Below are 115343 nucleotides of genomic sequence, written 5' to 3'. Positions count from 1 at the left end.
TTGGTTCGTACGTATACTTAGGAGAAATGATTACGAATGTTCCATTCCCTCCTGATCGGCCAATAGAAGATCAATGTGGAAGTTGTACGAAATGTATTGATATTTGTCCTACAGGTGCTTTAATACAAGGTGGACAGTTAGACTCGAAGAAATGTATTGCATTTTTAACACAGACGAAAGGATTCCTACCTGAAGAATACCGCGATAAAATAGGGAATCGTATATATGGATGTGATACATGTCAGACTGTTTGTCCGAAAAATAAAGGAATGGATTTTCATAATCACCCTGAAATGGAGCCAGACCCTGAGTTAGTTAAGCCGTTATTAACACCACTTTTAACAATTAGTAATCGTGATTTTAAAGAGAAATATGGGATTATGTCAGGTTCGTGGCGAGGTAAAAAGCCATTGCAAAGAAATGCGATTTTAGCACTTGCACATTTTAAAGAAGCATCAGCAATTCCTGATTTGATTGGTGTTATGAAAGATGACCCAAGACCCGTACTTCGCGGAACAGCAGCATGGGCACTTGGGAAAATTGGCGGAGATGGAGTAGGCGAAGCCATTGAAAAAGCGCTGGAACGTGAAAAGGATGAAGAAGTTCTTCATGAAATGAATCGCGGACTTGAATTGTTAGCACAGAAAAAAGAGTAGATAATATTTCCCTTTTTCATATTGTAATATGGGAGGGAGACGAAATGGTTGTAAAAGCGAATATTGAAAAGCAAGTACAACAGTTTTTAGCATATATCACAGAGAAACGAACAGACGTGGATCGTATGGCTGAAGATTTACTACAAATGGTGCAGAGAAAGAAACAATTGTTTCAAAGGCGTAATGCCGATATAGTGAAAGCAACTGCGGATGTTTCTTTCATTAGACAATTAAATAGTAGTGACCATCAAGAAATTGATTATCAAATACATTTTAAATATTTAATTAGGCATAAAGAATTATTTTATATTGAAGAGGAACAATTAAAACGAAGAGTTTGTTTAAATAATAGCCGGATAATAGGTGATTATGCTATTGAAGTGTCAGAAGAAATTGGAATGGGTGAGACATTAGAGCGGGAAGTTACGAAAGAGAAGTACGGTTCTTATCAGTATAATCGTTTAGAGGCAGTAAAGTATGCAGAGCGTTGGTGGGATGACCGAAACCCAGTGTATCGTAATTTCCCTGATAATTGTACGAATTATATTTCGCAATGTCTTCATACTGGAGAAGTACCTATGAATGGATATCCTAATATTCGTAAAGGATGGTGGCAAAGGGAAAACCAGTGGAGTTGGAGCTGGGCTGTCGCACACTCATTTTATTGGTATTTGTCAGGTGCTACAACTGGTCTTCGAGCAGAGGCAGTAGAGAGGCCAGAAGACCTTATTCTTGGTGATGTCATTGTTTATGATTTCGAGGATGACGGTAGGTGGAATCATACGACGATTGTAGTAGCAAAAGACGCAGATGGTATGCCACTTGTAAATGCACATTCAGCGAATAGCCGTCGGCGTTATTGGAACTATGAAGACTCTAGTAAATACACACCACAAATGAAATATAAATTCTTTCATATTATTAATGGGTAGAGATTTTTCGCTCAAGTGGTATAATACGTAGTAGACAAAAAACAGAGGTGAATATCGCGTGGGAGTACATGTTGTTTTATATCAACCAGAAATTCCAGCAAATACAGGGAATATTGCTCGTACTTGTGCAGCAACTGGAACAGAATTACATTTGATTAGACCGCTTGGATTTTCAACGGATGATAAAATGTTAAAGCGTGCAGGATTAGATTATTGGCAGCACGTAAAAGTTACGTATTATGATTCAATTGAAGAATTTTATGAGAAAAATAAAGATGGTGAATTCTTCTATTTAACAAAGTATGGTGAGAAAGCTCATACAGCGTTTGACTATAGCAAGCGTGAGAAGGATTATTATTTTGTATTTGGAAGAGAAACAAACGGCCTACCAGCTAATGTAATCGAAGAAAACTTCGATCATTGTTTACGTATTCCAATGACTGATAAAGTGCGTTCATTAAATTTATCTAATACAGCAGCAATTTTAATTTATGAAGCGTTCCGTCAACAAAATTATCCAGGATTAGATTTAGAAATCGTATATTAAAAGTCGCCATTGGGCGACTTTTTTTTATAAATCAAAATAATATGTAATCATACATTTTAAAAAAGGTACATATTCATATAGAATGGGGTATATGAATAAAAATAGATTAGACGGGTTGAGATAAATATGAAGGAACAATATAGTAATCAAAATACCTTTTTAAGTATGATAGATATGGATTTAATAAGAAAAGGATTATTACACGCTACTCAAGATTTAGTATTTATTGTGAAAGTTACTGATGATGAGCTCTTTAAATATATTTATGTAAATAAAATAGGAATGAATTACGCGAAGCTAAGCGAAGAATGTTACGGAAAAACGTTTACTGAAGTATTACCAGTAGACAAAGCAAATATTTTACATCAGCAATATACAAAAGTAATAAAAGAAGCGAGATCACATACTTTTTGTGATGTAATCAGCTTACCAACGGGGAAGCTACATTATGAATCTTCACTTAACCCTGTATACGACGAAGAAGGAGTATGCCAGTTTATTATTTGTATTACAAGGGATATTACAGCTCAGATTGAGGAAAAGGCAGAAATAGAAGAAAAACAAATGTTATTTAAGTCATTACTTGAATATAATAATGACTCCATTATATCTATAGATTCTATAGGTAGAATTACATATGCAAATCCGGCAACGTATGAAATATTTGGATACCGGCATGAAGAATTAAATAATAGGTTTATTTTTAAATTTATTAATAAAGAATATGAAAAAGACTTTCAAATGATATTTAAGGAAGCTTTACAAGGAAGGGCAAAACAAATTGTTTCAAAGAAGTATGTTCATAAAGAAGGGTACGAGCTATATATTTCTTTGAGAACTATCCCGATTATTGTGAACAGTGAAATTGTTGGGGTATATATTGTTACAAGGGATGTTACAAGGCAAGTATTAAATGAAATGCGAACAGAATATTTAGCTTACTATGACCAGTTAACAGGGTTAATGAATAGAATTTCGTGTACAAATAAGTTAAATGTTTTTTTAAATGAAAATATAAATTTTGCGCTTGTTTTTATAGATTTAGATGAGTTTCATCGTATTAATGATACATTTGGTTATAAAGAAGGAGATAAAGTATTACAAAAAGTTACAGAATGTTTGAGCAATCTACCAATAGAAGATATGCACTTATTTAGAGAGCACGATGATCAATTTGTTATGTTAATAGAAAATATAACGAAAAAATGTGTAGAGAAAGTTGCAAAAAACATATTAGAAAGGATTAGTGAACATTTTGTAATAGAAGAAGAGGACGTGTATTTAAGTGCGTCGATTGGAATTGTAATGGCTCCAACAGATGGAGCAGATGAAAAAATACTTTTTCAAAGAGTTGATGCTGCTTTAGAAAAGGCAAAGGAAAAAGGAAAAGGTCATTATTATTTTTATTGTAGTGGATTAGATTGCGAACGTGAACAAAGGTTTATAATAGAAAACCAGTTACATCGTGCTATAGAGAAAAATGAATTTTTCTTATATTACCAGCCGCAATTTAATATTGATACGAAAAAAATAGCCAGTATGGAATCTTTAATAAGATGGGAAAATAAGGAACTTGGATTTGTCTCACCTAATCAATTTATTCCACTGGCAGAAAGAACTGGATTTATTATTAAGCTTGATGAATGGGTAGTAAATCAAGTGTGTCAGCAAATACGCGAATGGTTGAATAAAGGATATGAAGTTGTCCCGATTGCAGTTAATATTTCTGCTAGACATTTTCGTTCTATTACATTAATAGAGATGATTACACGGGCTTTAAATAAGTACAATGTACCAGCTCATTTATTAGCGATAGAGGTTACAGAAGGGGCCCTTATACATAAAGACATATCGAAGAGAGTGTTGCTCCAATTAAAAGAACAAAATTTAAAGATCCATTTAGACGATTTTGGAACGGGATATTCATCTTTAAGTTATTTAAAAACATATCCAATTGATACTTTAAAAATTGATCGTTCCTTTATGGAAGGTATAAATAAAGATGAACGCGATACAAATATTACGGCTGTGATTATTCTTTTAGCTCGTACTTTAGGGTTAAATATAATTGCAGAAGGGGTAGAAAAAGCGGAACAAATTCAATTTTTGAAGGAAAAGAATGTGAAACTTGCACAAGGCTATTATTATAGCCGACCTTTATCAAAATATGATGTAGAAAATATGTATTATAAATGATTGATACATAAAAAAGTGATGTGCTAAAAGCACATCACTTTTTATGTGTACCTGGTTTATCGTTGTAACCAGATGTGAAAATAGCTGTAAGAAATGTTAGTGATACACCTAAAATTAATAATAATTTCATACTAATATCCTCCTTACCTTTTTCGGTGTATGATTCCTACTTATTACTCGAAATGTATGTAAGGTTCTTAGAAGAAAAGAATTAATTTAAAATGAATAGCAGTGTGAAAACTTTAATACCTTTATTATACAGAATTTTCTTTGAATTTTGGAGAGAATTTTATGATGCTATTATATATTTCATTTTGATTTCAAGAATGTTTAAGGACATCCTAGCATACCTTTTATAATAATCCGATTGAACAAGGAGATGGGGGAGGAGCTATAATGGATATTCTAAAGAAAATTGAACAGTATCGAGAAGCAGAAGAACGTTTACAATGGGAAGGTACGTTTGCGGAGTATTTGGAGCTTGTGAAAGAAAGACCATGGGTGGCTCAAACAGCACACTCTCGCATTTACAATATGATAAAAGATGCTGGAATTGAAGAAGTTGATGGTAGAAGAAAGTATAACTTCTTTAGTAATCAGCTATTTGGATTAGAGGATGCTTTAGAACGCCTTGTAGAAGAATATTTTCATCCATCTGCAAAACGATTAGATGTTAGAAAACGTATTTTGTTGTTAATGGGGCCTGTTAGTGGAGGGAAATCAACATTAGTTACGATGTTGAAACGAGGTTTAGAAACATATTCACGAACAGATCGAGGAGCTATTTTTGCAATAAAAGGCTGCCCGATGCATGAAGATCCACTGCATTTAATTCCACATCATTTACGGGATGAGTTCTTTGATGAATATGGAGTAAGAATTGAAGGGAATTTATCACCATTAAATGTTATGCGCTTAGAGCAAGAATATGGGGCAAGAATTGAGGATGTAGTTGTAGAGCGTATCTTCTTCTCAGAAGATCGCCGTACAGGGATTGGTACATTTAGTCCTTCTGATCCTAAATCACAAGATATTGCCGATTTAACAGGTAGTCTAGACTTTTCAACAATTGCAGAATATGGTTCAGAATCAGATCCACGTGCGTATCGATTTGATGGAGAATTGAATAAGGCGAATCGCGGCATGATGGAATTCCAAGAGATGTTAAAATGTGATGAGAAATTTTTATGGCATTTACTATCGCTTACGCAAGAAGGGAATTTCAAGGCGGGCAGATTTGCGCTTATTTCAGCAGATGAATTAATTGTAGCGCATACGAATGAAACAGAGTATCGTTCTTTTATAGCAAATAAGAAGAATGAAGCATTGCACTCAAGAATTATTGTAATGCCAGTTCCTTATAATTTACGAGTGAGTGAAGAAGAACATATCTATGAAAAAATGATTCGTGAAAGTGATGTGTCAAATGTTCATATTGCACCGCACACACTTCGAGTTGCAGCAATGTTTACTATTTTAACTCGTTTAAAAGATCCGAAGCGTCCGGATATTGATTTAATTAAAAAGATGCGTTTATATGATGGAGAAACGGTAGAAGGTTATAATGCGATTGATGTAGAGGAGCTGCAACGCGAATATCAAGATGAAGGTATGAAAGGCATTGATCCTCGTTATGTCATTAACCGAATTTCTTCTACAATTATTCGAAAAGAGGTACCATCTATTAACGCACTAGATGTACTGAGATCTTTAAAAGATGGATTAGATCAACATCCATCAATTAGTAATGAAGATCGGGAGCGTTATATGAATTTCATCTCATTAGCGAGAAAAGAATACGATGAAATTGCTAAGAAAGAAGTACAGAAAGCATTTGTTTATTCGTACGAAGAATCAGCTAAGACACTTATGGATAATTATTTAGATAACGTTGAGGCGTACTGCAATAAGTCGAAATTACGTGACCCATTAACAGGTGAAGAAATGAGCCCAGATGAAAAATTAATGCGCTCAATTGAAGAGCAAATTGGAATTTCAGAAAATGCTAAAAAAGCATTCCGTGAAGAAATTTTAATTCGCATTTCTGCTTATGCACGTAAAGGGAAACGCTTTGATTATAATTCACATGAACGTCTTCGTGAAGCGATTCAGAAAAAACTATTTGCTGATTTAAAAGATATAGTGAAAATTACAACATCAACGAAAACACCGGACGAAAATCAGCTTAAGAAAATCAATGATGTCGTTGCACGTTTAATTGATGAGCACGGCTATAATTCTTCTTCAGCAAATGAATTATTACGCTATGTAGGTAGTCTGCTAAATCGATAGTTTGATAACAAAACGCTGTCTCTTGTATTTTGCGGGACAGCGTTTTATTATCCGTTCATATGTGTATAAAGTGTCATACCTTGTCCAAATGTAATAAATTAAGATGCAATTTCATGAATTTATTGTCAATTATTTTTACAATATGCATATGATAGAGTAACCAACCATTCATACGAAAAAAGCCAACACAATACAATATGTTGCAAAGTGAAAATGTGTGCAACAATGCATTGTGTTTCTTTCTTATCGACGGTTAAATGTCATTTCTATTATGTGAGTGGCAAAATTTTGTTTAGGATGCTCGGAGTATTGTATGAAAAACGTTATATATGTTTATGGGATGATTTTCGATGGACAGTTACTTTTCAAATATTCTAGCTTGCACATTACAGAACAAAATTTATAGATTGCTGTTCATAGAGAAAGACAATTACAGTAAGGAGGGAAAGGAATGGGCGAAGAAAATCAACCAAATTATACGATTTCACAGGAAAACTGGTCCCTCCATCGCAAAGGATATGACGACCAACAACGCCATCAAGAAAAAGTGCAAGAGGCAATTAAAAATAATTTACCAGACCTTGTAACAGAAGAAAGTATAGTGATGTCTAATGGCAAGGATGTTGTAAAAATACCAATTCGTTCTCTAGATGAATATAAGATTAGATACAATTATGATAAAAATAAACATGTTGGGCAAGGAAACGGTGATAGTAAAGTTGGTGATGTCGTTGCGAGAGATGGATCAGGTGGTCAAAAACAAAAGGGCCCAGGAAAAGGTCAAGGTGCAGGAGATACGGCTGGAGAAGATTACTATGAGGCTGAAGTCTCTATTTTAGAGTTAGAGCAAGCATTTTTCAAAGAGTTAGAGCTGCCTAATTTAAAGAGAAAAGAAATGGATGAAAACCGGATTGAGCACATTGAATTTAATGATATTAGAAAAACAGGACTATGGGGAAATATTGATAAGAAGCGAACGATGATATCTGCATATAAACGAAATGCAATGCGTGGTAAAGCATCTTTCCATCCAATTCATCAAGAAGATTTAAAGTTCCGCACTTGGAATGAAGTATTGAAGCCAGATTCGAAAGCAGTTGTATTAGCGATGATGGATACGAGTGGATCGATGGGAATATGGGAGAAGTATATGGCACGTAGTTTCTTCTTCTGGATGACTAGATTTTTACGCACGAAGTATGAAACTGTAGATATTGAGTTTATTGCCCACCATACGGAGGCAAAAGTAGTTACAGAAGAAGAGTTTTTCTCAAAAGGAGAAAGTGGAGGAACAATATGTTCTTCTGTATACAAAAAAGCACTCGAGTTAATCGATAATAAATATTCACCAGATCGCTATAATATTTATCCATTTCATTTTTCAGATGGTGATAATTTAACTTCGGATAATGCTAGATGTGTAAAGCTTGTGGAAGAGTTAATGAAGAAGTGTAATATGTTTGGGTATGGAGAAGTGAACCAGTATAATCGTCACAGCACACTCATGTCAGCCTATAAAAATATTAAAGATGAAAACTTTAGGTATTATATTTTAAAGCAAAAAGCAGACGTATTCCATGCGATGAAAAGCTTTTTTAGAGAAGAATCAGGAGAGAGAATGGCATAATCCCTTTTAAAGGGATTATTTTTTTGTGAAATTTTCAAGAAATTTTTGCGAAATATGTATGTTGTCAGTTGATAACGCGAATGAAAATCATTATCATTTACCCGAGAAATGATTACATTTTGAATTATATATTTCGAGGGAGATGTAAGGTTGAAGAATAATAAAAGAAAACATATAAATGCAATGTTAATAGCGGCGACATTGTCGTTGCCGTTTGCGGCATATTCAACACCGGCGTTAGCGGCAGTAACAATTGAGGTGAATAAAACTGGACATGCTTTAGAGAATGGTACATATGATGCTGTTATTAAAGCGTATAAAGATAAAACAAATGAAGAATCCATGGCAGCTGTTTATATAAAGGATCCGAAATTAACAATTGAGAATGGAAAGAAAATTGTAACGGCAACGTTAAGTGATAGTGATTTCTTTCAATACTTGAAAACAGAGGATATCCATGCTCCTGGTGTGTTTCATGATGTGAAAGTAATATCTGAGGATAAAAAGAAAAATGGAACGAAGGTTATTCAATTTGAAGTCGGAGAATTAGGAAAAAGATATAATATGCAAATGCATATTTATATTCCGACAATGGGATATAACAATAAATATCAAGTACAGTTTGAAGTAAATACTTTAAATTTAGAAAATAATGTACCAGAAAAGCAAAAGGAAAATAAAGAGGATAGAGTGGAGCAACAAGATGAAAGCGGAAATGTAATTGTAGATAAGCAGTTACAAAGGCATATTAATAAATATAATTTGCATAGAGAGAATCTAAATACGCCAATAACTAAGGAGGATTTATTAAAAGTTAAATCTTTAATAGTTGTTGAGGCAAAAAGTAAAGGAATACAAGACGTAAGTGGTCTAGAGTATATGACGAATTTAGAAAACTTAACGTTGGAAGAAGTTAAGTTAGAAAATATACAATTTATCTCGAAGTTGAGGCAACTGAAATCGTTAAGTATAACTTATGGTGAACTTGAAGATATTGGATCTTTGGCTGAGTTAGAGCATATTGAGTTTTTAACTTTGAGAAACAATAAAATTTCAGATTTAAGCCCATTAAGTCAAATGAAGAAGATTAAAATGCTAGATGTAAATAGTAATTATATTAAAGATATTAAACCATTATTTACAGTGACATCTTTAAGGGATTTGACTATAGCAAATAATCAAATTAACAATGCAGGTCTTGAAGGAATTCACCAATTAAAGAATTTGAAGACACTTGAAATAAGCAATAATGGATTGAGCAATGTTGAACATATTAATGGAATGAATAAATTAATTGAGCTAGGGCTTTCAAAAAATGAATTAGTAGATCTTAATCCATTATCACAATTATCAGGATTACAGAAACTAGATTTAGAGGAAAACTATATTTCAGATATAACGCCACTTAGTCAATTAACAGGTTTATATGATTTAAAGCTAGGCTCAAATGAAATTCGTGATGTTAGACCGGTTCAAGAGTTAGGAGAAAGAATATACATCGATATTCAAAGACAAAAAATCTTTTTAGATGAAGCAAGTATAGATGAGGAAGTAAAAATTCCAATATACAATCTTACAGGAGCACCACTTCAAAATATTAATGTGAAAAATGAAGAGGCCACTCTGGATAACGGGTTTATAAAGTGGAATAGTCCTGGAGAAAAAATATATGAATTTAAACTAGATACGAATTCTGCTGAAAGTAAAATAAGCTTTAGTGGGAAGGTTATACAAAATATAGTTGAAAAACAAAAAGAAAGTAAAAATGAAATCCTTGATAAAAATTTACAACAACATATTAACAAAGAGAATTTTAGTAGAGAGAATCTAAACGCCCCTATAACAAAAGAGGATTTATTACAGATTAAAAGATTAGAGATACTTAAAGAAAAAGGAAAAGAAATAAAAGATGTAGCAGGTTTAGAGTACATGACGAACTTAGAAAACCTCACTTTAGAAGGAGTGAGCTTGAAAAATATAGAATTTATTTCGAACTTGAAACAATTGAATGCTGTGAATGTATCGCATAATCAAATTGAAGAGATAACACCGTTATCTTCATTGGAAAATTTACAGTGGTTAAATCTGGCGGACAATCGTATTAAAGATGTAACAGTTCTTGGATCAATGTTAGACTTACTTAGCTTAAATTTAGCTGGAAATGAGATTCGTGATGTAAGGCCGTTAATACAACTAGGTCAGTGGTTTACAATTGATGTTGGAAGACAAAATATCGTTTTAAATGATGCAAAAATAAACGAAGAAATTCAGGTTCCTGTATATGATTTAGAAGGAGAAAGTATTGATAATATTAAATTGATAAGTGAGGATGGAACGCTTAATAACGGAGTAATAAAATGGGGTACCCCAGGTGAAAAAGCGTATAAATTTGATTTAGATTCTGATGAAATTAGTATAAGATTTAACGGAACAGTTATACAGAATATAGTGGGAAAAGAAAATGAGAAAGAACCAACAAAAGAAGTTGAAGGGCCAAAAGAAGACGAAAAAGAACCAATAAAAGAAGTTGAAGGACCGAAAGAAGAAGTAAAAGAATCAACAAAAGAAGTTGAGGGACCGAAAGAAGAAGTAAAAGAATCAACGAAAGAAGTTGAGGGACCGAAAGAAGAAGTAAAAGAGTCAGCAAAAGAAGTGGAAGGAATAAAAGAATCAGTAACTGGATTGAATCAAGAGCCAAAAGAGGATAATCAAGTTGTGCTAGTGAAAATCGTAGGGCAAGAGAGTGCGAAAGAAAAAGATTCAAATAAACAACATGCTAATAAGCAAGAGGAAAATAAGAAGTCTTTAGCAGCAACTGGTGGTCAAGTTAACACATCGACTTTACTTTCTGGATTAGCACTTGTTCTTTCAGCATTAAGTATGTTTGTATTTAGAAAGAGATTATTTAAGAAATAAAAAACGTTTTATCTTATTATTATATAAAATAATTATATAAGTTTTTGAGAAGACCTGATCATAGCAATTTCATGTTGAAATATGCTTATGATTAAGTCTTTTTTGAATAGGGGAAGGATATTAATACGAGGATGTTTTGATCGCTTAAATAATGGAGCCACTGTAGTAAAAATTGTAAGTCCTTTTCGCTCACTATATGTTCAAAATGTATGAAGAAATAATATGAAATATTGCATTTTATATCATTTAATCCAGATAATATGTTAATTTTAAAATGGAATATAATAATGGTGATGAGACATACTCATTATCAGTAAAATAAGTGCTTTTCCAATGTATGTTTAACTTTACTTTTTGTGGAAAAAGATATATTATATAGATATATAATATATCGGTTATTTTCTAGGAGGAGCCTGTCACAATAGGTTCCTCCTGTTCTTTTTTAGAGGCCTGTTTTACAGGTTTTTCTTTAAAGGGTAAATAACTGAAAATTAAGAATGATAATCTTTGAAAGAGGTGGGGCATAAACATAACAAAAGAGGATTGTTTAAGAAAGGGGGATAAGAAATGGTTTTGTTTGGTTATCCACTTGAAACAATTTATTTATACGGATTTATTATTGCTACTATACTTACTGTTATTTATATCTTCTTTGGAGATATATTTGAATCAATATTTAGTTTTGGAGGCGGATCAGTATCCGTCGTAACTTTATTACTTAGTTTCTTCGCCATGTTATGTGGACTTAGTTATATAGGAGAATATTTATTTTCCTTTAATAGTATTGTTATTTTCGCTGGTGCATTTGCTATATCTTTTATCGGGGTTTTCATCATGAAAATATTAATTTTAAAACCGATTGCAGAAGCAGAGCAAAATACAGCACAACGTATGGATGAATTCATTGGTTGCAAGGGAGAGGTCATTACGACAATTCCTACAGAAGGATTTGGTGAAGTATTAATTTCTTCCCAATTTGGAAGTAATGCAATCCCAGCTAAAACAATTGGAAAAAAAGATATTTCACAAGGAACCGAGGTTATTATCGAGGGAGTCCAAGATGGTGTTTTACTTGTACAAAACATCGCTTATTCTTTAAAAAAACCAAAATTATAAGGGGGAATTTACATGACGATTCCATTAATTATTGGTGGAGTGTTACTCGCAATTTTAATTCTACTTATTTTAGTATTCATTACGAAGTATCGAACAGTTGGACCAGATGAAGCGTTAATTGTTACAGGAAACTGGCTTGGTGGTGGAAAGAACGTTGTTACCACGGATGATGGAAAGAAGATTAAAATTATTCGAGGTGGCGGTACTTTCGTAGTTCCAATTATGCAAAGAGCAGAGCTTTTAAGCTTATTAAACTATAAATTAGAAGTTGGTACACGTGATACGTATACGAAGCAAGGTGTACCGATTACAGTAAATGGTGTTTCTATTATTAAAGTAGGATCGACAATTGAAGAAGTATCTACAGCAGCTGAACAATATCTAGGAAAAGAAACAGAAGAGTTGAAAATAGAAGCGAAAGAAGTTTTAGAAGGACATCTCCGTGCTATCTTATCTTCTATGACAGTAGAAGATGCTTATAGTAATAGAGAGCAATTTGCTCAAAAGGTGCACGAAGTAGCTTCTACAGATTTAAAGAAGATGGGGCTTCGCATCGTTTCCTTTACAATTAAAGAAATCATGGATAAGAACGGCTATTTAGATGCACTTGGTCAGCCGCAAATTGCGACAGTTAAGCGTGATGCAACAATTGCGAACGCAGAGCGTGAAAAAGAAGCACGTATTGAAAAAGCACGTGCTGAGAAAGAAGCAAAAGAAGCTGAATATCAACGTGATGCACAAATTGCTGAAGCTGAAAAGCATAAAGAATTAAAAGTACAGTCTTATAAGAGAGAGCAAGAACAAGCTCGTGCAGATGCGGATCTTTCTTATGAATTACAACAAGCGAAGGCGCAACAAGGTGTTACAGAGGAGCAAATGCGCGTTAAAATCATTGAGCGTGAAAAGCAAATTGAATTAGAAGAGAAAGAAATTGCACGTCGTGAAAAGCAATATGATGCAGAAGTTAAGAAAAAAGCAGATGCAGATCGCTATGCTGTGGAGCAGTCAGCAGAAGCTGAAAAAGTAAAACAAATTAAAAAGGCAGATGCGGATCAATATAAGATCGAAGCTGAAGCAAGAGCGCGTGCAGAAGAAGTACGTGTGGAAGGTTTAGCGAAAGCGGAAATTGAAAAAGCACAAGGTCAAGCGAAAGCAGAAGTACAAAAAGCACAAGGTACAGCGGAAGCAGACGTTATTAGGTTAAAAGGTTTAGCAGAAGCAGAAGCGAAGCAAAAAATTGCAGAGGCGTTTGAATTATACGGTCAAGCCGCGATTATGGATATGGTTCTTAAAATGCTTCCAAGTTATGCGAAAGAAATTGCAAGCCCACTTAGCAATATTGATAAAATTACAGTTGTCGATACAGGCGGCGGTGGTAAGAATAGCGGCGCTGGGAAAGTGGCAGGTTATGCGACTGATTTAATGGCAACGATGCAAGAAACGTTAAAAGCTTCTTCTGGCATTGATTTAAAAGAGTTATTAGAAGGATTTGCGGGCAAAGGTGCAGTACAGCAATTATCGAATGATAAACCTGTCGTATCTGTGGTAGAAGAGAAGGAAAAAGAAGTTGAGAAAGAATAAAATAGTAAAATGGAAAGAACCTCTAGTAAATAGTTACTAGAGGTTCTTTCATGAGGGGAATATTTCGAATAATATACATTTTTATATATTGTTTTAATTATTTAATTTATATAGAATGAAATAGTTATGTAACGATTCTTTAAATGAGAGAAAGATGAAAAAAGAGAGTCTCATCGATGAACTTGAATCGTTTGATTTATATAAAGAGATTAAATGTAAATTAATTACATTTAAAATGGTATGGAGGGGTAGAAATATGTTTCAAGGGAAATTCAGGAGTAGTAGTTTGAAAACGAAGTTACTTGTATCATTTATTATTATTTTAATTGTGCCAAGTGTTATCATTGGTTGGACGTCTTATCAGCAAGCGAAGACAAATTTCAATGAAACGATTTTACAATCGGCAAAAGATAACGTGAAAATATTAAATGATGTAATTAATAAAGAGTTAGATAGTAAGAAAGTAGATGCAGTATATTTTACAAAGCTATTTAATGGGGGAAGTTATCAAGCTGATCAGCTTCAAAACGTACAAAATAAGTTAGAGGAATATAATAAGTTACATCCAGAAATAGAAGCGATTTATACTGGATCTAGCAATGGACAATTTATTCAATCACCAGCCATTCAAATGCCAGAAGGATATAATCCTACAGAAAGAGATTGGTATAAAGAAGCAGTGAAAAAAAGCGGAGAAGTGGTTATCACAGCTCCATATAAATCAAAAACGACAGGGAATATTGTTCTTACAATAGCAAAGCAAAATGAGGATAAAAGTGGCGTTCTCGGTATTGATCTAATTATTAACGATATTGTAAATACCTCGAAAATGGTTAATATCGGTAAAGAAGGGTATATAGCAATCTTTGATCAGTCTAAAGACGTAATAGCTCACCCAACGATGAAGCCAGGGGATAAAATAGAAGATAAACTTGAAAAAGAATTGTACAAACAGGAAATGGGTGATCTTAAATTCTCATTAGATGGTGAGGATCGTAATATCACGTTTAAAACAAATAAGCAGACAGGATGGAAAATAGTGGGGGTAATGCCTTCAAAAGAAATTATTCAAGCGGCTGAACCTATTCTCTATAAAACGTTAACTGTTCTTGCTATTTCATTAGTAATTGGTGGGATTTTAATTTACTTCATAATTGTTTCTATTATTAAACCATTAAAACAACTTGTTATCTCATCGAAAAAAATTAGTGAAGGCGATTTAACTGAATCGATTACAGTTCATTCTAAAGATGAAGTTGGACAGCTAGGCGAAAGTTTTAATGAGATGGCATCATCATTACATAATGTCATTTCGAATATAAATACTTCAGCAAGTCATGTAGCAGCATCTTCAGAAGAATTAACAGCTAGCATGAAGCAGACAAGTGAAGCGACGGAACAAATCACACAGGCGATGGAACAAGTATCAAGTGGTGCAGAAATACAAACGAGAGAAGTTGAAGAGGGCGCAACGTTATTAGAAGAAGTTACAGAAGGAATTCAGCGTGTTGCAGATAGTTCTTCATTAGTATCCAAAGCATCTATGTATACGAAGAAAAAAGCTGAAGATGGTGGGAAATTAGTTGAACAAACTGTGAATCAAATGCAATCTATTCATGAGTCTGTTTCACAGTCAGATAAAGTTATTGCCTTGTTAGGTGATAAGTCAAAACAAATTGGAGCTATCCTTGAAGTGATTCAGCATATTGCAGAGCAGACAAATTTATTAGCATTAAATGCTGCAATTGAGGCTGCAAGAGCTGGAGAGCAAGGAAGAGGATTTGCAATTGTAGCAGATGAAGTGCGGAAATTAGCGGAACAATCGGGGCAATCTTCTACGGAAATTGGTAATCTCGTGAAAGAGATACAATTTGATATAAAAGAAACAGTAAGCTCTATGAATCAAGTGGGAACAGAAGTACAGTCAGGGCTTGTAGTTGCAAATGAAACGAAGCAAAGCTTTGATGAAATATTGCAATCTACAAATGATACAGTTATACAAATTGATAGTATGGTAGAAGTAGCGAACCGAATGACAATAGATGCGAAACAAGTAAGTGCATCTATTAATGAAATTGCAGCAACGATTGAAGAAAATGCAGCAAGTGTCCAAAATATTGCTGGTTCTTCTGAAGAACAACTAGCTTCAGTAGATGAAATAAATGCAGCAGCAGTTCACTTATCGCAAATGGCAGAAGAATTACAAGAGATGATTAGTAAGTTTAAAATATAAAGTAAAAAAAGAAACGAAGTAGTTGTTACTTCGTTTCTTTTTTTGAAAAAATACAATACGATAAAAAGTAAAGAAGTCAACTATGTAGTAATCATGGTATGATTAAATGCGAATAAAAACTGTATATTCTTAAAATTCAATTTCAAGGGACGTTAGGGGAATGGTTTTGAAATTTAAAAAGTTAAAACTACAACCGAGAATTACATTAACCATTAGTACACTTATTCTAGTTGTACTTCTGTTAACGAGTTATTTATTTTACTACATATTATCAGAAACAGTAGAAGAGCAAATTGGTAAAAGGGCCTTGCATGTTGCGAAAACAGTTGCGGCTATACCAGAAATCCAGGAAGCCTTTCAAAAAGAAAATCCAGCTTCTATCATTCAGCCGATTGCAGAAAAAATTCGAATTGATACAGATGCTGACTTTATTGTAGTTGGAAACAAAGAAGGGATTCGGTATGCACATCCTGAGCGAGATAAAATAGGAGAAGCAATGGTTGGTGGAGATAACGAAGGAGTTTTATTAGACGGGAAATCCTATGTTTCGAAAGCAACTGGATCATTAGGACCTTCATTACGCGGAAAAGTTCCAATCCGTAATCAGGAAAATGAAATTATTGGTGTAGTATCTGTTGGTTTTTCAATGGATGATATTCATGGTGCGGTAGAAGTGTATGGGAAGCGCGTGTTGTGGATTACAATAATAGGTCTGTTAATGGGGATAATCGGCTCTATATATTTAGCGGGAAGCATAAAAAGAATGATGTTTGGGATGGAGCCAGAAGAAATTTCATCTTTATATGAAGAGCATAGTACAGTGATTCAATCTGTACGTGAAGGGATTATCGTAATTGATAGAAGTGGAATGGTCAGTTTAGTAAATCAAGCAGCTTACGATATTCTTTCATTAGATACACAACAAAACATTATTGGAGAATTTATTTTAAATGTAATTCCTAATTCATCGATACTAGATGTACTGCAAACTGGTGAAGAACAGTTTGATCGTCAATTAAATATAAAAGGGCAGGCTGTTATTGCAAACCGTCTACCTATTAAAGTAAATAATAAAGTAACTGGAGTTGTATCAAGCTTACGTTTGAAATCAGAAATGGATCAGTTAACATCAGAATTGTCTCAGACGAAGCAATATACAGAGGCATTGCGGGCACAAACACATGAATATAACAATTTGTTGTATACGCTTTCGGGTCTTATCCAATTAGAATCATATGAAGATGCTTTAGAGCTTATTCATAAGGAAACCGCTGTCTATCAAGATTTCGTTCAATTTATTATGAAACGAATTCAAAATCCATGGCTAGGTGGAATTTTAATTGGATTTTACAATAGGGCACGAGAGTTGAAGATTGATTTTGTATTAGATCGAGAAAGTAGTTTAGAAAAATTAAGTCCGCATATTGATAGTAATTATGTAGTTTCTATTTTGGGGAATTTAATTACGAATGCATTTGAAGCAATTGAAAAAAATCAAGAACATAATAAGAAAGTTAGAATGTTTGTAACGGATATTGGGGAAGAAATATTAATTGAAGTGGAAGATTCAGGACGAGGGATTCAAGATGAAATCATCACAAGTATATTCTATAAAGGCTTTTCGACGAAAGAAGGAGAAAAGCGTGGATATGGATTAGCAAAAGTAAAAGAGCTAGTGGAAGATTTAAATGGAAGTATTGCAATCGAAAAAGGGGATTTAGGTGGTGCGTTATTCATAATTGCATTACCGAAAGAGAGAGGCGAATTGTAATGACTGAGGGAATTGAAGTATTAATTGTAGAAGATGATGTCCGGATTGCAGAGATCCATCGTCGTTTTGCTGAAAAAATAGATGGATTTAAAGTGATTGGAACGGCGACGACTGGGGAAGAAGCAAAGGAATGGTTAGATCTTGTGAAGCCACAGCTTGTTTTATTAGATGTATATTTACCTGATATGCAAGGGACTGAACTCGTCACATATATTAGGCATAATTTGCATGATACAGACATTATTATGATTACAGCCGCGTCAGAAACAGATGTTGTACGGCATGCTTTACGAGGTGGGGTAACAGATTATATTGTAAAGCCACTTACGTTTGAACGATTTAAAACAAGTTTAGAAAATTATCAAAAGAAGATTATACAGTTAAAGAGAAATGGCCAATTATCACCAGAACAAATTGAACATCTCTGGTCTCAAAGAGGAGTGAAGGGAAATCCAATCGAATACGCTCCAAAAGGAATAGATCCTTTAACTTTAGCGAAAATAAAAAAGCATATGTTAACAGTTAGTGAAGAAGGAATTACCGCAGAAGTGTTAAGCTCAATGGTCGGGGTAAGTCGATCAACAGCAAGGCGCTATTTGGAGTATTTAATATCTGGAAAGAAAGTACATGCAGAGCTTATATATGGAAGTGTAGGGAGACCGGAGAGAAGGTATTTTCTTGTCCCCTCATAACAAAAAACAGTAGAGGATTGCATTTTCTCTACTGTTTTTTCCGTCTTATATTGGAATAACCCCAATTATAATGCCAGTAATCAACATCACCATTGTAGTTCCAACTGCCCAAAGTAAAGTAAAGCGTTGGTGTTCACCAAAATCAACTTTTGCCATTCCGACTAATAAATAAGTGGATGCGACAAGAGGGCTTAATAAGTGAACGGGTTGACCGAGTAAGGAAGCACGTCCCATTTCAGCTGCACTAATTCCGTAAGTAGCAGCAGCTTTCGTTAAAATAGGTAATACCCCAAAGTAAAATGCATCATTGGACATGAAAAATGTGAAAGGCATACTGAGAAAAGCTGTAATAATTGGCAATTGTGGTCCCAGTGCATCTGGTATAAGAGTTACTACCCCTTGAGCCATCGCATCTACCATTTTTGTTCCAGATAAAATACCTGTGAAAATACCAGCAGCAAATACGAGAGAAACGACCGCTAATACGTTTCCTGCATGAGAAGCAATACGTTCTTTCTGTTGTTCCAAGTTTGGATAGTTAATCATAACAGCAATAGCAAAAGCGACTGTAAATAAAACAGGTAACGGCATAACTTCTAGTATGAGACAGACGAGCAGGGCAACAGTTAATAAAAAGTTAATCCATAATAGTTTAGGGCGTTTATGTACTGCCGCTTCGACTGTTGCAGCTTGCTCATCTATTGTTTGCATTTGTTTTAAATATTGTACATCCATAATTCCTAAACGTTTTCTTTCTTTTTTTCCAAGATAGTAGGCAACGAAAACTACCCAAATTGCACCAGCAATCATTCCTGGTATAAGTGGTGTGAAGAGCTCTGATGCATCAAGTCCAAGAGCACTCATAACTCGAGCAGTTGGTCCACCCCAAGGCGTAAGGTTTGTCACACCCGCTCCTAACATAACAACCCCAGCTAATATAAGTGGATTCATTCCAAGACGTTTATATAGCGGGTACATTGCGGAAACAGTAATCATATATGTTGTTGTTCCATCCCCATCTAATGAAACGATAATAGTAAGGATAGCTGTACCAACAACAATTTTTAAAGGATCCCCTTTTACAAATTTTAAGATTTTACTAATGACAGGATCGAATAAACCACTATCAATCATAATTCCGAAATATAAAATGGCAAACATAAGCATAATACCAGTAGGTGCTAATTTTTGAATTCCCTCTAGCATCATAGGTCCCATATTGGCATAGAAGCCGCCAATTAATGCAAAAACACTCGGAATTAATATTAATGCTACTAATGCTGACATACGTTTCGTCATAATCAAAAACATAAAGACAAATACCATTGCAAATCCAAGTAGAGCTAACATATGATCTCCCCCTCAACAAAATGATTACGCTTTCAAAATGGAATGAAAATTCAGAAAAGTATTTTTGTTTATCATAAAAGCATCCATTCCACTGGTAAATAATTTGAAAAATAACACCATTAGAAGCATAATTTTTATTTTGGTCATTTTGTTCACAAAGGCAATTTTGAATTTTTAAAAATATAATTTACTTCTTACAAGAATGATAGAATAAGGTGAAAACAGTGAAGTGCGAAGTAGGGAGTAGATTTTAAATGGAAACGAGAATAGAAGAAGTTTATAGTTCTTATGAGGGAAAAATAGAAGAGATTTTTGTTAATGAATCCTCTTACGTATATGAATGGGAAAAATTAATGATGATCCGAAAAAATGACGGTGAGCTTGAAAAAATCGCAGTAGGGATCAGTGGAAATATAAGATTGGTAAATGTAGAAGTTGGACAGAAAATTAATACGGATACATTATTAGTTAAGTTAGAAGATGATTTATTAATTACAGGCTGTGAATGATGAGAGATGTGTAGAAATGACTACACATCTTTTTTTATTCCATATATTACAAAAAACACATTGTTTTTTCACAAATTTCACACAACCTTTTGATATTCTTTTCGTGGAGTATATGGTTTTTAGGGAGGAATAGTGATGAGAATAAAGTATGTTGTGCTTGCTATATGTTTATGTTTCCTATTTACGATAGTGGGATGTGGGAAAAAGGAAAAAACAGCTGTGGCAATTGATGAGAAACATGATAAGTGTGATATTTGCCAAATTGGGGTAATGGATAATCAATTTGCAACAGAAATTATTTTAGAAAATGGAAAAGCGTTAAAGTTTGATGATATTGGCTGTATGTATAAATGGATGGAGATTAATTCAGGTGAAAAGACGAAAGAAAAATTTGTTCGAGATTATGATTCGAAAGATTGGATTTCGTTAGAAGATGCCACTTACGTATATGATAAAACAATAACGACACCAATGGCTTATAATGTCATTTCATTTAAAAATAAAAAAGATGCAGAGAGCTTTGTATCTAACTATAAGGGGAAGGTTCTTTCGTATAAAGAGCTATCAAAGCATAAATGGGAAATGAATAAAGAGATGATGGGGAATCCGAAAAAGGGTAATAGCGGAGGGCATTCTCATTAAGATAAAGAAGTATTTAAATGTAGGACAGCCATGTATGGTTGTCCTTTTCTATTATTAATCAGGTGTAAATATATAAAAGGTGTAAAATTTTTAAAAGAACGGTTACAATGGAATATAGTAACCTAAAGCAATCATGTATATACTTTTTAGAAATATATACAAATGAGGTAAAATCGTGCTAAACTAATTGCTTCATAATGTTAATGATGAGGCTACCTGGCGTATCATTCCAATAGGTTGAGAAACATAATATAAGTTTAAGATAGTCCGATTAAAGAAGGAATATAAAGAACTTATGGATAAATGTAATCAAGAAGAATTATTGTATGTGATGGAGGAATGGTTAAGAAAACATTATCTTTCATAGGAGCTGTAGTTGTGAGAAAACAAAAAATTTTATTATGTATGTTGTTGGGACTTTTAATGACGGTAGTGGCTTGCGATAAGCAAGAAGAGCCAGAATCGAAACCGGTTCATGTGAAAAACGAAGAGAAAAAAGAAAAGCATAAAGAACAAGAAGAATCTAAAGAAGAAAAAAGTATAAATTTAATGGACAAACAGTTGCTACTTTCTGCAACTCTTGGGGACACAGAAACAGCTATGAATTTAATCCAAGATGGAGCGAATATCAATGTAGAAGGTGACAACGGAGAAACACCTATTCTTGCAGCAACGTATCAAAATCATGTAGAGACAGTTAAAGCATTAATTGATGCCGGTGCTAATCTTGAAACGAAAGATGAAAAACAAAGTAATCCATTTCTTTATGCAAGTAGAGAAGGATATACGGGTATTGTGAAACTATTAATTAATGCAGGGGTTAATACGAAAGAAACGACTAAGTCAGGTGGCACAGCACTTATTTCTGCATCAGAGCGTGGCCATGTAGAGGTTGTTAAAGAATTATTAGAGCATACAGATATTGATGTGAATTATAAAAATGATCGTGGTGGAACAGCTTTATTAGAAGCAATTGTATTAGGAAATGGTAGCGAAAATCATAAGAAAGTAATTCAAATGCTTATTGAGCATGGTGCAGATGTAAATGTGGCTAACAAGGAAAATATTACGCCACTGCAATGTGCTGAAAAAAGAGGTTTTAAAGATATTGCAAATATGTTGAGGCTAGCTGGAGCGAATGAAGTAGTACAGCCGCAACCACAACCGGCGGAATAACAAGCTGAAGAAATAAAAGTACGAAATAATCCCATTTAGATAGACAGAATGAAGAAATCAGTTAGTATGATGGATTCGGTAATGTGTATTTGAATGGGATTTTTGTTTTGAAAGAAAGCCGTATCCTTAAGAGGGATACGGCTTTCTCTATAGGGAGATAAGGGATCAAAGAAATGGTGAAGTCTTATCTCTTTTATATGAGTAAAGGGTTTAGAACGAATATTTTCCTTTTCATTATTTGTTTAACTCCATTGCAACTTGTTTGCCATTTAAGAAAACCTCTGCCACCGCCACTACAACTTCCATCATTTTTTTCATATCTTATCTCTCCTTATTTTTTGTTTCATTTCTTATTTTTAGTATAAGGAAATGCAGTAATTGCAACCATCGAATTGGATGACAAGAGACTTACATTGTTGTAAGGATAATAGTTTTATTTGTAATAAATGTGATTTCGAATCAGGTTCAGAAATTTCTGTTGTTTTGAAATATAATTAGAAAAAGAGTGATGTAGAAAGAAGGGGGAAGAAATGGAAAGGACACTTGTCATTAGTGATATTCATGGAGAAATAGATAAGTTTGAACGGCTACTTGAGCATGCGAGATATCATTCTAAAAAAGACCGGCTAATTTTATTAAGCAAAATTTAAGAAAAAGCCTTTATAATAAAGCTTCAAAATTCTATATGAAAACTTTATAAGGAAATATTTGGAGATGAAATCACATAATGTGACTACATTCTTTCTTAATGAGAAGAAGAGATGCAATAATAAAGAGAGTTGAAATATATTGTGGAAGGTGAGAATATGCGCTTACTTGTAGTAGAGGACAATGCTTCTTTATTAGAGTCTATTGTCCAAATTTTACGCGATGAATTTGCAGTAGATACAGCACTGAATGGAGAAGAGGGATTATTTCTTGCTTTGCAAAATATATATGATGCAATTTTGCTTGATGTAATGATGCCAGAAATGGACGGGTTTGAAGTGATTCAAAAAATACGTGATGAAAAAATTGAAACGCCAGTCCTGTTTTTGACAGCGAGAGATTCTTTGGAAGATCGGGTGAAAGGATTGGATTTTGGTGGAGACGATTATATTGTTAAGCCGTTTCAGGCCCCCGAATTAAAAGCGAGAATTCGTGCTTTACTACGCAGAAGTGGCAGTTTAACAACACAGCAGACGATTCGCTATAAAGGGATTGAATTGTTAGGAAAAGATAAAGACGTTCAAGTAGATGGACAAGCAATTAAGCTTACATTAAAACAGTATGAACTTTTAGAGTATCTCATCCAAAATAGCGGAAAGATTTTAATGCGTGAACAAATTTTTGATCGTGTTTGGGGATTTGATTCAGATACGACAGTGGCCATTGTAGAAGTGTATGTACATCATTTACGTAAAAAATTAGAGCCATTCGGCTATCAGAAAGATATTCAAACTGTTCGTGGTATTGGATATATATTAAAAGAACAATGAAAAAAGGAAGTATGTTTCAAAAAACACGCATTCGTCTAACTATATTAAATTCGTTAGTATTTATTATATTAATTGGGGTGTTAGGAAGTTTAGTGTATTCATATACATCCAATGAAATTTATAAGGGAGTAGATGAATCGATAAAGGACTTTATTATAAAGATAACGAGAGAAAAGCCACTAGGGCCTCCGCGATTTGAGGTGGGTAAAGAATTACGTATAGGGGATTCAAAAGCTTTTTACTTACTATGGGATGAAAGTAAGCAATTGCGAGAGATTGACCCGAGAGTTCGAGATCGTAGTTTTCTGGAAGAAAATAAAATAAAGCTATTCCCCAAAAAAGTTGGAGATTTCTACGATATAGAAATAAAAGGGAAAAGTTATAGAACCGTGGCAGTTAAAGAAACTACACGTTCGGGAGAGAATGTCACGTTTCAAATATTACGTGAAACTACGACTGAAACAGAAGTACTGCGTACATTGTTTTTAATTCTTGTTATTGGTTGTAGCATAGGAAGTCTATGTGCAATAGGAATCGGCTTTTTCCTAGCTGGTAGAGCGCTTGTACCCATTCAAAATTCATGGGAAAAGCAGCAGCAGTTCGTTTCTGATGCATCGCATGAACTAAGGACACCACTTGCAGTTATTCAATCAAAAACGGATGTGTTATTCCAGTCACCATCCGCTACGATAGAAGAAAAGGCGATGGATATTTCTACAATTTCAAAGGAATGTAGGCGATTATCGAAACTAGTTAGCAATTTATTATTGTTAGCCCGTTCGGATTCCAATCAAATTGAGATGGACAAGAAGACATTTGACCTTGATAAATTGTTAGAAGAAATCGTAGATCCATATAAAGAAATTGCCTCTTATCAAGAAAAAGAGATGATATTAAAAGTAGAACGTGACATATCGTTTATGGGGGATAAAGAGAGAATTCATCAAATGATGGTCATATTGTTAGATAATGCAATGAAGTATACAAATGAAGGTGGGTATATTCAAATTGATTGCACGCAAACGAGCGGTTCAATTCGTATACAGGTGAAGGATGATGGGATAGGAGTGAAAGAAGAGGATATTCCGAAATTATTTGATCGTTTTTATCAGGGGGATAAAGCAAGAAGTACGTCAGAAGGAGCTGGATTAGGTCTTTCAATTGCAAGCTGGATTGTCGAAAAGCATTATGGAAAAATATTAGTAGAGAGCAAATGGGGAGAAGGCACTTGTTTTGAAGTGATTTTTCCTAAAAACCAAAAAATATAAGTGAGAAGATGATCTTGTTTTTACAAGGTCGTCTTTTTTTTAAGGGAAAGTTAAGGAACTGTTTATATTATGTATTGTATAAAGAAAGTTCGATACATGAAGAAGCAATTATAGAGGTGTATTTGAGAGGGTTTTATCGATCATAATGTTATCTCAAGCAGTGATGAGATGTATGTATAGTATTAAAAAAATTATGGGAATGATGGAAAAGACAGTGAAAGAGGGAGGAAGTAAATATGAAAAAGAAAATGATGGCGGTATTCACTATTGGAGTAATGAGTTTAAGTATATTAGGGGGTGCCTCTCCTTCTGAAGCACAAAAAGGAAAGACAGATTATGCGCAGCGCAGTAAAGAACAATTAAACGATGGCAAGATACATACAGTGCATACAGAAGAAAAAGCAGAGAAACTAGGTATTGAAACGGAAGGTAAAGAGCAAATTACGTTAGAAAAAGAAATTCATGAAACAGAAGTAGGAAGAGAAGCAGAACAGTTAGGAATTTCGATTGAAGGAAAAGATGTTGGAACTCTTTCAGAAGAAATCTATGAAACAAAAGTGAAGCAAGAAGCATTGAAATTAGGCATATCTATAGAGAATACATCGATTGTAAATTTAATTACTCAAATTAATACGATTAAAATACATGAAGAAGCAGATAAATTAGGGATTTCGACAAATGGAAAAGAAATAGAAGACATTGAGGAAGAAATCTATGGAACGAAAGTAAGAGAAGAAGCAGGAAAGTTAGGTATTTCTCATAAAGAGAAAGAAATAGAAGAGTTAGCACAAGAAGTGTACGAACAAAAAGTACAAGAAGAAGCAAAAAAATATCATATTGATTTGTACGGTAAAGATATATATCAAGTATTAAGAGAAATTAATGAACAAAAAGTAATACAAATGGCAGATGAGCTTAATATGGACAAAACAAATATGAACATTCAAGACTTGGCAGTGAAAATAAAAAAAGATTATCCTGAAAAAGGAAAAGAATTAAATTTTGTACCGGTGATTCGAACAGATGCTGACGCGTTTTATTCTTACTTAACGAATTAAAAAGGGCGTGAGAGTGATACGGAAATTGAAGTGGTATATATGTATGGCTTTACTTAGTATAGCAGTATGGAGTATATATACAAATGGAATTACAAAGTATGTGGATCAGTTAAATTTCTTCAGTATACAAAGCGGAAAACGAATGGAGTTTAGTAATAATGATGAAAAGGTCATCTTATCAAATGTACCTTTGATTCAGCAATTACCAGAGCTAGATAGAGGTTGTGAAGTGACAAGCTTAGCGATGATGTTACAATACGCAGGCATTTCAGTAGATAAAATGAAATTAGCAAATGGAATAAAAAAAGTTGATTTTATGGACGATGGTGTACGCGGGAATCCGAATGAAGGGTTTGTAGGAAATATTTATACGTTTTCTGAATCAGGGTATGGTGTATATCACGGACCACTTTTTCAATTAGCGAAAAAATATTTACCAAATCAAGCTGTGGATTTAACAGGGAAGAGTATAGAAGAAATGTATAAGAGTGTAAAAGCAGGGCAACCAGTAGTCATGATTACGAATGCAACATTTGCACCATTAGATGCGGATGAATTTACTATATGGGAAACGAATAGTGGAGATGTTTCTATTACTTATAATGAACATTGTGTTGTACTTATTGGGTACGATAAGGAATCTGTATATATTCGAGATCCTCTCGATGATAGCTTAAATGTAAAAGTGCCGAGAGAAAACTTTGAAAAGGCGTGGATGCAAATGGGGAGTCAGGCAATTAGTTATGTAAAGAGCTCAAAATAAATTAGGAAGGAGAGCTTTAACTATAAGGTGATGGACAGAGGGGTAAGGAGTTATAAGAGAAGTTTTGCAAGGTGTGTTTTTAGAAGAGAAGCTGTTAAGAAATAAGAGAACTTTAACATNNATGTTAAAGTTCTCTTATTTTTATGGTTAAAATGCTTAAGAGAAGTGAATATGTAAAAATGCATAATTGATGAAAAAATCACATATTATCATTATATATTGTTTTATACATGCTAATTGTATAAAATTACACAAGTGTTCCACATTATATAAAGGAGGCTTATTATGCAAAAAATATTCAATGGGGTTAAAGGTATGAGTATCAATAAAAAATTAATCATTTCATTTTTTATTATTTTAACTGTACCGGGATTTATTATAGGTAGTGTTTCATATCAAACTGCTAAAACAAATTTTGAACAACAAATTACAGATAAAGCAAAGGAAAATATTTCAGTTTTAAATACTGTTATTTCTCAAAATATAGAAGAGAAATTTGTTGATGCGGCGTACTTTGCAGACATCTTAACAGAGGATACATATCCAAATGGGCAAGAAGAACTAGTAAGAACAAAGTTATCGCAATATATAAATCTTCATCCGGAAGTAGAAGGTATTTATATTGGAACGCAGACGGGAAAGTTTATAAGAGAACCGTTTATTCAAATGACTGAGGGGTATAATCCAACAGATAGATCGTGGTATAAAGAAGCTCATGAGAATAAAGGGGAAGTAATTGTTACTGCACCGTATCAATCAGCATCTACAAAAAATATGGTAGTGACAATTGCGAAAGAAGTAAAAGATGGTAAAGGTGTTATAGGCATTAATTTGAATTTGGATAACATCTTAAAAATTTCAAAAATGATTAACATTGGTGAAAAAGGTTATGCAGTTATTTTAGATCAAAATAAGCAAATTGTTAGCCATCCATCTAGAAAACCAGGTTCAAAGGTTACTGAGCCTTGGATTAAACCAGTTTATGAAGACAAACAAGGAAATGTATCTTACACAGAGCAAGATGATAAAAAGAATTTAATCTTTGCGACAAATGAGAAAACAGGATGGAAAGTAGTTGGAGTTATGTTTGACGAAGAAATTGCCCAAGCTGCGAATCCAGTGTTTTATAAGACTTTGATTGTCATTGCTATCGCTATTGCATTTGGTAGTATATTAATTTATTTCATTACAAATTCTATTACAAGACCATTACGAAAAATAGCGGACTCGGCACATAAAATTAGTAAGGGAGATTTGACAGAGAAAATTACAATCCATTCCAAGGATGACATAGGGAAATTAGGGAATTCATTTAATGAAATGTCTACATCTTTACAAGATATTATTACCCAAATTAGCTTTTCAGCAGAACATGTTGCAGCATCGGCAGAAGAGTTAACGGCGAGCGTACAGCAAGCGAATGATGCGACAGATCAAATTACAATTGCAATGGAACAAGTATCAGGTGGGGCTGAATCACAAAGTCAAGGTGTTGAAGAAGGCGCGGCTACACTACAACAAGTAAATACAGCAATTCAAGATGTAACTGGAAGCGCGGAGTCAATTTCCATCTCCTCATTACATGCGAGAGAAAGAGCTGAAGAGGGAGAAGAATTGGTTGAACAAACCGCAAAACAAATGCAGTCTATTTCTAGGTCGGTATCTCAGTCAGACGCTATTATTAAACTTCTTGATGAGAAATCAAAGCAGGTAGGGGCTATTTCTGAAGCAATTCAAAACATTGCTACTCAAACGAACTTATTAGCTTTAAATGCAGCTATTGAAGCAGCAAGAGCAGGTGAACAGGGCAGAGGATTTGCTATTGTAGCAGATGAGGTTAGAAAATTAGCAGAGCAATCAGGAGAATCATCTGGAGAGATTGCAAATTTAATTGCAGAAATTAAGGCTGATATTGAACATACTGTTAAAGCAATGGATCATGTGAGCGGGGAAGTTCAGCAGGGATTAGATGTTGTAACAAAAACGAAAGTAAGTTTTGCGGAAATTTTAAGTTCTACTACACAGATTGTTTCTCAAGTTAATCAAATGGTAGAAACAACGAAGAGAATCGCTGGAGATACAAATGAAGTAACAAATGCTATTGATGAAATTGCAGCGGCTGCAGAAGAAAATACAGCTAGTATGCAAAGTGTTGCAGCTTCAACAGAAGAACAAGTTAATTCGATGGAAGAAATTAGTTCAGCTTCGCAAAACTTAGCGGGGATGGCAGAAGAACTACAAGCAATGACTAGTAAATTTAAAGTATAATAACAGCAGATAAGTAAGGTGAATATAATATCACCTTACTTATTTTTCTATTCAGCAATTAGGGGAGTTATTAATGGGATGAAAAAAAGAAAAAAACTATGGAATTTATGGAAAACGATTACATTGCTAGTGTGTACAGTTGTAATTTTTTCTTTACTCGTAACAGATTTTTTAATTAGCCATAATGTTGAACGAACGACAGAAGAAAGCCAAGCAGAGAAAGCAAAGACAATTGCACGTATTGTGGCAAATGATTCTATTGTAATTGATGGGTTGGCGGGGAAGGTAGATCCTTCCTTGATTCAAGTGTATACAAATAAGCTATTAAAGAGTACGGATGTTCAATTTATTGTAGTTATGGATATGAATGGAATCCGGAAATCTCACCCCAATCCTCAAAAAATAGGGCAACATTTCATTGGAGGAGATGAAGGAACGGCATTGAAGGGAAAGGAACATGTGTCACTAGCAAAAGGAACTTTAGGGGTCTCTATGAGAGCATTTATACCGGTTTTTTCTGAAACAGGGGAACAACTTGGAGTGGTTGCGGTTGGAATTTCAGCAGATAATGTAAAAGAGCGAGTTAAGGAAAGTAGACATATTATGTATATCGGTGTTGGAGTTGGGCTATTAGTTGGCATTATAGGAGCGATATTGCTAGCTAGACATATAAAGAAAAGTTTATTCGGTCTTGAGCCGCATAGGGTAGCGAAAATTCTTGAAGAAAGAAATACGATGTTACAATCGGTCAAAGAAGGTATTATTGCTGTAGATAAAGAAGCGAAAGTAACGTTAATTAATAATGAAGCAAAACGGCTATTTAAGAAAAGCGGACTTAAAGACGACTTTATCGGTAAAGATGTTGAATTGTATATGCCTAATTCACGTATAAAAGAAGTGCTGCAAACAGGAGTGGTACAATTAAACGAAGAACAAAATATTTACGGAATTACGATTGTTACGAATCGTGTTCCTTTGTATGTAAAAGGAGAAATAGTTGGCGCGATTGCAACATTTCGTGATAAAACAGAGATTAGAAAATTAGCAGAGGAATTAACTGGTATTAGGCTATATGCGGAAGCGCTACGGGCACAATCTCATGAATTTATGAATAAGATGCATGTCGTGCTAGGACTTACACATATGAAACAGTATGAAGAACTCCAAAAATATGTGAGTAGTATGGTATCAGAGCATCAATATGAAATTGGCGGGGTTATGAAAAAAATTAAAAATCCAGTATTCGCTGGTTTTTTATTAGGTAAACTTAGCTATTCTAGAGAGAAAAATATAAATTTAATTATAAGTGAAGATGCCTACTTGCCAGAAATATATGATGAAAGTATTACTCATGAACTTATTACGATTGTCGGAAATTTAATAGATAATGCATTAGAGGCAGTGATGAATTGTGAAAAGAAACAAGTTGAAATTGGGATACAATATGGGGATACATTGACTATTACAGTACAAGATACGGGGAATGGTATAAAAGAAGATGAGATATATACATTATTTACAAAAGGTTATTCCACAAAAGGAGACAATCGTGGGTATGGTTTGTATCTTGTAAAAGAAAGTATACAGCGAATAAATGGGGAGATTCACATTTCCTCATTGTTAGGAGAGGGAACAACGATAACAATTGAAATACCTAAAGGTAGGGATGAGAGGCAAATATGATTAAAGTTTTAATTGTAGAAGATGACCCGATGGTAGCGATGTTAAATACACATTATTTAGAGCAAGTAGGAGGGTTTGAACTTATTCATGCAGTTAACTCAGTTAAATCGGCGATAGAAGCATTAGAAAACTCACGAGTAGATTTAGTGTTACTTGATATTTTTATGCCTGAAGAGACTGGATTCGAACTTTTAATGTATATTCGGAATCAAGAAAAAGAAATTGATATTATGATGATTTCAGCTGTACATGATATGGGGAGTATTAAAAAAGCATTACAATATGGGGTTGTAGATTATTTAATTAAACCATTTACATTTGAACGATTTAAAGAGGCATTAACTATATATCGAGAAAAACTCACTTTTATGAAGGAACAACAAAAAATTAGTCAATCGGAATTAGATTCATTAATTTTGCAAAAAGAAAAAAGAGAGCCTACTGTCACTAAAGAGCTTCCGAAAGGATTAACGAAGCAAACGTTGCAATTAATTTGGCAGAAGATCGAGTCACTGAATGGACGAGCGTTTACAACAGATGAAATGGCGCAATTAGTAGGAGTTTCAAGAGTTTCTATTCGAAAGTATGTAATGTTTTTGACTGAAATTGGAGTGTTAGAAAACGAAATGGTATATCAACATGTGGGAAGACCTGTGAGTAAATTAAGATGTGTTGACCAAAATAAAATAGAGTTTTACATATAAGCGACTTATTTATAAGTCGCTTATACTTTTTTTAATTACAAAATCAATTACAAAACTTACAAAAACTATTTTTACTATTGAAAGCGTTTTAATATTGTTATTAAGAAAACAAGGGGGTGCCATATGGGAATTCGAAAGGATATGGAAGCGATATCATTATCTGAGGAGAATGAAGTACAAAGAGAATCTTTTGCTTCTAAAATTATGAATGTAAAAATCGGTGTTATACCTTTACCGTTATATGTAGTATTGGCTGCTATTATTTATGGGGCATCTGTATATAATAAATTACCAGCTGATATGATTGGTGGATTTGCAGTTATTATGATTATGGGTATTTTTTTAGGTGACATTGGGATGAGAATTCCAATTTTAAAAAATATCGGTGGTCCAGCAATTCTTTCGTTATTTGTTCCATCGTTACTTGTATTTTTTAACTGGATGAATCCAGCTTCAATGGAAGCTGCGACTATGTTAATGAAAAAATCGAACTTTTTATATTTATATATTTCTTGTTTAGTAGTTGGAAGTATTTTAGGAATGAACCGTAAAGTATTAGTACAAGGTTTCGTTCGCATGTTTATTCCTTTAGTGGTAGGGACGCTAGCTTCTATAGCAGTAGGCTTATTAGTAGGTTCACTATTTGGATTTGAAATGAAGCAGACATTCTTCTTTATCATTGTACCAATTGTGAGTGGTGGTATTGGAGAAGGGATTTTACCATTATCGTTAGCTTATGGTGATATTTTAAATGAGTCATCAGCAACATTTGTATCACAACTTATTCCTGCAGCTATTATCGGGAATATGTTTGCAATTGTGAGTGCAGGTTATATGAAGCGTTTAGGTGAGAAGAAACCTGAGCTTAGTGGTAACGGTGTATTAGTGAAAACAGACAATCAAGCAGAATTACTAAAAGAACAAAATACAGAGAAGCCAATTGACTTCTCATTAATGGGAGCAGGTTTATTAATTGCATGTACGTTCTTCATCTTTGGAGGATTCGCTTCTAAGTTCATCGGTATTCCTGGGGCAATCATTATGATTTTCTCGGCAGCACTTGTGAAGTACTTTAAATTAATGCCAGCAAAAATGGAGCAAGGAGCATTCCATTTATATAAATTTATTTCAAAAAATTTAACATGGCCGTTAATGGTCGGCTTAGGATTGCTATATATTCCGTTAAAAGATGTAGCGGCAGTTCTTTCTGTAGGATATGTTGTTGTGTGTGCATCAGTTGTTCTTACAATGGTAGCATCAGGTTTTCTTGTAGGAAAAGTGATGAAAATGTATCCTGTTGAATCAGCAATTGTAACGGGATGTCATAGTGGTTTAGGTGGAACTGGAGATGTTGCGATTCTATCAGCTTCAAATCGTATGGAATTAATGCCTTTTGCGCAAATTTCAACGCGTTTAGGCGGGGCAGCAGTGGTCGTAACAGCGACAATTTTATTAAAAATGTTTTCATGATTAACAAGCTAGCTATATTCATATAGCTAGCTTGTCAAATTAAGGGGAGATTATAAGTATGTTAGAAAATCAAATTAATGAAAGATCATTGTTATTGCATAAAGAGTTAGTAGGGAAAATTGAAATTACAAGTAAGGTGGAAGTGAATTCAGCGGATGATTTAAGCTTGACTTATACACCAGGCGTGGCGGAGTCTTGCAAAGCAATTGCAGCAGATGAGGAAGCAGCTTACGACTATACAGCACGTGGTAATATGGTAGCGGTCGTCTCAGATGGAACTGCAGTACTTGGCTTAGGGAATATTGGACCGAAAGCGGCTATGCCTGTTATGGAAGGTAAAAGTATTTTATTCAAGAAATTTGCGAATGTAGATGCATTCCCGTTATGTCTAGGAACGACGGATGTAGATGAAATCGTTACCCTTGTGAAAAATTTAGAGCCTACATTTTCAGGTATCAATTTAGAAGATATTGCAGCGCCACGTTGCTTTGAAATTGAAAAAAGATTAAAAGAAGAAACGAATATTCCTGTATTCCATGATGATCAACATGGAACAGCTATTGTCGTTTTAGCAGCTGTTATTAATGCACTAAAAGTCGTAAGTAAACAAATGGATAATGTGAAAATTGTTATTAACGGTGCTGGTTCGGCAGGAATTGCAATTGGAAAATTATTATTAAAAGCCGGTGCAAAACATATTACGTTAGTTAGCTTAGAAGGTATTGTTTGTGAAGGGGAAACATGGATGAATGAAGCGCAAATCGAAGTTTCAAAGAAAACAAATCGAGAATTCGTGCGCGGAACATTAAAGGAAGCGATTCATCAGGCTGATATTTTCATTGGTGTATCTGCCCCTAACGTATTAACGAAAGAACTTGTACAGACGATGAATGAGAAGCAAATTGTGTTTGCAATGGCGAATCCAATTCCAGAAATATTCCCAGAAGATGCATTAGCAGCTGGTGCAGCCGTAGTAGGAACTGGACGTTCTGATTACTCGAATCAAGTAAATAATGTATTGGCGTTCCCAGGAATATTCCGCGGTGCGTTAGATGTGCGAGCGACTGATATTACAGAAGAGATGAAATTAGCGGCAGCATATGGAATCGCTAACATCATTACGGATGAAGAGCTTCATGCGAGTTATGTAATTCCAAATCCATTAGATAAAAGAGTTGTTCCAAGTGTTGCAGAAGCAGTAGCAAAAGCAGCCATTGATTCAGGAGTGGCACAGATTACGAAAATGCCAAGTTATTAATAGTTAAAAGCAGTGCCTAAAAAGGCACTGCTTTTTTGAAGTAAGAAATTAAAATAATGAAGAAGTGTAGAATTATTGATGTTTCTCCACTATTCATCTCGCTATTTGCTGGCAGTAAGACTCTCGTTCAAAATTCAGCGGGTGCAAGGAAGTATATTAGTTTTATCAACTTACTCCGCAGTGATCACAAACTGATCATAATATTTTTCATTCACATATATATTTAATACCCATAATCCAGATGAAGGTAGTGACATAGTGAGAGGGAGTTCGTTTGTAGTAGAATCGATTGTATTTGAAGCAGTCCAAGTTTGTTTGGAAGTTTCTTGTTGAAAGAGTACTTGTGTTGGAGTTACAGATCCTTGTTTTAGCGCAATAATAGATAATTTTCCTGTTGGCATTTCAGGATCTAGAAAGTACCACATTATTTCATTTTGTTCATTTGCGATAATAGGGCTATCAGCCATTGCGATTTTTTCTTCGATACCTTTTAACGGTATTTTTCCTTCTACGAAAGATGGGGCTTCTTCCCAATTTACATCTTTTAAAACGCTAAGATGAAAAAAGGAAGGGGCGTTAATTTGAGAGGATGACGTTTCTAGTATTTCTTTTTTAGGTACATTTGAATCGGGTTGCACTTGCGCACAGCCAGTAATGAGAAAGGAGAAAAGTAGCATAGTTCTGATTTTTTTCATGGTGCCACACTCCTAATTTTTATTGTTAGTGTAATTGTATTTGCTAGCAGGCGGGACAATTCCTTTAAAATATAAAAAGAGGTCGTAAGTTTTGTACGACCTCTTTTGACATTTTCTATATTTGTTCAGTTGAATAGGCTGGCTCGCGCTCTTTTTGAGGAACTGTTAAGAAAATAACAGAAAGAACGATACATACGCCGCCTAGTAATTGATATGCTCCAAAAGATTCATTAAGCCAAGCGATTGAAACGATGGCTGCTACAAGTGGTTCAATACTAGATAAAATACTTGTTTCTGTTGCTGCTAAATATTTAAGGCTACCGATATAAAGAAGGAAAGAAAGAGTGCCACTTATAATGATAAGAATAAGCATAGAAAAAGTTTGGAGTGTGAAAGTTTGCGGAATTTGATTCCACCCAAAGGAACGATTACAAATAAGAAGTGCGATCCCTCCAATTAACATCCCCCAGCCAATTACTAAAGTTGTTCCACATTCTTTAATAAGGGAAGCCGGATGAAGGGTATAAAATGCAAATCCAATTGCTGTTAATAGGCCAAAAATAATGGCTTCTTTAGATAAAACAATATTTTCAATTGAACCGTTTGTAATAATGAAGTATGTCCCTGTCAATGCGGTTATAATTGCGAGCATTTGCATAGAAGCAGGGAATTTCTTTTGTTCAAAGGCAACATAAATGGTAATAAGAACAGGACCTAGAAATTGAAATAGTGTTGCTGTAACCGCATTACTAATATGAACGGTTTCGATAAAAGCGTATTGCGCACCAAGCATGCCGAGAATAGAGAAAATAATAAGTTGTATAGATTGTCTAGGATGTTTCCAAATCTGGAATATGTTTTGTTTCTTTATAAGTAAGAAAGACAAAATAAATATTCCTGCAAGCAACAAGCGAATTGTTAAAAAATCAATTGATGATACGTTAGTATGTTGAAATAGCCACTGAATCATCGGGCCAGACAATCCCCATAATGTAGCTCCCGTAATAATCATGATGAGTCCAATACGTCTACTATTGTTCACTATCATGCATCTCCTCTCTAGTATTTGATTTTTTATGTGTGACATGATAAAAGGAATTATATATAAAATCTGGTACTGTAAAAAGTATCAGATTTTAGTTTTATTAAGGGGTCAGATATTATGTTAGAATTAACGCCTAATTTAAATACGCAAAGTAAAATCGCGTTGTATGTGCAATTGTATGAGTATATAAAAAAAGAGATTAAAGATGGAACGATTCCAGCTTTTACGAAATTACCGGCTAAAAGAAAGCTGGCGATATATTTACAAGTAAGTAAAAATACAGTAGAAGCGGCGTACGAGCAATTACTTGCAGAAGGGTATATTGAGTCAATTTCGAGAAAAGGTTACTTCGTGTGTAAAATTGAACAAATGATTCATGTAGAAGGAAGCGAAGATTGGATAGCGGAAATACCCTTTCGGGAGAGGGGTTATACATTTGATTTCACACAAACAGGAGTCGATACGAATACTTTTCCATTCAATATGTACCGAAAACTTATAAATGACGTATGGCAGCCATACAATAATGAGTTGCTCTTTCTTGGTCACCCACAAGGAGAAGTAAGCTTAAGAGAAGAAATTGCAAAGTATTTGTATGAATCTAGAGGTGTGCGTTGTTCAGCTAGTCAAATTGTATTAGGAGCGGGTACGCAAATATTAGTAAAGTTACTTTTTCAGTTATTACAGGGAAGCTGTTATGCAGTCGAAAATCCAGGGTATCATAGGAAAATGGTTGTTTTTGAACAGGGAGAAAAAAGCGTTCAGATGTTATCTTTAGATAAGGATGGAATTTGTATTGCAGATTTAGAGAATAGTGATGCGAATGTTGTATTTGTTACACCGTCTCATCAGTTCCCGTATGGAATGATTATGCCTATTACGAGAAGGATGCAGCTTTTACAATGGGCGAAGAAAGAAGAAGGTAGGTATATTATTGAAGATGATTACGATAGCGAATTTCGCTATTCAGGAAAGCCAATACCTGCACTGCAAGGGCTAGATGCAGATGGGAAAGTTATTTATATGGGGACGCTATCGAAAGCATTGTTACCATCGTTACGAATGAGCTATATGGTATTACCAAAGAAACTGATTAAAAAGTATCAAAAGCAGTATTTGTTTTATACACAAAGTGTTTCAAGAATAGACCAAGAAGTGATTAGAAAGTTTTTAAATGAAGGGCATTTTGAAAAACATATTCATAAAATGCGTGTCGTCTATCGAAAGAAGAGAGATCGACTTGTTTTTGAAATAGAAAAGTATTTCTCAAATCGTGTGGAAGTGATAGGAGAAGATTCGGGGTTACACATTTTATTAAAGGTGCATAATGGAATGAGCGAAGAAGAATTAATTAAAGAAGCCACGAAGCATCGTATTAAAATATATCCTGTTTCTACGTACTATAAAGATGGTACCGCACCTGAAAATGTAGTTCTACTTGGATTTGCAACTTTATCAGAAGAAGAACTTGCAAAAGCGATTCAATTATTAAATATGGCATGGTTTATAAGACAGTAAAAAACATCCTCATATATGAGAGGATGTTTTTTGTTATTTATTTTCATCTAGGAATAAGACCATATGCTCTTCATCCCAATATTGTCCGTTATATTTCAGTGAACGCTCTTGTACACCAAATGTTTTAAAGCCCAATGACTCATAAAGTTTCTTTGCACCATCGTTTCCGACTACAACATCAAGCATAACTTGTTCTACTTCTAAAGATTTAGCAAGCTCAAGACATTCTTTAATAAGTGCTTTTCCTGCTCCAAGTCCGCGTGCTTTTGGAGAGACATATACAGAACCGATTTTAGCTTTATGTTCTTGTTTTACATATGGTTTCGTTTCCAGCGTTGCCACTCCGATTAATTGGCCATCTTTAAATGCACCTAGTGTATAGTTTTCGTCTTGTGCTAATTTTTGCGCTTTATATTCAATAGCACACTCTTTATTAATAATATCTTCATAAGAAGAACTGAAAGCTTCAGGGTTTTGCTTTAATCCTTCTACGCGAAGTTCTAAGTAAATTTCTGCTTCATCTTTTGTTAATACGTGGATATCCAATTATATCACCCTCCAAATCTTTGACAAATGTACCTTTATTTTATATTGAAATAAGAATAATTTCAAAAGCTTAGCTTATATGAGCTGGTTTTATGAACAAAATAACACCAGTAGTGTTTACTACTACTGGTGTTTTCACACACTTATTATTCACAAGGTAGTTTGATTATAAAGGTTGTTCCTGCTCCTAATTCGCTTGTTGCTTGAATGGAACCGTTGTGCAATTCTACGATTTCCTTTGCAACAGCCAGTCCGATACCTTTTCCTCCAGTAGCTCTTGTTCTGGATTTATCAACGCGGTAAAAACGATCAAAAATATGCGGGATATCTTCTTCTGGAATACCTTCCCCTTCATCTTGTACACTTATTGTGAAATGATCTGATTCAGTTAGTACACGTATTGTTATAGTAGTGTTTTCTGGTGAATGCTGATAAGCATTATGCAATAAATTTAACATCACTTGCTCCATACGTCTTTCGTCTATACACGCTTCTAAATCATCTTTGCAGTATACATGAAGTTGCATTTGTTTGTTCGTTAATGTTGTTTTTGTTTTTTCAACCATGCGTTCTAAAAATGGTTGAAGAAGCATTTTTTGTTTTTTTATAACAAACTGGTGTTGTTCTAATTGTACAAGCATAAATAAATCTTGTACGAGATCGGTTACACTATCTGTTTCGTCTTCAATGATTTGTAAGTATTCTTCGCGTTCTTCTTTCGTTAGAGAATCTCTTTTTGCTACCTTTGCATAACCTTTCATATAGGTTAATGGAGTTAATAACTCGTGAGCAACACTAGCGAGAAATTCATTGCGTTCTTTTTTCATATACGTAAGCTCACTAGATAACTCTTCAATCGTTTTTGCTAAGCTTCCAAGTTCATCATTTCGTTTAATTCCTAATTGAATTGGTTTGTTTAATTTTGATATTTTCTCTGTTGCTCTCTTCATTTTTATAAGCGGTTCTGTAATAACGCGTGAGAAAACAAAGACAGAAATAGTTGTTAAAATAATTGTCAAAATACTAATGATAAGAAATTGATTCATGAGTTTAAGTAACATATCTTCTAAGAAGGATGTTTTTAATAACATATGTAAGTTACCTTGAAATCCTTTTATTTCAAGTGGGCTTACTGTTGAGATGAATTTTGATTTTTTCCAGTTTCCATCTACTATTAATCCATTTTTGGGAACATGTTTTGTTTTACAATTAAGATGTTTTTGCATTTCTTTCGTTACGGGTTCTGAGGTGGAAATAATTTTGCCGTTATTGTCAGTTATAATGATAGTTATATCAGAGTTAGCGATTAATTCGGATTCAATTAACTCTTCAGCCGCATGCTCGATAGTGAAATCTTGATACACCGGTCGTTTATGGCGATCATTGTACTGTTGTGGTTGTTGTTTAGAATACTCATTCCATTTTGCTCGTTTTTCAATCTTACTACGATACCGATTGCCTTTTTCTAAAAGAGCGAGTGTTTCCTCTTCAACTCGCATTTTTGAAATACTTTTGTAAAAAGATACGAAAGCAATGGTTTCAATACATAAAGCTAATATTAAAAAGTATGTCCCAATTTTAAGGGAAAGTTTGCTCATTTTCTCACCGTACCTTATTTCATATAAAGTGAAATTTTAATTAGAGGATTCTACGGATTATTATCCCGCATCAATCGGACACTTATTGCCCATTGATGCAGGATAAAGGGTCAGTGGTATACTATCGTCCACTGACCGAAGTAATTATTCACCTTTCCATTTATATCCGACCTTATAGACAGTTTCTAAGTAATTTTCAACTGGAAATCCTTTTTTGCGTAATTTATCACGGATATTACGAATATGTGAATCGATCGTTCTATATTCGATGTCTGTTTCATAGCCCCAAATTTTTCCGATTAAATCATCTCGGCTGTAAGCACGGTTTGTATTTTGTAAAAATAGTCCAAGTAATGAGAATTCGATAGGAGTTAGCGAGATCTTTTCGTCATAAACTGTGACAGTATGTTTCGTTTTATCCCACTCAATACCATCGAAGCTAACAAATCCATCGTTCTTTGTACGACGTAATATAGCCTCAATTCGTGCGACTAATACATGTTCATCAAATGGTTTTGTAATATAGTCATCTGCTCCCATCGTAAGTCCTTTAACCATATCGTAATTTTGATTACGAGCTGTTAGCATAATGATTGGAACGTTGGAAATTTGCCGGATTTGATAGCAAGCCTCCCAGCCATCCATAGTTGGCATCATAACGTCTAACAAAATAATATCGAAGTCTTTTTGTTCGATTAATTTTAGTGCTTCAAGGCCAGAAGTAGCTTTCATACAAAAATAACCGCGAGGACTTAAGAACAGATCTAATAATCGTAACATACGTTCTTCATCGTCTACTAATAAAATTTTCACCATAATCTTGTGCACCCCAAACTATTCATTCTACTTGTATAGTTTACATGAAAATAATAAAAAACTCTTTTTATGTGATTGAATGGAAGGCTGATTTTTTGCCTCAAAGCAATTGACATAAAAAATGCACTAGTTTTGCACAACTATTTTTTATAATAGAAAACGTAGCGACACAAAATACCCTATGTTGCGACATAACGTCATGTCATTTTATTTATAAAATGACAATTCCATTCTATTGTGTATGTGAGATAGAGAGGGTTTTCGTATTCACCTCGCATCGGATAAGAAAAATTTCCTATCTCACACTTTTTTTAAAAGGGGATTATACACATGAATCAAAAAGAAGAAATTTCAAAAAAAGAAAAGCAAGATCGTAATACGGTTGTAATGTGTGTTGCCGTATCTATGGTTATTATTATAAGTTGCGTAAATAAATTTTTAGGGATTTTATAATATATAAAAGCTGATTGCTTATTAACAAGCAATCAGCTTTTTTTATTTTATGTAGGTAAATACTTAGTAGGGACGGACATTTCCTCACTAAGTATAGTTTCAAGGGAATAGTTCTATATAATAAACCAAGGTAAAATTGCTAAACCAGAAGTTACAATCGCTGTAGTAAATATTAAACATATAGCTCGTTTGTTTTGTTTCATGTCACATTCTCCTCTACATATCAATTGAATGCTATACGGTCATTTAATGATCAGTGCCTTACTAATTAAAGTTTCACTTTATATTTTTAGTATAATGAATGGCAAGGATTGGTACGATCGATAAAGGTGACATGAAGATTACATTGTTGTAATGAAAAAAGCATCTTTTTTAATAAGAAGATGCTTTTGGAAAATTTATAGTGAGATATTAATCATTTAAGAATAAAGCCATATGTTCTTCGTCCCAATATTGACCATTGTGTTTTAAAGAACGTTCTTGTACGCCGTACGTTTGGAAACCTAATGACTCATATAATTTTTTTGCGGCAGCGTTACCAACGACAACATCGAGCATAAGTTGTTCTACATTTAATTTATCGGCATTTTCAATAATTGCTTTAATTAGAGCTCGTCCTGCACCAAGACCACGCGCTTTTGGAGAAACAAAAACGGAGCCGATTTTTGCTTTATGTTCTTGTTTAATGAATGGTTTTGTTTCCAAAGTAGCAATACCGATTAAATCGTTATCCTTGAAAACACCTAGAGTATACTTATCCGGATTACTTAATCGTTTTGCCATGGCAGATACAGGATCTTCATGTTTAAGAACATCTTCATAAGAAGAGCTAAAAGCTTCAGGGTTCTTTATTAAACCTTCCATACAAACTTTTAAATATATTTCTGCGTCCTCTGTTGTTAATAAGCGAATTTCCATAGTTGTAACCTCCCTGGTGGATTTCAAATAAATCCATTATTTTTATAAGATTGAGTATGTGTTTTGTTAGCGGTCTCTTTTAATTTGTAAAAGAATGAAAAGATATATGCTACAATGTTTTGTTTTAATTATGTAATGAAATTATATATTAACTTCATTAACTATTCAAGTTTTTAATATATTACATTTTTATAACTAAAATAACTCCTCGATTGAGGAGTTATTTTAGTTATTCGATCGATAACCATCAATTCGCTATGGATGTGTGTAAATATTACAAGATTCACTTCTAATAAATCCGACGACTGTAATGTCTAAATCATGAACAAGATAGTAGATTGTTTTGGTTATTATTGTATCTGTACGATATAATAGAGAGGTAGAATAGTCACATTTTTAAGCTTTCGTAGCTATACCTTATAACATCTAGAATCGACTTCATAAGACAGTATTTCAACAGAGCGTTTCAAAAATATGTATAGTAATGCGTTTTTGAAAACGGATTCATAATCGCGTTGTACAGTTGGTTGTAAGGAGAGGGGAAACTATGGCAGAACAGATAGTCCGTGTAACCATTGACGGTAAAGAATTTTCCGCATCAGGTGAAAAGACGATACTACAATTATTTAACGAGAGTAACTTGGAACATCCTCAAATTTGCCATGTACCAGAAGTAGATCCAATTCAAACTTGTGATACATGTATTGTAGAAGTAGATGGGAAGTTAATGCGTGCTTGTTCAACGAAGCTAGAGAATGGTATGCATATTGAAAGGCAGTCCCAGCGTGCAAAAGAGGCACAGACTGAGGCGATGGATCGAATATTAGAGAACCATTTATTGTATTGTACCGTATGTGATAACAATAACGGTAATTGTAAAGTTCATAATACAGTACATATGATGGGAATTGAAGAACAGAAATATCCATATGAACCGAAAGTAAGTGCGTGTGAAGTGGATATGTCACATCCGTTTTATCGGTATGATCCAAATCAATGTATTGCTTGTGGACAGTGTGTAGAAGTATGTCAAAACTTACAGGTCAATGAAACTATATCGATAGATTGGAGCTTAGACCGCCCACGTGTTATTTGGGACAGTGGTGTAAGTATAAACGACTCATCTTGTGTGAGTTGTGGACAGTGTGTAACAGTATGTCCGTGTAATGCGTTAATGGAAAAAACAATGCTAGGTGAAGCTGGGTTCATGACTGGATTGAAACCAGATGTGTTAGATCCGATGATTGATTTTGTAAAAGATGTAGAGCCTGGATATAGCAGTATTTTAGCAGTTTCAGAAGTAGAATCTGCTATGCGTAAGACGAAGGTTAATAAAACAAAAACGGTTTGTACATTTTGTGGTGTCGGTTGTTCATTCGAAGTATGGACGAAAGACCGTCACATTTTAAAAGTACAACCTGTTTCGGATGCACCGGTTAACGGTATTTCCACATGTGTAAAAGGCAAATTTGGATGGGACTTTGTAAACAGTGAAGATCGAATTACGAAGCCATTAATTCGCCAAGGAGATATGTTTTTTGAAGCTTCTTGGGAAGAGGCTCTTGAAGTTGTTGCCTCTAATATGCAACATATTAAATCAGAATATGGCAGCGATGCATTTGGGTTTATTTCTTCTTCAAAAGTAACGAATGAAGAGAATTATCTTATGCAAAAACTAGCTCGACAAATATATGGAACAAATAATGTAGATAATTGTTCGCGTTATTGTCAGTCCCCAGCGACAGACGGTTTATTTAAAACTGTCGGTATGGGCGGGGATGCTGGAACAGTGAAAGATATCGCTGAAGCAGGTCTTGTTATTATTGTTGGTGCAAATCCAACAGAAGGACATCCTGTACTTGCAACAAGAGTAAAGCGTGCTCATAAATTGCACGAACAAAAATTAATTGTAGCAGACCTTCGTAAACACGAAATGGCAGAGCGTGCGGATTTATTTATTCATCCGCGTCAAGGAACGGATTACGTATGGCTTGCTGGTATTACGAAATATATTATTGATCAAGATTGGCATGATAAAAAGTTCTTAGCCGAAAATGTGAAGAACTTTGATGAATATAGCAAAATGCTAGAAAAATATACGCTTGATTATACAGAGGAAATTACGGGTATTTCTAAAGCTCAGTTAAAAGAAATGGCTCGTATGGTATATGAAGCGGATGGTACTTGTGTACTTTGGGGAATGGGTGTAACTCAAAATACAGGAGGGAGTACAACGTCAGCAGCGATTTCAAATTTACTTCTCGTTACGGGTAACTACCGTCGTCCTGGTGCAGGTGCATATCCATTACGCGGACATAATAACGTACAAGGTGCTTGTGATATGGCAACATTACCAAACTGGCTTCCAGGTTACCAAGCAATTTCAGATGATACGCTTCGTGCAAAATTTGAAAAAGCATACGGTACTACAATTCCGAAAGCACCAGGATTAAATAATATTGCAATGTTACTTGCAGCGGAAGAAGGAAAACTGCGTGGTATGTATGTTATGGGAGAAGAAATGGCTTTAGTAGATTCGAATGCGAATCATGTACAACATATTTTATCGAATCTAGATTTCCTTGTTGTGCAAGATATGTTCTTATCAAAAACAGCTCGTTTTGCTGATGTTATTTTACCGGCAGCACCAAGTTTAGAAAAAGAAGGAACATTTACGAATACAGAGCGCCGTATTCAAAGGTTGTATGAAGTATTGAAGCCACTCGGTGATTCTAAGCCAGATTGGTGGATTTTACAAAAAGTAGCTCGTGCACTTGGCGGGGATTGGAATTATGAAAGTCCAAGTGAAATTATGGATGAAATTGCATCACTTGCACCATTATACTCTCAAGCAACGTACGACCGCCTAGAAGGCTGGAATAGTTTATGTTGGGGGAGCCATGATGGTAGCGATACACCGCTATTATATGTAGATGGATTTAACTTCCCAGATAAACTTGCTCGTCTGTCATTAGATGAATGGGTACCACCGGTTGTAGCGCCAGATGAGTATGATTTACTCTTAAATAATGGACGTATGTTAGAACATTTCCATGAAGGGAATATGACGAATAAATCGGCTGGTATTTTATCTAAAGTATCTGAAGTGTTCGTTGAAATCTCGCCGGAACTTGCCCTAGAGCGCAATGTGAAAGATGGTGGTCTTGTAGAATTAGCATCACCATTTGGGAAAATTAAAGTACAGGCACTTGTTACAGATCGTGTAACGGGGAAAGAGCTATATTTACCGATGCATGCAACGGTAAATGAAGAGGCAATCAATATTTTAACTGGAACGGCGACAGATCTTTATACGTGTACACCAGCGTACAAACAAACGATGGTAAAGATGCGTGTACTACGTGAAAAAGGGAATCGTCCGTTACCATCTTCAAACCCGAGAGATAAAAAGCGTAATCCGCAAAACGGTGTTGAAATTGAGCAAAAGTGGCAAAGAAAACAATACGTATCACTTGTGGACTAGGGGGCGGAGATAGTGGCGAAAGAAATTACTTTAATTAAAAAGAAAGTTGTAACAGAAGAAGAACAGAAACAGCAATTAGCAGAAGAACTATTCGCTGAATTAGCGAATAATCGTGAAGCAGTCGAGGAAACGATGCAGTTACTAGCGCAATTACAAAAAGCCGGTATTTTAGATGCAGCGATTAGTTTACTTGCTGCGAAAGAAGATGTTTCGAAAATCGCTGTAGAGCAATTAAATCGTGAACCAGTGAAAAATGCATTAAATAATATGATGGGAGCAGGAGAAGCGTTGTCTTCAGTGGACCCAGAAATAACGAAACAAATAGCATCTAGTTTAGTCACTGGATTACAATTTGCAACGGATGAATTAAATAATGGAAAAAAAACAAAGGTAATGGATTTCTTTAAGGTATTAAAAGATCCCGATATCAATAGAGCAATTACATTTGGTTTTAGCTTTTTAAAAGCATTCGGGCAAGGGCTAGAGAAAAAATAGAGAAAAAATAGAGAAAATGAAAAAAGTGATGGGAAGTAGCCATCACTTTTTTCGTTGTATGTATAAGAGTGTTCACGTTAAGCGGAATATATTATTATTAAAAGATGGATTGGAACTGGAAATGTGGAATCCATCTCAAATACCGTTTTAGAATTTGGAGGAATATATGCAACACCGTAAAAAACTATCTATACCAGGAGTAATGGGACATTCCTTTCAAACAGTTAGATTTGCTTTTTGGAATGTATTAACCTTTCAACTTGCTTATAAATTATTAGCAGCGATTGTATTTGTCCCGCTATTTGGGATCATTTTTAATAAGTTATTGTATTTTGCTGGTTATGCAAATGCAACGAACGATGAATTATTAGCGTTTTTAAAGACACCATACGGCATCTTGGCAATCGTAATTTTGTCATTGTTAGCACTGTTTCTTATTTTTACGGAATTTGCGGTACTTATTATTATTTCGTATTTTGCTCATAAAAGACAAAAGGTGAAACTACGTCCGATTTTATATAAAACGGTAACGTATTTACCTACTCTTTTCACATATTGCTTACCAGGATTTATTTTATATGCTGTCGTATTGTTACCTCTTTTAAATATGGGGTATGAAACAGCATTAATCCCGCAAATTCAAATTCCTAACTTTATTACAGGAGAACTATTTAAGACAACGATGGGGCAAGTGGGTTATTACACGTTCTTTGCTGTAGTTGCGTATTTGAACCTTCGTTGGATTTTTGTATTACCTATTGTCGTTCTAGAGCAAAAGCCATTTCGTATGGCAGCACGTAAAAGTGCAGTTTTAGTAAAAGAAAGCTTTTTTAAAGTATTGTTCTTTTTAGTAGGATTTTTTATTTCAATAGGGATCGTGTATAGTGTGTTTTTTGGAATGTATTTATTGTGTCTATGGGGCGTGTATGAGTTTACGAATCCGCAGGGAACATTTGCGTTATTAGCTGAATCAACAATCTCTGTATTTTTAACGAGTACATTGTATTTATTTAGTTTTATCGTGACACCGTTTTATATTATGGCGATTACACGATTGTATTTACAAAAGGTTCCCGTCGAAGATGTTTTACTAGAAGAAGGGTTAGATTATTCAAAATCGAAAGCAGATAAATGTTTCTTCCAAAAACATCGATGGAAATTTATTGGTGTATATATTGTAGGGATTATTACTGCTGGAATGGTCGTTGCCTTCATTGTAACGTTTATTTCAAACTCGTATAAAGAACCGATTATTATGGCACACCGCGGGTATATATCAAAAGGGGTAGAAAATACGAAAGAAGCTGTGCAAGGTGCTATTGATGCAAAGGCAGACTACGCTGAAATAGATGTATTACAAACAAAAGATGGTGAACTAGCGGTTATACATGATTTGAAGTTAAAACGTCTTGCCAATGCCAATGTGCATGTGTCAGATTTAACGATGGATGAGTTAAGGCAGCTTACTCTTAGTCAAGATGGGTTCACAGGGGAAGTTAGTACATTAGATGAGATTATTAAGCTTTCAAAAAATAAAATAAAACTCAATATAGAAGTGAAGCTTCACGGTAATGAGAAGGATTTCGTAAATAAAGTATTAAAAACAATTAAAGATAATGACTTTGAGAAACAATGCGTTATTCAAACATTACATTATCCCCTCATAAAAGAGTTTAAGCGTGCAAATCCAGATATAAAAGTAGGATATATACTGTATGCAAGTAGAGCTAACTTAAAGAATGTGAAGGCTGATTTTTATGTAGCAGAAGAATACATGTTAAATAAAAAATTAGTAAAAGAAGCAAGGAAATTAAATAAGCCGATTTACGTATGGACAGTAAATGATATGGAAAGTTTAAAGGCATATTATAAGTTAAACGTAGATGGTATCATTACCGATTACCCTGAAGATGCACGTGAAACAATTAAGATGTTAAAAGAGCAAGAAGCGGAAGAAAGTGATTTGTTTGATAAAATTACTGAAACGACAGATGATTTATTTTCAAAGTTATTTATAAGTTACCCAGCTGCTAGCTAAATGCTAGCAGCTGTTTTTTTGTGAAAAGAATATATCTCTAAAGTATTGAGTGAAGTGATAACTGTATATGTATACGTTGTCATTGGGGTTTCTTACATCGCTACATTATTGTCAAATAATAAATGATTGCTGTTTATTTTGAAGAAGTATAATGAAAATAGAATAATAGATAATGGAATGATACGAACGCCCTAATAGAATCAATGTTTTATATATTTACACTATTCTAAATATATAAACTTTAAAAAAATAGTATGTTAGCGTTTTCATAACTTTGAAGTTATGCTAGAATAAGGACATAAGTTATTAATTATTACAAAAAGAAAAAAGACTTTCTTTTTTCTGTTAATTATAAGGGGGCATTTCATTATGCGTATTGGAGTACCAGCAGAAATTAAAAACAACGAAAACCGTGTGGCAATGACACCAGCAGGTGTTGTACATTTAATTCGTAACAATCACGAAGTATTCATTCAAAAGGGTGCAGGTTTAGGATCTGGTTTCACAGATGCTCAGTATGTTGAAGCAGGAGCAAAAATTGTTGATACAGCTGAAGAAGCTTGGAACATGGAAATGGTTATGAAAGTTAAGGAACCAATTGAAAGCGAATACAAACACTTCAGTGAAGGTTTAATCTTATTCACATACTTACACTTAGCTCCAGAGCCAGAATTAACAAAAGCTTTAGTTGAGAAGAAAGTAGTTGCTATTGCATACGAAACAGTACAATTAGAAAACCGTTCATTACCATTACTTGCACCTATGAGTGAAGTAGCTGGTCGTATGGCTGCACAAATTGGTGCACAATTCCTTGAGAAAAACAAAGGCGGTAAAGGTATCTTACTTGCAGGTGTTCCAGGGGTTAAACGCGGTAAAGTAACAATTATCGGTGGTGGACAAGCTGGTACAAATGCTGCTAAAATTGCAGTTGGACTAGGTGCGGATGTAACAATCATCGACTTAAGCGCAGAACGTCTTCGTCAATTAGATGACATTTTCGGAAACCAAGTAAAAACTTTAATGTCTAATCCTTACAATATTGCAGAAGCTGTTAAAGAGTCTGATCTTGTAATCGGTGCAGTATTAATCCCAGGTGCAAAAGCGCCAAAACTTGTAACAGAAGAAATGATTAAATCAATGGAACCAGGTTCTGTTGTTGTTGATATCGCGATTGACCAAGGTGGTATTTTCGAAACAACTGACCGTATTACAACTCATGACAACCCAACTTACGAAAAACACGGCGTTGTTCACTATGCAGTTGCAAACATGCCAGGTGCGGTTCCACGTACATCAACTCTTGCATTAACAAACGTAACAGTACCATATGCAGTACAAATTGCTAACAAAGGCTACAAAGAAGCTTGCCTAGGCAATACTGCATTATTAAAAGGTATCAATACATTAGATGGCTATGTAACATTCGAAGCAGTTGCAGAAGCTCACGGTGTAGAGTACAAAGGTGCAGTAGAATTATTAGAAGCAACAACAGTATCTTGCTAATAGTAGCATTATACAAAACAAAATCGAACAATATATAAAACAACATGATAAGAGCTAAGAGATAACACCTCTTAGCTCTTCTTGGCAAAAGGGGGCATTCATCGTGGCCAACCTATTTAAAAAGAAATCCGTTACGCAATTGTTAGGGGAAAGTAAAAGTAAAACTTTGACGAAAACGCTAGGGGCATTTGACCTAACAATGCTAGGGATTGGTGCGATAATTGGTACAGGAGTTTTAGTATTAACTGGAATAGTAGCAGCAAGAGATGCTGGTCCGGCAGTTATTTTTTCATTCATGATTGCAGCAATTGTTTGTGGATTTGCAGCTTTATGTTATGCAGAGGTTGCGTCTACACTTCCTGTTTCAGGTAGTGTGTACACCTATTCATATGCGACAATTGGTGAATTTGTTGCCCATTTAATGGGATGGACATTACTATCCGTATATGTCGTAACAACTGCCGCGGTAGCTGGTGGATGGACAGGTTATTTCAATAATTTAGTGAGTGGATTAGGAATTGAAATTCCAAAAGAATTGTTAACGATTCCAGCGCAAGGTGGTATCGTGAACTTACCTGCAGTTATCGTTACGTTGGTGATAACTTGGTTATTATCACGAGGTACGAAAGAAAGTAAGCGTGTGAATAACATAATGGTATTAATTAAAATTGGTATTGTTGTTTTATTCATTGCAGTTGGTGTATTCTACGTGAAACCAGAAAACTGGATACCATTTGCACCGTATGGCTTAAGTGGAGTCTTTGCCGGAGGAGCAGCAGTATTCTTTGCTTTCTTAGGATTTGATGCATTAGCAACTTCTGCTGAAGAAGTAAAAAATCCGCAACGTGATCTACCGATTGGTATTATTACTTCGTTAGTGATTTGTACAATCATTTATGTTGTAGTTTGTCTTGTTATGACAGGTATGGTTTCTTATAAGGAATTAGATGTACCAGAAGCTATGTCATATGTACTAGAGGTTGTAGGACAAGATAAAGTAGCGGGTGTAATTGCTATTGGAGCTGTAATTGGTATTATGGCTGTAATTTTCGCTTACATTTATGCGACAACACGTGTATTCTTCGCTATGAGCCGTGACGGTTTATTGCCAAAATCTTTTGCGAAAATTAACCAGAAGACAGAAGCGCCAACATTTTCAGTTTGGATAACAGGAATTGGTAGTGCTTTAATTGCTGGATTTATCGATTTAAAAGAATTGTCGAATTTAGCGAATATTGGAGCATTATTAACATTTGCGATGGTTGGTGTAACTGTTATCATTCTTCGTAAAACGCATCCGAAATTACAACGTGGATTTATGGTACCACTTGTACCAATCTTACCGATTATTTCAGTTGCATGTTGTCTATTCTTAATGGTAAATTTACCATTAACAACATGGATATACTTCGGTATTTGGTTAGCACTTGGTGTAGTTGTATACTTTGTTTATTCGAAAAAACATAGTCATTTAAAAGACGATGGAAGTTCGCAGGATAATTTAGAAGAAGCTAATTAAAGGGATATAAAGTAGTAAGCCTTGTGCGTCTAGGGAGCGCGCAAGGCTTTTTTTGTGCAAATTGTGCATCCTTTTTTGTATGAGAATATAATGGATGCGAAAAATATGTGTACGTCTTTTTAAACTGGGAACGAAATATTCGAAAAAATGTATTAGATTTCATTGACACATATGAATAGATGCTCATATAATAAAGATATAAGACATATGAATGATTGTTCATATGTTCAAATGAAGAGGTGAGCTATAATGGCTGGAAATAAAGTAGAAACACCACAAGAGACATGTTCTCAAACGATAATTCATGAAGAAGTCGTTGATCAAGTAAAACAAACAATTCCAACTGATGAAAGTTTAAGTAAAGTAGCAGAACTATTTAAAGTATTAGGTGATCGTACACGTACGAGAATATTACATGCATTATTTGAAGCTGAAATGTGTGTTTGTGATTTAGCTTATTTATTAGGAATGACGCAATCTTCAATCTCACATCAGCTTCGTGTATTAAAGCAAGCAAAGCTTGTAAAGAACCGTAAAGAAGGAAAAGTCGTTTATTATTCGTTAGCTGACCAGCACGTAATTCATATTTTCGAGCAAGCGTTTGAACACGTAAATGAGGAAGAATAAAAAGGAACGCGAGGAGGGAGAACGATGGCTGAAGCATTAGTGAAAAAGAAACTGATGTTAGAAGGTTTAGATTGTGCGAACTGTGCGATGAAAATTGAAAAAGGTGTTGGGAATATAGAAGGAGTAAATTCTTGCTCGGTAAATTTCGCAACAAAGACAATGGTTTTAGAAACATCGAAAAATAAAGAAGACGAAGTTGTTACGGAAGCGAAGCAACTCGTTACAAAATTAGAACCGCATATTAAAGTGCAAGAAGAACAAAAAACAAAATCGGCAAAAGAAGTATTTATATTAGAAGGTTTAGATTGTGCGAATTGTGCAATGAAAATTGAAAATAAAGTTAAGGAAATGCCAACTGTTTCAGAAGCAACTGTTGATTTTGTATCAAAGAAATTACGAGTACAAGTTGCGAATAAAAGAGAATTAGAAGCGACTGTAGAAAATATAAAAAATGTTGTTCAAAAGTTAGAACCAGATGTAAAAGTTGTTCGTGAAGAGAAAACTGGACACGACCATGGGCACAGTCATGATCATGGTGATGGAAATGTGAAAAAGATGATAGGGCGATTAGTAGTTGGTGGAATTTTGACAGCAATTGCCGCCTTAGCTGGATTACCACAAATGATAACAATTCCGTTATTCGTCCTTGCGTATTTATTAATAGGTGGAGATATTGTCTGGAGAGCGGTAAGAAACATAACTCGCGGCCAAGTGTTCGATGAAAACTTTTTAATGGCAATTGCAACTGTAGGAGCTTTTGCAATTCAACAATATTCAGAAGCTGTTGCGGTAATGTTATTTTATCAAGTAGGGGAACTATTCCAAAGTATTGCGGTAAACCGCTCTCGAAAATCAATTACTTCATTAATGGATATTCGTCCTGATTATGCGAATGTGAAAGTTGGAAATGAAACGAAACAAGTATCACCAGAAGATGTGCAAATTGGTGATTATATTATCGTGAAACCGGGTGAGAAAGTACCATTAGATGGAAAAGTAGTTGAAGGAACATCAATGATGGATACTTCAGCACTCACAGGTGAATCGGTACCACGTGAAGTAGAAGTTGGGAATGATGTACTAAGTGGTTTTGTAAACCAAAATGGTGTATTAACAATTGAAGTTACAAAAGAATTCGGTGAATCAACTGTATCGAAAATCTTAGATTTAGTACAAAATGCAAGCAGCAAAAAAGCGCCGACCGAAAACTTTATTACGAAGTTTGCGCGTTATTATACTCCAGTCGTAGTTATTACAGCGGCGATCATGGCGTTCATTCCGCCACTTATTTTAGAAGGTGCTACATTCTCAGATTGGATTTATAGAGCGTTAGTATTCTTAGTTATCTCTTGTCCATGTGCGCTAGTTGTATCCATTCCACTTGGTTTCTTTGGAGGAATTGGCGGAGCATCTAAAAGTGGGATTTTAGTAAAAGGAAGTAACTATTTAGAAGCATTGAATGATGTGAAATATATCGTTTTTGATAAAACAGGAACATTAACAAAAGGTGTCTTTAAAGTTACGAAGATGGAGCCTAGTGAAGGCACTACAGCTGAAGAGCTATTAGAATATGCAGCATTTGCAGAAGTATATTCAAATCATCCGATTGCACAATCTATTCGAAATGCATATGGAAAATCAATCGATGAAAATGCTATTGAAGACTATAGTGAAATCTCTGGTCATGGTACGGTTGTAAAAGTACAAGGAAAAGAGATTTTTGCAGGTAATGCTAAATTAATGAGAAAAGAAAACATTACATTTAAACAACCAGAAACAGTAGGTACATTAGTTCATGTTGCTGTAGAGGGTAAATATGCAGGTTATATTGTTATCTCTGATGAGGTAAAAGAGGATTCAAAACAAGCAATTCAAAAGTTAAAAGAACTAGGTATTAAGAAAACTGTGATGTTAACTGGTGATGCAAAACCAGTTGGTGAAGCTGTTGGTAAAGAATTAGGCTTAGACGAAGTTCATGCAGAGTTATTACCACAACAAAAAGTAGAAGAGATTGAAAAAATCGATGCGGCAAAACACGGTAAAGAAAAGGTTGCATTTGTCGGTGATGGTATTAATGATACGCCAGTATTAGCACGAGCGGACGTTGGTATTGCGATGGGTGGCTTAGGATCAGATGCAGCAATTGAAGCTGCGGATATCGTTATTATGACTGATGAGCCTTCGAAAATTGCGACAGCTGTAAAAATTGCAAAACGTACAAGAAGCATTGTATGGCAAAATATAATATTTGCATTAGGTGTTAAAGGGTTAGTGTTATTACTTGGTGCGTTCGGTATTGCAACAATGTGGGAAGCGGTATTCTCAGATGTGGGTGTGACATTAATCGCAGTATTAAATGCAATGCGTGTATTACGAGTGAAAGATTTATAAAAAATAGGACGCGATTGCGTCCTATTTTTTATTGGTTATGTTGTTGAAATTGACTCAATAAAATAATATAATATTGAAATTTACAAATAAAATATATTTGCCTTCTTATCTTCGTATATTTTCCAAGAAAATATATATAGTATTGAAAAAACAGAGAAGGAGCAACTTCTCTGTTTATTTTTGTATGTTTTTTTCAACTTGTTCTCGAACAGTTTGAATGTAATTCATTTTATGATCCCAACATTCTTGGCTTAAATCGACAGGATACTCTTCGGGATTTAAAGTTCGCATATATTCCTCCCAAAAAAGCGCGAGACTCTGTTCGTTATATTTTTGAATATCTAGTATGCTTGGTAATTCGTATGTTCGTTTGCCGTTAACGAAAATGTCTTTATGCAGTTCGCATGCTTCAAAGTTTGTTACGAATTTACTTATATATGTGTGAACAGGATGAAACATTTTTAAGCGTTCTTCTGTTCCTGGTTCTTCAGCATCTAGTGCAATATAATCGCCTTCTGCATGATTGTTAACTCGATTGATAATACGATAAATTCGTTTAAGTCCTGGAGTAGTAATCTTTTCTGGGTTAGATGAGATTTTAATCGTATCATTTAATTTTCCGTCAGTATCTTCAATCGCAACTAGTTTATAGACAGCCCCTAATGCTGGTTGCTCAAATGACGTAATCAATTTCGTTCCAACACCCCATACATCAATTTTAGCTCCCTGAGATTTTAAATGCATAATTGTGTATTCATCTAAATCGCTAGAAGCGATAATTTTTGTATTTGTAAATCCAGCATCATCAAGTAATTTTCGTGCTTTTTTTGATAAATATGCCATATCTCCGCTATCAAGACGGATGCCATAGAAATCAATGCGATCCCCAAATTCTTTTGCAACACGAATTGCATTTGGAACACCTGATTTTAAAGTGTCGTATGTATCGACAAGAAAAACACACTTTTTATGTGTCTCAGCATATTTTTTAAACGCAACATATTCATCACGATATGCTTGAACGAAAGAGTGGGCATGAGTACCGGCTACAGGGATGCCAAAAAGTTTTCCTGCACGAACGTTACTTGTAGATGAAAATCCACCAATAAAGGCAGCTCGTGTTCCCCAAAGGGCAGCATCAAACTCATGAGCACGTCTTGTACCGAATTCTAAAAGTTCGTCGTTATTTGCAGCGTGCTTCATACGTGCAGCTTTTGTGGCAATTAATGTTTGGTAATTCACAATATTTAAGAGTGCAGTTTCAATAATTTGTGCTTCACCGAGCGGTGCATCAACACGTAATAAAGGCTCGTTATTAAAAACAACTTCACCTTCTTGCATACTACGAACCGTTCCGGTGAATTTCATATTTTTTAAATAATGAAGAAATTCTTCTTCAAATTGTAATTCTGCTAAATAAGCGATATCGCTTTCGGTAAAACTGAAATTTTCTATGTACTCTACAATTTTCTCAAGGCCAGCAAAAACAGCATAGCCGTTTTCAAATGGAAGCTTTCGAAAATATAAATCAAACACAGAACGGCGATTATGAATACCGTCTTTCCAATATGTATAAGCCATATTGATTTGATATAAATCTGTATGTAAGGCATAACTATCGTCTTTATAATAATTCATCGCGAAAACACCTCCATAATTTGGTTATAGTATACCAATTTTTCCTCGTTCGTAGCAAAGAAGGAATATGAAATGAAGTCAAGAGAGAAAAAAATGAAATAATGCATATTTTTTAGAAAATTAGCATTTATCAATTTATATTTCGCTAGATTTTATGTATTATTAGAGTAATGGGGGTAATGAGAATGGAGGAGGACAATGCAACAAACATTAGAAAAAATAGGCAAACAAGTCTTTTACAAACGGCTACAGCAAAAAATGACACAAGAAGAATTATGTCAGGGCATTTGTTCTGTCTCATATTTAAGTAAAATAGAAAATGGAAAGATCGAAGCATCAGAAGAAATTCTACAATTGCTCTGCGCAAGGTTAGAAATTGCTGTGACGGATTTGAGAGATGTGGAAGAAGATGTGAAGGTGAAGCTGGATGAATGGTTGAATGCACTAGTTCATTTGGACAAGCAACAGGTAGAACGTATATATGAAGACTTACAAGGTGAAATGAAGCATGTTTTAGATTTTGAAATTATAAATTATTATAAGTTACTTTATACACGATATTTAATTATGAAAAGGGATTTTTCTGCTGTTGAAGAAGAATTGGATAGATTGAAGAAAGTGTACAAGAAATACTCACCTTTTCAGAAGATGTTGTATACGTATAGTAAAGCTCTATTACTTAGTTTGCAATATAAGCATAAAGAAAGTTTGGAGTATTTAATTGAGACAGAAGAAATGGCTAAGGAGCAAGGGTATTATGAAACGGGGATATATTATAACTTGAGTCTAGCGTATAGTCATCTAAATATACCACATTTAGCTATGCATTTTGCCCATATTGCTATGGAAGGATTCCGTAATGAATATAAATTCCGTTATGTAATCAATTGCCAAACAATTATTGCTTTAAGTTATGTAGAAAAAGCGCAATATGAAGAAGCTCTAAAGATTTATGAAAGTATATTACGAGAAGTAGATTCTTTTGCGGAAAAAGATATGATTAAAGCTATGACTTTAAATAATATGGGAGAATTATATCATTATAAAAATGAGCATGATAAATCAAAGAACTATTTTCTTCAAAGTTTTGAATTACAGAAGATAGTCAATATGAATTATATTGAAACGATTTATGGACTTGCTAAACAATGCATTCATCTTAAACGTTATGAAGAGGCACAGGAATGGATAGAAAAAGGAATTGATTGCTCACGTAGTGATGAGAAATATAATAAAATGATTTATTCGTTTTTTATATTTAAGTATAAATATTTTGGAGAACCTCAAGAATTTAAGAGGTTCTTAGAGAATGAAGCTATTCCGTTCTTTAAGAGTGTAGGTAGTATGAAAGAATTGAAAAATGCTTATTTAGAACTAGCTATGTATTTGGAGAATGAATTTAAGTATGAAGAAAGTAATAAATATTATAAAGAAGCTATTAAAGTTTTAGAAGAAAAGGAGGAGTTGAATTGAAAAAGCGTATGTATGGTGTGGTGGGAATGAGTATAGTTGCAATTTTGTCTTTAGGGGTTAACTATTCTAATCCAGATATATATGGAGTGAAGTCTCTTAAAGAAAAATCAGTAAATTACTCTAATCCAGATATATATGGAATGAAATCTTTAAAAGAAGGAAGCATAAACTACTCTAATCCAGATATCTATGGTTTTAATTTTTCGAAAGAAAAAGTTATAAATTATTCTAATCCAGATATTTATGGTTAAGAAAATAACGAGAACCCCTTTCCAACCGGAAAGGGGTTTTTTTCAATATTTGTTCATCAAAATTCTACAAAACTTGAGAAAATAATTAATTGAATTTTTAGTATATTAATAGTGGAAACATAGTGCTAATATGAAACTACTCTTTTTCAAAAAAATTTTTATTAGGGGGAAGGTTCATGAAAAAGAAAAGTTTAGCGTTAGTGTTAGCGACAGGAATGGCAGTTACAACGTTTGGAGGGACAGGCTCTGCGTTTGCAGATTCTAAAAATGTGCTCTCTACGAAGAAGTATAATGAGACAGTACAGTCACCTGAGTTTATTTCTGGTGATTTAACTGGAGCGACTAGCAAGAAAGCGGAATCTGTTGTGTTTGATTACTTAAATGCAGCAAAAGGTGATTACAAGCTAGGAGAAAAGAGTGCGCAAGATTCTTTTAAAGTGAAACAAGTGAAAAAAGATGCTGTAACTGATTCAACAGTAGTACGTATGCAACAAATTTATGAGGGAGTACCTGTATGGGGGTCTACTCAAGTAGCTCACGTAAGTAAAGACGGTTCTTTAAAAGTGTTGTCTGGAACAGTTGCACCTGATTTAGACAAAAAGGAAAAGTTGAAAAATAAAAATAAGATTGAAGGCGCAAAAGCAATTGAAATCGCGCAGCAAGATTTAGGAGTAACACCGAAATATGAAGTAGAACCAAAAGCGGACTTATATGTATACCAAAACGGTGAAGAAACAACATATGCATACGTTGTAAATTTAAACTTCTTAGATCCAAGTCCAGGAAACTACTACTATTTCATTGAGGCAGACAGCGGTAAAGTTTTAAATAAATACAATAAACTTGATCATGTAAATGATGATAAGACACCGGTGAAACAAGATGCTCCTAAACAGGATGCAAAAGCAGCTGGAAAACCTGTAACTGGAACAAATAAAGTAGGGACAGGTAAAGGGGTATTAGGTGATACAAAATCCCTTAATACAACGTTATCTGGATCGTCTTACTACTTGCAAGATAATACGCGTGGAGCAACAATCTTTACGTATGATGCGAAAAATCGTACCACGTTGCCTGGAACTTTATGGGTAGATACAGATAATGTTTTCAATGCAGCGTATGATGCAGCAGCAGTTGATGCTCATTACTATGCGGGTAAAACATATGATTATTATAAAGCTACATTTAATAGAAATTCTATTAATGATGCAGGGGCATCACTGAAATCAACTGTGCATTATGGAAGAAATTATAATAATGCATTCTGGAACGGTTCACAAATGGTATACGGAGATGGTGATGGTGTAACATTTACTTCGTTATCTGGTGGAATTGATGTAATTGGGCATGAATTAACACATGCTGTTACGGAAAATAGCTCGGATTTAATTTATCAAAATGAATCAGGAGCGTTAAATGAAGCAGTTTCAGATATTTTTGGTACGTTAGTAGAGTACTATGATAATCGTAATCCAGATTGGGAGATTGGTGAAGATATTTACACACCTGGTAAAGCAGGAGACGCGCTTCGCTCTATGAGTGATCCAGCGAAATATGGTGACCCAGACCATTATTCTAAGCGTTACACTGGTACTAGTGATAATGGTGGTGTTCATACAAACAGTGGCATTATTAACAAACAAGCTTATTTATTAGCAAATGGCGGTACGCATTCAGGTGTAACGGTAACTGGTATCGGAAAAGACAAATTAGGTGCAATTTACTACCGTGCAAACACGCAATATTTCACACAATCTACTACGTTTAGCCAAGCGCGTGCTGGTTTAGTGCAAGCTGCAGCTGATTTATATGGTGCTAGCTCTGCGGAAGTAACAGCAGTTAAGCAATCATTTAGTGCTGTTGGTGTAAACTAAGGTTTTAAGAGATAGTTGTTAATAACATACCTCAAAAATAAAGAAGGAGCATAGGCTCCTTCTTTATTTTTTTCTCCATTTTTTCCACAAATACAACAATCCAATGCAACCTGCGATTGCTACAATCCACTTCGCTTCATTTGTCCCATTTATGACATGGTAGGCAGAATATACCTCGATCAATAAAGCCGGTATTTTACCTATTGTACTGGCAATACTGAAGGAGAGTAATGACATTTTTCCTAGAGCTGCAAATAAAGTAACAATACCTGATGGAATGAAAGGGATGAGGCGAAAGGATAGAACGAGTAGAAAGGCCTCGTTACCTTCTACATAAAGGAGGCGTTCTACCTTTGGGTACTTATTTACTTTGTTGTGAGTGAATTTCTGAAGGCCTATGCGATAAATGTAAAACGAGATAATAGCCCCTAATGCCTCACCTGTGATCGAAATGATTGTTCCATTTGTTACACCAAAGAGCTGTATATTAATAGCGGTCAAAAAAATACTAGGGATAAAACCTAAAAGACTGATGATGATGTTGATTACGATACTAAGTGGAATTGCGATGGAATAATAGTCTGTTAAGAAATTTTGAATTGTTTCGGCCATTGTTTAAAATCCTTTATCTTTTTTTGCATTACACCATATTTCTATTGTATCAGCAAGTGTAAATTTACATAATGTAGAAAAATGTTGATAAAACGGCATTTATATACCTTATATGGGTATTAGGTATATAAAACAAGGGGTATATTTAAGTGCCGTGAAAAATACCTAATAAAACCTTTATTTAAGGCGTTTGTTAGGTATTTTTATTGGTATTTTATTTCGGGAAATAATTCGAAAAACATAGGGGTATATTTTGGAAAGGGTCAAAAATAGTGGTTTGATGAAACTAGGGTGAGAATAGGGCAAAATAGATGAGGAATTTAAAAAATGTGTATGTTTTTTCGGTGTGAAATTGACTTTTAGTGAAGTTACGATAATAATCATGAAAGAGGTGATACGATGAAACGAATAAGTAGTCTTTTCTTGAGTAGTTTATTGGCACTAATGCTGATCTTAAGTGGATGTGCAGGAAAAGAACAAAAAACAGAGAAACAAACAGGGAATCAAGCTACATCAGTAGAAAAAATTAGTGATAATATTTTAGATGAAATGGAAGGGCCACCTAAAAATGGCCATACGATTGAAAGGCATGTAGGTAGATCAGAAGAAGATTTGAAGAATCGCTTGAAGACAGATAAAGTATCAGCAGCAAGTACATACTATGACAAGGAAACAGCGACGAAAGCTGTAAAAGATAGTTTGAATCAGCATGATAAAGAAATTCAAGATTGGTTGAAAAATTCTAAAGAGGCTCGTCTCGTATTAAATACAACTCATTCATTCCCAGTTGGAAAAACGGTAATCAAGAAAAATATGAATGTAAAAGACAAGTTAGTAAAAACAGTTACTGTTTTAGCGAGAGATAAGTCAGGGGAATTAGGATATAAGATCATTACTTCTTATCCAACTGATAAATAAGAAGGGGGAGTACATATGTATACGACATTACAATACTTTCTTAAATCGTACTGTACGTTAAGTATTCATGAGGATGAAATAGCGAGCGTGATGGAAGAATTTATAGAGCAAGAGGATGAAGAGATTGTTTTGAAATTGCGCGATGAATTAGTAACTATGAAAAAAAAGAACGCATGGGAAGAAGCGTGCGTATTAGCTGCGAAGCAAGGGAATCGTATGTGGTCTTTAGAAGAAACGAAGGACCATCTCGAAACTTTTATACTATTATTGCAAAAGAAAAGGCGTGATTAGATCACGCCTTTTCTTTTGCTTTTTGAAATTTGTCTGTTTGATAGTATCTCATTGTTTTGGGGCACTTTTATATACGCTTTTTGAAATTTGTCCATTTGATATTACTTCACCGTTTTGTGTTACTTTTTTATACGTAACCGCTGTTATTTTATCACCAGTATTACTAATTACTTGAGAAGAAACTTCAACATTTTTACCAGTATTTGTACCGAAAATGCGCGTAGTAATACTACCTCCATTTGAAAATGCTTGAATATAAATATGATTACCTGTATTGTTTTTAAATTTTAAATCCGGACCATAATCTGCCACTGCTGCATCTTGCCCAAGTGGCAAATAATTTACGGGCATAGAATGATTGCTTCGAGAAACAATTCCTAAATCTGCCCTTAAAGCTGCACTATATAAAGTACTACTGACTTGGCAAACGCCCCCGCCTGCACTTTGTATCACTTTACCTTGTGAATATACTGCTGCGGATTTATAACCATGTGCCGCATCAGTTACGCCAACACGGCCATTAAAACTAAACGTTTCATCAGGGGCTACAATAACTCCACTTAAAGTATTAGCTGACTTATTTACGTTAAAGGATTGATTGCCATTACGACCAGCCATTGGAGTCGAGTATTCAGCGATTACTTCTTTAATCCCCATTTTTTGTATATCTTCTGTAGATCGCTCAGGTTTTATGAGTGTAACTGGTAATGTAACGTCTGATGTGCCAGCAGTAATGGCTTGTTTCGTTAAATCAGTTAGTTTTCCTTTATCAATTTTTTCTCCATTTTGACTTTGGCTAATATTTACGGTAGAACCTTCAACATTTAATTCTGCATTAACAGGATTTTTTAATGTTTCATTATATTTGTCCTTTATAAAGCTTTCGTAAGTTGTTGTATTTAATTTTGATGTTAATTTATAGTCACGTTTTAATTCGCCATTTTCAGCTTGTTTACGCATGTTATAACGATTAATCATATTGCCTTCTTGTTCTTTAAAAATGGTGTCGGCAATTTCTTCCCCATTATATTCCACGCCTAAATCTTTCCATATATATGTTTGTTTATCATCTTGGGATACGTAGTTAAGAGATTTTTGATCTAATTCATTCACCTTTTGATTAATAATAGCTTGAATATCTGCTTTATTTTTTCCATCAAGAGAAATGCCTTCAAATGTAGTGTTTGGTAATGCGGTAGTATTTAATTGGGTATTTAATGCAGATACATATTGATAGCCACCAATACCACCTATACAAAGTAATATGCCACCAGCGATAGCTGAACCGATTAGTATTTTACCTCTCTTCATTTATTTCCCCCCCAGAAAAATTTGTATAAATATATGTATTACATTTTTTGTATAAAAATGATGAAAATAACAGTATGTATGTCCTAGTATACTATCATTTTCACTATGTGTGTAATGTTTTTATAAAAAATGTTACACTGTTGTAATAATTGTCTCTTTTTGTCACAATATGTGTGAAAAATATGTTGAAAATTATAATAAAAAGGCTNNAGCCTTTTTATTATAATTTTTTATGTTCATTTTTATTCGTAACACCGAGATGTTCTTGAAGGGTTGTCGATATATCATTGACGCTTTTTTCGTCTGGAACGTAATAATAAATACCATCTATATATTTATCGGTACCTTCTACTTGCAGTTTATCCATTTTTAAATCTGAACCCATTGAATTCTTTGCAATTGCCATCATATCATCAAAAGTTAAATTTGTTTTTAAGTCGTTATCGACAGCATCTAGTAGGCCACCGATTTTATTAATGGAATTAAGGGATAGTGCTTTTTCAGCGATAGCTTCTAAAACAAGTTGTTGTCGTTGACCGCGCATATAATCACTGTCGATATGACGAGTTCTCGCTAGTGCAAGTGCTTCTTCGCCATTTAAATGTTGACGTCCTTTTTCTAGATGAATTGCATTCGGTTCGTCTTTACTATTTTGTTCTGTGAATTCAACTGGAACGTCGACAGTAATACCACCAAGGGAATCAACAATTTTAATAAATGATTTAAAGTTGAATTTTACATAATAGTCAACTGGAACATCTAAAAAGTTCTCTACTGTATCAATCGTGCTGTCTACGCCACCGAATACGTGTGCGTGTGTAATTTTATCGTATTTATCACGTGATTTAATGTAGACACGTGAGTCACGTGGAATGCTGACAAGTTTAACGGATTTATCATTTTTATTAATTGTTGCCAGTAATAGCGCATCCGTACGAGTTGCTTTTCCGTAATTCTTGTCCCTAATATCACTTTCGTCAACACCCATAATAAGTACGGAAATGTTATCAGTCATAGGTTTAACAGCTTTTTCACGTTTGCTTGATTTATCTCCTCGTCCTAGTTCAGCATAAGCATTACTTAAAACGGATTTTGCTTTACTGTATATATGGAAGGAGTAGCCTCCTGCTCCGAGTGCTACAATCAGTAAGGGAATAAGAAGGAGCCAAAGTAGGCGTTTTTTCTTTGAGCGTCCTTTTTTGGCTCGTGTATCTTTGTTCATGTCGGATTTCATCATTTTTTCTCCTTTAAAACTATCAAAGTGTATACATCTAAAAGTGTATTCAAACACATAAAAAATATTGTACGCTAAATAAAAGAGATTGTACATGTATAAAAAATAGACGTCTCGATTATTTATAAGACATCTATTCGTTATTGTATACAAAAGATAGGGATAAGAAAATGATAAAATTTTACCTTATTACAGCATAATGCTTACGATAATCGCAGATAAAATACTAACGAGAGTAGCTCCGTATAGTAATTTTAAACCAAATCGTGCAACAACGTTTCCTTGTTCTTCGTTTAATCCTTTTACCGCACCGGAAATTATTCCAATAGAAGAGAAATTGGCAAAAGAAACGAGGAAGACGGAAATTATACCAACTGTGCGGGGAGAAAGGCTGTTGGAAATTTTACTAAGGTCTATCATGGCTACAAACTCATTTGTTACAAGCTTCGTTGCCATAATGCTACCAGCTGTGACAATTTCAGAACTTGGTACACCAATCAGAAATGCAACAGGAGCAAATACATAGCCGATTAATTGCTGGAAAGTAATGCCGAATATAATGAGGAATAGGTCATTAATGCAACTCATTAATGCAACGAATCCGATGAGCATAGCGCCAACGACAATGGCTACGCGAAAACCATCAAGAATATATTCTCCAAGCATTTCAAAGAAACTTTGCTTTTCACCTTTTATTTCCAAAATATCTTCCTCATCTTTAACGTCGTAAGGGTTAATGATGAGGACAATAATAAAGCCGCTAAATAAATTGAGAACGAGGGCGGTTACTACATATTTTGGTTCGATCATCGTCATATAGGCACCGACAATGGACATGGATACTGTTGACATAGCAGAGGCGCAAAGTGTATAAAGTCGATGTTTGGGAATTTGGGCTAATTGTTTTTTCACCGTAATAAAAACTTCTGATTGGCCGACAATGGCAGAGGCAATCGCGTTATAAGATTCTAATTTCCCGAGGCCGTTTATTTTACTAAGGAAATAACCAATCCAACGAATAAAAAACGGTAGTATTTTAAAATGTTGTAATATACCAATTAAGACGGAAATAAAGACAATTGGTAATAATACAGTAAGGAAAAATGGCATTTCGCCTTTATTTGCAAGACCGCCAAATACAAAGTTTATACCATCAGCAGCATACGCGAGTAGCTTTGTAAATAGGCTGGAAATGATTGTGATAAGTACAAGTCCGATTTCTGTATTTAATAATAAATAGGTTAAAATTAACTGTATAATAAGCATGATAAAAATTGGTTTGAATTTAATATGTTTTTTATTGTTACTAGCAATGTAGGTAAGGAAAAAAACAACGATAAGTCCAACGAAAAAAGTGATAAATTTCATAGTAAGCCCCCTAAAAGAGATATTCTGCTATATATGTTTGTCATTTCAAGGGAGAATATGCATCTTTGGTAAAGAAAGGAATAGAGGAATCATGAATATATGTAGAGTACATCACGTTGCAATTATTTGCTCAGATTATGAAATATCAAAGGATTTTTATACTAGGATATTAGGTTTCAAAGCGATAAATGAAGTATATAGAGAGGAAAGAAATTCTTATAAGCTAGATTTATGCGTAGGAGAAGAGTATCAAATTGAATTATTTTCATTTCCAAGTCCGCCTGACCGCGCAAGCTTTCCAGAAGCTGCTGGGCTTAGACACTTAGCTTTTGCTGTTACTGGTATAGAAGAAGCTGTTAAACATTTAAACCGATGTGATGTTGAGACGGAATCGATACGTATTGATGAAATAACGGGGAAAAAATTCGTTTTTTTCCAAGATCCTGACGGTTTGCCATTAGAATTGTATGAGGACTGAAAATTGGTGAATTTTATATAGGGTTGCTTTCAAGTAAATGAAGAAACTAAAGTGAAACTTCTTTTTTAAAGGAGGTGTAACTTTAGCTAAGAAAAGCTAAAGGACATATGTGGATATTTTAAAATTATTGATGGTAGCTGTTCTTATTGCGCTAACAGGTTTTTTTGTAGCTGTAGAGTTTGCAATTATAAAGGTGCGTAGCAGTCGTATCGATCAACTCGTTAGTGAAAAAAGACGAGGCGCATTGGCAGCTAAAAAAGTAACTTCAAATTTAGATGAGTATTTATCGGCATGTCAGTTAGGAATTACGATTACTGCTTTAGGGCTCGGGTGGTTAGGAGAACCGACGATTAAACATTTACTCGAACCACTGTTTTTAAAATTGGATTTATCTCCTGCAATTGCAAGTACAGTTTCATTTATTATTGCCTTTGCAGTTATTACGTTTTTACATGTTGTAATTGGTGAACTTGCTCCAAAGACTTTTGCAATCCAAAAAGCAGAGCAAGTTAGCTTATTATTATCAAAGCCCCTTATTTATTTTTACCGAGTTATGTATCCATTTATTTGGGTTTTAAATGGCTCTGCACGATTTGTGACAGGCTTATTTGGCTTACATCCGGCTTCTGAACATGAAGTTGCGCATTCTGAGGAGGAACTAAGGTTAATCTTGTCTGAGAGTTATGAGAGTGGCGAGATTAATCAAACTGAATTTAAATATGTAAATAACATCTTTGAATTCGACAACAGGGTAGCAAAGGAAATCATGGTACCTCGTACTGAAGTTGTTGGTTTATATGAAGATGAGCTGTTTGAGACACATATTAAAGTAATCGCACAAGAAAAATATACGAGATATCCAGTATTTGGTGAAGATAAAGATGAAATTATTGGGATGGTTAATGTCAAAGATTTATTTATTCATTATATGGATGGTAATCGAGATGAAGAGTGTTCGATTACACCATATACACGTCCAGTTATTGAAGTGTTAGAAAATATCGCAATCCATGATTTATTATTGCAAATGCAAAGAAGGCACATTCCATTAGCTGTACTATATGATGAATATGGTGGTACAGCAGGGATTGTTACGTTAGAAGATATTTTAGAAGAAATTGTCGGAGAAATCCGAGATGAATACGATGAAGATGAGCATCCACCGATAGAACATATAAGTGAAGGTTGTAAAATTGTAGAGGGGAAAGTGCTTATTAGTGAAGTAAATGATTTATTTGGCGTACATTTGGTCGCTGATGATGTTGATACAATCGGTGGCTGGATTATGGTACAAAAGCAAATCGTTGCTGAGGGGGATATTATTGAGAAACACGGCTTTTCTTTTAAAGTTCTTGAAAAGGATATGCATCAAATTAAGCGAGTTGAAATAAAGAAAGTAGAAGAATGAATGGATTTTCTATTATATAAACTTTAATAAAAAGGATATATAGAAAAATAAATGTTTGCGCTTTCAAAATATGTACTATATAGTGAAGGTGGATACTGAAGAATTCTTTTTAATGATACTCGTAGTTTATAGGGCGAATTCTTTAGATAAGGATTTAGAATGAAAAGTATAGGTGATGAAAAATGATAGCAACGAAGGATATACGTATAGAAAAAGATTTTTTAGGTGAAAAGGAAGTACCGAGTGTAGCTTATTATGGTGTACAAACATTACGTGCCGTAGAAAACTTTCCGATTACAGGATATCGCATTCATCCGTCACTCATTACGGCAATGGCAATTGTAAAAAAAGCGGCAGCGCTTGCGAATATAGATACAGGTTACTTAGCTAAAGATATCGGCCAAGAAATTGCAGAAGCTGCACAAGAGATTGTAGATGGGAAGTTCCATGATCAATTTATCGTAGACCCAATTCAGGGCGGGGCAGGGACTTCAATTAATATGAATACTAATGAAGTAATTGCTAATAGAGCGTTAGAACGTATGGGGTACGAAAAAGGTGAATATGCGAAAATTAGCCCAAACACTCATGTGAACATGGCGCAATCAACAAATGATGCGTTCCCAACTGGGATTCATATTGCAACTCTTATGATGCTAGAAGAACTTCTTGTTACAATGGAAGGACTTCATACTGCTTTTCGTGATAAGGCAAAAGAGTTTGATCATGTTATTAAAATGGGGCGTACGCATTTACAAGATGCAGTTCCGATTCGTCTTGGACAAGAATTTGAAGCATATAGCCGCGTGCTTGAGCGTGATATAAAAAGAATTAAGCAGTCTCGTCAACATTTATATGAGGTGAATATGGGTGCGACAGCTGTTGGTACGGGACTAAATGCAAACCCTATGTATATTGAACAAGTGGTTAAACACTTGCGAACATTTAGCGGATTCCCACTTGTTGGTGCAGAGCATTTAGTTGATGCAACGCAAAACACAGATGCATATACAGAAGTATCTGCATCACTAAAAGTATGTATGATGAATATGTCTAAAATTGCAAATGATCTTCGTATTATGGCATCTGGTCCACGTGTTGGATTGGCGGAAATTCAATTACCAGCTCGTCAACCAGGTTCATCTATTATGCCGGGGAAAGTAAATCCAGTTATGGCAGAAGTAATTAACCAAGTTGCTTTCCAAGTAATTGGAAATGACCATACAATTTGCTTAGCGTCAGAAGCTGGGCAATTAGAGTTAAATGTAATGGAGCCAGTACTCGTATTTAATTTAATTCAATCTATAAGTATTATGAACAACGGATTCCGTGTATTCCGTGAATATTGTATTAAGGGTATTACAGCGAATGAAGAGTTACTGAAACAATATGTTGAGAAAAGTGTTGGAGTTATTACAGCGGTGAATCCTCATATTGGTTATGAAGCAGCATCTCGCATTGCACGTGAAGCGATTGCGACAGGAAAATCTGTTAGGGAGCTATGTTTAGAACATGGTGTACTTACAGCAGAAGAGCTTGATATTATTTTGGATCCATACGAAATGACGCATCCTGAAATTGCGGGAGCCTCTTTATTAAAGAATAAAAAAATGTAATGAAAAAAGCACCGATCCATTTGGATCGGTGCTTTTTTTTAGAAGATATTAAATACAGCGTTTAATTGCAGTAAGCTAATAACAGCTAAGAAGATTAAACTGTATTTCATTGCTGTTTTAAATAAGGCAGATTCTTGACCAACTAGTCCAACTGCTGCGCAAGCAACCGCTACAGATTGTGGTGAAACCATTTTTGCCATTGTACCACCTACTACGTTTAATGCAACGAGTGTAGAAGGAACGATGTTTAACTGGTCTGCTGTTACTGCTTGAAGTGGTGCGAATAATGAACCACTTGATACTACTGATCCTGTAATGAATACGCCAATCCATCCTAAGATTGGAGAAAGAACTGGGAATGCATTACCAGTAGAAGAGAATGCAAGTCCAAGTGTAGATGACATACCAGAGTAGTTCTCTACGTAAGCTAAAGCGATAACGCTACAAATTGTATATACTGGAGCTTTTAGTTCTTTTATTGTTTCAAACATTAATTCTTTAACCATTTTACCTTTTACGCGATAAACGATAAGTGAAACGATAATTGCTAGTACGATCGCAGTAGTTGTAGAAGAGAATACATCGAATTTGAAAATTGCTGCGAAAGGTGTATCTGCTTTTGTAATTGGTGTAGTTTTCATAACCACATTATGAAGACCAGGGAATTGAATGTTAAACACTAAGTTTGCTAATGGACCATCCGGAGCAAATAAAGCTTTAATCGGTTTTAAATTAAAGATTGTTACGAATGCAGTTAAGAATACGAATGGAGACCAAGCATATAAAATTTGATTGAATGTATGAGATTCTTTTGCTTCTTGTTTTTCTTCTTTTTTAGAAGATTTTGGCTGCCAAACACGTAAGAATAATGCAAGTGATACCATACTTACAACGGCTGCGAAAATATTAGTAAGTTCTGCACCTAAGAAGTAAGTTACAAGGAACTGAGTAATGGCGAAAGAAACACCACTTACAAGAATACCTTGCCAAGTTTCTTTAATACCTTTCATTCCATCGACCATTGAAACAAGTAAGAAAGGTAAAATAATGCTAATGAAAGGTAAAATAATAACAGTTTGACGACCGATAGTTAATGGATCTAATTGAGTTAATTGTGCTGGCACTGTAACTGGAATACCCATAGCACCCATAGCGCCACCAGCGATGTTGGCTACTAAACAAATACTTGCTGCTTTTAATGGATTAAAGCCCATACCTACAAGTAGTGCAGCTGTAATAGCAACTGGAACCCCTAGACCAGCTGCGCCTTCTAAGAAAGCACCGAAAGAATAAGCGATTAATAATACTTGTAGACGTTGATCATTTGTAATGCTTGAAATACTATCACGAATGATATTGAATTGCTCTGTTTTAACAGTTAATTTATAAAGGAAAATTGCTGCGATAACGATAGTACAAATTGGATAAAATCCAGATAAAACACCGAATCCGGCAGATGCTACAGCTACTGTTGCTGGCATTTTATAAACAAATATAGCAAGAATAATAGCGACAATCACACTGTAAAGACCAGCCATGTAACTTTTCATTTTGAGTCCCATTAAACAAATGATGAAGCAGAAAATTGGAAGTGCTGCGATTAGTGCAGATAACCAAATATTGTTTAATGGGTCATAAATTTGTGTCCAAGTACTCATAATAATGACAACTCCTATCTATTTATATGTGAAGAAATTCACATTATTTGTGAAACTATTCACAATCAACTTACATGCTTAGTATATTCTCCTTCAACACTATTGTCAACGTAAAAAAGTATAATTATTCCATAATAGTGTTTGAAGTAACATTTTGTTCATAAAGTAGACAAAAAACGTACTCCACTCTATTTGAGTGTGCGGTATAAATTATTTGCATATTCCTTTATTTGTTCATATGTCATTGTCTCTACAGGAATATATTAGATGACGTCTTTGTATCGAGTATAGAGGGTATTTATTTTTATTATTTGATCAATAAGGAAAGGTAAGGGGGAGTTATCCCGTAAAATCCCGATTAGTGTGGGATAATAATCAGTGTGGGATGGACAAGACACCCACTGATAAAAGTTTCGAATAACAGTTCAGGTGATTGCAATATTAATTAAAACAACAATGAGCCGATTTTTAATATTACATTACCTCTTTTTACTGAAAATTCCTTTTAGCGTAACAAAGAGATTAAATATGGTTCAACTACGTTACGATAGGTTATCAATTATAGACGGTATTTTACAATATCGTTACTGTACGTTTCAATGAGGTGAAAATATAACAAAAAGCTTGATAAAACAACGTTTGTAAGCAAAGTAATCATAACCCTTACTTTTGCTTTTTCGTTATATCATATAGTATAATATTCAAAATCAGCAGGGATTTTTTCCTGAACTCTTTGCTGATGAAAGTGGAAAAATTTTTCAGCTTTCTAGGTTGATAAAGTTATGTCGTAACAGGAAATATAAGAACAGATATATAAATAAATAAAAAGAAAATAAAAACGAAAATGAGGGGAACTTTATGAGCCAAAATCAATTCGAATGTCGTATTTCAGAAGAAGATGTACAAATGTTAAGAGCGTTAGCGCATCCATTGCGTCTACGCTTAGTAATGGAACTAATGCAGCGTGGAACTTGTAATGTAACACAATTACAGGAAGTATTAGAAATTCCGCAATCAACGGTTTCACAACATTTAACGAAATTAAAGCAAAATAAAGTAGTACGCTTTGAAAGAAGAGGATTAGAAGTGTATTATCAAGTTCATAATGATAAAGTAAGTGAAGTAGTAAAAACATTATTTTCTTAAAATTTGAATATTTTGGAAAGGGACGTGTGAAATATACGTCTTTTTTATTTGGAAAAAAAGACTATTAATCAACATGCTGGTTGATGGAATATATTCTGAAGGGAAAAGAAAAGATAGAAAGGAGTGTTGTAAGCAAAAGGAGGAATAATATAATGGATGTAAAACGTGTGAAACAAATATTATCTTCTTCAAGTAGAATTGATGTTACATATGAGGGAGTCCCCGTATGGATTGAGAGCTGTGATGAGCAGAAGGGGAGCGCTCAAGTGTATGATGTATCCAACCCAGGAGAGAGCGTTCACGTGGACGTGACGGCTTTAGAAGAGAGGTAATAAAAAAGACGCTTCTAATTTTAGAAGCGTCTTTTTTGTGTTATTCCATCATACTTGCAACTTTTTTAGAGCAGAGAAGAAGTACAACTCCTAGGACGATAACGATAATACCGATACTTGCAAATACTTCAAGATAGCCTAATGATTGTGTAAAGGAAGCAAGTTTACCAGCTAACCAGTTAGCCATACCTGAACCAGCTAACCATACACCCATTAGTAATGATGCTAATTTAACAGGTGCAATTGCACTTACCATTGATAGACCGATTGGTGATAAGAATAGTTCGCCAATTGTATGGAACATATAAGTGATAACGATGAATAATAAGTTTGCTTTAACAGTTATATCAGCTTCATTACTTCCAGTTTTTAGAACCGCTAATGTTAAAACAAGGTAACCTATACCTAGTAAAATCATACCAAATGCCATTTTTGTTGGTATTTTTAAATCGCCGCGCTTTGATTTAGAAAGTTTTAACCATAGCATAGATACGAATGGTGCGAATAGTACGATGAATGCTGGATTAACGGATTGGAACCAAGATGTTGGAACTTCCCATCCGAAAATTGTACGATCAACAAATTTATCTGTATAAAGTGTTAAAGAACTACCAGCTTGTTCAAAGCCTGCCCAGAAGAATACTACGAAACAAGTTAAAATTACAATTGCCCAAGTGCGATTTTTTTCTTGTTTTGTTAAAGGTTTCTTTTCGGTTGCAGGTTGATTTTTTGTTTTTTTACCAACAACTGTTGTTCCTGCTGTACCAAGGTAGCGAGGAGCTAATAAGTTGAAAACAATTTGTCCAATAATCATACCGATACAAGCTGCTAAGAATCCGTATTTATATCCCATAACCATAACGCCATCAACACTTGTTTTAAAGAAATCTTCTGCTAAAAATCCACAAATAAGTGGAGCGAAGAAAGCACCTACGTTAATACCCATATAGAAGATAGTAAATGCACTGTCACGACGTGAATCATTTTCGTCATACAATTCACCTAACAGTGTAGAAATATTTGGTTTGAAGAATCCATTACCAATAACTAATAGTACTAATCCAAGGAATAGTCCTGTTTTTGTATTCATGGAGAATAGTACAAAGTTACCAATCGCCATAATAATTCCGCCGAGAGTAATGGCATGACGTCTCGTAATATAATGATCAGTTAGCCATCCGCCTATAATTGGCATGAAATATACTGCCGCTGTAAAAGTACCATATAATTGCACTGCAACTGCCTTATCAAATCCTAATCCGCCACTAACGGCAGCAGTTGTTAAATAAAGAACTAAAAGGCCGCGCATTCCATAATAACTAAATCTTTCCCACATTTCTGTTAAGAACAACAAATATAATCCTGGTGGATGTTTTTTTGGTGATTGTTGTTCTCCAGCTTTGTCTAATTTTAAAGCTGAATCCATGTTTGTTTCCCCCTAATCCTGTATAACGGATATTTATGTAATTATTTTAATTCACAAAATATTTAGAAGTCAATAGAATTATATGGAAATAGAAAGAAAATTTCTGAAATAATTCATTTTGTCTTCAACCGTTATTGTATTTTTCCCTGAAAACGAGATAATAAGCGTTTTCAAATGTAGTAATTGAATTCTAAAAGAAAGTAAAATAGTGATTAATCAGAAAATTTAGATTAGAATATCTATTCCGATATAGAGAAAATACACTGTATTTACTTTTATAATATAACATATTGGGAATAAAAATACAAAATGAAATAATGTGACACTTCAGTGAAATGAAAAAACCAGCTCCATAAAAGAGGGAGCTGGTTTTTTTATTATTTAATAAAGCGTTTTTCAATGTCGTCTAGCATTAAGTTCGCAGCTATTACACCGCCAGCTGTATTCCAAATTACATCATCAACTTTATATACTTTATTGTTTTTAGAAGCATTTAAATTTTTGAATAGAGGATCGTTTATATAATCTTTCTCTAATTCAGAACCTTTTTTCTCATTACCTTTATCGTATGTGAAGTAGAAGATGATATCTCCATCCATTGCAGGGATACGCTCTTTAGACACATTACGTTCTGCAAAGTCATTTTTATTTTGATCACCAGGGCGTTTGAAACCAAGCTCTTTTAAAATAACGCCAGAGAATGTATCGCCATGATAAATACGAACATCACCAGGCATGAAGCGGACCATAGAGATTTCCTGATTTACTTGATCTCCAAGTTTTCCTTGTAAGTCTTTTATACGTTTTTCGTAATCAGCTAAAACCTTTTGACCTTCTTTTTCTTTATTTACTGTTTTTGCATAAAGTTTGAAATTATCTTTCCATTCACCACGCAGTGTTTCTGAAAAAACAGTAGGAGCAATAGCATTTAATTGCTCATATACTTTTTCATGGCGAAGTTTGTTACCGATGATTAAGTCAGGTTTTAAAGAAGCGATTGTTTCCACATTAACTTGAAGCTCAGTACCGACAGTCTTTACATCTTTTAGTTTATCCTTCGTATGTGGATACCATGGGTTCCCAGTAGGTGCTTCAGCAGCGCCTACTGGCGTTACACCAAGGGCAAGTAAAGCTTCCGTTCCTTCATTTGTTAAGACAACTATGCGCTTTGGATTAGCAGGAACTTCTGTTTTACCCATTGCGTGTTCAACCGTAATCATTTCTTTTTTATTATCTTCTTTTGTTGTTTCTTCTTTGGTATTTGACTTTCCACAAGCACTTAAAAGCAGTGAAAATGCTAGTAGAAATACAAATAATGTAAACGATTTCTTTTTCGTGAAATTCATTATGTACCCCCTACATACTGAGAATATATTTCAATAACAAGCATGATTTTAAGTCTTTATCTTTCGAATGTCAATGAAAATAATTCTCAATGTCATTGACAATGAGAATTAAGTTGAAATAAACTAACAACGTATCAATATACATTGAAGGGGAAACGCTGCATGTTATTAAAAACAAATCAAGCAAAATGGATTGGATTATTTGTTGGAATCATTGCAGTCGTTATTTGTATTTGGGGGAGTATTATTTTCGGATATACAAATACAAGTTGGAAATTAGCGTTAGATGCTTTTTTCCATTTTAACGGTTCCAATGAACATATTATTATTCAAAATGTGCGTCTACCAAGGGCGTTAATTGCAGCAAGTGTTGGTGCTAGTTTAGCCATTGCAGGTTGCCTTATGCAAACTTTAACTAAGAATCCACTTGCTTCTCCAGATTTTATTGGATTAAATTCAGGTGCTGCATTCTTTATAGTTGTAGCAATTGTGATTTTTTCCGTCACATCATTATCAGCTTTCACTTGGATTGCCTTTTTAGGAACGGCAGTTGCAGCAGTACTAGTATTCGCTTCTAGTTCTTTAGGGAAAGAAGGGACAACCCCGCTCAAGTTGACTTTAGCGGGTGTAGCGATAAGCGCTTTATTTTCATCATTAACACAAGGGTTACTTGTATTAAATGAAAAAGCGCTGGAGGAAGTTTTATTTTGGCTTGCTGGATCTGTACAAGGGAGAAAGCTAGAAACATTACAATCCGTATTCCCATACTTATTAATAGGTTGGATTGCATCTCTTATGATGGCAGGGAAAGTAAATACATTGATGATGGGAGAAGACGTCGCGAAAGGACTTGGACAACGAACAATTTTAATGAAATCATTCGTACTACTTATTATTGTATTGTTGTCGGGTGGTTCAGTTGCGGTTGCTGGCCCAATAGGATTTATTGGAATTGTTACTCCGCATCTTGCCAGATCTCTTGTTGGAGTTGATCACAGATGGAGAGTACCCTATAGCGGCTTGTTAGGTGCAATACTACTAATCTTGGCTGATATAGCAGCAAGATACGTCATTATGCCACAAGAAGTACCAGTAGGGGTTATGACAGCATTTATCGGGGCCCCATTCTTTATTTATATTGCACGTAAGAGAGGGCTTAGCAAATGAAGAAGTATATTCCGTTTCGTATAGGAAAAGATGGGTTCTCGTTTTTAATGTATAAACGAGCTATTCTAGTCTTATTAAGTTTACTAGCTATTTTAATAGGGTTATTTTTTGCCAGTGCAGGGATGGGCGATATGAAAATTGCTCCTTATGATGTATGGCAAGCAATTACTGGAAATGGCGATGCGATGTCAAATATGGTTGTAAATAAATTTCGTATGCCGCGTATCTTAATTGCGATTCTTGTAGGAATTGCGCTTGCGGTAGCGGGCTGTATTTTACAAGGGCTCGTTCGAAATCCACTTGCTTCTCCTGATATCATTGGAATCACAGGTGGTGCAAGCGTAGCGGTAGTACTCTTTTTAGCGATATTTAGTGATAAAAACAATGCGCTAACAGTAAGCATTCATTATATGCCGCTCGCAGCTTTTGCTGGTGCGACGATTGTTGCGTTTTTTGTATATTTATTTGCATGGAGAAATGACGGGTTATCACCAATTAGTCTTGTTTTAATTGGTGTTGGATTTTGGGCATTAACGAAAGCGGCAACGACTTTATTTATGTTGTTAGCCCCAATTTATCAAGCGAGTCAAGCGAATGTATGGATTACAGGTACTGTTTATGGTTCTTCATGGCAAAATGTTATGGTACTTGCACCTTGGGTACTCATTTTAACGATCATATCATTTATCGCCGCTAGACATTTAAATGCACAAGAGCTAGGGGATGATATTGCAGTAGGACTCGGTGTTCCTTTAACGAAGTCGCGCGTATTCATGCTACTACTTAGTACAGCTTTAATTGGTGGAGCAGTCGCTTTCGCAGGAGGAATTGGATTTGTCGGTTTAATGGCACCTCATATTGCACGAAGATTAGTTGGCTCTTTCTACGGTGCATTGCTCCCAGTTGCGGCGATTATCGGTGCAATTTTAGTACTTGCTGCAGATTTAATTGGGCGTACAGTTTTCGCGCCACTTGAAATTCCAGCAGGTGTATTTACATCAGCGATTGGTGCACCTTATTTTATATATTTACTTTATAAAAGTCGGAATTCATAAAGGGAGATGAATATGCAAAAAGCATTGGAGACGAAACGTTTGACGCTGTCTTATGGTGAAACAATTATTATTGATGAGTTGAATTTAGAAATTCCAAAAGGTGAAATTACAATCTTTATCGGTTCTAACGGTTGTGGAAAATCAACTTTATTACGTTCACTAGCTAGATTGTTAAAGCCAACAACTGGGGACATTTTGTTAGATAATCAAGCAATTCAAAGTATGCAAACGAAGCAAATTGCTCGTCAAATGGCGATATTGCCACAAGGGCCTCAAGCACCAGAAGGTCTTACCGTATTGCAACTTGTAAAGCAAGGGCGTTATCCATATCAAACATGGCTGAAGCAATGGTCAGAAAAAGATGAGGAAATGGTCCAGAAGGCACTTGCAGCAACGGGTATGACAGAATTTGCTGAGCGTGATGTGCATGTCCTTTCAGGTGGACAACGTCAACGTGCTTGGATTGCAATGACGCTTGCACAAGATACAGATATTATTTTACTTGATGAGCCGACTACATATTTAGATATGACGCACCAAATTGAAGTATTAGATTTATTATTCGAATTAAATGAAACAGAGCAAAGAACGATTGTTATGGTATTACACGATTTGAATTTGGCATGCCGTTATGCAGATAATATTGTAGCAATTCAAGATAAACAAATATATGCACAAGGTAGGCCTGAAGAAGTGGTAGACGAAAAGCTAGTACGTGATGTATTCCGAATGGAGTGTCAAATCAGTACAGATCCGTTATTTGGAACACCACTTTGTATCCCGCACGGAAGAGGAAGACGATTAGTTAAAGAAGTTGCTCAAGCAATGAGATAGCGAAAAAAGACGATGAGGATTCATCGTCTTTTTTATTTTTGGCAAGAAAATAGTAGAAAGAGGGGAATACGTAAACGTCGTTCATATTCTTCTTCACTCTGAAAATAGGTTTGATTTGGTGTAGCTTCTTTTAAGTTTGTAATGGTAAATCCGGCCTGTTGCAATAATGTGAAATACTCTTCCGTTGTACGATGATATTTAATAACTTCTTGATCAATCCAGGGTTCAACACGTTTTCCTGTTTTGAAGTAATCATCAACGAGCCAACTCGTTCTTTTGCCACTCCTTTGCAAGCTTTCAAATGAAGAGGTAATAATAGGATGTTGAACACTAAAGGTGAAAATTCCATTTGGTTTTAAAGTTTGGTATACATTTTGAAAAATGATATGAAGATGTTCAATATAATGTAAGGCGAGTCTAGATGTTACTAAATCAAAAGTAGAAGGTGGGTATGTGTAGTCTTTGAGGTTTAAAAAATGAACGGTGCCATTTTTATTTTCTAGTTGTTGTACTGCTTTTTCATACATAAGCTCGGAGCCTTCAATGCCGGTGTAAGAGTGGCAGTCCTTTTCTAATAATTCCACACCAAACTTAGCATCGCCACAACCTAAATCGAGAATTTGTTTTCCTTTTACATCGCCAATGAGCTGACAGAATATCGGCTTCTCAATTAATTCATTCGGGCTATTTTCTCGATATCTTCGTTTCATATATTGTTCAAAAAATCCTTCGTTATTATATACATCAGATTCTGTAAATGCCATGTTCGAAAACCTCCTGAATATTTTTTTAATTCTATCAAATATGAAAAGTAAAAGATAGATTTCTTGTAAGGAATCATTTATAATTTAAATTTGTAAGCGGTTACTTTAAACTATTTTTCTATAATAAATTCTGAAAACATGTTAAGCTAGTAAAGGGATTATTAGAACTATTAAGATAATAATTCGCTTACATGAACGATGGGAGGCTTCACGATGTCTAGTAAAACACTTGCGAAATTTTTAGAAGAGAATTTAGAGGATTTAAAATCAAAGGGGCTTTATAACGTAATTGATCCGCTTGAAAGTCCAAATGGACCGATTATTACGATTGGCGGAAAAGAATATATTAACTTATCTTCAAACAACTATCTTGGATTAGCGACTGATAATCGCTTGCAAGAGGCAGCAATTGGTGCGATTCATAAGTACGGCGTTGGAGCAGGAGCTGTTCGTACGATTAATGGTACTTTAGATTTGCATATTAAATTAGAAGAAACAATTGCGAAGTTTAAACATACAGAAGCAGCAATTGCTTACCAATCAGGATTTAACTGTAATATGGCAGCGATTTCAGCTGTTATGGATAAAAATGATGCGATTCTTTCAGATGAATTAAATCATGCATCTATTATCGATGGTAGTCGTCTATCAAGAGCAAAAATCATCGTTTATAAACATTCTGATATGGAAGATTTACGCCAAAAAGCAATCGCGGCGAAAGAATCAGGTCTTTACAATAAATTAATGGTTATTACAGACGGTGTTTTCTCAATGGATGGAGATATTGCAAAATTACCAGAAATTGTTGAGATTGCAGAAGAGCTAGATTTAATGACATATGTAGATGATGCACACGGTTCAGGTGTACTTGGAAAAGGCGCGGGAACTGTAAAACACTTCGGTCTTTCTGATAAAGTTGACTTCCAAATTGGTACATTGTCAAAAGCAATTGGAGTAATTGGTGGATATGTAGCAGGGAAGCAAAACTTAATTGATTGGTTAAAAGTTCGTTCACGTCCATTCTTATTCTCTACAGCGTTAACACCAGCTGATGCAGCAGCTTGCATGAGATCAATTGAAATCTTAATGGAAAGCACAGAGTTACATGATCGCCTATGGGAAAATGGTCGCTATTTAAAACAAGGGCTAAAAGAACTTGGCTTTAACATTGGAGAAAGTGAAACACCAATTACGCCTTGTATTATTGGTGACGAAGTATTAACGCAAGAATTTAGTAAACGTCTAAATGAAGAAGGCGTATATGCAAAATCTATCGTGTTCCCAACTGTAGCAAAAGGAACAGGTCGCGTTCGTAATATGCCTACAGCAGCTCATACGAAAAAAATGTTAGACGAAGCAATTCGTAAGTATGAAAAAGTAGGGAAAGAAATGGGTATCATTTAAGTAACGACATCTTTTGAATAGCTTGCAAATGAGGAGTGGAAAAAATGAAAAAAATTCTAGTAACCGGTTCTTTAGGGCAAATTGGTTCTGAACTAGTAATGAAACTTCGTGATGTATACGGTGCATCGAACGTTATTGCAACAGATATTCGTGAAACAGATAGCGAAGTAGTAAAGTCTGGTCCATTTGAAACGTTAGATGTAACAGATGGACAAAAGTTACATGATATTGCAAAGCGTAATGAAGTAGATACAATTATTCATTTAGCAGCTTTACTTTCAGCAACAGCAGAAAAAAATCCATTATTTGCTTGGAATTTAAATATGGGCGGACTTGTAAATGCATTAGAAGCAGCACGTGAATTAAACTGTAAGTTTTTCACACCAAGTTCTATTGGTGCATTTGGTCCATCAACGCCAAAAGATAATACACCACAAGATACAATCCAGCGTCCTACTACGATGTATGGGGTAAACAAAGTAGCAGGGGAATTACTGTGTGATTATTATCATCAAAAGTTTGGCGTTGATACGCGCGGTGTACGTTTCCCAGGCTTAATTTCTTATGTAGCTCCTCCAGGAGGCGGAACAACTGACTATGCAGTTGAGATTTATTATGAGGCGATTAAAAAAGGCACATACACCTCATACATTGCAGAAGGAACATACATGGATATGATGTATATGCCGGATGCTTTACAAGCGATCATTTCATTAATGGAAGCTGATCCAACTAAATTAGTGCATAGAAATGCGTTCAACATTACAGCAATGAGCTTTGAGCCAGAGCAAATCGCAGCGTCAATTCGTAAACACATCCCGACGTTTACAATGGATTACGCAGTAGACTCAGCTCGTCAAACAATCGCGGATAGCTGGCCAAACTCTATTGATGCAACAGCAGCAATGAAAGAGTGGGGCTTTAAAGCAGAATATGATTTAGACAAAATGACAACTGACATGCTGGCTAAGTTAAAAAAAAAGCTTGCAACTGAGTTAGTGATGAATTAAAAGGAAGGGTCGATTCTTAGGAATCGGCTCTTTTTATTTGTATTTTGGGAATATGCAAATAATTACAAATGTGATAGAATGAGTTAATTTGTGTGTAAAGGGGAGACAGGGAATGGAGAAATGCAACATGCAAAGAGTTGATGTCGTATATGCACTAATACATGACGAAGAAACAGATAAAATATTAATGGTACATAATGTAGAACAAAACGTTTGGTCATTGCCAGGCGGGGCTGTGGAAAAAGGTGAAATATTAGAGGAAGCACTAATAAGAGAAGTGAAAGAAGAGACAGGTTTAACTGCTACGTTAGGTGGACTTGTTGCGATCAATGAAAAATTCTTTGAAGAATCAGGGAATCATGCGCTATTTATTACATTCCGAGTGAATGTAGTAAAAGGTGAACTTATTGCGGAAGATGAAGGTGAAATTTCTGCAATAGAGTGGGTGGATCGAAAAATTGCGAATGAGCGCTTCCCATACTATGACGGAGGATTTGAATCTTTATTAGAAGTAGCCATTCCATACAAGTTTCAACCAGAAACAAAGTAATTGAACGAAAAAACAGGAGCCACAAGGCTCCTGTTTTCTATTCAATCGTCTTCAGTAATAGCTTTTTCAATAATGGTTTAATCTTCAGGCGTAAATCTTCAGCGTGATTAGCCACTAAGAAGTGATGGTTATAAATGTTTTTCATTAATTGATAAGTCGCTTCTTTCGCTTCGCCTTCTTCGATGAAGATACCGATTACTTCCATACCACTTTTACGCGCGAGTTTAACCGCTTCGTGCGTATCTAAAATTCCGTCTTGTTGATAGTCTAACGCAGAAGGCTCACCGTCTGTGAAGACTAGTAGGAATTTGTGTTTTTCAGGTCTTTTCGCAAGTTTTTCAGATACGATGCGAATAATATATCCATCGCGGTTATCTTCTTCCTCTCGAAGTTGCATAATTTCTGGACCGACGTTTGGTAAAGTTGAGTTTTTATATGTCACAACCTCATGGATAACGTTCGGCTTATCTTCAGGTTTAGCACTAGAAGCATCTTCCCAAAATCCACTAATAGCGTGCGGAATTTTTAAAGATTTTAAAGCTTCATGGAATAGGACAACACTCTTTTTCGTTTCTTCCATTTTGTTATACATAGAACCAGAGCAGTCGACTAATAGTTGGAATGCAACGTCGAGCTCTTGTGACTCTTGTCCTTTTTTATAAAACATGCGTGGTTGTTTTTCTGTATAAATACGAAGGAATTTCTTACGAAGTCTTCCGTAGTATTTATCACTATTTGCATTCGTTTTATTTTCAATCGTTTTCTCGATAATTTTCTTTAATTCTTTTACATCTTTATTAACGACTGATTTGATAGCTTGGTAATCTTTTTTCTCGTCAGGATTTGCTTTACGAGCTTCTTTAAATGTATGAGAGGCACCAGCGTTATACTTACCGTATGCACCGTCGTTTTGACTAGAAGCATGAGACGCTCTTGCTTCTTCTGTATCAGCACCATCAAAGTTGGATTGTGTACTTTTTTGGGAAGTACCTTGTACAGAACCAAGAGCTTGATCACCATCTTCTGATTCGCGAGCAGTATCACCCATCATATTTGTTTTTGTTCCGCTTTCTAATTCGAAGCGTAAAAAGTTCTCATTTTCATTATTTTTATTTTCACGGTGCCATGTGGAGAAGCTTTCATCCATTTTGTTTTTATTATCGTCATCATCTACGAGCTGCGTATCATCATTTGCTAGATCTTCGACGCGGCAGTTCTTTTCATCTGCAATGACAGATAAATAGAGCGGGGCATGTCCAAAATAGTTGTTAAGCATATCACTTTCAAGAAGTCCTTCTAAGCGATAGCGGATTTTTTCAACGATATACATAATGTCTTCTGTATTACGAGCTTGGAATGCTTCATGCAAAATTGCTTCAATTTGCTCGAAATATTCATTATTAAACATTTCATATTTATCGCTCGTTAATGAAAGATAGCATAGACAAAATAGACGATCACCGTGATAGTTACGAACGCGGTTTATTTCATTTTGTGAGCCGAAGTAATTGCGGTACATTTCTTTTCGGCGTTTAAAAACATGCTTTGTCCCAGGACGTAGATTTTTGACGATTTCCTCGACACGTAAATCTTCTAATAGAACAAATAATTGTGTTAAGAACTTTTTTAGGGGTGATTCTTGTAATTCAATTGCATAAGAACGAATTAAAGTCATGTCCGAGTAATGTTTATTACCAAGTGCTTTTAAGAACACTTCGCTTTTTAATCCGATTACGGTATCTTCTTCTTTTCGATCATCCCAAAAGTGACTAATGACAACCTTTTTTTCAATTTCGTCGTAGTATGCTTTATAGCCATATTCAAGATAAGCATCGTCTTCTTTTAGAAGGGCATACATTAAGTTTTCCATTTGTAGAAACAGCGACGCATCAATTTTTTTGTCACTAAAAATTTGTCTCATGAATTATCCCTCAAAGAAATAACTTTCTGCTAATTCACGGACAGTCATTTGTTCTGTTTCATCATTTAATTTTGCAATAATGCTTCGCTCAATAGCTCTCATAACAGGAATATATACACCTAAATCACATGCGTCGATAATACCACGAATACTTGCAGCTTCTTCACTTACACGTCCATCACGAGCTAAAGGCATAAGATCGCTTGCAAATGCAACGAATTTTTCAATTGTTGGAGTATCTTTTAATTTTGATTCTGCTAATAATAGTTCTTTTAATGTATCACCTTGAATGTAAGGAACTTCAATAATAACGAAACGGTTTTTTAATGCTTCGTTTAGTTCACTTGTTCCAACATAGCCTTCGTTAATCGCAGCAATTACGCGATATTCGTCATCACCGTATACAACTTCTTGTGTAAATGGGTTTGTAATCATTTTACGGTAATCTAATGCACCATGAAGAAGTGGTAACGTTTCAGGTTTTGCCATATTGATCTCATCAATATATAAGAAATGGCCGTTCTTCATAGCCTTCATAAGAGGGCCGTTAACGAATGAAACTTCAGATGCACCATCTTTCGTTTGCAATGTGTTGTATCCTAAAATACCTTCTACATCTAAGTCGACAGAACAGTTAATGCTATGCATTGGTTTTTGGAATAAAGAAGAAAGAGTTTCCGCAAGTACTGTTTTACCACTACCAGTCGGTCCTTTTAATAGAATGTTTTTACCAAGAAGAAGAGCTGTAATAGCATCTTCGATGATGCTGTTATCAGATGCTTTATATATTTTCTTTCCAATTAAATGTGCATTTTCGCCAGCTTCTTGTTTATTTTTTTCGTGAATTGTAGAAAGTTGCTGCTTTAAATCAGCATGTATATGAAATTGTTCTAACATGTATTTCCCACCTAACATTATTTTCATAAAGTAATACATCTTATGATAACTTGTTTTTATATGGTATGCAAAGAAAAGGAGAGAGAGGGGAAATGGAAAAGAAAAAACAATCAATATTATATTGATTGCTTATAGTAAAGGAGAAATGAGTCGCATGAAAGACTCTAATATTCGTTTTTTGATACTTCTTTTTTGGAACGAGTTCCATTTAATTTCAGTGGAATGCTTAAAGTCTTCTTCAAAATCTCGCTTAATATCATGCACAGTTTCTGATTCGTAAAGTACGCTTATAATTTCATAATTCAATTCAAAGCTACGTACATCCATATTTGCGGTGCCGACTGTTGCAATTTTATCATCAACGAGTACAATTTTGGCGTGCATAAAACCATCTTTATAACTGTAAATGGAAGCACCGGCTTTTAGAAGTGGAGTGAAATAGGATTGAGATGCTTGATCGCTAATAATACTGTCACTTTTACCTGGATATAAAATGCGTACATCTATTCCGGAAATCGCACTTAAGCGTAATAATGTTAAAGTTTCTTGATCTGGAATAAAGTATGGTGTAGCGATCCAAATAGACTTTTTTGCAGAGCCCATAACAGCTAGTAATGTATTACGAATACTTTTATCGTCTGAGCTTGGCCCACTTGCGACAATTTGAACAGCACCTTCTGCATTCGAAATTTCTTTGCCAGGGAAGTATTGTCTATTCATAAATTGTTTCCAAGAATACGTACTCAATCCACTAGAAGCATAGAGCCAGTCCTCTAGAAAGATTGCCTGTAATTTATACAATGCTTTTCCTTCTATTTTTAAATGACTATCACGCCAAACAGGGAATTTTTTTGAACGGCCAAGATATTCATCACCGACGTTGAGTCCCCCAGTAAAACCGATTTCACCATCTACAATAACGATTTTACGGTGGTTACGATAATTGACTGTTTCAAGTAACCAAGCTGAAAAAATAGGGTCAAATTCTACAATTTCAATACCAGCTTCTTTCATAGGCTGTAAAAATCGTCTTCTTAACGTATTACTTCCGAGCCCATCATAAAGGAAGCGTACAATAACACCAGCTTTTGCTTTTTTTACTAACGCATCTCGTACTTTTGTACCAATCTCATCAGATTTATAAATATAGTATTGAATATGTATATGATGTTTTGCCTGCTCGATAGCTTGCAATATTTCTGAGAATGTTTGATCTCCGTTTGTTAAAAGTTTTGTAGTTGTTCTATCTGCGGCAGGACCGCCTCCAAATTTTTGCACGACTTCTGTTAAATGTACGGAACGTTCATGTAACGGGACTGTGAGTGATAATTCTAATCTTCTTCCTTCTAATATTTCACGAAATAATTTTCTTTGTTCTTCTGAACGATGGAGATGTTTTTTTCTTCTCCAACGGCTACGACCGAAAATAGAGTATAAAAGTACCCCGATAATAGGTAGAAGTGCTAATACTAAAAACCAAGCTAATGTGCTTTGGGGAGACCTATTTTCGATAAAAATAACGAATGAAATCCCTACGATTGTGATAGACCATAGGACACCGACAAATGTATATAACGAAATAGCCGATATATTTAAAAGTAAAAGAACGATAGATACAATTGTAAATACTAATAATAATTGAACGATAGGCTTCTTCATTTTTATATAATTCCTCTAATCTTTCTTAAATATAGACTTTTTAAATAGGAGATGTAATGTAACATAATATCTTTATTATAAGGTGTTTTGTGTTTTTTACAAAACGTAGGTATTTCCCTATACTCTCCGCATTTGTCCTACATACAGTATATTGTGACGTTTTTATATAAAAAAGGAGTTGAATAAAATGTATGGTCGTCCAATTGGAGGATTTGGTCATGGGGGATATAGTTATCCATATTACCAGGATTATTCTTACTATACAGGTTATCAACAAGATCCATATTATTCATACAACACCTATTAAGGTGAGAAAATTGAAAAGGAGAGGGGAAAAATGAACTATATAGAACATAACGGAGTGTATTATCGTAATCATCATGGGGGGCACCATCATAACGGTGGACATAATCACTATGGTGGACACGATCACTATAACCATCACGGTCATGGATGGGGTGGTGGCTCATGGGGCGGCGGATTTTTCCCAGGAAGTTTTGCTGGTGGAGTATTAGGAGGACTTACAGCTGGCGCATTAACAGGTGCAACAAGTGGGGGCTATTATCCAGCACCGTACCCAGTAACATATCCAGCACCATATCCAGTGCCATACCCAGGTTATCAGCAAATACCATATCAGTATTAAACTAAAAAAGAGGTGATCCTCTTTTTTTAGTTTAATACTGTATTTATTTATAAAATACTTCCAAAATAAAGGCCAAAACATGTTAATATTTTATTATCATAATTCAAAAACGTAGATGCCAATTTATATTTGGGGCATTTAGATTTACGACTTACTATTCATGCAAGTAAAGAGATTAGGTACGAGCAGAATTAGTAAGACATAGAAGTTACATAGAGCAAGTTAAATGAATGCGGTATAATAATATGAGATAATTAGAGAGAGAAGAAGCTACTATATATAATTGAAATGATATTATATTGCTTTTTGTTACAAATAATATTATGTTATTTTAATCGGTCTATTTCAAAACGTGGTTTATGTAAAGGGCCATTATTAGAAAATGAAATATCTCTATTTCTATGAAGAGAAACAAGTTGTGTTTTAGTCAGATAGGAAGCAAGGAGAGATGCGCATGCTAGAACAAAGAGGTCATGCATTGTATGACTCTTCTTTGCGAGATTTAAAGTTAGCATTAGATGAGTCTTCAATTGTTGCAATTACAGATCGAAAAGGTCTTATTACATATGTAAATGATAAGTTTTGTGAAATCTCCAAATACAAAAGAGAAGAGTTAATAGGAAAAGATCACCGTATTTTAAACTCAGGATATCATCCGAAAGCATTTTTTCAAAATTTATGGAAGCGTATTTCGAATGGAAAAGTATGGAGAGGTGAGATTCGAAATCGAGCAAAAGATGGTACATATTATTGGGTTAAAACAACAATTGTTCCATTTTTAAATGAAAAAGGAGAGCCATATCAGTTTATTGCGATCCGAAATGATATTAGTAGTAGAAAAGAAGCAGAACAAAGATTGCGATTAAGTGAAAGTCGTTATAGAGAACTTGCGTATCAGGATGCTTTAACGAACTTACCGAACCGTTTACAGTTAATAACGACTGTTAACGAGCTGATTGCAGAAAACATAGAATTTGGTATGATTTACTTTGATTTGGATCGTTTTAAATTAGTAAATGATACGCTAGGTCATATGATAGGAGATTTACTTTTAAGCGAAGTTGCTTCACGGTTGCATTATGTGTTAGGAGAGAAAGATGTTCTGGCTAGACTTGGTGGAGATGAATTTGTACTGTTAACAAACCATCATACACAAGATGAGATGAGGCAGCTAGCGACATCTGTATTGTCATGTTTTCAGGCACCATTTATGTTGGAAGGTCATGAAGTATACATTTCAGCTAGTCTAGGACTTTGTTCATATCCACAAGATGGACAAGATGTGGAAACATTATTGAAAAATTCGGATTTAGCTATGTATAGTGCGAAAGAGCAGGGGAGAAACGCTGCGTGTTTCTTTACAGATGAGTTACGTGCAAAAATAAATCGTAGAATGAAAATTGAATTTGCTTTGCAAAAGGCAATTCGTGATGAAGAATTAGACGTGGCGTTACAACCTATTATTGATTTGAAAACGAAGAAATATACTGGGATTGAGGCCTTAGTACGTTGTACGACAGAAGAAGGACCTATTTCTCCCAGTGAATTTATTCCTATAGCTGAAGAGTGTGGACTTATTATAAAATTAGGCGACTGGGTATTAGAAAAGTCATGTCGATTGTTTAAAACATTGCCAGAGTACCAAGACGGATTAAGATTATCTGTTAATTTATCGATACAACAATTAATGCAAAAGCGTTTTATTTTGTCTGTACGTAGTATTTTAAGAAGAACAGGTTTTCCTCCGAATCGTTTAATTTTAGAAATAACAGAAAGTATTGCTGTTCGCCATTTTGATTATATTATCGCTACATTACAAGAAATAAGAAGTATGGGTATTTTAATTGCTTTAGATGATTTCGGAACGGGTTATTCTTCTTTATATTATTTAAAACAACTCCCACTTGATATCGTAAAAATTGATCGTAATTTCATTCGTGAATTTCATTACGATCACGCACAACCAGAACGAACGATTGTAAAATCAGTTATTGAAATTGCTCATAGTTTAAATTTAGCGGTGGTTGCTGAAGGGATAGAAACAGTAGAACAAGAAAGTTTATTACAATCCATGGGCTGTGATTACGTACAAGGATTTTATTATGCAAAACCTTTATCTGTAGGAGAGTTAAAAGAAAAGTTAATTACAGATTTTTAATAAAAAAGAGAAGCCAGAAGCTTCTCTTTTTTTAATTCGTTTTTTGTGAGTCTTTCATTAGTACGGGGTAAAGAATCAGACCCAATACAAACAATCCAATTCCTAAGAAGAACGTTTTTAAATCAGCAGTTCCCGTTTTGATAACCCAAAGGGAGTATACCAATGCCAGTATAGTAATGATTCCATCTTTTACTCGAGATCCTGGCAGTATATCATATGTCTCTCCTGTAATAACTAATTTTAATTGGTACAAGGTAGAAACAAGGTATGGAATTAAATACGCTAATGTTGCTACGACGATAGCGAAATTATATGCTTCTGAAACAGTACCAGAAATCGTTGAAAATAAGAAAATTTGCGTCATCACATTTGTAATAAATAATGATTTTGAAGGACTACCTTTTTTATTTGTTTTGCCGAAAAACTTAGGGAAAAGTCCATTTTTTGCTGCCTGATAAGGTACTTCTGAACTTACAACGATCCAGCCAACGGTAGATCCAAATAAAGATACAAGTGCGAGCAAAGCCATTATATATGCGCCTTTATTGCCAATCGCTAAATTTAATGCGTCAACTAATGGTTTTTGAGATTCCTTTAAAGCATCTTGTGGAAGAGCTCCCATTGTAAGTAAAGTAATTGCCATGTAAATAACAAGAGCGATAATTAGACCGAAAATCGTAGCTTTTTTCACATCGCGTTGTGATTTTGCACGATTTGAAAGCATAACTGCTGACTCAATTCCGATAAACGCCCAAAGTGTTGCAATAGCAGCTGAATTGATTTGTCCACCTAACGAGATAGATTGTCCAGCTTCATTCATAAATGTTTGACCGTCTCCGAAATTAGAGGCATTGAAAATGAATAATGTAATTACAATAAACATTGTAAATCCAATAATTTTTGCAATGGTAGCAAGAAGGTTCATATTTCCAGCTCGATCAATATTTTGAGAAAGAATATATTGAATTCCCCATAACATAAGGCTACACACGATGAAAGTTAATCCTTTTCCGACCTCTAGTGAAAATCCATTTATTGAAAAGAGAACTTGCTTACTTTGTAAAACAGGAAAGAAGGTTGATAAATATCCTGCAAAAGAAATAATTACAGATGCTGTTGCAGCCCAGTTCGCAGCCCAATATCCCCATGCCATACTATATCCTGCAACTTTACCCGCTTTTTTTGAAGGAAACATTGCTTGAGCGTAACTTTGTGGTCCAGCTTTCAATTCTGGCTTGCGAATTGCTAAATTTCCAAATACGAGTGCAATCATAAATACACCAAGTCCTGTAATACTCCATGCGAGTGTAGAACCCATTGGACCTGATACTTGTGCTAAATTTGCTGGGAGCATAAACACGCCACCGCCAACCATATTCCCGATAACAAAAGCTGTTAAAATCCATAATCCCCATTTTTTCGTTTCCATTTTTGTTAACTCCTTTGTAGTAAGTTTTGCGTAAACATCATTTTTTACTAGCTTTTTGGCAATAAAAAAAGAGCCATGTAGATAAAAAATACCTACATGGCTCTTTGCCTAACGTAGGTACAACGGGAATAACCCTTGTACCTACGCGTAATTTTTCCGCTAGGTTTCAAGGGTTACGTATGATGATGATGTTTTTGTGCAAATGTAACTACAGTTGTATAAGTAAGCATAGTTTTTTTGCTCCCTTTCTCCTCTGATTTTGAAGTTAGTATACTACATGTTTTTTTGAATGAAAAGAAAAATATGAAAAAATTTATAAAAATACGTATTAACGATTAAATATTTACCTATATTTTTCTTGTACTGGAAAATAAGTGAGAGATTGGCAGAGGAGTGTAGCATGGTATAATACATACAGAATTAGAAGGTGACAAGGGGCTAGTGTAGATGGTGAGTAAGTATGAACAAATTTATACAGAAATCAGCAAGTCTATTGATAATAAACAATTAAAAGAGGGATGCAAAATCCCATCAGAAACAGAATTAATGAAGCGGTATGAGGCAAGCCGAGGTACTGTAAGAAAAGCGGTAGATTTATTGCAAGAGCGTGGATATGTTCAAAAAATACACGGAAAAGGTGTTTTTGTATTAAAGCGCAAAAATATTGAATTTAACTTCGGTGGTATTGTAAGTTTTCAAGAAGAAAATGAACGTTTAGGACGTCATTGTATTACAGAAGTCGTGGAAATGGAGAAAGAAAAAGCGACAAAAGAGATTGCAAAACTGTTAAATGTAAAAGAAAAAACCGAAATCGATCATATTAAACGTGTACGAAATATTGATGGAGAAAAAGTAATTTTAGATATAAATCATTTTGTATCTGAATATATTCCTGGGTTAACGAGAGAAATCGCAACTGCATCAATTTATAAATACATTGAGAAAGAACTAGGGCTACATATTAGTTATTCACAGAGGGTAATTGAAGTACAACCATGTACAGAGGATGACAGAAAATATTTAGATTTAAATGGAACAGACTATGTTGTCGTTGTGAAAAACTTTACACACTTGTACGATGGGAGTCAGTTCGAATATACAGAATCACGCCACCGTTTAGATATTTTTCACTTTTCGGATGTGGCGCGGAGAAAGTAAAGAGATGGAACAAAATATTGTTTCGTCTCTTTTTTGTATAAAAAAATCACCAACTCGTATATATGAGTTAACATGTAAGTGTAAACGGTATCAAAAAAAGAAAAGAGGGACGGGAATATGGGGAAAGACTATCGTAAAACAGCAGAGGAAGTGTTGCAGTATATTGGGGGGAAAGACAATATTGAACAAGCTGCGCACTGTGTAACGAGACTCCGTATCGCTTTAAAAGATGAAAGTAAAATAGATAATGATAAATTACAGTCTGTTTCATTAGTGAAAGGAGTGTTTCATAACGCTGGGGTATTTCAAATTGTAATCGGTCCAGGGACGTAGATCGTGTTTACGCTGAATTGATAACGCTTGCAGGATGGATATGATGTAAGTGATTACTACAGTATTGATCCATCTTACGGAACGATGGTATGAAACAAGAAGTAGTAGTATCAAATTATAAAGATTACAGTAAGGATATTACAAAGCTTACGTTAAGACCGTATGAATCAATTGTATATCGATATACGAAATAAAAGGGTTGTATGCCAAGTTGCATACAACCTTTTATTTTAAGACACCACTATACAAAATGTTTACCTCTACTTCAGGTTTGAATTTTACTTTTGCGTAATCTTTATTCCAATTTTTTTTCTTCCATAAGTCAGGATGATAAGCGATGAGATGTCTGCCGATTCCGAAAGCATCACAATTTGCTGTTTGGAGTTTGTTGGTTATTTTTTTCGCTTCTTTCGTGAGCTGTTTAGACAAGGTTTTATTTAATTTTTTTCTTTCTCCCATTTTGTAAAGGTTATCTCTTGGAGCTTCAAGAGCTATTACTTGTAGTTTTAATTTTAGATGAGCGAAAACAGTACCTTTTTTATCAGTTGTTATTTTTAATTCTCTTTTTAGTTTTTGATGGCTAATTTCAAACGTTAAATAATCGGATGTGTTAGACGAATCACTTCCCGTAAGTTTTTGTGTAATATGTGCGCTGTCCCCCATATTCCCTGTTAACAATACGAAGAGTACGGATTGCTGAGCAGGTAAAAGGCCTGTTAATTTATCGTTATTAAATAAGGCGATTCCATTTGTTACTACTTCTTTTCCTTTTAGTTTTATTGAAGGAAGGGTGAAGTCTTTACCAGGGTCTAACATTTTTGTTACCGCTGTTTCTAGAGTTTCCTTTGGGAAAACGCTCATATCTTCTAAACTTTTGATTTTTTTCTTTAGAAAATCTCCAATTAATAAGTTTCCTACCTTTTTTTTCTCAAGTATTGTAGAGGTTTCACCGTCAATTGCAATAAGTTTTACTAGTGCGGTTGGATTTGTTGGATCACGAAAAGCAACGTCTAGATAAGGCAGTATCCCCTTTTTTTGTATTTTCGTTCCTAATAGTTTTACACCATATTTAAAGTATCGAATGTTACCAGTTACATTCTTTTTCAACGAGTCACTTGTGTCACGTATGTTATAGCCAGTTGCAGAGTGTATTTCGTTCTCAAATGAAGACTGCTCGCCGCTAGAACTTTTTACGAGTTCAATCGTTTGCTGAAGTTTATTTTCTTCCGTTATATCGTATCCAAGGCTATAGGCTAATCGGGCCTCTCTTAATGGTTCTTGATCCCAACAGCCAGAAAGGAATGAACTAGCACATAGTATAAAAAGTAATTTAACTCTTTTTTGGAACATACTGTTCTCCTTTCTTATTTCTTATTACTGAATAGAGTAGAAATAAAAGAGGGAGGACCACGATGAAAATATAATGATTTACCTTGTAATAAAAGCTGCACACCATAATTTAAATTTGTTTCTTTTTTCATATTTAATGTGGAAAAAACTTTATCTAAAGACAGTTCAGATCGAGTTAATAGGGGCTCAAGAGCGAGCTGATGAATTAAATTTGGGTCTGCTAAAGATTCGATATATAAGATTGTTCCTTTTCCATTTTGAAAAGGAACATCTAATTTTTTTATATCATCTGAATGGGAAAGTTTGTTTTCGATGTAATTAATGTTCTCCGGAAGTGATGGAAACATATGCTTTTGGCTCTTACTCTCTTGTTGTTTTTTATAATCTGTCATAATTTCCACCTCTTTTAGAATAAAGTCACTGCTGTTAATTTTTGTTTTTTGTGAGAAATTTATGCTTGGATTATTTAATATTAAAGCAGTACTTTTTTCCGTTACTATCGAATTAGATAAGGGATATATAGGAGGGATACATATGGAAATAGCTGTAGAACGAGTTTTTACAAAAGAGATTTTAGCAAGAGCAGCAAAGGCGTTTCATGTAATAGTGGAAGACAAGCCGCTCGGTGATTTTGAGAATTATATTTTTAAGGCGAAGGGCAAAAATAATGAAGATTACGTATTACGCTTAACGCATTCTTCTCATCGTTCTAAAAAAGAAGTAGAAGCTGAAATAGATTTTTTACGATATGTTGCGGAGAATGGGGCAAAGGTAGCAGGACCTCTTTACTCAGCATCTCAAAATCTTGTAGAAGAAATCGTAGCAGAGGATGGGACTTTCTTTTTTGTTTCCCTATTTACATATGCAAAAGGTGAGCAAGTAAAAGGAGAAGAATCGTCTTATTGGGGAGAGGCTTACTTTGAAGCGTGGGGGAAAGCGATTGGACAACTACATCGCCTTACAATGAATTACCCTAAAACAGATTACCGTGATACGTGGGAAGAGGATGAAAGTAGCATTGTTAATGAATTAGAAGATGAGAAAGTGAAAGAGATTGCTACGATATTAATGGATGAAATAAAGGTCCTTCCGATTGAAAGAGAGACATTCGGCCTTATGCACGGTGATATTCATCCAGGTAATTTTCATTATGATGGAAAAGAGCTAACAATCTTTGATTTTGATGATGCATCTTACAATTACTTCATTCATGATTTGGCAATGGTTCTTTATTACTCGGTTTTATTTACACTGTGGACAGCGGAGGAGAAAACGAAATTTGCGCGTAAACAGTTACAAGTGTTAAGAACGGGATACGAATATGAGCATAGGCTGGCGGATAGTTGGTATGAATCGTTACCGTTATTTTTACGTTTACGTGATATTGGTTTATATGGCACACTTCAAAAAAAGTTTAAAGGGAAAGATATGCCCGATCATTTTCGAAAGTTATCAGAAGAGCTATACGAAAGAATTATAAAAAGAGAAGCAATTGTGAATATATAATACATTTTCTTCAAAACAAAGTGTATAAAATAAATATATACTTTGTTTTTTTATACAAAAATATGTTTGTTTTATTAAAATAATATTGTTATAGATTCGGTATGCACTTATAATTTTATATATATTCTGAATATTCTTTATAAAGAAGGAGGGGGTATGGTGGAAGCTTTCGTAAATTGGTTAAATAATATTGTTTGGAGTCCCGCACTTGTTTATTTATGTTTAGGAGTAGGTTTATATTTTTCCATTCGAACGAGGTTTTTACAAGTAAGGCACGTAGGAGAAATGGTGAAGCTTACATTTCAGGGAGAAAAATCAGAGGCTGGTGTTTCTTCATTCCAAGCGTTAGCACTTTCGTTATCAGGACGTGTTGGAACAGGGAATATTGCTGGGGTAGCAACAGCGGTTGCATTCGGTGGACCAGGAGCTGTATTTTGGATGTGGGCAGTAGCCTTTTTAGGAGCAGGTTCTGCTTATGTAGAATCGACATTAGCGCAAATATATAAGACGAAGCATCAAGGGCAGTTCCGAGGCGGTCCGGCTTATTACATTGAAAAAGGTTTAGGAGTTAAATGGTATGCTTTAGTATTCGTTGCAGCAACAATTCTTGCAACAGGACTTTTATTACCAGGTGTTCAAGCAAATAGTATTGCTGTAAGTTTAGAAACGGCTTTTGGTATTAATACTACAGTATCAGGGGCTATATTAGTTGTCGTACTGGCTCTTATCATTTTCGGTGGAGTAAAGCGAATTGTTAACGTAGCACAAGTTGTAGTACCGTTTATGGCAGTTGGTTATATTTTAGTAGCTTGCGTTATTGTTGCTATGAATATTGAAAAATTGCCAGAAGCATTTATGTTAATTATAAGAAGTGCGTTTGCATTAGAAGCTGCTTTCGGTGGCATTATCGGTTTAGCAATTTCTTGGGGAGTAAAACGTGGTATTTATTCGAATGAAGCAGGACAAGGAACTGGGGCCCATGCGGCGGCAGCTGCTGAAGTATCACATCCAGCTAAACAAGGGTTAGTACAAGCATTTTCCGTTTACATTGATACATTATTTGTTTGTTCAGCAACAGCATTTATGATGATTATTACAGGCATGTATAACGTATTTGATGCAAGCGGAAAAAACTTTATCGTTAATAAACTAAACGGTGCGCAGCCAGGGCCTGGATATACACAGGCAGCAGTAGAATCTGTATTCCCTGGTTTTGGAAACGGTTTCGTGGCAATCTCGTTATTATTCTTTGCATTTACAACAATTATGGCATATTACTACATCGCGGAAACGAATATAGCGTACTTAAATCGTGATAAAGACCGTCCGTGGATGTCAATTGTACTAAAGTTTGTATTTTTAGGAGCTGTATTCTACGGTTGTATAAAGACAGCAGCAACAGCGTGGGCTTTAGGCGATATCGGTGTAGGAATTATGGCGTGGGTAAATATCATTGCGATTTTACTATTACAAAAACCTGCATTAGTCGCATTAAAGGATTATGAAAAGCAGAAAAAAGAAGGAAAAGATCCAGTATTCGATCCAGGACCATTAGGAATTAAAAATGCTGATTTCTGGGAACATGAATACGGAAAAGATAAGAAAGAAGAAGTATCTTAATGAACACTCCCCCACTTAGCAAAGCTTGAAGTGGGGGTTTCTAACGTTTCGACCTAACGGACGATTAACGTCAGGGGAGTTAACACATTAGCGAGCTGTTTCACGCCTAACCCCTCTATCCCATTTGTCCATGCATTTGGGATTACTTTTCGTAAAATGTTAGCCGCAGCATTTACATCTGCATTAATTAAAGTTTTATTTGCTGAACGATATATGCCGCGCTTTATTCGTTTTCCTGAAAAAGTTGTATTTTGGTCATTTTCTCCATACGTTGGAATGAAGTCGTTATCCAGAAAACTTGCTTTCGATGTATATGATTCTTCAGTTACAACAACTTGAATGCCTACAGCATTTGCTTTGTATGTAATCATTTGAATCAGTAAACTATGTGGGATATGACAAAACGATTGGTTATTTCTTTTTCCCATATTCGTTTCTTGTTTCCAACTTTTGTTTTGACCAATAACGATTTTACAAACTTCTTCTTGAGCTAGTTTTACGATATGGTGACTAACTTTATGGAAGACGTCTTTTATTTTCAAATAACGTTTTTGATGAAGTTTTTCTATCCTTTTAGAAGTAAAAGGTCCTTCATTAGTTTGTTTTCCATTTCTAAGAACGCTTGTAAAATGACTCTTCATTTACATTTAGAGGTGGGAGTCCTCTCGAAAGGCATGATAGAAATGAAAAAGCAAAGGGAAAATCCCTTTGCTTTTTTTATGGACAAAATGAAGCTGAAAGTTATTTTTTTGCCTATTTTTGAATATAAAAAGAATGTACATGCTTTGTTAGGGGAAGGGGGGAGTATGGTGATTGAGTTTCGTAATGTAAATAAATATTATGGTGACTTTCAAGTTTTAAAAGATATTAATCTTCAAGTACAAAAGGGTGAAGTAGTAGTTGTTGTTGGCCCTTCAGGATCAGGAAAAAGCACGTTGCTTCGGTGTATAAACCAATTGGAGATAATTACAGATGGAGAATTAATTGTACAAGGTACAGAGGTGCACAATAAGAAGACGGATATGAACGAATTACGCCGGAATATTGGGATAGTCTTTCAGCATTTTTATTTATATCCACATAAAACAGTTCTTCAAAATATTACACTAGCACCAATTAAAGTAAATAAAGTTTTAAAAAAAGAAGCAGAGAAAACAGCGATGTTTTATTTAGAGAAAGTAGGAATCCCGGAAAAGGCTAATGTATATCCACACCAATTATCCGGAGGACAACAGCAAAGGGTAGCAATTGCTAGAGGACTTGCGATGCAACCTGAAATTATGCTGTTTGATGAGCCGACGTCCGCTCTTGATCCGGAGATGATTGGAGAAGTGCTTGATGTTATGAAAACGCTAGCTAAAGAAGGGATGACGATGGTCGTCGTCACGCATGAGATGGGATTTGCACGGGAAGTAGCAGATCGGATTTTATTTATGGATAACGGTCAGATTATCGAAGATACAACACCAGTACAATTTTTTGCGAATCCTGAACAAGAAAGAGCGCGTCTATTTTTAAGCCGAGTGTTAAATCATTAAAGGAGGAATTTCATGCTTAAAATGAAAAAGCTTTTTACTTTAATCGTATTCTCATGTTTATTCGTGCTTATCGTTGCTGGATGTGGAAGTAAAAAAGATGAGGCGAAAGAAACGAATACGAAGCAAGGCGGAGCTATAGAGCAAATTAAGAAGCGTGGGAAATTAGTAGTTGGGGTGAAGAATGATACGAATTTATTCGGGCTAAAGAATCCTTCAACAGGACAGGTAGAAGGATTCGATGTTGATATTGCGAAGGCTCTTGCGAAAAAAATTCTTGGTGATGAAAAGAAAATAGAGCTGAAAGAAGTAACGTCTAAAACACGTATTCCCATGCTGAAAAATGGTGATATTGATGCAATTATCGCAACAATGACAATTACGGAAGAGCGTAAAAAAGAAGTGGATTTCTCAGATGTATACTTTAAAGCGGGGCAATCGTTACTTGTGAAAAAAGGGAGCGATATTAAAAGTATTGATGATGTGAAAAAAGGTGTGAAGGTATTAGCTGTAAAAGGCTCAACGTCTACAAATAATATACGTCAAAAATCACCAGAATCGACTGTATTAGAATTTGAAAATTACAGTGAGGCATTTACAGCGTTAAAAGCAGGAAAAGGTGATGTTTTAACGACAGATAATGCAATTCTTTATGGAATGGCAAAACAAGATTCTAATTATGAAGTTGTAGGGAAAATTTTCACGGATGAACCGTACGGAATTGCCGTACAAAAAGGTGCAGATGATTTAACAAAAGAGATTAATAGTTTATTAAAAGATATGAAAGCAAATGGAGAATACGATAAATTATATGAAAAATGGATCGGTCAAAAACAAGAAAAATAAAGTGAAACTAACTGGAAGAAATAATAAGAATGAGAGGATGAGGGATACTCATCCTCTTCTTGTAAAGAAAGAGGGGAGAATATGTGCCGGACTTTTCTATATTAACGAATAACATTGATATGTATTTAGAAGGGTTTAAATATACGGTTATGTCTAGTGTAATTGCATTAATAGGAAGTTTTATTTTAGGAGTAATTTTGGCGGTAATGCGTATTGCACCTATTCGTATTTTAAATTGGATGGGATCTGTTTTTGTAGAGTTTGTAAGAAATATTCCGCTCGTATTAATTGCATTTATATTTTATTTCGCGTTACCTGTAATAGGAATTACGTTAAATGGTTTTGTAGCAGGGACAGTTGCACTGACGGTATATACAGCGGCTTTCATCGCAGAAGTAATTCGTGCTGGTATTTTATCAGTTGCGAAAGGACAAATGGAAGCGGCACGTTCTTCCGGATTAACATATACGCAAGCGATGTATCATGTCGTTTTACCCCAAGCGTTGAAAATCGTAATCCCCCCTTTAGGAAACCAATTTCTCAATTTAGTTAAAAACTCATCAATACTCGGAATTATCGCCGGTGCTGATTTAATGTACCAAGGAGACTTAATTTCAACGAAGACGCTTGTTACGTTTGATGTATATATATTTGTCGCGATGTTTTATTTAATATTAACAATTCCGCTCAGTATGCTAGTGCGTTATTTAGAAAAACGCTTGGCAAAGGAGGCGGTGTAAATGGATTTTAAGGGAGCAATTACAGGGGATCATATTCTATTTTTATTAAAAGGATTACTTATAACGTTAGAGGTAGCGCTCGTAGCAATTGTACTTAGCTTTATTATTGGTAGTGTAATAGGGATATTGCGCTACATGAAAATACCTGTCGTCTCACAAGTATTAGGTTTTATCGTTGAAGTTATTCGAAATTTACCGCTTCTTTTAATTATATTTTTTACGTATTTTGCACTTCCAGAAGCGGGATTGAAATTAGAAATTATAACAGCCACAATTGTCGCTTTAACAATATTTGAAGCTGCAATGATATCTGAAATTGTTCGAAGCGGTCTATTATCTATCGAAAAAGGGCAAATCGAAGCAGCGAGATCTTCCGGATTAACGTATGTTCAAGCGCTTTGGCATATTATTTTACCGCAAGCATTAAGAAGAATGGTTCCGCCGCTTGTCAGTCAATTTATTTCATTGCTGAAAGATACGTCGTTAGCGGTTGTTATATCACTGCCCGAGCTTATGCATAATGCTCAAATTATTAGCGGACAAAATGTAAATTATATGATTCCGACTTTTATAGTAGTAGCTTGTATGTACTTTATCGTAAATTACAGTTTATCAATTTTATCGAGAAGATTAGAACTCCGTTAACCCTTACAATATATGTGAGGGTTTTTCCTTGTTTATCCTTATTTTCCTCTAAATAGAATCTTAATCTTACAATGATTCGATTTTTTGTATTGTTTTATCAGAAAAGTTTTAATTTTATATAGAAATTGTAATCGCTTTCGTGTATATTTTTATTATCAGAAAATTTTAAAAAGAGACAGGGGTATTTGTAGGGGAGGATTAAGATGCAGCAAACAACGAATGAGAAATTACATCGTACGATGAAGAGTAGACATTTATTTATGATCGCACTTGGTGGTGTAATCGGGACGGGCTTTTTTCTAGGGTCAGGTTATACTATTAATCAGGCTGGACCAGGGGGAGCAATTCTCTCTTATTTAGTGGGCGGATTTATTATGTATTTAACAATGCTTTGTCTTGGAGAGCTAACGGTAGCGATGCCAGTTTCAGGTTCTTTCCAAAAGTATGCAACGAAGTTTATTGGACCGGGAACAGGGTTTATGATCGGCTGGCTATACTGGATTGGATGGGCAGTAACAGTAGGATTAGAATTAACGTCGATTGGTTTAATGATGAAAAGATGGTTTCCGAATGTTGATGTTTGGGTATGGTGTCTTGTATTCGGGGTTATTTTATATGCTTCAAACGCTATTTCAGCAAAAAGTTATGCTGAATTAGAGTTTTGGTTCTCTAGTATTAAAGTAGTTACAATTCTCGCATTTATTGTTCTTGGTGGTAGTGCATTATTAGGATTTATACCATATGACGGAAAAGAAGCAGCACCTCTTTTCTCTAACTTTGTAAGTGATGGCGGGCTATTCCCGAATGGACTGGCAGCGGTATTACTTACGATGATTACAGTTAACTTCTCGTTCCAAGGAACAGAGTTAATCGGGATTGCAGCAGGAGAGAGTCAGGAGCCTGAAAAAACAATTCCACGTGCAATTCGTAATACAGTATGGCGTATTATGATATTCTTTATCTTAACAATGACAATTTTAGTAGGGTTAATTTCTTGGAAAGAAGCAGGAGTAATTGAAAGTCCATTCGTAGTTGTATTTGATAAAATCGGTATTCCATATGCAGCTGATATTATGAACTTCGTTATTATTACTGCTTTATTATCTGTAGCTAACTCAGGATTATATGCAGCAACGCGTATACTATGGTCACTTGCAAATGAAGGAATGGCACCAACTTCTTTCAAGAAAGTAAATAAACGAGGTATTCCAATTACAGCACTAGTCGTAACGATTGCTGTTGCAGCATTATCCCTATTAACAAGCTTCCTTGCAGAAGATACAGTATATATGTACTTATTATCTATAGCTGGTTTATCGGCTGTTTCAAGTTGGATCATTATTGCTTTATCGCAACTACGCTTTAGAAGTCAGTATATCAAAGGCGGAGGGAAATTAGAGGATTTAAAGTATAAAACGCCTTTATATCCGATTGTTCCAATTCTAGCTTTAATTACAAATAGCATCGTTGTTATTAGCTTAGCATTTATTCCAGAACAAAGAATGGCGTTATATTGTGGTATTCCATTTATCATTTTCTGCTACATATATTATTATATAAGTAAGAAACGGAAGAAGCCGATGAAAGTGGAGATGGAAAATACACATGAAACTAACAATCAAACACGATGATATAGAGGCAGATTTATCATATGGTCCATTAGCGATTGGAAAAGAAAACGGGTATTCACCGTTACAATTACTCGTTTCTTCCATCGCGGGATGCAGTGCAATTGTCTTTCGCACAATTTTAGAAAAGAAACGCATTACATACGATACGTTTACAATTGAGACTGAAATTGGTAGAAGTGAAGCTTTATCAAAGCCAGTTGAAAGTATTCATTTGCATTATAAAATTAAAGCGGAAAACATTACAGAAGAGCAGTTGGACAAGGCGCTGCAACTTGCGGTGAAAAATTGCACGATTGTTCAATCTGTAAAAGATAGTATAAAGGTTACGGAAACAATTGAACTAATAAAGTGAAATAGAAAAACGTGAGAATACGGCTCTCACGTTTTTCTGTTTTTAACAGAGGGGGAAGTATTATGAAATGTTTAGGTTGTAAATTAGCAAACGAAGAAGAAATGATATATAAAGTATATGAAGATGACTATGTAACTTGTTTTTTAGATCATGAACCTTTCTATCCAGGACATACTTTAATTGTGCCAAAGCAACATGTTTTAGAGGTAGATGAATTAGATGATGTTGTAGCAAAATCGATTATGGATGCTTCTAAGATTATTGCAAAAGCGATTAAGTCGTTATACAAACCAGATGGAGTTACGATTTGTCAAAATGGTGGAATCTTTAACGAGCTAACACACTACCATATGCATGTCGTACCAAGATATAAAGAGCGCTCATTTGCTGAGTTTTATACGATACAACCGGGAGAAAAGCAGAATTATAACTTGGAAGAGACAAAGAATTTGTTAAAAGAAGCGATAGAGCAAATACTGCATATTGAAAAGGTGTAAGAGGATTTTTCTTAGAGATACAATCAGGAAAATTCTAATAAACAAAAGCCCAATTTNNAAATTGGGCTTTTGTTTATTCTGTTATTCAATTTTACGCATTAAAGAATGCTGCCGTGTCACAAATTATATCGTCCATTCGTTATATAGAATGAGAGGAGGAATTATATGAAAGTTACAAACAAAGATTATGAAAAAATGGAAGAGTTATACGAGTTATATGAACAAAAAATTTATTATGTAGCTTATTCTATTTTAAATAATATTCAGCAGGCTGAAGATGCAGTTCAAGAGACGTTTATTACTCTTTATAAGAATTTGGAAAAGCTCCATAGTTTGAATACTCAAGAGCTTAAACGCTACATTTTGAGGATTGCGAAAAATAAAGCGATTGATAGCTACCGGAAAAATAAACGACATGAAACATTTTTAGAAGAATATCAAAGAGAATCAACAGAAGTAGTAGATGAAAATATTGAAGAGTGGGAAAAACGTCTAATGTCCGAGGTTCAAATTGATACATTGCTAAAGGAGTTAAATGAGTCTAACAGACAAGTTTTTAAGTACAAAGTTTTCTATAACTTAACGTATCAAGAAATTTCAAATGTAATGGGGATAACTGAGGTTAGTGTCCGCAAGCAATTTGAACGCGCTCGAAAAAGAGTACAAAACATTATAGGAGGTACACAAAATGACGAATTCGAAGAACTCCAAAGAAATGTATGACCTTGCTGAAAAAATTGCTTTAGATGATTTTGATAAACTCGAAGAACAACATGAATTTTCACATACATATACGCGCAAAAAGAAATTGTTTCTGGAGGAAATGAAGCTGAAAGATGGGCAACCACAGAAAAAGCGTAAAAGACATCGTATGTTAATCGCTGCCGCTTGCTTACTAATTGGCATGCCGACAACTGTTTTTGGTGCAGTAAAAGTCTATAATATGATTGTTCAAAAACAAAATTACGAAGTAAATGTTTCAGTAACAAATAAGGATTCGAAAAAGAGTGATCAGTGGTATAAGTTGAAGGTTGGTAAATTACCAGAAAATATGGAAGCGATTGATGACAGTGCTATGAAATATTCATTTAAAGATAACGACGCAAAGGGTGGTTTTTCATTTGCTCTTTGGAGAATAGGAGAAAATGCAGATTTTCAAACTTTGTATTCAAAAAGCTACGAAGAAAAAGAGATAAATGGTAGGAAAGCAGTAATTGTTCATAAAGAAACTGGAAACAACAATGTAATGTTTGACAGAAAGGTCCTTCTCTTTTTTGAGAAAGAAGGGATTATGTTAGAAAGTTTTATTGGATCAGATGTAAATGAAGAACAAATGATGGATGTGTTAGGGAACATTTCACTTGAGCCTACGTCAAAAGAAAAGGCATCATATATAGCAGATTATGATGAAAATCGTTTTAGCAAAGCAGATGGACCTAAAAAAACTAGCATTATTCCTTTGAAAAAAGATAGTAAACAATTATTTAGTGTAGGTCAAAAGGTTCCAGTAACGATAGAGCAAATTACAGATAACAGTAAACTTGAATATGTTATAGAAAAAGTTGAAGTCTTTGATTCAATCAAAGATTTTAAACAAGAGAACTTTTATGAACTCGGTCTAGGAATACTAAGCAAGAATAAGGCTTTAGATCAGACGGGCAAATTGATACCGTACAGACGGGATAAATATAAAGTTGGAAATGGTAAAGATTCAATTGATAAATTAGTAGAGTCGAAATTAGTTAATCCTAAATTTGTCTACCTGACAACAACAGTGAAAAATATTGGTACAAAATCGACAGAAGAAATCTATATGCATCCATCCGTAAAATTGCTTGAATCTGAAGGTAATGCATGGAAATACGCTAAAGAAGATGGAATTGCCGAAAAAAATATTATGACGGGCGAAGTTGATTATCTAGAACCCCACGGAGACGGAAAAAGCTTTTATAATATTGGCAGTATCCGACCAGGACAAGTGATGAAAGTTAACTTAGGTTATTTTGTAGATGAGGATAAATTGGATTCACTTTTCCTTGATGCTTTCCATTACAGAGGATTTAGTGGCACTGAAAATATGAATGCGGAATATCGTTGGTGGATTGATATTCGTCAATAGTAAAAACAATAGGAACAAATAGACTAAAAAGCTGCTTATATTTAGCAGCTTTTTAGTCCCCATACATATGTAAAACTTCTTCCGCACGTATACGTAAACCATCTATCAATTCTTTCGGTTCTAACACTTTTGCATCTTTTCCAAGTCTATAAAATAAAGGGGTAATAAAATTGACTTCACCTTTATCAATTGTTGAATGTATATATCCTGTTCCATCTTCGTTTACTACAACAAACTCTTCAAGGTAAGGAACGCTTTTACATTGGCGTACACCTTCTGTTGTTAGTAAAACATGTAACTGAGTAGGACTGTGTACTACGTTAGAGTTAGAGGTAAACCACTCTTCTAAATTCATGAATGTATCTTCATTTTCTTCTGTGGATAATATAGAGAGAATACGATCGACGCGATACAATAATACTTTTTTTCTACTAAAGTCATAGGATGGTAAGTACCATAGCCCGTCATGAGCATATACACCGATAGGATGAACATGTTTTGTTTTTATTCCTGATTTAGATTCGTATTGAAAGTGTAAATTTTTATTTTCAATGGCGGCAGTTAATACTTCTTTTAAAAGTGGTGTATCAATAGTTCTTTTCGGATTCCAAAAGGCAATATAAGAACGTATTTTATCAACTTTCGCTTTCGCATCATGTTGTAGGGAGCTATACAGTGTATGCGTAACAGAATTGATTTCTGCATTAAAAGGCAAGTCTCGGTAGTAGCTTAAAGATTGAAAGGCAAAAAAGATAGAGACTGCTTCTTCTTCTGTAAATAAGATAGGGGGAATTACTCTATTCGTTAATACTTTATATCCTCCGTTACGACCTTGTTCAGCATAAATAGGTAACCCCATATCACTTAAATCTAAAATGTATCTATGAACCGTACGGACGGAAATATTAAATTCATCAGCTATTTCTTGAGCTGTAAATGTTTTTTTGGCAGAAGCAAATATAAGAATATCTAATAAGCGTTTAGCTTTTGACAAATGTATCACCTTTTTTCTTTTTTTAAACATGACATAAATTGTCGTGTTTTATTGTTAGTATATTGTTTATATCATAATGTTATCAAGATGAGATGCAAGGAGGAATAGATATGTCACGTGAGATTGTTTTGTTTATAGCGGCGAGCTTAGATGGATATATTGCGAAAGAAAATGATGATTTAGAGTGGTTAATGGAAACGGAAGGTGAAGGAGATAACGGTTATACAGAAATGTATGAAACAATTGATACAATAATTATGGGAAAGAAAACGTACGATTATGTAGTAGAGCATACGGAAACCTTTCCGTACGTTAATGAAAAATGTTATGTTTTTTCTAATTCAGAAAAAGGTTCAAACGAACATGTAGAGTTTGTAAATGAAGATATAGTGGAGTTTGTAAAAAAGTTAAAAGAGCAGGAAGGATCTAAAATATGGATGGTCGGTGGAGGAAGTCTACTGAGAGAGTTCTTTAAGAATAATCTAATTGATGAATATGTTGTCACGATTACCCCTCACATATTAGGTTCTGGCGTTCCGTTATTTCAAGACAAGAATCCAGAAATTCATTTAACTTTAACGGATACGAAACGTTTTGGACAGTTTGTAAATCTATATTATAAAGTAAAATAATAAAAACACGACTATTGATGATAGTCGTGTTTTTATATAGATGGCAATGAAATAGTAAAGCAAGACCCATGATCAATTTCACTTGTGACAGAAATATTCCCGCCGTGTAGCTCTACAATTTCCTTCACGATAGATAGTCCTAAACCGGTTCCGCCTGTAGCACGTGTTCTTGCTTTATCAACACGATAAAAACGGTCAAAAATGTGAGGGAGGTCTTCAGGCGGAATACCTTCGCCTTCGTCTTTAATTTTGATGAAAATACGTTTATGTTCTTCTGCAACAGAAATATTTATAGAAGAATGCTCCTTTGAATGCCTATAAGCGTTATTTAAAATGTTCACTATAACTTGTTCGAATCGCTGTTCATCTAAGTTTACTAGCAGGGAAGGAGGACAAGTAAAAGAAACTTTAACGTGTCTTTCCTTATACATGGCGTTTACTTTTTCAGTTATACGAGTAAGAAAAGAGTGTAACTGAACTTCTTTTACTTCAATAGAAAAGCTATGTTTTTCCATCTGTGCAAGTGAAAATAAATCTTGAACTAAGTTTGTAATGTAATCAGACTCATCTTTTATAATAGATAAATATCGCAAACGTTGCTCAGGAGATGTGGTTTCTTTTAAAGCAATGTCTGCATAACCCCTTACGTATGTTAACGGTGTTCGTAATTCGTGAGCAACACTTGCTAGAAATTCACTTCTTTCTGTTTTCATATAATGTAAATCATTTGCGAGCGTTTGAATGGATTGTGCTAGTTCACCAATTTCGTCATTTCGAGTAGTCGTTAATGAAACTGATAAATCGCCGTTACTCATTTTTTCGGTCGCTTGTTTCATGTGTAACAATGGTTTTGTTAATAAACGCGACAATAGAAAAATGGTAATGGCCGTTAATAGGAAAGTAATGAGTCCAGCAATAATAAATTGTTTCGTCACCCCGTTAACCATTTCTTCGATTGATTCCGTCCCGAGAAACATATATACATAGCCTTCCGTTTTTCCGGCTACTACAATTGGGCTAATTGTGCATATATAATTAGATGTTTTCCAATGATTTTCTATAATTGCTCCGTTATGATTTGTACGCGTATTCATCTCTGTAATATGTTTCTTTATAGTAGTATCTAGTTCGTTAGATTTTGCTAATACTTCTTTATTCGTATCTGTAATAACGACAGTTGTTTCAGCTTCGGATTCCATTAAAGCGACATGGGAGATTGTTTGCTTGTCATAATATTTTTCAAGAACATCTCGGTGACTATTTCCACGCTTTAATAAAGCAGTCATTTCTTCATTTACTCTATTGTTTACAAGACTATAATAAAGCAAAACAAATAGAACGCTTTCTATTAAAAGTGTAACAATTAAAAAATAAAATCCGAATTGAATAGAGATACGTTTCATCGTTTCGCTCCTTGATCTTCCATATCAATCCATCGATAACCAACTCCGTATACAGTCTTTAAATGATGATCAATAGGGAAATTTCCTTTCCGTAATTTATCACGCAAATTACGAATATGTGAGTCGACTGTTCTATCTTCTGTATTTGTATTGAATCCCCAAATGCGTTCAATGAGCTGATCACGGCTTAATACGTAGTTCACATGGCGTAAAAATAATCCGAGCAAAGAGAATTCGATTGGAGTGAGAAGAAGTTCTTCATCATGGACAGACACAAAATGTTTTGCTTCATCCCATAAAATGCCGTGATATTCGATTTGCGCATGTTGATTCGTACGCCGTAAAACAGCTTCAATTCTTGCGAAAAGCTCCTCTTCATGGAAAGGTTTTGTTATGTAATCATCTGCCCCGAGTTTTAATCCTTGGACGACATCTACTGTTTGATCACGAGCAGTGACCATAATGATAGGAACGTTACTAAAGGAACGAATTCTTTTACATGTTTCCCATCCGTCCATCTTTGGCATCATAATATCGAGTAAAACAAATTTGAAATTTCGATTCTCTATATGTGAAATAGCTTCTTCCCCAGATACTGCACATATGCAGTTATATCCGATTGGAGTGAGATAAAGCGTTAATAATTCAAGCATTCTTGGTTCATCGTCTACGAGTAGTATATCAATCATAGAGAGCCCTCCATATATAATCTTTACTTAAATTGTAATGCAAAATTCTGAAGAAATGGTGCAGATTGTAATGCGTCTGCATAATTTCTTCAGAATTGCTTGTTATTGTTTAGTTGAACTTCTACTTTAGGTAAGGATATTGGCTCAATAATGACGAATACGGAGGCGATATAATGAAAAAAACAACCTGCATTTTGGGCGTAACGATAATTACAGCATTTGGTCTTGCTGCATGCGGCCAAACGAATAATATGGATCATACAAAGCATGAATCTACAAAAGAGAAGGAAACAGAGAAAACGGAAATGAAAATGGAGCAGGAGGTAACTGCGCCGAAAGAAATGAATACAGGTGCATCGAATGATTTATTAACGACAAGTTTAAAAAATGTGACGAGATTAAATACAACTGATCCATTGCAAATGGCAGTATTAACTTCACAAACAATATGGCCAGCAACTCATAAGGAGAATCAGCCAGGCGCGGTTATTTTAGTGCCAGTAAGCGATTGGCAATTAGGTATTGCAAGTGCAGATCTTATTCATCACCCAAACAACGGGCCTATCTTATTTATAGAAAAAGAAAAGGTACCTGAAATGACGTTAAAAGAAATAAAACGATTAAATCCGTTCGGAACGAAAGATGGAACACAAATTATGGTGATGGGTGATGTAGGTGCAGCTGTTCTTGAACAATTAAAAGACTATAAAGTAAAGCAAATAAAAGAAACGGAACCAGCTAAATTTGCGAAAGATGTTGATAAAGAATACGCCAATATAACAGGAAATTATCCAAATAGCGTTATTATCGGTTCATCTGAAGAAGAAGGGCGTTTATACACAACACCAGCTGTAAACTGGATTTCTCATATGCCGGAGCCACTTCTATATGTAGAGAAAAATAAAGTACCAGAGTCTACGATAGAAGCATTAAAGATGAGAAAAGATAAAGCAAATATATATGTATTAGGCCCAGAAAAAATTGTGTCTAAAGCAGTAGAAAAAGAGTTAAGTAAATATGGGAAAGTAACGCGTATTAGTGGGGAGACTCCGACAGAAAATTCAATTGCGTTTGCAAAATTTAAAGATGAAAAAACGAAATTCGGCTGGGGATTTACAAAACCAGGTCATGGTTTGTCGTTTGTTTCGAGTACAACACCAGATTTAGCAGTTGCAGGAGCGCCGTTTTCACATATGGGTAAACATGCACCAGTTGTCTTACTGGAGGAAGGGAAAGCTTCGCAACCAGTGTATGACTTCCTTGCTACTATCCAACCGAAGTTTAAAGATGATCCAACACTTGGACCGTATAACCACGGCTTCTTATTAGGAAGTACGAGTGATATTTCATTTGAAACACAAGGTATACTAGATGAGAGGTTAGAGATTGTGCAAGAAAGTGGTCAAGGGCACGGTGGACATTAATGAAATGAGAAAAGACGCTGCTAAAGTAGCGTTTTTTCTTTAGGAAACTTTTACATAGCAAAGATATCTCTACTCGTTATATAATAGCCTTCGTGCAGTCGGCTAGATTTTCTTATGGAGAAAATCAAATGATAAAAGAGTAGAGGAGTGGTATTTTGTTTCAAACGATAAAAAATGATTGGTTCTCCAACGTGAAAGGGGACGTACTATCAGGGATTGTTGTTGCTTTAGCATTAATTCCTGAAGCAATCGCGTTCTCCGTTATTGCAGGCGTAGATCCGACCGTTGGATTATACGCAGCCTTTTGTATTGCAGTTACTATTTCATTTGTTGGCGGAAGAACTGGGATGATTTCAGCTGCAACAGGTGCAATGGCGTTATTAATGGTCACTCTTGTGAAGGATCATGGTTTGCAATATTTATTTGCCGTGACAATATTAACCGGTATTGTCCAAATTATTTTTGGTGTGTTCAAACTGAGCTCATTTATGAAGTTTATTCCGAAATCAGTTATGAGTGGTTTTTTAAATTCACTTGGAATTTTAGTTTTTACAGCACAATTGCCGCATTTTAAAAATGCAACTTGGCAAATGTATGCACTTGTCGCATTAGGACTTGCAATTATATATGTATTTCCACGTATTACGACGGCTGTACCGTCTACACTTATTTCAATTATCATTGTGACAAGCATTGCACTTATGAGCGGATTACAGTTAAAAACAGTAGGGGATATGGGAAGCCTGCCGAAAGAATTACCGTTCTTTAGCATTCCTGACGTGCCTTTTACACTTGAGACATTAGGGATTATTTTACCGTATGCAGTTATGCTTGCAATTATTGGATTATTAGAGTCATTATTAACGGCTTCGGTTTTAGATGATATGACACATACAGAAAGTAATAAGCACAAAGAGGCCCGTGGACAAGGGATTGCAAATATTGTGGCTGGTTTCTTCGGAGGAATGGCAGGATGTGCAATGATTGGGCAATCTGTTATTAATATTAAATCGGGTGGACGAGGTCGTTTATCAACATTTGTAGCAGGTGGTTTTTTAATCGTATTACTATTCGTTTTAGGAGATTATGTTGTTCATATTCCGATGGCAGCTTTAGTTGCCGTTATGATTATGGTTTCAATCGGAACATTTGATTGGAACTCTGTAGCAACGATTCATAAGGTGCCAAAAGGGAATGCTTTTGTTATGATCGTAACGGTTGTCGTTGTTCTAATCACACATAATTTAGCGTTAGGTGTAATTATCGGAACAGTAATTAGTGCGGTTTTATTTGCATTCAATATGGCAAAGATTCACGTGAAACATTTATATATTGAAAATAAGAAAATATATGAAATTCATGGTCAACTTTTCTTTGCGTCTACGGCCGATTTTATAAAGAATGTTTCTTACGATGAAAATGTGAAAGAAATTGAGTTGAACTTTACTCACGCACATGTATGGGATGATTCAGCGGTAGCCGCAATTGATAAAGTTATTATGAAGTATGAACAAAGTGGTGTGAAAGTAAGTATAACGGGATTAAATGAACGTAGCTCGAAACTCGTTACAAATTTAGCTGCTTATAATAAAAGAATTGCTGGTTAAAGAACTACAATTTTTAAATTTTATATTCATGTGTAAGTCCTCTTTTTTGAAAGGCAAAAAAGGGGGCTTTTGTATTATAATACGAGTAGGATAACGAAAAGGGGATTCAGTATATGTACAAACAAATTATATTAGCATGCGATGGTTCTGAACATGCAGTTCGAGCAGCAGAGCACGCAACATATATTGCGAAGTTTAACGAAGAAACAAATATTGAAGTTGTGTACGTAGTAGATAATAGAACGGCAAAATCAGATATTATACAAGGACAAACAGATTTAGAAACAATATCAGCTAGTCGAAAAGATAAATTAAAAGAGATTGAGGGTTTATTAAAGAAAGAGAACATTTCCTACAAAATTACGATTCTACACGGTGATCCTGGAGATACGATCGTTCAGTATGTAAATACAGGGGATATAGATCTTGTTGTTGCTGGAAGTAGAGGATTAAATACATTGCAAGAAATGGTACTTGGTAGCGTAAGTCATAAAATAGCAAAGCGTGTGAAATGCCCGGTGATGATTGTAAAATAAATTGAGTGAAATATGTATTAGCGAAAGCAAGACCTGGATATAATTCGAGGTCTTTTTTGACGTATAAAGGGAGAGTGTATGGACATACTAAATATATAAGTTTTAAAAAATGTTAACTTACAAATTTGTAAGTTAGTTGTCAGAGAAATCGATGTTATGAAATTTTTCCCGTTGGTAAAATAAGAGTATCAAAGGGGAGATAGGGAGGATGGAAGAAATGAAATCATTTCAAAATTTATCATATAGTCAAGGGGTAAGCTTAATTTGTTTAGGGGGATTTGCTGCATCTGTTACGTTAGCAGTTTTAATAAAGACGTTTCAGCAAATGTTTTAATTTTATAGTAGGGAAGGAATTGGTTGTTATAAATAGTAAGAAAAGTGCTGTAAATAAAGAATAGCTCTNNAGAGCTATTCTTTATTTACATATTATATTTTGTTTAAGCTTGTTTTGCTTTTGTCGATCCTGTGTTTAAAGTAAGAGCAAGGAAGAACATTGCAAGTACACAAGAAGCAAGTAATAAAATGAACCCGCCGTCCCATCCGAATGCATCTACAATAAAGCCCATAGCTGCGCTAGCAAAAGTAGCTCCGCCTAGGTATCCGAAGAATCCAGTTAAACCAGCGGCCGTTCCAGCAGCTTTCTTTGGTGCTAAATCAAGAGCGTGAAGACCAATTAGCATAACAGGTCCGTAAATTAAAAATCCAATAGAAACAAGTGCGATACTATCAACCATTGGATTACCAGGAGGGTTTAGCCAGTAAACAAGAACGGCGATAAATACACCAACCATAAATAAAATACCAGCAGGTGCGCGGCGTCCTTTAAATAGTTTATCACTCATCCATCCGCAAAGAAGTGTACCTGGAATACCAGCCCATTCATATAGAGCGTAAGCTGTACGTGAGCTACTATGAGTAAAGCTTTTTTCCTCCACTAAATAAGTAGGAGCCCAGTCTACAACGCCGTAACGAACGAAATAAACAAATACGTTAGCGATAGCGATGTACCATAAAAATTTATTGTTTAGTACGTATGTAAATAAAATTTCCTTTACCGAAAGTTCGCGTTCACGATCTTTTACTTTTTCACCTGATGGATATTCACCAGTATGTTCTTCAATAGAAGGTAATCCGCAAGATTGAGGTGTATCTCTCATCGTAATTAATACATAAATCCCAACTAAAATTGAAAGAATACCTGGGAAGTAAAATATACTCTTCCAGTCATTTGCAAAGAGATATAAGCCTAATGTAACGAGAGAAGGCATAAGTGCGCCGCCAACGTTATGAGCGACGTTCCAAATAGACATTTTTGTACCACGTTCACTTACAGAGAACCAGTGAACCATCGTACGGCCACAAGGAGGCCATCCCATCCCTTGTACCCATCCATTTAAAAATTGAAGTACAAACATGAGTATAATGCTCGTTGTAATGAAAGAAAATGAGCCGAAAATAATATTAATGATACCTGATAAAAATAGCCCAGCTGCTAAAAAGTAGCGAGGATTACAACGATCGGATACGATACCCATAAGAAATTTACTTAATCCGTAAGCAATTGATACTGCTGAAAGAATAACCCCAAGTTCCCCTTTACTAAAGCCTTGTTCGATTAAATATGGCATTGCCAGTGAAAAGTTTTTTCGAACAAAGTAGTAACCTGCATAACCGATGAAGATACCTAAGAATACTTGTAAACGCAATTTACGGTATTCGCTATCAACGCGTTCAGTAGGTAAGCGTTCTGCGTGGGGCGCAGGTTTAAATAATTGTGTGAAAAACATAAAATGAAAATCCTCCCCTAATTAATTGAAAGCGTTTTAAGACAGAGAGAATACAAAAAGGCCATGAAATATAAAAAAGTCTCCTTTTTTATGATTCATAGCCGTATACTCCGTTTCTCCGTGACTGTCAATATTAACTTCGTCGAAAATTATACAACTTTGTGACAGAAATGTAAACGTTTTTATGAATAAAAGGTGTTGACGGATTTTGTTTGTGGGATTAATATTTAAATACGTTAAATATTTTATTGTTTAAATAAGAGGTGGATAACATGCCAAATGATATGACTCATATTGATAAAATTCAAGCTCTTACATTCTCTATAGGAAAGAAAATGCAAACAGAGCTATTGGAACAAATGCAAGCATCGGGACTTACACCACCACAGTTTTATATTTTAAAGATTTTAGATCATCACGGAGCCTCAAGAGCGACACAATTGGCGGAGAAAATGTACGTGAAACCGAGCGCGATTACAGTAATGATTGATCGTTTAATTGATCATGGATTAGTAGAGCGTTATCACGACAATAATGATCGCCGCGTTGTTGTCATTGAGCTAACGAAAAAGGGGAAAGCTACAGTAGAAGAGGCTATGGCGGCTCGTAATGAGCATATCGCCAAATACTTCTCACAATTAGAATTACAAGAACGAGAAGATTTGTTACGCCTTTTTGAGAAGCTAGAAACAATTATTTGCGGGACACAAGAGAAAAAAGAGAATAACTAAGAGGAATTGAGGAGATTACATGGAGCAACAAGAAAATCAGAATAGAAAGTTGTTGTTAGTCGGTTTAGTAATCGCGATGCTATTTGCTGCATTAGACGGAACAATCGTTGGTACAGCAATGCCTCGTATCGTTGGTGAACTAGGCGGATTAAGCTTAATGACGTGGTTAACAACAGCTTATATGTTAACATCAACGACAGTTGTACCAATTGCAGGTAAATTAGCGGATTTACTTGGTCGTCGTAACGTATATATAGCAGGACTAGTTATCTTTATGGTTGGTTCGGCGTTATGTGGTATGGCAAATGGTATGACAGAATTAATTATTTTCCGTGGTATTCAAGGTCTTGGTGGCGGTATTATGATGCCAATGGCTATGATTATTATTGGAGATATGTTTACGGGAAAAGAACGTGCGAAATGGCAAGGTATTTTTGGTGCGTTATATGGTCTTGCTTCTGTAATTGGACCACAAGTTGGTGGTTGGATTGTAGACGCAGTGAACTGGAGATGGGTATTCTACATTAACCTACCAGTTGGTATTTTAGCGACGATCTTTATCGCAATGGGATTAAAATCACATAAACAAACGGGACCAATTAAAATTGATATCGCTGGAATCTTTACGATGATTCTCGGTGTTGTAAGTTTATTACTTGCGTTAACGTTTGGCGGGAAAGATTACGCATGGGGTTCTTGGCAAATTATCGGGTTATTCGCACTATCTGTAATTGGTATCGTTAGCTTTATTATTGTTGAAAAGAAAGCTGAAGAACCAATTTTACCGATGCATTTCTTTAAAAATCGCACATTTACACTACTGAATGCGATTGGATTCTTTATGAGTATTGGAATGTTTGGCGCTATTATGTTCGTACCATTCTTTATGCAAGGAATTGTAGGAGTAAGTGCTGCTGAATCAGGAACGATTATGACGCCGATGATGATTACGATGATTGTAATGAGTATTATTGGTGGTCAACTTGTATTAAAAGTTGGTGTGAAACCACAAATTATTACAGGAATGCTTATTATGGCTAGTGGATTCTGGCTATTAACAACGATGGATATGCACACAACGAAGCTTACCGCTACTTCTTATATGATGGTTATCGGTTTAGGAATGGGTCTTGTTATGCCAACATTAACATTGGCGTTACAAGAAAGCTTCCCGAAAAAAGATCTTGGTGTAGTAACATCATCAAGTCAGTTCTTCCGTCAAATCGGTGGAACATTCGGTATTACAATTTTAGGATCAATTATGAATAATACTTCAGGTACAACATTAACAAATAAATTAATACCTGTATTAGATACGTTCCCGAAAGAAGCGGGACAAATGGTAACTAAATTGAAAGATATGATTCATACAGACCCACAAGGTTTATATTCGATGCTCTTTAATCCAGAAGCATTAAAGCAAATGCCGGAAGCATTCTCTAACAGCATTGTACCAATTTTGAAAAGTTCTTTAGTAGACTCACTTCATACTGTATTCTTAA

The 115343-nt window shown here is 34.9% G+C and carries 94 protein-coding genes and 8 pseudogenes (2 of these 102 cut by a window edge); 75 read left to right on the top strand and 27 right to left on the bottom strand.

The genetic code is table 11. The annotated features are described in order from the left end of the window. The 13 genes and pseudogenes from queG to COC96_RS08055 all read left to right on the top strand — a co-directional run. Nucleotides 1–656, top strand: the 3' portion of a protein-coding gene (gene queG, locus COC96_RS08120) for a tRNA epoxyqueuosine(34) reductase QueG (protein ID WP_098269290.1). 487 nt of this gene lie to the left of the window's left edge; 656 of the gene's 1143 nt are visible here — the last part of the coding sequence; its start codon lies beyond the left edge, outside the window; its stop codon occupies nucleotides 654–656. Nucleotides 657–700: 44 nt separating this feature from the next. Beyond that, complete coding sequence (locus tag COC96_RS08115; protein ID WP_098269289.1) at nucleotides 701–1588, top strand: amidase domain-containing protein; 888 nt, start codon at nucleotides 701–703, stop codon at nucleotides 1586–1588. A gap of 58 nt (nucleotides 1589–1646) precedes the next feature. Next, on the top strand, nucleotides 1647–2135 hold the full coding sequence (gene trmL / locus COC96_RS08110) for a tRNA (uridine(34)/cytosine(34)/5-carboxymethylaminomethyluridine(34)-2'-O)-methyltransferase TrmL (protein ID WP_000538149.1): 489 nt from the start codon (nucleotides 1647–1649) through the stop codon (nucleotides 2133–2135). Between the two features lie 126 nt (nucleotides 2136–2261). Next, entirely contained in the window at nucleotides 2262–4331 is a 2070-nt protein-coding gene (locus COC96_RS08105; protein WP_098269288.1) for a sensor domain-containing protein, read from the top strand. A 396-nt stretch (nucleotides 4332–4727) separates the two neighbouring features. Continuing rightward, on the top strand, nucleotides 4728–6623 hold the full coding sequence (locus COC96_RS08095) for a PrkA family serine protein kinase (protein ID WP_098269287.1): 1896 nt from the start codon (nucleotides 4728–4730) through the stop codon (nucleotides 6621–6623). Nucleotides 6624–7074: 451 nt separating this feature from the next. Continuing rightward, complete coding sequence (yhbH, locus tag COC96_RS08085; protein WP_088233178.1) at nucleotides 7075–8250, top strand: sporulation protein YhbH; 1176 nt, start codon at nucleotides 7075–7077, stop codon at nucleotides 8248–8250. A gap of 150 nt (nucleotides 8251–8400) precedes the next feature. Further along, nucleotides 8401–11166 (top strand): NEAT domain-containing protein, encoded by a 2766-nt coding sequence (locus COC96_RS08080; RefSeq protein WP_098768638.1) that lies wholly within the window; start codon nucleotides 8401–8403, stop codon nucleotides 11164–11166. Nucleotides 11167–11733: 567 nt separating this feature from the next. Further along, on the top strand, nucleotides 11734–12282 hold the full coding sequence (locus COC96_RS08075) for an NfeD family protein (RefSeq protein WP_098269285.1): 549 nt from the start codon (nucleotides 11734–11736) through the stop codon (nucleotides 12280–12282). Between the two features lie 12 nt (nucleotides 12283–12294). Further along, entirely contained in the window at nucleotides 12295–13863 is a 1569-nt protein-coding gene (locus tag COC96_RS08070; RefSeq protein WP_098768637.1) for a flotillin family protein, read from the top strand. 154 nt (nucleotides 13864–14017) lie between these two features. After that, nucleotides 14018–15154, top strand: a pseudogene (locus COC96_RS28490) (HAMP domain-containing protein); the annotation flags it as partial. Beyond that, nucleotides 15149–16096 carry a methyl-accepting chemotaxis protein gene (locus COC96_RS28485; protein ID WP_373561078.1) on the top strand — a complete coding sequence of 316 codons (948 nt, stop codon included), beginning with the start codon at nucleotides 15149–15151 and terminating at the stop codon, nucleotides 16094–16096. The pseudogene COC96_RS28490 and the gene COC96_RS28485, both read left to right, overlap by 6 nt. A gap of 166 nt (nucleotides 16097–16262) precedes the next feature. Continuing rightward, nucleotides 16263–17867, top strand: a complete 1605-nt coding sequence (locus tag COC96_RS08060) for an ATP-binding protein (protein WP_142339974.1) — start codon at nucleotides 16263–16265, stop codon at nucleotides 17865–17867. Further along, a complete protein-coding gene (locus COC96_RS08055; RefSeq protein ID WP_098768634.1) occupies nucleotides 17867–18559 on the top strand; it encodes a response regulator in 693 nt (230 codons plus the stop codon). Before COC96_RS08060 ends, COC96_RS08055 begins: the two co-directional genes overlap by 1 nt. A gap of 45 nt (nucleotides 18560–18604) precedes the next feature. On the opposite strand, the gene COC96_RS08050 is transcribed toward COC96_RS08055, so the two are convergent. Next, nucleotides 18605–19909, bottom strand: a complete 1305-nt coding sequence (locus tag COC96_RS08050) for a CitMHS family transporter (protein WP_098768633.1) — start codon at nucleotides 19907–19909, stop codon at nucleotides 18605–18607. A 254-nt stretch (nucleotides 19910–20163) separates the two neighbouring features. Here COC96_RS08050 and COC96_RS08045 point away from each other — a divergent pair, with 254 nt between their 5' ends. From COC96_RS08045 to COC96_RS07985, 15 genes and pseudogenes are all read left to right on the top strand, one after another. Further along, entirely contained in the window at nucleotides 20164–20418 is a 255-nt protein-coding gene (locus COC96_RS08045; protein WP_098269282.1) for a hypothetical protein, read from the top strand. Between the two features lie 135 nt (nucleotides 20419–20553). After that, nucleotides 20554–21060 carry a nitrous oxide reductase accessory protein NosL gene (locus COC96_RS08040; protein ID WP_098269281.1) on the top strand — a complete coding sequence of 169 codons (507 nt, stop codon included), beginning with the start codon at nucleotides 20554–20556 and terminating at the stop codon, nucleotides 21058–21060. A 339-nt stretch (nucleotides 21061–21399) separates the two neighbouring features. Next, nucleotides 21400–22236, top strand: coding sequence for an ankyrin repeat domain-containing protein (locus tag COC96_RS08035; RefSeq protein WP_255287959.1), 837 nt, complete (start codon nucleotides 21400–21402; stop codon nucleotides 22234–22236). Between the two features lie 530 nt (nucleotides 22237–22766). Next, nucleotides 22767–22874 (top strand): annotated as a pseudogene (locus tag COC96_RS08030) (serine/threonine protein phosphatase); the annotation flags it as partial. 168 nt (nucleotides 22875–23042) lie between these two features. Next, a complete protein-coding gene (locus COC96_RS08025; RefSeq protein WP_098269295.1) occupies nucleotides 23043–23714 on the top strand; it encodes a response regulator transcription factor in 672 nt (223 codons plus the stop codon). Then, a pseudogene (locus tag COC96_RS28480) lies at nucleotides 23711–23864 on the top strand (sensor histidine kinase); the annotation flags it as partial. The gene COC96_RS08025 and the pseudogene COC96_RS28480, both read left to right, overlap by 4 nt. 173 nt (nucleotides 23865–24037) lie before the next feature. After that, a pseudogene (locus tag COC96_RS08020) lies at nucleotides 24038–24982 on the top strand (sensor histidine kinase); the annotation flags it as partial. A gap of 236 nt (nucleotides 24983–25218) precedes the next feature. Beyond that, on the top strand, nucleotides 25219–26040 hold the full coding sequence (locus COC96_RS08015) for a transporter (protein WP_098269279.1): 822 nt from the start codon (nucleotides 25219–25221) through the stop codon (nucleotides 26038–26040). A gap of 13 nt (nucleotides 26041–26053) precedes the next feature. After that, the gene (locus COC96_RS08010; RefSeq protein ID WP_141536046.1) at nucleotides 26054–26803 is read left to right on the top strand and encodes a C39 family peptidase; all 750 of its coding nucleotides are present in this window, start codon (nucleotides 26054–26056) and stop codon (nucleotides 26801–26803) included. A gap of 285 nt (nucleotides 26804–27088) precedes the next feature. Further along, a pseudogene (locus COC96_RS28685) lies at nucleotides 27089–28132 on the top strand (HAMP domain-containing protein); the annotation flags it as partial. Beyond that, nucleotides 28124–29071, top strand: coding sequence for a methyl-accepting chemotaxis protein (locus COC96_RS28680; RefSeq protein ID WP_441293645.1), 948 nt, complete (start codon nucleotides 28124–28126; stop codon nucleotides 29069–29071). The pseudogene COC96_RS28685 and the gene COC96_RS28680, both read left to right, overlap by 9 nt. A 78-nt stretch (nucleotides 29072–29149) precedes the next feature. Continuing rightward, a complete protein-coding gene (locus COC96_RS08000) occupies nucleotides 29150–30754 on the top strand; it encodes a sensor histidine kinase (protein WP_098269276.1) in 1605 nt (534 codons plus the stop codon). Beyond that, nucleotides 30751–31458 (top strand): response regulator, encoded by a 708-nt coding sequence (locus COC96_RS07995; protein ID WP_098269275.1) that lies wholly within the window; start codon nucleotides 30751–30753, stop codon nucleotides 31456–31458. Before COC96_RS08000 ends, COC96_RS07995 begins: the two co-directional genes overlap by 4 nt. A 123-nt stretch (nucleotides 31459–31581) precedes the next feature. Next, nucleotides 31582–32928 carry a 2-hydroxycarboxylate transporter family protein gene (locus COC96_RS07990; RefSeq protein ID WP_000512840.1) on the top strand — a complete coding sequence of 449 codons (1347 nt, stop codon included), beginning with the start codon at nucleotides 31582–31584 and terminating at the stop codon, nucleotides 32926–32928. A gap of 58 nt (nucleotides 32929–32986) precedes the next feature. Beyond that, nucleotides 32987–34186: an NAD(P)-dependent malic enzyme gene (locus tag COC96_RS07985; protein ID WP_098269274.1), complete on the top strand. Its 1200-nt coding sequence runs from the start codon at nucleotides 32987–32989 to the stop codon at nucleotides 34184–34186. 170 nt (nucleotides 34187–34356) lie between these two features. Here the strand turns inward: COC96_RS07985 and COC96_RS07980 are convergent, their stop codons facing one another. Beyond that, entirely contained in the window at nucleotides 34357–34881 is a 525-nt protein-coding gene (locus COC96_RS07980) for a DUF4871 domain-containing protein (RefSeq protein ID WP_098269273.1), read from the bottom strand. Between the two features lie 115 nt (nucleotides 34882–34996). Beyond that, nucleotides 34997–35923 (bottom strand): DMT family transporter, encoded by a 927-nt coding sequence (locus tag COC96_RS07975; protein ID WP_098269272.1) that lies wholly within the window; start codon nucleotides 35921–35923, stop codon nucleotides 34997–34999. A 120-nt stretch (nucleotides 35924–36043) separates the two neighbouring features. Between COC96_RS07975 and pdxR the strand changes: the two genes are divergently transcribed. Then, nucleotides 36044–37444: a MocR-like pyridoxine biosynthesis transcription factor PdxR gene (gene pdxR, locus COC96_RS07970; RefSeq protein ID WP_098768632.1), complete on the top strand. Its 1401-nt coding sequence runs from the start codon at nucleotides 36044–36046 to the stop codon at nucleotides 37442–37444. Nucleotides 37445–37477: 33 nt separating this feature from the next. On the opposite strand, the gene COC96_RS07965 is transcribed toward pdxR, so the two are convergent. The 3 genes from COC96_RS07965 to COC96_RS07955 all read right to left on the bottom strand — a co-directional run bounded on the left by COC96_RS07965 (nucleotide 37478) and on the right by COC96_RS07955 (nucleotide 40404). Next, the gene (locus COC96_RS07965) at nucleotides 37478–37990 is read right to left on the bottom strand and encodes a GNAT family N-acetyltransferase (RefSeq protein ID WP_000351216.1); all 513 of its coding nucleotides are present in this window, start codon (nucleotides 37988–37990) and stop codon (nucleotides 37478–37480) included. 146 nt (nucleotides 37991–38136) lie between these two features. Next, a complete protein-coding gene (locus COC96_RS07960; RefSeq protein WP_098269270.1) occupies nucleotides 38137–39588 on the bottom strand; it encodes a HAMP domain-containing sensor histidine kinase in 1452 nt (483 codons plus the stop codon). Nucleotides 39589–39732: 144 nt separating this feature from the next. Next, on the bottom strand, nucleotides 39733–40404 hold the full coding sequence (locus COC96_RS07955; RefSeq protein ID WP_098269269.1) for a response regulator transcription factor: 672 nt from the start codon (nucleotides 40402–40404) through the stop codon (nucleotides 39733–39735). A gap of 330 nt (nucleotides 40405–40734) precedes the next feature. Here COC96_RS07955 and COC96_RS27960 point away from each other — a divergent pair, with 330 nt between their 5' ends. After that, nucleotides 40735–40857 (top strand): hypothetical protein, encoded by a 123-nt coding sequence (locus COC96_RS27960; protein WP_097903170.1) that lies wholly within the window; start codon nucleotides 40735–40737, stop codon nucleotides 40855–40857. A 411-nt stretch (nucleotides 40858–41268) separates the two neighbouring features. Here the strand turns inward: COC96_RS27960 and COC96_RS07945 are convergent, their stop codons facing one another. After that, complete coding sequence (locus COC96_RS07945; RefSeq protein WP_097903169.1) at nucleotides 41269–41775, bottom strand: GNAT family N-acetyltransferase; 507 nt, start codon at nucleotides 41773–41775, stop codon at nucleotides 41269–41271. Nucleotides 41776–42322: 547 nt separating this feature from the next. Here COC96_RS07945 and fdhF point away from each other — a divergent pair. The 7 genes from fdhF (at nucleotide 42323) to COC96_RS07910 (ending at nucleotide 53832) form a co-directional block, all read left to right on the top strand. Continuing rightward, nucleotides 42323–45259, top strand: a complete 2937-nt coding sequence (gene fdhF, locus COC96_RS07940) for a formate dehydrogenase subunit alpha (protein WP_098768631.1) — start codon at nucleotides 42323–42325, stop codon at nucleotides 45257–45259. Nucleotides 45260–45271: 12 nt separating this feature from the next. Continuing rightward, nucleotides 45272–45754, top strand: a complete 483-nt coding sequence (locus COC96_RS07935) for a DUF1641 domain-containing protein (RefSeq protein WP_098768630.1) — start codon at nucleotides 45272–45274, stop codon at nucleotides 45752–45754. 166 nt (nucleotides 45755–45920) lie between these two features. Then, nucleotides 45921–47792, top strand: a complete 1872-nt coding sequence (locus COC96_RS07930; protein ID WP_098768629.1) for a glycerophosphoryl diester phosphodiesterase membrane domain-containing protein — start codon at nucleotides 45921–45923, stop codon at nucleotides 47790–47792. A 369-nt stretch (nucleotides 47793–48161) separates the two neighbouring features. Further along, a complete protein-coding gene (gene ald, locus COC96_RS07925; protein WP_098269265.1) occupies nucleotides 48162–49295 on the top strand; it encodes an alanine dehydrogenase in 1134 nt (377 codons plus the stop codon). 103 nt (nucleotides 49296–49398) lie between these two features. Further along, nucleotides 49399–50814 (top strand): amino acid permease, encoded by a 1416-nt coding sequence (locus tag COC96_RS07920; RefSeq protein WP_098269264.1) that lies wholly within the window; start codon nucleotides 49399–49401, stop codon nucleotides 50812–50814. Between the two features lie 249 nt (nucleotides 50815–51063). Then, a complete protein-coding gene (locus COC96_RS07915; RefSeq protein ID WP_000918377.1) occupies nucleotides 51064–51441 on the top strand; it encodes an ArsR/SmtB family transcription factor in 378 nt (125 codons plus the stop codon). 24 nt (nucleotides 51442–51465) lie between these two features. Next, nucleotides 51466–53832: a heavy metal translocating P-type ATPase gene (locus COC96_RS07910; protein WP_098269263.1), complete on the top strand. Its 2367-nt coding sequence runs from the start codon at nucleotides 51466–51468 to the stop codon at nucleotides 53830–53832. Between the two features lie 174 nt (nucleotides 53833–54006). Here COC96_RS07910 and COC96_RS07905 read toward each other — a convergent pair whose 3' ends face one another. Further along, nucleotides 54007–55470 (bottom strand): nicotinate phosphoribosyltransferase, encoded by a 1464-nt coding sequence (locus tag COC96_RS07905; protein WP_098269262.1) that lies wholly within the window; start codon nucleotides 55468–55470, stop codon nucleotides 54007–54009. A gap of 198 nt (nucleotides 55471–55668) precedes the next feature. Here COC96_RS07905 and COC96_RS07900 point away from each other — a divergent pair, with 198 nt between their 5' ends. From COC96_RS07900 to COC96_RS07890, 3 genes are all read left to right on the top strand, one after another. Then, on the top strand, nucleotides 55669–56943 hold the full coding sequence (locus COC96_RS07900) for a tetratricopeptide repeat protein (RefSeq protein ID WP_098269261.1): 1275 nt from the start codon (nucleotides 55669–55671) through the stop codon (nucleotides 56941–56943). Beyond that, nucleotides 56940–57194 carry a Phr family secreted Rap phosphatase inhibitor gene (locus COC96_RS07895; protein WP_098269260.1) on the top strand — a complete coding sequence of 85 codons (255 nt, stop codon included), beginning with the start codon at nucleotides 56940–56942 and terminating at the stop codon, nucleotides 57192–57194. Before COC96_RS07900 ends, COC96_RS07895 begins: the two co-directional genes overlap by 4 nt. A gap of 176 nt (nucleotides 57195–57370) precedes the next feature. Further along, complete coding sequence (locus tag COC96_RS07890; RefSeq protein ID WP_098768628.1) at nucleotides 57371–59068, top strand: M4 family metallopeptidase; 1698 nt, start codon at nucleotides 57371–57373, stop codon at nucleotides 59066–59068. 63 nt (nucleotides 59069–59131) lie between these two features. Here the strand turns inward: COC96_RS07890 and COC96_RS07885 are convergent, their stop codons facing one another. Continuing rightward, nucleotides 59132–59680 (bottom strand): TVP38/TMEM64 family protein, encoded by a 549-nt coding sequence (locus COC96_RS07885; protein ID WP_098269258.1) that lies wholly within the window; start codon nucleotides 59678–59680, stop codon nucleotides 59132–59134. A 399-nt stretch (nucleotides 59681–60079) separates the two neighbouring features. Here COC96_RS07885 and COC96_RS07880 point away from each other — a divergent pair, with 399 nt between their 5' ends. Continuing rightward, the gene (locus COC96_RS07880; RefSeq protein ID WP_098768627.1) at nucleotides 60080–60598 is read left to right on the top strand and encodes an RNase A-like domain-containing lipoprotein; all 519 of its coding nucleotides are present in this window, start codon (nucleotides 60080–60082) and stop codon (nucleotides 60596–60598) included. 15 nt (nucleotides 60599–60613) lie between these two features. Further along, entirely contained in the window at nucleotides 60614–60889 is a 276-nt protein-coding gene (locus COC96_RS07875; RefSeq protein ID WP_098768626.1) for a hypothetical protein, read from the top strand. A 48-nt stretch (nucleotides 60890–60937) separates the two neighbouring features. Here the strand turns inward: COC96_RS07875 and COC96_RS07870 are convergent, their stop codons facing one another. The 3 genes from COC96_RS07870 to COC96_RS07860 all read right to left on the bottom strand — a co-directional run bounded on the left by COC96_RS07870 (nucleotide 60938) and on the right by COC96_RS07860 (nucleotide 64802). Next, nucleotides 60938–62200: a VanW family protein gene (locus COC96_RS07870; RefSeq protein ID WP_098269255.1), complete on the bottom strand. Its 1263-nt coding sequence runs from the start codon at nucleotides 62198–62200 to the stop codon at nucleotides 60938–60940. A gap of 220 nt (nucleotides 62201–62420) precedes the next feature. Further along, nucleotides 62421–63437, bottom strand: a complete 1017-nt coding sequence (locus tag COC96_RS07865) for an LCP family protein (RefSeq protein WP_141536045.1) — start codon at nucleotides 63435–63437, stop codon at nucleotides 62421–62423. A 186-nt stretch (nucleotides 63438–63623) separates the two neighbouring features. Then, a complete protein-coding gene (locus tag COC96_RS07860; RefSeq protein ID WP_098768625.1) occupies nucleotides 63624–64802 on the bottom strand; it encodes a NupC/NupG family nucleoside CNT transporter in 1179 nt (392 codons plus the stop codon). Nucleotides 64803–64893: 91 nt separating this feature from the next. Between COC96_RS07860 and gloA2 the strand changes: the two genes are divergently transcribed. The 3 genes from gloA2 to aspA all read left to right on the top strand — a co-directional run bounded on the left by gloA2 (nucleotide 64894) and on the right by aspA (nucleotide 68304). After that, the gene (gene gloA2, locus COC96_RS07855) at nucleotides 64894–65280 is read left to right on the top strand and encodes an SMU1112c/YaeR family gloxylase I-like metalloprotein (RefSeq protein WP_098269252.1); all 387 of its coding nucleotides are present in this window, start codon (nucleotides 64894–64896) and stop codon (nucleotides 65278–65280) included. A 109-nt stretch (nucleotides 65281–65389) separates the two neighbouring features. Then, a complete protein-coding gene (locus COC96_RS07850) occupies nucleotides 65390–66688 on the top strand; it encodes a hemolysin family protein (protein WP_098269251.1) in 1299 nt (432 codons plus the stop codon). 182 nt (nucleotides 66689–66870) lie between these two features. Beyond that, complete coding sequence (gene aspA / locus COC96_RS07845) at nucleotides 66871–68304, top strand: aspartate ammonia-lyase (RefSeq protein ID WP_098269250.1); 1434 nt, start codon at nucleotides 66871–66873, stop codon at nucleotides 68302–68304. A 38-nt stretch (nucleotides 68305–68342) separates the two neighbouring features. Here aspA and COC96_RS07840 read toward each other — a convergent pair whose 3' ends face one another. Beyond that, nucleotides 68343–69962 (bottom strand): L-lactate permease, encoded by a 1620-nt coding sequence (locus tag COC96_RS07840; protein ID WP_098269249.1) that lies wholly within the window; start codon nucleotides 69960–69962, stop codon nucleotides 68343–68345. Between the two features lie 858 nt (nucleotides 69963–70820). Here COC96_RS07840 and COC96_RS07835 point away from each other — a divergent pair. Both COC96_RS07835 and COC96_RS07830 read left to right on the top strand, forming a co-directional pair. Continuing rightward, nucleotides 70821–71108, top strand: coding sequence for an ArsR/SmtB family transcription factor (locus COC96_RS07835; protein ID WP_098269248.1), 288 nt, complete (start codon nucleotides 70821–70823; stop codon nucleotides 71106–71108). 152 nt (nucleotides 71109–71260) lie between these two features. Beyond that, on the top strand, nucleotides 71261–71440 hold the full coding sequence (locus COC96_RS07830) for an acid-soluble spore protein H (RefSeq protein WP_002169177.1): 180 nt from the start codon (nucleotides 71261–71263) through the stop codon (nucleotides 71438–71440). Between the two features lie 40 nt (nucleotides 71441–71480). Here the strand turns inward: COC96_RS07830 and COC96_RS07825 are convergent, their stop codons facing one another. Further along, on the bottom strand, nucleotides 71481–72866 hold the full coding sequence (locus tag COC96_RS07825) for a peptide MFS transporter (RefSeq protein ID WP_098269246.1): 1386 nt from the start codon (nucleotides 72864–72866) through the stop codon (nucleotides 71481–71483). Between the two features lie 377 nt (nucleotides 72867–73243). Next, complete coding sequence (locus COC96_RS07820) at nucleotides 73244–74212, bottom strand: ABC transporter substrate-binding protein (RefSeq protein WP_098269245.1); 969 nt, start codon at nucleotides 74210–74212, stop codon at nucleotides 73244–73246. Between the two features lie 162 nt (nucleotides 74213–74374). On the opposite strand from COC96_RS07820, the gene COC96_RS07815 reads away from it, so the two are divergent. Genes COC96_RS07815 through COC96_RS07805 form a run of 3 tightly spaced genes read left to right on the top strand, consistent with a single transcriptional unit; the run spans nucleotide 74375 to nucleotide 77268 of the window. Continuing rightward, nucleotides 74375–75379: a FecCD family ABC transporter permease gene (locus COC96_RS07815; RefSeq protein ID WP_098768624.1), complete on the top strand. Its 1005-nt coding sequence runs from the start codon at nucleotides 74375–74377 to the stop codon at nucleotides 75377–75379. Then, complete coding sequence (locus COC96_RS07810) at nucleotides 75376–76434, top strand: FecCD family ABC transporter permease (RefSeq protein ID WP_098269243.1); 1059 nt, start codon at nucleotides 75376–75378, stop codon at nucleotides 76432–76434. The genes COC96_RS07815 and COC96_RS07810 overlap by 4 nt, the downstream gene beginning before the upstream one ends. A 12-nt stretch (nucleotides 76435–76446) precedes the next feature. Further along, nucleotides 76447–77268 carry an ABC transporter ATP-binding protein gene (locus tag COC96_RS07805; protein WP_098768623.1) on the top strand — a complete coding sequence of 274 codons (822 nt, stop codon included), beginning with the start codon at nucleotides 76447–76449 and terminating at the stop codon, nucleotides 77266–77268. 32 nt (nucleotides 77269–77300) lie between these two features. Here the strand turns inward: COC96_RS07805 and COC96_RS07800 are convergent, their stop codons facing one another. Then, nucleotides 77301–78032, bottom strand: a complete 732-nt coding sequence (locus tag COC96_RS07800; protein ID WP_098269241.1) for a class I SAM-dependent DNA methyltransferase — start codon at nucleotides 78030–78032, stop codon at nucleotides 77301–77303. 213 nt (nucleotides 78033–78245) lie between these two features. Between COC96_RS07800 and COC96_RS07795 the strand changes: the two genes are divergently transcribed. From COC96_RS07795 to COC96_RS07785, 3 genes are all read left to right on the top strand, one after another. Then, nucleotides 78246–79436, top strand: a complete 1191-nt coding sequence (locus tag COC96_RS07795) for a glycine C-acetyltransferase (protein ID WP_098768622.1) — start codon at nucleotides 78246–78248, stop codon at nucleotides 79434–79436. Nucleotides 79437–79480: 44 nt separating this feature from the next. Beyond that, nucleotides 79481–80446 carry an L-threonine 3-dehydrogenase gene (locus COC96_RS07790; protein ID WP_098768621.1) on the top strand — a complete coding sequence of 322 codons (966 nt, stop codon included), beginning with the start codon at nucleotides 79481–79483 and terminating at the stop codon, nucleotides 80444–80446. 127 nt (nucleotides 80447–80573) lie between these two features. Beyond that, the gene (locus COC96_RS07785; protein ID WP_098768648.1) at nucleotides 80574–80996 is read left to right on the top strand and encodes an NUDIX hydrolase; all 423 of its coding nucleotides are present in this window, start codon (nucleotides 80574–80576) and stop codon (nucleotides 80994–80996) included. Between the two features lie 37 nt (nucleotides 80997–81033). On the opposite strand, the gene COC96_RS07780 is transcribed toward COC96_RS07785, so the two are convergent. The 3 genes from COC96_RS07780 to COC96_RS07770 form a co-directional block, all read right to left on the bottom strand. Continuing rightward, entirely contained in the window at nucleotides 81034–82917 is a 1884-nt protein-coding gene (locus tag COC96_RS07780) for a vWA domain-containing protein (protein WP_098269239.1), read from the bottom strand. A 3-nt stretch (nucleotides 82918–82920) separates the two neighbouring features. After that, nucleotides 82921–83814 carry an ATP-binding protein gene (locus COC96_RS07775; RefSeq protein WP_098768620.1) on the bottom strand — a complete coding sequence of 298 codons (894 nt, stop codon included), beginning with the start codon at nucleotides 83812–83814 and terminating at the stop codon, nucleotides 82921–82923. A 129-nt stretch (nucleotides 83815–83943) separates the two neighbouring features. After that, complete coding sequence (locus tag COC96_RS07770; protein WP_098269237.1) at nucleotides 83944–85473, bottom strand: cardiolipin synthase; 1530 nt, start codon at nucleotides 85471–85473, stop codon at nucleotides 83944–83946. A 337-nt stretch (nucleotides 85474–85810) separates the two neighbouring features. On the opposite strand from COC96_RS07770, the gene COC96_RS07765 reads away from it, so the two are divergent. Beyond that, nucleotides 85811–86119 carry a cobalt transporter gene (locus COC96_RS07765; protein ID WP_098269236.1) on the top strand — a complete coding sequence of 103 codons (309 nt, stop codon included), beginning with the start codon at nucleotides 85811–85813 and terminating at the stop codon, nucleotides 86117–86119. A gap of 454 nt (nucleotides 86120–86573) precedes the next feature. After that, on the top strand, nucleotides 86574–88277 hold the full coding sequence (locus COC96_RS07760; protein WP_098269235.1) for a putative bifunctional diguanylate cyclase/phosphodiesterase: 1704 nt from the start codon (nucleotides 86574–86576) through the stop codon (nucleotides 88275–88277). Between the two features lie 31 nt (nucleotides 88278–88308). Here the strand turns inward: COC96_RS07760 and COC96_RS07755 are convergent, their stop codons facing one another. Continuing rightward, nucleotides 88309–89706: an amino acid permease gene (locus tag COC96_RS07755; RefSeq protein ID WP_097905294.1), complete on the bottom strand. Its 1398-nt coding sequence runs from the start codon at nucleotides 89704–89706 to the stop codon at nucleotides 88309–88311. 447 nt (nucleotides 89707–90153) lie between these two features. Between COC96_RS07755 and treR the strand changes: the two genes are divergently transcribed. Then, nucleotides 90154–90864, top strand: coding sequence for a trehalose operon repressor (gene treR, locus COC96_RS07750; protein ID WP_098269234.1), 711 nt, complete (start codon nucleotides 90154–90156; stop codon nucleotides 90862–90864). Between the two features lie 117 nt (nucleotides 90865–90981). Next, nucleotides 90982–91232: pseudogene (locus COC96_RS07745) on the top strand (PTS transporter subunit EIIB); the annotation flags it as partial. Nucleotides 91233–91422: 190 nt separating this feature from the next. Here the strand turns inward: COC96_RS07745 and COC96_RS07740 are convergent. Next, nucleotides 91423–92547, bottom strand: coding sequence for a Ger(x)C family spore germination protein (locus tag COC96_RS07740; RefSeq protein WP_098269233.1), 1125 nt, complete (start codon nucleotides 92545–92547; stop codon nucleotides 91423–91425). 44 nt (nucleotides 92548–92591) lie between these two features. After that, nucleotides 92592–92939, bottom strand: a pseudogene (locus COC96_RS07735) (spore germination protein); the annotation flags it as partial. 142 nt (nucleotides 92940–93081) lie between these two features. Between COC96_RS07735 and COC96_RS07730 the strand changes: the two are divergent. After that, the gene (locus COC96_RS07730; RefSeq protein ID WP_098269232.1) at nucleotides 93082–94053 is read left to right on the top strand and encodes a phosphotransferase enzyme family protein; all 972 of its coding nucleotides are present in this window, start codon (nucleotides 93082–93084) and stop codon (nucleotides 94051–94053) included. A 159-nt stretch (nucleotides 94054–94212) separates the two neighbouring features. Beyond that, on the top strand, nucleotides 94213–95673 hold the full coding sequence (locus tag COC96_RS07725) for an alanine/glycine:cation symporter family protein (protein WP_098768619.1): 1461 nt from the start codon (nucleotides 94213–94215) through the stop codon (nucleotides 95671–95673). 53 nt (nucleotides 95674–95726) lie between these two features. On the opposite strand, the pseudogene COC96_RS07720 reads toward COC96_RS07725, so the two are convergent. Continuing rightward, a pseudogene (locus COC96_RS07720) lies at nucleotides 95727–96314 on the bottom strand (IS200/IS605 family accessory protein TnpB-related protein); the annotation flags it as partial. A 42-nt stretch (nucleotides 96315–96356) separates the two neighbouring features. Here COC96_RS07720 and COC96_RS07715 point away from each other — a divergent pair. From COC96_RS07715 to COC96_RS07675, 9 genes are all read left to right on the top strand, one after another. Beyond that, nucleotides 96357–97211 (top strand): amino acid ABC transporter ATP-binding protein, encoded by an 855-nt coding sequence (locus tag COC96_RS07715; protein WP_306475330.1) that lies wholly within the window; start codon nucleotides 96357–96359, stop codon nucleotides 97209–97211. Nucleotides 97212–97223: 12 nt separating this feature from the next. Beyond that, entirely contained in the window at nucleotides 97224–98054 is an 831-nt protein-coding gene (glnH, locus tag COC96_RS07710) for a glutamine ABC transporter substrate-binding protein GlnH (protein ID WP_098269229.1), read from the top strand. An 83-nt stretch (nucleotides 98055–98137) separates the two neighbouring features. Then, a complete protein-coding gene (locus COC96_RS07705; RefSeq protein ID WP_098269228.1) occupies nucleotides 98138–98794 on the top strand; it encodes an amino acid ABC transporter permease in 657 nt (218 codons plus the stop codon). After that, nucleotides 98795–99439 (top strand): amino acid ABC transporter permease, encoded by a 645-nt coding sequence (locus COC96_RS07700; protein WP_098768617.1) that lies wholly within the window; start codon nucleotides 98795–98797, stop codon nucleotides 99437–99439. A 203-nt stretch (nucleotides 99440–99642) separates the two neighbouring features. Beyond that, on the top strand, nucleotides 99643–101070 hold the full coding sequence (locus tag COC96_RS07695) for an amino acid permease (protein WP_088232533.1): 1428 nt from the start codon (nucleotides 99643–99645) through the stop codon (nucleotides 101068–101070). Further along, nucleotides 101045–101422, top strand: a complete 378-nt coding sequence (locus tag COC96_RS07690) for an OsmC family protein (protein WP_098269226.1) — start codon at nucleotides 101045–101047, stop codon at nucleotides 101420–101422. The genes COC96_RS07695 and COC96_RS07690 overlap by 26 nt, the downstream gene beginning before the upstream one ends. A 62-nt stretch (nucleotides 101423–101484) precedes the next feature. Then, a complete protein-coding gene (locus COC96_RS07685; protein WP_255287957.1) occupies nucleotides 101485–101919 on the top strand; it encodes an HIT family protein in 435 nt (144 codons plus the stop codon). 165 nt (nucleotides 101920–102084) lie between these two features. After that, entirely contained in the window at nucleotides 102085–102642 is a 558-nt protein-coding gene (locus tag COC96_RS07680; RefSeq protein ID WP_098269224.1) for an RNA polymerase sigma factor, read from the top strand. Then, a complete protein-coding gene (locus COC96_RS07675) occupies nucleotides 102608–104038 on the top strand; it encodes a DUF4367 domain-containing protein (RefSeq protein WP_098269223.1) in 1431 nt (476 codons plus the stop codon). Before COC96_RS07680 ends, COC96_RS07675 begins: the two co-directional genes overlap by 35 nt. A 52-nt stretch (nucleotides 104039–104090) precedes the next feature. Here the strand turns inward: COC96_RS07675 and COC96_RS07670 are convergent, their stop codons facing one another. Then, nucleotides 104091–105062, bottom strand: a complete 972-nt coding sequence (locus tag COC96_RS07670; protein WP_142339973.1) for a helix-turn-helix transcriptional regulator — start codon at nucleotides 105060–105062, stop codon at nucleotides 104091–104093. Nucleotides 105063–105142: 80 nt separating this feature from the next. On the opposite strand from COC96_RS07670, the gene COC96_RS07665 reads away from it, so the two are divergent. Continuing rightward, nucleotides 105143–105664, top strand: a complete 522-nt coding sequence (locus COC96_RS07665) for a dihydrofolate reductase family protein (protein WP_088232539.1) — start codon at nucleotides 105143–105145, stop codon at nucleotides 105662–105664. A 32-nt stretch (nucleotides 105665–105696) separates the two neighbouring features. Here the strand turns inward: COC96_RS07665 and COC96_RS07660 are convergent, their stop codons facing one another. Together COC96_RS07660 and COC96_RS07655 are read right to left on the bottom strand one after the other, a co-directional pair. Beyond that, entirely contained in the window at nucleotides 105697–107067 is a 1371-nt protein-coding gene (locus COC96_RS07660; protein WP_098269221.1) for a sensor histidine kinase, read from the bottom strand. Then, the gene (locus COC96_RS07655) at nucleotides 107064–107756 is read right to left on the bottom strand and encodes a response regulator transcription factor (RefSeq protein WP_098768615.1); all 693 of its coding nucleotides are present in this window, start codon (nucleotides 107754–107756) and stop codon (nucleotides 107064–107066) included. The genes COC96_RS07660 and COC96_RS07655 overlap by 4 nt, the downstream gene beginning before the upstream one ends. Before the next feature lie 173 nt (nucleotides 107757–107929). Here COC96_RS07655 and COC96_RS07650 point away from each other — a divergent pair, with 173 nt between their 5' ends. The 4 genes from COC96_RS07650 to COC96_RS07635 all read left to right on the top strand — a co-directional run bounded on the left by COC96_RS07650 (nucleotide 107930) and on the right by COC96_RS07635 (nucleotide 111657). Then, entirely contained in the window at nucleotides 107930–109180 is a 1251-nt protein-coding gene (locus tag COC96_RS07650; RefSeq protein WP_098768614.1) for an ArsR family transcriptional regulator, read from the top strand. A gap of 155 nt (nucleotides 109181–109335) precedes the next feature. Beyond that, nucleotides 109336–110787, top strand: a complete 1452-nt coding sequence (locus tag COC96_RS07645; protein ID WP_098768613.1) for a SulP family inorganic anion transporter — start codon at nucleotides 109336–109338, stop codon at nucleotides 110785–110787. Between the two features lie 113 nt (nucleotides 110788–110900). Beyond that, nucleotides 110901–111323 carry a universal stress protein gene (locus COC96_RS07640; protein ID WP_088232544.1) on the top strand — a complete coding sequence of 141 codons (423 nt, stop codon included), beginning with the start codon at nucleotides 110901–110903 and terminating at the stop codon, nucleotides 111321–111323. A 217-nt stretch (nucleotides 111324–111540) separates the two neighbouring features. Further along, the gene (locus COC96_RS07635) at nucleotides 111541–111657 is read left to right on the top strand and encodes a DUF4027 family protein (RefSeq protein WP_088232594.1); all 117 of its coding nucleotides are present in this window, start codon (nucleotides 111541–111543) and stop codon (nucleotides 111655–111657) included. Between the two features lie 103 nt (nucleotides 111658–111760). On the opposite strand, the gene glpT is transcribed toward COC96_RS07635, so the two are convergent. Further along, a complete protein-coding gene (gene glpT / locus COC96_RS07630; RefSeq protein WP_098269217.1) occupies nucleotides 111761–113110 on the bottom strand; it encodes a glycerol-3-phosphate transporter in 1350 nt (449 codons plus the stop codon). A gap of 272 nt (nucleotides 113111–113382) precedes the next feature. On the opposite strand from glpT, the gene COC96_RS07625 reads away from it, so the two are divergent. Continuing rightward, nucleotides 113383–113841: a MarR family winged helix-turn-helix transcriptional regulator gene (locus tag COC96_RS07625; protein WP_098269216.1), complete on the top strand. Its 459-nt coding sequence runs from the start codon at nucleotides 113383–113385 to the stop codon at nucleotides 113839–113841. Nucleotides 113842–113860: 19 nt separating this feature from the next. Further along, nucleotides 113861–115343 carry the 5' portion of an MDR family MFS transporter gene (locus COC96_RS07620; RefSeq protein WP_098269215.1) on the top strand. The gene runs 131 nt beyond the window's last position, so only the first 1483 of its 1614 coding nucleotides appear in the window; its start codon is at nucleotides 113861–113863; the stop codon falls past the right edge of the window.

The organism is Bacillus cereus (assembly GCF_002577405.1).
Classification (GTDB): domain Bacteria; phylum Bacillota; class Bacilli; order Bacillales; family Bacillaceae_G; genus Bacillus_A; species Bacillus_A cereus_AU.
Note: the sequence above shows the minus strand (reverse complement) of the source record. Positions and strands in the feature narration are given on the sequence as shown.

What these genes read in the sequence shown, in the direction of transcription:
- COC96_RS07875 (WP_098768626.1), top strand. Translation starts at nt 60,614, where the DNA reads ATGTATACGACATTACAATACTTTCTTAAATCGTACTGTACGTTAAGT.
- COC96_RS08040 (WP_098269281.1), top strand. Translation starts at nt 20,554, where the DNA reads ATGAGAATAAAGTATGTTGTGCTTGCTATATGTTTATGTTTCCTATTT.
- pdxR (WP_098768632.1), top strand. Translation starts at nt 36,044, where the DNA reads ATGTTAGAATTAACGCCTAATTTAAATACGCAAAGTAAAATCGCGTTG.
- COC96_RS07840 (WP_098269249.1), bottom strand. Translation starts at nt 69,962, where the DNA reads ATGAGTACTTGGACACAAATTTATGACCCATTAAACAATATTTGGTTA.
- COC96_RS08000 (WP_098269276.1), top strand. Translation starts at nt 29,150, where the DNA reads ATGAAAAAAAGAAAAAAACTATGGAATTTATGGAAAACGATTACATTG.
- COC96_RS07985 (WP_098269274.1), top strand. Translation starts at nt 32,987, where the DNA reads ATGTTAGAAAATCAAATTAATGAAAGATCATTGTTATTGCATAAAGAG.
- COC96_RS07740 (WP_098269233.1), bottom strand. Translation starts at nt 92,547, where the DNA reads ATGTTCCAAAAAAGAGTTAAATTACTTTTTATACTATGTGCTAGTTCA.
- COC96_RS07980 (WP_098269273.1), bottom strand. Translation starts at nt 34,881, where the DNA reads ATGAAAAAAATCAGAACTATGCTACTTTTCTCCTTTCTCATTACTGGC.
- COC96_RS07835 (WP_098269248.1), top strand. Translation starts at nt 70,821, where the DNA reads ATGAGCCAAAATCAATTCGAATGTCGTATTTCAGAAGAAGATGTACAA.
- COC96_RS07670 (WP_142339973.1), bottom strand. Translation starts at nt 105,062, where the DNA reads ATGTTTAAAAAAAGAAAAAAGGTGATACATTTGTCAAAAGCTAAACGC.
- glnH (WP_098269229.1), top strand. Translation starts at nt 97,224, where the DNA reads ATGCTTAAAATGAAAAAGCTTTTTACTTTAATCGTATTCTCATGTTTA.
- treR (WP_098269234.1), top strand. Translation starts at nt 90,154, where the DNA reads ATGGTGAGTAAGTATGAACAAATTTATACAGAAATCAGCAAGTCTATT.
- COC96_RS07700 (WP_098768617.1), top strand. Translation starts at nt 98,795, where the DNA reads ATGGATTTTAAGGGAGCAATTACAGGGGATCATATTCTATTTTTATTA.
- COC96_RS07930 (WP_098768629.1), top strand. Translation starts at nt 45,921, where the DNA reads ATGCAACACCGTAAAAAACTATCTATACCAGGAGTAATGGGACATTCC.
- gloA2 (WP_098269252.1), top strand. Translation starts at nt 64,894, where the DNA reads ATGAATATATGTAGAGTACATCACGTTGCAATTATTTGCTCAGATTAT.
- COC96_RS07790 (WP_098768621.1), top strand. Translation starts at nt 79,481, where the DNA reads ATGAAAAAAATTCTAGTAACCGGTTCTTTAGGGCAAATTGGTTCTGAA.
- COC96_RS08035 (WP_255287959.1), top strand. Translation starts at nt 21,400, where the DNA reads ATGGTTAAGAAAACATTATCTTTCATAGGAGCTGTAGTTGTGAGAAAA.
- COC96_RS07675 (WP_098269223.1), top strand. Translation starts at nt 102,608, where the DNA reads ATGACGAATTCGAAGAACTCCAAAGAAATGTATGACCTTGCTGAAAAA.
- COC96_RS07765 (WP_098269236.1), top strand. Translation starts at nt 85,811, where the DNA reads ATGAACTATATAGAACATAACGGAGTGTATTATCGTAATCATCATGGG.
- COC96_RS07690 (WP_098269226.1), top strand. Translation starts at nt 101,045, where the DNA reads ATGAAACTAACAATCAAACACGATGATATAGAGGCAGATTTATCATAT.
- COC96_RS07885 (WP_098269258.1), bottom strand. Translation starts at nt 59,680, where the DNA reads ATGGCCGAAACAATTCAAAATTTCTTAACAGACTATTATTCCATCGCA.
- COC96_RS07915 (WP_000918377.1), top strand. Translation starts at nt 51,064, where the DNA reads ATGGCTGGAAATAAAGTAGAAACACCACAAGAGACATGTTCTCAAACG.
- COC96_RS07640 (WP_088232544.1), top strand. Translation starts at nt 110,901, where the DNA reads ATGTACAAACAAATTATATTAGCATGCGATGGTTCTGAACATGCAGTT.
- ald (WP_098269265.1), top strand. Translation starts at nt 48,162, where the DNA reads ATGCGTATTGGAGTACCAGCAGAAATTAAAAACAACGAAAACCGTGTG.
- COC96_RS07955 (WP_098269269.1), bottom strand. Translation starts at nt 40,404, where the DNA reads ATGGTGAAAATTTTATTAGTAGACGATGAAGAACGTATGTTACGATTA.
- COC96_RS07635 (WP_088232594.1), top strand. Translation starts at nt 111,541, where the DNA reads ATGAAATCATTTCAAAATTTATCATATAGTCAAGGGGTAAGCTTAATT.
- COC96_RS07880 (WP_098768627.1), top strand. Translation starts at nt 60,080, where the DNA reads ATGAAACGAATAAGTAGTCTTTTCTTGAGTAGTTTATTGGCACTAATG.
- COC96_RS08045 (WP_098269282.1), top strand. Translation starts at nt 20,164, where the DNA reads ATGGAAACGAGAATAGAAGAAGTTTATAGTTCTTATGAGGGAAAAATA.
- COC96_RS07795 (WP_098768622.1), top strand. Translation starts at nt 78,246, where the DNA reads ATGTCTAGTAAAACACTTGCGAAATTTTTAGAAGAGAATTTAGAGGAT.
- COC96_RS07900 (WP_098269261.1), top strand. Translation starts at nt 55,669, where the DNA reads ATGCAACAAACATTAGAAAAAATAGGCAAACAAGTCTTTTACAAACGG.
- aspA (WP_098269250.1), top strand. Translation starts at nt 66,871, where the DNA reads ATGATAGCAACGAAGGATATACGTATAGAAAAAGATTTTTTAGGTGAA.
- COC96_RS08075 (WP_098269285.1), top strand. Translation starts at nt 11,734, where the DNA reads ATGGTTTTGTTTGGTTATCCACTTGAAACAATTTATTTATACGGATTT.
- COC96_RS07905 (WP_098269262.1), bottom strand. Translation starts at nt 55,470, where the DNA reads ATGAATTATTATAAAGACGATAGTTATGCCTTACATACAGATTTATAT.
- COC96_RS07890 (WP_098768628.1), top strand. Translation starts at nt 57,371, where the DNA reads ATGAAAAAGAAAAGTTTAGCGTTAGTGTTAGCGACAGGAATGGCAGTT.
- COC96_RS07775 (WP_098768620.1), bottom strand. Translation starts at nt 83,814, where the DNA reads ATGTTAGAACAATTTCATATACATGCTGATTTAAAGCAGCAACTTTCT.
- COC96_RS07860 (WP_098768625.1), bottom strand. Translation starts at nt 64,802, where the DNA reads ATGAAATTTATCACTTTTTTCGTTGGACTTATCGTTGTTTTTTTCCTT.
- COC96_RS07785 (WP_098768648.1), top strand. Translation starts at nt 80,574, where the DNA reads ATGCAAAGAGTTGATGTCGTATATGCACTAATACATGACGAAGAAACA.
- COC96_RS07820 (WP_098269245.1), bottom strand. Translation starts at nt 74,212, where the DNA reads ATGAATTTCACGAAAAAGAAATCGTTTACATTATTTGTATTTCTACTA.
- COC96_RS07865 (WP_141536045.1), bottom strand. Translation starts at nt 63,437, where the DNA reads ATGATGAAATCCGACATGAACAAAGATACACGAGCCAAAAAAGGACGC.
- COC96_RS28485 (WP_373561078.1), top strand. Translation starts at nt 15,149, where the DNA reads ATGGCATCATCATTACATAATGTCATTTCGAATATAAATACTTCAGCA.
- COC96_RS08115 (WP_098269289.1), top strand. Translation starts at nt 701, where the DNA reads ATGGTTGTAAAAGCGAATATTGAAAAGCAAGTACAACAGTTTTTAGCA.
- COC96_RS08050 (WP_098768633.1), bottom strand. Translation starts at nt 19,909, where the DNA reads ATGTTAGCTCTACTTGGATTTGCAATGGTATTTGTCTTTATGTTTTTG.
- COC96_RS07825 (WP_098269246.1), bottom strand. Translation starts at nt 72,866, where the DNA reads ATGGATTCAGCTTTAAAATTAGACAAAGCTGGAGAACAACAATCACCA.
- COC96_RS07800 (WP_098269241.1), bottom strand. Translation starts at nt 78,032, where the DNA reads ATGGCATTTACAGAATCTGATGTATATAATAACGAAGGATTTTTTGAA.
- COC96_RS07830 (WP_002169177.1), top strand. Translation starts at nt 71,261, where the DNA reads ATGGATGTAAAACGTGTGAAACAAATATTATCTTCTTCAAGTAGAATT.
- COC96_RS07760 (WP_098269235.1), top strand. Translation starts at nt 86,574, where the DNA reads ATGCTAGAACAAAGAGGTCATGCATTGTATGACTCTTCTTTGCGAGAT.
- COC96_RS08055 (WP_098768634.1), top strand. Translation starts at nt 17,867, where the DNA reads ATGACTGAGGGAATTGAAGTATTAATTGTAGAAGATGATGTCCGGATT.
- COC96_RS07810 (WP_098269243.1), top strand. Translation starts at nt 75,376, where the DNA reads ATGAAGAAGTATATTCCGTTTCGTATAGGAAAAGATGGGTTCTCGTTT.
- COC96_RS08105 (WP_098269288.1), top strand. Translation starts at nt 2,262, where the DNA reads ATGAAGGAACAATATAGTAATCAAAATACCTTTTTAAGTATGATAGAT.
- glpT (WP_098269217.1), bottom strand. Translation starts at nt 113,110, where the DNA reads ATGTTTTTCACACAATTATTTAAACCTGCGCCCCACGCAGAACGCTTA.
- COC96_RS28680 (WP_441293645.1), top strand. Translation starts at nt 28,124, where the DNA reads ATGTCTACATCTTTACAAGATATTATTACCCAAATTAGCTTTTCAGCA.
- COC96_RS07655 (WP_098768615.1), bottom strand. Translation starts at nt 107,756, where the DNA reads ATGATTGATATACTACTCGTAGACGATGAACCAAGAATGCTTGAATTA.
- COC96_RS07680 (WP_098269224.1), top strand. Translation starts at nt 102,085, where the DNA reads ATGAAAGTTACAAACAAAGATTATGAAAAAATGGAAGAGTTATACGAG.
- COC96_RS07805 (WP_098768623.1), top strand. Translation starts at nt 76,447, where the DNA reads ATGCAAAAAGCATTGGAGACGAAACGTTTGACGCTGTCTTATGGTGAA.
- COC96_RS07650 (WP_098768614.1), top strand. Translation starts at nt 107,930, where the DNA reads ATGAAAAAAACAACCTGCATTTTGGGCGTAACGATAATTACAGCATTT.
- COC96_RS07945 (WP_097903169.1), bottom strand. Translation starts at nt 41,775, where the DNA reads ATGGAAATTCGCTTATTAACAACAGAGGACGCAGAAATATATTTAAAA.
- COC96_RS08015 (WP_098269279.1), top strand. Translation starts at nt 25,219, where the DNA reads ATGAAAAAGAAAATGATGGCGGTATTCACTATTGGAGTAATGAGTTTA.
- COC96_RS07685 (WP_255287957.1), top strand. Translation starts at nt 101,485, where the DNA reads ATGAAATGTTTAGGTTGTAAATTAGCAAACGAAGAAGAAATGATATAT.
- COC96_RS07995 (WP_098269275.1), top strand. Translation starts at nt 30,751, where the DNA reads ATGATTAAAGTTTTAATTGTAGAAGATGACCCGATGGTAGCGATGTTA.
- COC96_RS27960 (WP_097903170.1), top strand. Translation starts at nt 40,735, where the DNA reads ATGAATCAAAAAGAAGAAATTTCAAAAAAAGAAAAGCAAGATCGTAAT.
- COC96_RS07715 (WP_306475330.1), top strand. Translation starts at nt 96,357, where the DNA reads ATGAAAAAGCAAAGGGAAAATCCCTTTGCTTTTTTTATGGACAAAATG.
- COC96_RS07695 (WP_088232533.1), top strand. Translation starts at nt 99,643, where the DNA reads ATGCAGCAAACAACGAATGAGAAATTACATCGTACGATGAAGAGTAGA.
- COC96_RS07660 (WP_098269221.1), bottom strand. Translation starts at nt 107,067, where the DNA reads ATGAAACGTATCTCTATTCAATTCGGATTTTATTTTTTAATTGTTACA.
- yhbH (WP_088233178.1), top strand. Translation starts at nt 7,075, where the DNA reads ATGGGCGAAGAAAATCAACCAAATTATACGATTTCACAGGAAAACTGG.
- COC96_RS08025 (WP_098269295.1), top strand. Translation starts at nt 23,043, where the DNA reads ATGCGCTTACTTGTAGTAGAGGACAATGCTTCTTTATTAGAGTCTATT.
- COC96_RS07815 (WP_098768624.1), top strand. Translation starts at nt 74,375, where the DNA reads ATGTTATTAAAAACAAATCAAGCAAAATGGATTGGATTATTTGTTGGA.
- COC96_RS07960 (WP_098269270.1), bottom strand. Translation starts at nt 39,588, where the DNA reads ATGAGCAAACTTTCCCTTAAAATTGGGACATACTTTTTAATATTAGCT.
- COC96_RS07625 (WP_098269216.1), top strand. Translation starts at nt 113,383, where the DNA reads ATGCCAAATGATATGACTCATATTGATAAAATTCAAGCTCTTACATTC.
- COC96_RS07780 (WP_098269239.1), bottom strand. Translation starts at nt 82,917, where the DNA reads ATGAGACAAATTTTTAGTGACAAAAAAATTGATGCGTCGCTGTTTCTA.
- fdhF (WP_098768631.1), top strand. Translation starts at nt 42,323, where the DNA reads ATGGCAGAACAGATAGTCCGTGTAACCATTGACGGTAAAGAATTTTCC.
- COC96_RS07770 (WP_098269237.1), bottom strand. Translation starts at nt 85,473, where the DNA reads ATGAAGAAGCCTATCGTTCAATTATTATTAGTATTTACAATTGTATCT.
- COC96_RS08095 (WP_098269287.1), top strand. Translation starts at nt 4,728, where the DNA reads ATGGATATTCTAAAGAAAATTGAACAGTATCGAGAAGCAGAAGAACGT.
- COC96_RS07755 (WP_097905294.1), bottom strand. Translation starts at nt 89,706, where the DNA reads ATGGAAACGAAAAAATGGGGATTATGGATTTTAACAGCTTTTGTTATC.
- COC96_RS07910 (WP_098269263.1), top strand. Translation starts at nt 51,466, where the DNA reads ATGGCTGAAGCATTAGTGAAAAAGAAACTGATGTTAGAAGGTTTAGAT.
- COC96_RS07870 (WP_098269255.1), bottom strand. Translation starts at nt 62,200, where the DNA reads ATGAAGAGAGGTAAAATACTAATCGGTTCAGCTATCGCTGGTGGCATA.
- COC96_RS07665 (WP_088232539.1), top strand. Translation starts at nt 105,143, where the DNA reads ATGTCACGTGAGATTGTTTTGTTTATAGCGGCGAGCTTAGATGGATAT.
- COC96_RS08070 (WP_098768637.1), top strand. Translation starts at nt 12,295, where the DNA reads ATGACGATTCCATTAATTATTGGTGGAGTGTTACTCGCAATTTTAATT.
- COC96_RS07730 (WP_098269232.1), top strand. Translation starts at nt 93,082, where the DNA reads ATGGAAATAGCTGTAGAACGAGTTTTTACAAAAGAGATTTTAGCAAGA.
- COC96_RS07990 (WP_000512840.1), top strand. Translation starts at nt 31,582, where the DNA reads ATGGGAATTCGAAAGGATATGGAAGCGATATCATTATCTGAGGAGAAT.